The sequence below is a fragment of the Roseateles sp. DAIF2 genome (genome assembly GCF_015624425.1).
Taxonomy (GTDB): Bacteria; Pseudomonadota; Gammaproteobacteria; order Burkholderiales; family Burkholderiaceae_C; genus Kinneretia.
This window is the reverse complement of sequence record NZ_CP049919.1, coordinates 3,967,596-4,077,222: the sequence shown is the minus strand read 5'-3', so window position 1 is coordinate 4,077,222 and position 109,627 is coordinate 3,967,596. Positions and strand designations below refer to the sequence as shown.

The window sequence follows — 109,627 nt, the reverse complement described above, 5'->3', positions numbered from 1 at the left end:
CAGGCGCGCGGCAAGCTGCTGCTGCTGAACTTCTGGGCCAGCTGGTGCGAGCCCTGCCGCAGCGAGATGCCCTCGCTGGAGCTGCTGGCGCAGAAGTACGAGGCGCGCGGCCTGCAGGTGCTGGCGATCAACCACCGCGAGACCGACGCGGCGATCCGGCGCTTCATGCAGCAGATGCCGATCAGCCTGCCCATCCTGCGCGATGCCGACGGCGCCACGACGCGCGCCTTCGGCGTGCGCATCTTCCCGACCAGCGTGCTGATCGGCCGCGACGGCCGCGCCGCCTTTTCGGTGATCGGCGAGCTCGACTGGACCGGCCCGCAGGCCCGCCAGTGGATCGAGCCGCTGCTGGCCCCCTGAATCTTCCGAGGAGAACCCCATCATGACCCTGACCCGCCGCCAACTGATCCAAGGTTCCGCCGCCGCGGCCATCGCCGGCCTGCCGTCGCTGGGCCAGGCCCAGGGCGCCGCCGCGGCGGCGCGCCGCTTCGAGCCGCGGCCCGGCACCTGGCGCAGCTTCGAGCTGACGCTGGACGTGTCGGTCGCCGACCACCAGGGCACGACCAAGCTCTGGCTGCCGCTGCCCGATCTGGAAACCGGCTACCAGCGCAGCCTGGGCCACAGCTTCAGCGGCAATGCGAGCGTGATGCAGGTGGTGGCCGACGCGCCGCGCGGCGTGCGCATGCTCTACGCCGAGTTCCCCGAGAGCGTGAAGGCGCCGAGCCTGCAGCTGGTCAGCCGGCTGCAGACGCAGAGCCGCGCGGTCGACTGGAGCAGGAAGGCCGGCCGCGTCGGCGAGGACCCCGAGGTGCTGCGCGCCAACCTGGCACCGACCGAGCTGATCCCGACCGACGGCATCGTGCGCAAGACCGCGCTGGAGGCGACGCGTGGCGCCCGGACCGATCTTGAGAAGACCCGCGCGATCTACCGCTGGGTGGTGGCCAACGCGCACCGCGAGCCCAAGGTGCGCGGCTGTGGCACCGGCGATGTGCGCACGATGCTGGAGACCGGCAACCTGGGCGGCAAATGCGCGGACCTGAATGCGATCTTCGTCGGCCTGTGCCGCTCGGTGGGCGTGCCGGCGCGCGATGTCTACGGTCTGCGTCTGGTGCCCTCGGCCTTTGGCTACCGCGAGCTGGGCGCCAATCCGGCCGGGCTGAAGGGCGCGCAGCATTGCCGCGCCGAGGTCTTCCTGCAGGCCCATGGCTGGGTCGCGATGGACCCGGCCGATGTGCTGAAGGTGATGCGCCAGGAGACGCCGGAATGGATCAAGGACCCGGCGCATCCGCTGGTGGCGCCGGTCAACGAGGGCCTGTTCGGCGGCTGGGAGGGCAACTGGGTCGGCTACAACACCGCGCATGACCTGATGCTGCCCGGCAGCGCCGGCAAGGCCAGCCTGCCCTTCCTGATGTACCCGCAGGGCGAGAACCGCAGCGGCCGCTTCGACGAGCTGGCGCCGGACAGCTTCAAGTACAGCATCAGCGCGAAGGAAATCTGAGCGCACCGGGGCGACCATGATCGTCGGCACCGCCGGTCATATCGACCATGGCAAGACCACGCTGGTGCGGGTGCTGACCGGCGTCGACACCGACCGGCTGCCGGAGGAGAAGCAGCGCGGCATCAGCATCGAGCTGGGCTATGCCTTTCTTGATGCGCCGGATGGGCAGCGCATCGGCTTCATCGACGTGCCCGGCCATGAGCGCCTGGTGCACACGATGCTGGCCGGCGCCACCGGCATCGACTACGCGCTGCTGCTGGTGGCCGCCGATGACGGCGTGATGCCGCAGACGCGCGAGCATCTGGCGGTGCTGTCGCTGCTGGGGCTGATGCGCGGTGCGGTGCTGATCACCAAATGCGATCGCGTCGCCGATGCGGCCCGCCTGGCCGTGCTGCGGGCCGAGATTGCGGCCCTGCTGGACGGGACCTTCCTGGCCGCGGCGCCGCTGCTGGAGGTGAGCGCGCCGAGCGGGCAGGGCATGGCCGCGCTGCGCGAGCTGCTGCTGCGCGAGGCCTCGCAGGTGGTTCCGTCAGCGGCAGGGGAGGAGCGGGCCTTCCGCCTCGCGGTGGACCGGGCCTTCAGCCTGGACGGCGTCGGCACCGTCGCGACCGGCACCGTGCATGCCGGCGCGGTGGCGCTGGGCGCCGAGCTGGCGCTGGCGCCCGATGCATCCCGCGGCCGCCGCGCGCGGGTGCGCAGCCTGCATGCGCAGAACCGCGCGGTCCCGCGGGCGAGCGCCGGCCAGCGCTGCGCGCTGAACCTGGTCGGGCTGGCGCGCGACGAGATCGAGCGCGGCCAATGGCTGTGCGAACCCGCGGTGGCGCTGGCCACCGAGCGGCTGGATGCGCGCCTGACCCTCTGGCCCGGCGAGGCCAAGGCGCTGCGTTCCGGCACGCCGGTGTTCGTGCATCTGGGCGCGCGAGCGCAGCTCGGCGCGGTCGCGCTGCTGGACGTGGAGACCCTGGCGCCGGGCGGCGAGGCCCTCGTGCAGCTGCTGCTGCGCGAACCCATCGGCGCCTGGCGCGGCGACCGTGTGGTGCTGCGCGATGCGGCGGCCAGCCGCACCCTGGCCGGCGGCGTGGTGCTGGACCCGTTCGCGCCGGCGCGCTACCGCCGCACGCCGGAGCGCCTGGCCGAGCTGGTCGCGCTGCAGCGCGAGACATCGGCCGAGCGCCTGCAGGCCCTGCTGGCGGTGGCGCCGCTGGGGCTGGATCTGGCGCGCTTCGCGCGGGCCGAGGGGCTCGCGCAGCCACCTCAGCTGGAGGGAGCAGCGGCGCTGCAGGCGGCGGCCGGCGAGGCGCGCTGGGCCTTGGCCGAGCTGGCCGCGGCGGCGCTGGGCGAGCGGGCGCTGACCGCGCTGCGCGACTTCCATGCGCGCCAGCCCGACGAACTGGGGCCGGACGCGGCGCGTCTGCGCCGCCTGGCCGCGCCGCGCCTGCCGGAGCCGCTGTGGCTGGCCCTGCTGGCGCGCCTGCGCGAGCAGGGCGCGCTGGCGCAGCGCGGCGCCTTCGTGCACCTGCCAGAGCATGGCGTGCGCCTGTCGGCCGCCGAGCAGCGCATCGCGCAGAAGGTGGCGCCGCGCCTGGCCGAGGCCGGCTTCGAGGGGGCCTGGGCGCGCGACCTGGCACGCGACGCCGCCGAGCCCGAGCCGCTGATGCGCACGACCCTGGCCCGCCTGGCCCAGCAGGGCGAGGTGCATCAAGTGGTGAAAGACCTCTACTACGCGACCCAGCCGATGCGCACATTGGCAGGCATCGCGCGGCGCCTGGCGCGGGAGCAGGAGGGGCAGGTGCTGGCGGCGGCCTTTCGCGACGCGACCGGCCTGGGCCGCAAGCGCGCGATCCAGATCCTGGAGTATTTCGACCGCGTCGGCCTGCTGCGCCGCGTGGGCGATCTGCACAAGCTGCGCGCCGAGTCGACGCTGTTTGCCGACGAGGCGTCGGCATCATGAATGAACCCCAAGGGATTCATGGAGGGGAAACGACACCGGTGTGTCGGCCGGGCTTCAAACCCGGTGGGTGGCGCCATGCGTCGCCGGGTGGGTTCGACTCCCATTCCCCTCCGCCCCAGGCCTTGCCCTAAAGTCGCTTGATGAACGAAGCACAAGACCTGGCCCTGCGGGCCCTGCTGGGGCGCTATTCGGTGGGGCCCAAGCATCTGCTGGAGCCCGGGCCCAGCGAGGCCGAGCTGACCCTGATGGCGCAGGCCGCGCTGCGCGCGCCGGACCATGGCGAGCTGGTGCCCTGGCGCTTCAAGGTCGTGCGCGGCGCGGCGCGCCAGCGCATGGCCGAGCTGTTCGAGCGGGCGGCGCTGGCCGCGGGCAAGGACGAGGCGGGCGCCCGGCTCGATGCGGAGCGCGCGCTGGGGCCGCCGGTCACGGTGGCCATCGTCGCGCGCATCGACCTCGGCCATCCGCAGGTGCCGGCGCATGAGCAATGGGTGGCGCTGGGCGGCGCGCTGGCGCAGTTCATGAGCGCGGCCCATCTGCTGGGCTATGGCGGCAAGATGCTCAGCGGCGCCAAGGTGCGCAACCCGCAGATCGCCGAGGCCTTCTGCGCGCCGGGCGAGACCCTGGTCGGCTGGGTGGCGCTGGGCACGCCGGCCCGGCAGCCCGCCGGCCCCTCGCGCAAGCCCGGGCCGGAGCTGGCGCTGCAGCCCTGGGGTCAGGACTTGCCCGGCTGACACAGGCCGTCGTTCTGGTGGCCTGGATATAACGGAACTCGCACGGCGATTGCCTGGGTATGAGGTGTCGAATCGGTTTCAGTATGTACACTTGTATATAACGATTCCTGCCCACCGATCCTCAGCCTGGAGCGACTCCTCATGAGCCACAAGCCCCGCCCGATCCGCCTCGTCCTGGCCCTGTCGGGCCTGCTGCTGAGCGGGGGTGCGCTGGCGGCCGAGCTGACCGTCTCGGCCGCGGCCAGCCTGACCAATGCCTTCCGCGAGCTGGGGCCGCTGTACGAGGCGCAGCATCCCGGCAGCAAGCTGCAGTTCAACTTCGGCGCCTCGGGCGCGCTACTGCAGCAGATCGCCAAGGGCGCGCCGGCCGATGTGTTCGCCAGCGCCGACCAGGAGACCATGGACCAGGCGCAACAGCAGGGCCTGGTGAAGGCCGAGCAGCGCCGCAACTTCGTCTCCAACAGCCTGGTGGTGATCGTGCCGGGCGCGGCCAAGGCCACGCCCAAGGCGGTGGCCGAGCTGGCGCAGCCCGCCTATGGCCGCATCGCGATCGGCCTGCCGGCCAGCGTGCCGGTCGGGCGCTATACCAAGGCGGTGCTGGAGAAGGCCGGCCTGTGGGGTGCGGTCGAGCCCAAGATGATCGGCGCCAACAATGTGCGCCAGGCGCTGGACTATGTGGCGCGCGGCGAGGTCGATGCCGGCTTTGTCTACGGTACCGATGCGGCCCTGATGGCCGACAAGGTGAAGGTCGCGCTGACCGTGCCGACCGAGACGCCGGTGCTCTATCCGGTCGCGCCGGTGGCGGCCAGCGCCAACGCGGCCGAGGCGCAGAAGTTCGTCGCCTTCGTGCTGAGCCCGCAGGCCCAGGCCGTGCTGGCCAAGTACGGCTTCGGCAAGCCTTGATGACCCGACCATGAGCGAGGCCTGGATCCCGCTGCTGCTGACCCTGAAGGTGGCCGGTTGGGCCACCGCGCTGAACCTGGTGCTGGGCGTCGCCGTGGGCTTCGCGCTGGCGCGGCTGCGCTTCCCGGGGCGCGAGCTGCTGGACGCGCTGCTGACCCTGCCGATGGTGATGCCGCCGACCGTGCTGGGCTACTACCTGCTGGTGCTGATCGGCCGCAACGGCCCCATCGGCGCCTGGCTGCAGGCCGAGTTTGGTATCAATCTGATCTTCACCTGGCAGGGCGCGGTGATCGCGGCGACCATCGTCGCCTTTCCGCTGGTGTTCAAGTCGGCGCGCGCGGCCTTCGAGGCGGTCGATCCGCAGCTGGAGCAGGCGGCGCGGGTGCTGGGCCTGTCCGAGACCGCGCTGTTCTTCCGCGTCACCCTGCCGCTGGCCTGGCGCGGCATCCTGGCCGGTGTGCTGCTGGCCTTCGCGCGTGCCACCGGCGAGTTCGGCGCCACCCTGATGGTGGCGGGCAGCATCCCGGGCAAGACCCAGACCCTGTCGGTCGCGGTCTACGAGGCGGTGCAGGCCGGCCAGGACGGCATGGCCAGCTTCCTGGTGCTGGTGACCTCGATCACCTGCATCGTCGTGCTGCTGAGCGCGGGCCGCCTGGCCCCGGGCCGGGTCGCGGGGGCGCTGCGATGAGGGTCTGGGACGTCGATGTGCGTCGCGTCTTCGAGCATGCCGGTCGACGCTTCGAGCTGAGCTCGAGCTTCGCCAGCGATGCGCGCCGCCTGGTGCTGATCGGCCCCTCGGGCGCCGGCAAGAGCCAGACCCTGAAGATCATCGCCGGGCTGACCCGCGCCGATGCCGGCCATGTGAAGGTGCAGGGTCGGGTCTTGCTGGATCGCGGTGCCGGTGTCGAGGTGCCGGCGCGTGCGCGCGGGCTGGCCTATGTGTTCCAGGACTATGCGCTGTTCCCGCATCTGACGGTGCTGCAGAACATCGCCTTCGGCCTCAATCGGGAAGGTGTGCGCGGCTGGCGCAACCCGAGCCGCCGCACCGAGCATCCGGAGGTGGCGCGCTGGATCGAGGCCTTCGGCCTGCAGCCGCTGGCCCATCACTACCCGGAGCAGCTCTCCGGCGGCCAGCGTCAGCGCACCGCGCTGGCCCGCGCGCTGGTGGCACGGCCGCAGGCCCTGCTGCTGGACGAGCCCTTCGCCGCGCTGGACAGCGCGCTGCGCGCACGGCTGCGCGACGAGCTGGCCGATCTGCAGGCGCAGCTGCAGCTGCCGATGCTGCTGATCACCCATGACGAGGCCGACGCCGAGCGCCTGGCCGACCAGGTGCTGACGATGGAGGAGGGGCGCATCCTCGCGGCGGCACCGCCACCCTGTCTTCACGTATGCTCGGGCGCCCCGCAATCCCGAGACGACCATGGCGACGCGCGACCGATCCCGCAAGTCCTCGCCGACAGGCCATGAACTGGCGCTGCATGGCAGCCTGACCCTGAGCGCCGGCGGCATGCCGCTGGGTGGCGAGAACCGCATCGCGCTGCTGCGCGCGATCGGCGAGCAGGGCTCGATCACCCAGGCCGCCAAGGCGGTCGGGCTGAGCTACAAGGCGGCCTGGGACGCGGTGGACCAGATGAACAACCTGGCCGGCGCGCCGCTGGTGGAACGCAGCACCGGCGGCCGCGGCGGCGGCTCGACCCTGCTGACCGAGCGCGGCCGCCAACTGGTCGAGCGCTTCGCCCAGATCGAGGCGCTGCACCGGCGCTTCGTGCGCCAGCTGAGCGACGAGGGCGCCGATCTGTCGCGCGACTTCCAGCTGCTGAGGATGATCAATATGAAGACCAGCGCCCGCAACCAGTTCGTCGGCCAGGTCTGCGCCTACCAGGCCGGTGCGGTCAACGACGAGGTGAGCCTGAGCCTGCCGGGCGGCGCCCGCATCGTCGCGATCGTCACCCGCGAGAGCACCGAGCAGCTGGGCCTGAAGCTCGGCGCCGAGGCCTTCGCGCTGGTCAAGGCCAGCTCGGTGCTGATCGCGACCGGGCTCGATGAGACACCGGGCGTGCGGCTGTCGGCACGCAACCAGCTGCATGGCCAGGTGCTGGCGGTGACGCCGGGCGCGGTCAATGCCGAGGTGCTGCTGGACATCGGCGGCGGCCAGAGCCTGGCCGCCACCATCACCCAGGCCAGCCTGCAGGCCCTGGATCTGCGCCCCGGCCAGGCGGCGACGGCCCTGTTCAAGGCCTCCAGCGTGATTCTGGGGAGCCTGGTTTAGACGCAGTTCATGCGCGGGCCCGATAATGCCGGACTTTCCCGAACCGTTTGAACCACTAGAAGGCTGGACCCGATGTCCTCGATTCCGCTGCGTTACTGGGTGCTGATGATCTTCGTCGCGTCGGCGCTGTATGCCCATTTCCGCGGCAAGGTGCGCTTTCGCCTGGCGCGGGCGCTGACCGATTTCACCGTGCTGATCGCGCCGGTCAATGCGCTGATGTATCTGTTCTCGCGCGCGCCGGCCACGCCCTATCTGGACCCCCAGCAGTTCAAGGAGCTGGAGCTGCTGCAGCAGAACTGGCAGGTGATCCGCGAGGAGGCGCTCAAGCTCAATGACGAGGGCCAGATCAAGGCCGCGTCGACCTACAACGACATCGGCTTCAACTCCTTCTTCCGCACCGGCTGGAAGCGCTTCTACCTGAAGTGGTACGGCGAGGACCTGGCCTCGGCCAAGGCCCTGTGCCCGAAGACCGTCGAGCTGCTGCGCCAGATCCCGACGGTCAAGGCCGCGATGTTCGCCTCGCTGCCGCCGGGCAGCCGCCTGGTGCGGCATCGCGACCCCTATGCCGGCTCGGTGCGCTACCACCTGGGCCTGACCACGCCGAACTCGCCCGGCTGCTTCATTGAGGTGGACGGCCAGCGCTACCACTGGAAGGACGGCGAGGCGGTGATGTTCGACGAGACCTTCATCCACTACGCCGAGAACACGACCGAGCAGCAGCGCGTGATCCTGTTCTGCGACGTCGAGCGGCCGCTGTACTTCGCGCCGGTACGCTGGTTCAACCGCCTGTTCGCCCGCGTCGTGATGACGGCCTCGGCGACCCAGAACGTCGAGGGCGAGCCGGTCGGCGCGCTCAACAAGTTCTTCTTCTATGCCTACAAGGTGCGCCTGTGGGGCAAGGCCCTGAAGGCCAAGAGCCGGCCGACCTACTACATCGGCAAGTGGGCGATCATCGTGGGGCTGTTCTACTGGGTCTTCGTCAGCTGAAGCCTCAGCGCAGCCCCAGCGCCTCCTCCAGCTCGCGCGGCCCGTAGGGCAGGGGGCGCTGGGTCCAGCCCTCCACCAGGGCCAGCATGCGCGCGTTCAGCGGCGCCTGGCGGCCTTCGCGGCGGGCCAGGCGCACGACCTCGCCGCACAGCGCGTCGATCTCGGTCTTGCGGCCCAGGGCCAGGTCGTCGGCCATGCTGGAGCGGGCCTTGGCATCGATCTTCAGCATGCGCGCGGCCAGCAGCCTAAACAGCGGCGTCGGCAGGCGCAGCAGCGCGGCGAAGCGCTCGGGCGGCACCGGCGTGACCGGCGCCACCTCGATGCCGGCCTGGCGCAGCACCTCCAGCGCCTCGGTCTGCAGCGCGGCGAAGCAGCGCCGGTAGCCGCGCTCCAGCAGCTGGGCGCGCAGCGGCCGGCCGGACAGCGCATTGACCGGGTTGTTCAGGTTGATCAGCAGCTTGCCCCATTGGATCGCGCGCAGATCGGGCTTCAGCCGCAGGCTCAGGCCGAAGGCCGCGAAGGCCGGGCGCAGCGCCTCCAGCGCCGGGTCGGTCTCGGCGGCCAGGCCGCCGGCGGTGCCGCGGTGGTAATGGCCCGGCGCCAGCTCGGCCACATTGAAGGGCACCATGCCGGCGCGCCATTGCAGGCCCGGCGCGGCCTCGCGGGCGCGCTCGACATTGCCGACGCCGTTCTGCATCGACACCACCACGCTGCCGGCCGGCAGCGCCGCGGCCAGCTGCAGGGCCGCGCCGGCGGTGGCGCCGCTCTTCACGCACAGCAGGGTCAGCGCCGGCCTGAGCCCGGCGGGCGGCGCCTCGTGCAGCCGCAGGCGCGCGGGGGGCAGGTCTTGCCGGCGGCCCTCCAGGTCGCCGATCGTCAGGCCACGCTCGCGCAGCGCCTGCAGCACGCGCGCTCGCGCGACCAAATGCACCGGATGGCCGGCGGCGGCCAGCACGCCGCCGAGGAAGCAGCCGATCGAGCCGGCCCCCATCACCAGTATGGGCGCCGCTTTGTTGGGCGCGATGCCGTCGGCGCTCACGCGAGCGGATGGGCCAGGTCGCGCAGATGCGTCGGGCCGGCCTGGCGCTCGATCTCGGCCAGCATGCCGCGGCCCCAGCCCAGCGCAAACAGCGCCTCGCCGACCACGAACATCGGGCCGACCAGCAGGCCCACCAGATCGTCGACGAAGGCCGGCTTCTTGCCCTCGTAATAGTGGCCGACGAACTGGATGATCCAGCCGACGATGAAGGCGCCGATGCCCCAGGCTAGCCAGCTGCCGGTCGAGACCGCCGCGGCCGCGAAGGGCTCGGCCAGCGCCATCAGCAGCGCGTTGACCAGCGCGGTCGCCAGGCCCAGCACCAGGCTGCCGCGCGTCAGGTACCAGATGGTGGACAGGGCCCAGAGCAGCCAGGCGGCGTTCAGTGCATAGCCGCCCAGCTCGACCTGCGCGCGCGCCAGCAGGATGCCGATCGCGAACACGATCAGCGGAATGCCGACGAAATGGGTTGCGATATTGCGCCGGTCGCGGTGGTAGCGGGCGTACTGCACCATCAGGTCCAAGGCGGGACGGAAGGGACTGGCGGCCATGGGCGTCTCCTCGTTTTCGAATCGGCGGATGCTAGTTCAGCATCCCGGCGCGCGACTGTCAAAATGCCGACAAACTCCGCCGCGTGCAAGGCCATTGGGCCCCCCTATTTTCCCCATGTCCACCCCGCCCCTGAGTGCCGCCGATACCGCGCTGCTGCGCGCCCATCCCTGGTTCGCCGGCTGCGACCCGGCGCTGCAGGCCCTGCTGCTGGGGCGCGGCCGACGGGTCGCGCTGAGCCATGGCCAGATCCTGTTCGAGCGCGGTGGGCGGCCCGAGGGGCTGTGCTGCGTGCTGGAGGGCGCGCTGCGGGTCGGCGCGGCCCAGGCCGACGGCTCGGCCAGCCTCCTGGCCTGGCTGGAGCCGGGGCAATGGTTCGGCGAGATCTCGCTGCTGGACGGCCTGCCGCGCACCCATGACGCGGTGGCCGAGGGCGCGACCCAGGTCTGGCTGCTGCCGCATGCCGAGCTGCTGGCCTGGCTGGAGGCGCATCCGGCCTGCTGGCGCGACCTGGCCCGGCTGGCCAGCGCCAAGCTGCGCCTGGCCTTCGAGGTGCTGGAGGACATCGCCCGGCTGCCGCTGCAGCAGCGCCTGGCCAAGCGCCTGGCGCTGGTGGCCGAAGGCTATGGTCATGAGGCGGTGGCTCGCCGGCGCATCCGGCTGCCGCAGGAACAGCTGGCGCTGATGCTGGGCGTCAGCCGCCAGAGCGTCAGCAAGGCGCTGCAGGCCCTGGCCGGCCGCGGCCTGCTGGCCCTGCATTACGGCGAGATCGAGCTGCTGGATCCGGCCGCGCTGCGCGCCTTGGGGGAGGGTGCATGAGGCGCGCGGCCCTGCTGATGCTGGCCACCGCGTTGCTGACGGCCTGTGCGGCCACGCCGCCCCCGCCGGCGGCGCTGTCACAGGACTGGCCGCCCGCCTTTGCCCGCGCGCCGCTGGAGGCGGGCGGGCGCTTGTTCCGGCTCGATCCGGCGACCTCGGCCGTGCGCATCTATGTGTTTCGCGGCGGCCGCGCCGCGCGCCTGGGCCACAACCATCTGCTGTCGGCGCCGCGCTTCGAGGGCTGGCTGTGGTGGCCGGACGAGGACCTGGCGCGCTCGCGCGGCGAGCTGCGCCTGCGCTGGGACGAGCTGCTGCTGGACGATCCGGCGCAGCGCGCGGCCGCCGGCGGCGCCTTCGCCGCGCCGCTGACGCCGGAGGCGATCGCCGCGACCCGGGCCAATCTGCTCGGCCCGCAGGGCGTCGATGCGGCGCGTCGACCGGAGCTGCGCCTGCGCCTGCTCGAGCTGGTGGGCGAGCCGCCGCGGCTGGCGGCCCGCGTCGAGCTGGCGCTGGGCGAGCGGCGCCATGCGCTGGATGTGCCGCTGCGCCTGTCCGGCCCGCCGGAGCGCCCGCGCATCGCCGGCGCCTTCGTGCTGCGCCAGCGCGAGCTGGGCCTGACGCCCTTCACGGTGCTGGGCGGCCTGCTGGCGGTGCGCGACGAACTGGTGCTGGAGTTCGAGCTGCAGGCCGAACCGGCTCAGACCGCCAGCTGAGCCTCGGCCTGGCGGTAGGCCTCCCACAGCCGCTGCTCGAGCTCCGGCGAGGCCGGATGCAGCGGCGCGCGCAGCTCGTTGTGCAGGCCGTCCAGGCGCGCCAGCAGGGCCTTCACCGGCGCCGGGTTGGTCTCGGCAAAGCACAGGCCGATCAGCCGCGTCAGCACCAGCCAGAGCCGGCGAGCGGTCTCGGTGCGCTCCTCGGCCAGGGCCGCGACCAACTGCACGAAGGCCGGCGTTAGCAGATGGGCGCTGGCCGCGATCGCGCCGGCGCCGCCCAGGGCCAGGGTCGGGAAGATCGCATGGTCGTCGCCGGCCAGCACCGCCAGGCGGCCGTCGTTGATCAGGGTCTGGGTGGCCTGCAGCTGGCCGCCGCAGTCCTTCAGCGCCTGGATGCGCGGATGCTCGGCCAGCTGCAGCAGGGTCTGCAGCTCGATCTTGACGCCGGTGCGGCTGGGCACGTCGTAGAGCGCCAGCGGCGCCGGCGCCTGGTCGGCGATCTGCAGGAAGAAATTCAGCAGGCCCTGCTGCGAGGGGCGGATGTAGCTGGGCGGCGGCAGCAGGAAGGCATGCACCGGGAAGCGCTTGGCGAGCTCCTGCATGCGCGCCGCGACCGGCCCGGGCCGCGGGCCGGAGACGCCGACCATCACCGGCAGCGCGCCGGCGGCCGCGTAGACGGTGTCCAGCACCGCGTCCTGCTCCTGCGGCTCCAGCAGCGCGGCCTCGCCGGTGCTGCCGCAGGCGACAAAGCCGCGCACGCCGGCGCCGCGCAGGCGCGCGACCAGGCGCTGCAGCGCGCCATGGTCGACCGCCTCCTGCTTGTTGAAGGGCGTGACCAGCGGGATCCACAGGCCCTGGTAGGCCTCGTGATGCGGGGAGCGATGCTGGGATTGAGCGATAGCGGGCACGTCGGGTTCTCCGGGGTTGTCGACCTGGAAACCGTGGACGGGCGAGCGGGCAGCGAGGGAAAGGGAACGCGGGGGAGAGGGGGCTGCCGGCTCATCCGAGCACGGCAGCAGCGCCGGTCAGATGAGCGGCTGCTTTTTGGATTTTTTCAGCGACGAGGACGGATAGAAGTCGGCGCGGGGCATGGCGTCCAACTATAGCCGCGCTTCAGCGCCGCTGGCGCTTGTGCGCATACATGCCGAGGTCGCTGCGCAACAGCAGGGCGTCGAGGTCGTCGCCGTCCTGGGCCTGGGTCAGGCCCAGGCTGATGCTGACGCATAAGCCCGGCGCCAGCGTCTCCCAGGGGTGCAGGCGCACCGCGCGGCGCAGCCGCTCGACCACGCCCTCGGCCTGCACCGCATCGACGGCGCGGAAGGCCAGCACGAACTCGTCGCCACCCCAGCGCCCGGCGATGTCCTCGCTGCGCAGCAGCTGCTGGAACAGGCCGGCCAGGGTCTTCAGCACCTGGTCGCCGACCTGATGCGAATGGCGGTCGTTGACCGACTTGAACTGGTCGACATCGACCACCGCGACGAACAGCGGCTCGCGTGCCGGCTGCGCCAGCGCCTGGCCCAGGCGGCGCTCCAGGCCGCGACGGTTTGCCAGCGGCGCGGTCAGCGCGTCCTCCATCGACAGGCGCTGCAGCTGCTCGGTGCTGTGCTTGAGGCTGCGCACCTCCTGCTTGTGCTGGCGCAGCTCGAAGCGCAGCGCCGCGACATTGCGGCGGTGGTGCATGCTGACCTGGCGCAGCTGGTGCTCGCGCAGCTGCTGCTGGCGCAGGCAGTCCAGCGCCGCGTCGGCGCGGCCGTTCATCTCGTGCAGATCGGCCTGCAGCAGCAGCGCGACGCGCTGCAGCGGCTGGTGGTTGATCTCCAGGGTCAGCGCGGCCAGCTTGCGCGCGGCCAGCAGCGCCTCCTCCTGGCGGCCGCTGGCCAGCGCCAGCTCGGCGCGCAGCCAATGCGCCATCGCGGTCAGCATCGGCACCTGGGCATGGCGCTTGCAGACCTCCTGCAGCTCCTGCTCATGGCGGCGCGCCTGCTCCGGCTGGCCGGCCCAGGCCGCCGCCAGCGAGCGCAGCCAAGCGCCCAGGCCGCTGGCCATCAGCGGCGCCGGCTGGGCGCCGGCGGCCGGGCGCACCGCGGCATGGGCTTCCAGTGCGTCCAGCATGGTCTGCAGGCGGCGCGGCTGCGGCACCTGGCGCGCCATATGGCGCAGCGCAAACAGCTTGTAGGCCTCGTTGAGGCCGCGGTTGATCTGCGGATGCCAGAACAGGTCGGAGCGCGGCTCGCGCTTGGCCTGCTCGTAGGTCTGGGCCAGCACCGCGTCGGCGCCCTCATGGCTGCCGTTCCACAGCAGCGCGATGCCCAGGTAGTTACCGACCTTGATCTGCAGGGTGTCGTCGTTCGGGCAGGCGCGCGCCAGCTGGGTGGCCAGCATCGCGGTCTCGATCGCCTCCTCGCTGTGGCCCAGGGTGGCGGCGGCATAGGCCAAAAGGGCCAGGGCGCGCGCCTCGCTGGCCAGCGCCCCGCTATCGTGGGCGCGCTGGCTGGCCTGCATGAAGAGGTCGTAGGCGGGGCGGTAGCGCGCGGCGCTGAGATCCTTGCGGCCGCGCTCCAGCACCTGCTCGATGTCCTCGTCGCGCACCGCCGGCGGATCCGCGTCGGTCCGCTGCTGTTCTTGTTCGGCCGTCATTGTTCGTGGTCTCGTCCCTGCGCTGGCCTCAAAATGTAACAAGTCGCGGAAGGCGCGGACCCCGGGGCCGGCCCTGAGCCCGCGCCCCGGAATGCGGAAAACGCACGGATTCGGCGGCCGGCGAGGGGGACGTCGCCGGTGCCACAATGCCGCCATGTCCCGACCCGCCCGCGTCAGCATCCAGACCGAGGATTTCGACCTCGGCATCGAAACCGGGCGCCTGCGCGCCGCCGACGGCGGCATCGGCGCGGTGGTGGCCTTTGTCGGCACGGTGCGCGAGCACAGCGATGACCAGGCCCTGCGCATGATGGAACTGGAGCATTACCCCGGCATGACCGAGGCGGCGATCGAAGCGATGATCGACCAGGCTTTCGCCCGCTTCGACATCCGCGCCGCGCGGGTGATCCACCGGGTCGGGCCGCTGGAAGTGCGCGCGCAGATCGTGCTGGTGCTGGTGGCCAGCCGGCATCGCGGCCAGGCCTTCGAGGCCTGCGAATTCCTGATGGACTACCTGAAGACCCAGGCGCCGTTCTGGAAGAAGGAACATACCGAGGGCGGTGCCCATTGGGTCGACGCCCGCGAGGCCGACGATGCGGCGCTGGCGCGCTGGGGCATCGCCGCCGCGAATGCGGCCGTCGTGCCATGAGCGGCGCGCTGGCGGTGGCCCTGGGCGCGGCGCTGGGGGCGCTGGCGCGCTGGCGTGCCGGGGTCTGGCTGAATACCGGCTGGGGCGGCTTTCCGCTCGGCACCCTGCTGGTGAACCTGGTCGGCGGCCTCTTGATCGGCATGGCGCTGGAGTATTTCGGGCGCGCGCCCAACGAGTTGCTGAAGCTGCTGCTGGTGACCGGCTTCCTGGGCGGGCTGACCACCTTCTCGGCCTTCTCGGGCGAGTCGCTGTCCCTGCTGCAGCGCGGCGAGTTCGGCCTGGCGCTGGCGCACAGCGCGGCCCATGTGCTGGGCTCGCTGGCAGCGGCGGCCCTGGGGATGAAGCTGCTGCAGTTGATCTGGCTCAAAGCCTGAGCCACCGGCTCTTGAAATCGGGCCGCTGGGGCCCATTTGCTCGCCATCGGAGGTCTGATACCCATGCGAGTCGACAAGCTCACCACCCGCTTCCAGGAAGCCCTGGCCGAGGCGCAAAGCCTGGCGGTCACGCGCGACAACCCCTATATTGAACCAGCCCATCTGCTCTTTGCGATGCTGGCCCAGGCGGACGGGCCGCGCGCGCTGCTGGAGCGCGCCGGCGTCAAGATTCCGGCGCTGAAGACTGCGCTGGACACCATCGTCGCCGGCCTGCCGCAGGTGCAGGGCGAGGGCCAGCAGGTCCAGCCCAGCCGCGACCTGATCGGCCTGTTGCAGACGGCCGAGAAGGAGGCCGCCAAGCGTGGCGACCATTTCATCGCCAGCGAGATGTTCCTGCTGGCGCTGGCCGACGCGAAGAGCGACCTGGCCGGCGTGGCACGCGGCCATGGCCTGACTCGCAAAGCCCTGGAGGGCGCGGTGGAAGCCGTGCGCGGCGGCCAGAAGGTCGACAGCCAGGAGGCCGAGGGCCAGCGCGAGGCGCTGAAGAAGTACACGCTGGATCTGACCGAGCGCGCGCGTGCGGGCAAGCTGGATCCGGTGATCGGCCGCGACGACGAGATCCGCCGCGCGATCCAGGTGCTGCAGCGCCGCTCCAAGAACAACCCGGTGCTGATCGGCGAGCCGGGTGTCGGCAAGACCGCGATCGTCGAGGGCCTGGCGCAGCGCATCGTCAACGGCGAGGTGCCGGAGACCCTGAAGGACAAGCGCGTGCTGGTGCTGGACATGGCGGGCCTCTTGGCCGGCGCCAAGTTCCGCGGCGAGTTCGAGGAGCGGCTGAAGGCGGTGCTGAAGGAAGTGGCCGCGGACGAGGGCCGCATCATCCTCTTCATCGACGAGATCCACACCATGGTCGGCGCCGGCAAGGCCGAGGGCGCGATCGACGCCGGCAATATGCTCAAGCCCGCGCTGGCGCGCGGCGAGCTGCACTGCATCGGCGCAACCACCTTGGACGAGTACCGCAAGTATGTCGAGAAGGACGCCGCGCTGGAGCGCCGCTTCCAGAAGGTGCTGGTCGACGAGCCCACGGTCGAGGCCACGATCGCGATCCTGCGCGGCCTGCAGGAGAAGTACGAGGTGCACCATGGCGTCGAGATCACCGACCCGGCCATCGTCGCTGCGGCCGAGCTCTCGCACCGCTACATCACCGACCGCTTCCTGCCCGACAAGGCGATCGACCTGATCGACGAGGCCGCGGCCAAGATCAAGATCGAGCTCGATTCCAAGCCCGAGGTGATGGACCGGCTGGACCGCCGCATGATCCAGCTGAAGATCGAGCGCGAGGCGGTGCGCCGCGAGCAGGACGAGGGATCGCAAAAGCGCTTCACCCTGATCGAGGAAGAGCTGCTGAAGCTGCAGCGCGAGTACAACGACCTGGAAGAGATCTGGACCCATGAGAAGGCCCAGGCACAGGGCAGCGCCCATGTGAAGGAAGAGATCGATCGCATCCGCTTCCAGATCGAGGAGCTCAAGCGCAAGGGCGACTTCAACAAGGTCGCCGAGCTGCAGTACGGCAAGCTGCCGGAGCTGGAGAAGCGCCTGAAGGAGGCGCAGGACCACGAGGCGGGCAAGGCGGGCACCAAGGCTCAGCTGCTGCGCACCCTGGTCGGCGCGGAGGAAATCGCCGAGGTGGTCTCGCGCGCCACCGGTATTCCGGTCTCCAAACTGATGCAGGGCGAGCGCGACAAGCTCTTGCAGATGGAAGCCAAGCTGCACGAGCGCGTCGTGGGTCAGGACGAGGCGATCACCGCGGTGGCGGATGCGATCCGCCGCAGCCGTGCCGGCCTGTCGGACCCGAACCGGCCGCTCGGTTCCTTTCTGTTCCTCGGCCCGACCGGCGTCGGCAAGACCGAGCTGTGCAAGGCGCTGGCGGGCTTTCTTTTCGACAGCGAGGAGCAGATGGTGCGCATCGACATGAGCGAGTTCATGGAGAAGCACTCGGTCTCGCGCCTGATCGGCGCGCCGCCCGGCTATGTCGGCTATGACGAGGGCGGCTATCTGACCGAGGCGGTGCGGCGCAAGCCCTACAGCGTGCTGCTGCTGGACGAGGTCGAGAAGGCGCACCCGGACGTGTTCAATGTGCTGCTGCAAGTGCTGGACGACGGCCGCCTGACCGATGGCCAGGGCCGCACGGTGGACTTCAAGAACTGCGTGATCGTGATGACCTCGAACCTCGGTTCGCAGCACATCATGCAGCTCTCGGGCGAGTCCGACGAGATCATCCGCGAAGCGGTCTGGGGCGAGGTCAAGGCGCATTTCCGGCCCGAGTTCCTGAACCGCATCGACGAGACCGTGATCTTCCATGCGCTGGGCGCGGAGCACATCAAGTCGATCGCGAAGATCCAGCTGCGGCTGCTTGAGCAGCGCCTGGACAAGCTGGAGATGAAGCTCGACGTCAGCGACGAGGCGTTGGACGAACTGGCCAAGGTCGGCTTCGACCCGGTGTTCGGCGCGCGGCCGCTGAAGCGCGCGATCCAGCAGCGCCTCGAGAACCCGCTCTCGAAGCTGATCCTGCAGGGCCGCTTCGGGCCCAAGGACGTGATCCCGGTCAGCGTCGAGGGCGAGGCCTTCTCGTTCGGGCGGGTGGTGCATTGAGGTGGTCGCCCCGGCGCAATGCCGGGGCTACGCAGGGTTGCCCTGAGGGGTGGCAGGCCCTAAGCTCATCCGCAAGGAGGGCGATGCCGCCATGCCCGACCGCCGCCGCAGCCTCGCCGCCCTGATGGCGTTGATTGCCCCGCCGATCTACGCCCAGGCGGTGGTGATGCGGGCCTCGACCCTGCTGGAGCCCGACCCGGCCACCACGGTGGCGGAGCGGGTGATGCGCGAGGCCTACCGGCGCCTGGGGCTGGGCCTTGAGGTGCAGAGCCTGCCCGGCGAGCGCTCGCTGCTGAGCGCGAACACCGGCGAGAGCGATGCCGAGCTCTACCGCAGGGCCGGCATCGAGCGTGCCTATCCGAACCTGTTGATGGTGCCGGTAGCGCTGCAGACCTACGAGATCGTGGTATTCACCAAGTCGGTGCCGGCCTTCGCGGTGAGCGGCTGGGAGTCGCTGCGGCCCTACCGGCTGGGCTTCGTCAAGGGCATCAAGATCATCGAGGAGCACACCGTCGGCATGCGGGTCGAGACCGTCGCGACCATGCTGCAGGCCTTCACCAAGCTGGAGCTGGGGCGGACCGACCTGGTGCTGGCGAACCGGGTGTCGGGTCTGGCGACGGTCAATGCCCATCGCTTTGCGGGCGTCAGCGTGCTGACGCCACCGCTGGCCAGCTTTCCGGTGTTCCATTACCTGCATCGCCGGCACCGCGGCCTGCTGGCGCGGCTGACCGAGGTGCTGCGTGAGCTGGAGCGCGAGCGCTTCATCGCCTCAGTACAGGAAGAGGTCCTGGGGTCTTACTGAGGCCTTGGCAGGGATAGCGGCGCGTGCCTCCTAGAATCGCCGCTTGTTTCAACAGGATGACAAGCGCGCTCAGCTCGCGCTGCCCGCTCGATGACCGCCGCTGCCCCCGCGAATACCTCTCCCGTCGTGATCGTCGGCGCCGGCCTGGCCGGTCTGACCGTGGCCCTGCATCTGGCCGACCAGGTGCCGGTTGTCGTGCTGGCCAAGCGCGACCTGACCGAGGCGGCCACCGCCTGGGCGCAGGGCGGCATCGTCGGCGTGCTGGGCAGCGACGACAGCATCGACAGCCATGTGCGCGACACCCAGGATGCCGGCGCGGGCCTGGTCGACGAGGCGACGGCGCGCTTCATCGCCGAGCGCAGCGCGGCGGCGGTCGAGTGGCTGGTCGAGCAGGGCGTGCCCTTCACGCCGGATGACGATGGCCCGCTGGGCCTGCACCTGACCCGCGAGGGCGGCCATGCGGTGCGCCGCATCGCCCATGCGGCCGATGCCACCGGCAAGGCCATCCACGACCAGCTGCTGGCCGCGGCCAAAGCCCATCCGAACATCACGCTGCGCGAGCGCTGGATGGCGCTGGACCTGATCACCTCGCGCCATGTGCAGCGGGATGAGCCGCCGCGCTGCTACGGCATCTACGCGCTGGACATCGACGCGCAGCGGGTCGAGACCCTGGCGGCGCGCGCGGTCGTGATGGCCACCGGCGGCGCCGGCAAGGTCTACCGCTACACCACCAACCCCGACACCTCGACCGGCGACGGCATCGCGATGGCCTGGCGTGCCGGCTGCCGGGTCGCGAACATGGAGTTCATCCAGTTCCACCCGACCTGCCTGTATCACCCGCAGGAGCGCAGCTTCCTGATCACCGAGGCGCTGCGCGGCGAGGGGGGCCATCTGAAGCTGCCGGACGGAACGCGCTTCATGGCGGCGCACGATGAGCGCATGGAGCTGGCGCCGCGCGACATCGTCGCCCGCGCGATCGACTTCGAGATGAAGAAGCATGGCCTGGACCATGTGTGGCTGGACGCCACGCATCTGGGCGAGGCCTTCCTGAAGGAACATTTCCCGACCATCCACGCGCGCTGCCTGGGCCTGGGCATCGACATCGCGAAGCAGCCGATCCCCGTCGTGCCGGCGGTGCACTTCACCTGCGGCGGCGTCGTCACCGACCTGCTGGGGCGCGCCGACCTGCCGGGCCTGTATGCGGTGGGCGAAACCGGCTACACCGGCCTGCATGGCGCGAACCGGCTTGCCAGCAACTCGCTGCTGGAATGCGTGGTGCTGGGCCAGACCTGCGCCGACGACATCCTGGCCCAGCCGGTGCTGGCGCCGGCGCCGCTGCCGGCCTGGGACGAGAGCCAGGTCGAGGATGCCGACGAGCAGGTGGTGATCGCCCACAACTGGGACGAGCTGCGCCTCTTGATGTGGAACTATGTCGGCATCGTGCGCACCACCAAGCGGCTGGAGCGGGCGCTGCACCGCATCGACCTGCTGCGCGGCGAGATCGAGGACTACTACGCCAACTTCCGCGTCAACCGCGACCTGCTGGAGCTGCGCAACCTGGTCGACTGCGCCGAGCTGATCGTGCGCTCGGCGCTGCTGCGGCACGAGAGCCGCGGCCTGCATTTCAGCCGCGACTACCCGCGCACCCTGCCGGTCAGCTTCCCGACCGTGCTGATCAGCGAGCGCGGCGGTCGGCGCTGACGATCCCGAGCGCCGCGCCGCTCAGAGGCGCTGGCTCAGGGTCAGCTTGATGTTGCGACCCGGCGCGTAGACCGCCTCGGCCAGATAGGGCTGGACCGAGCGATTGAACAGGTTGTCGATGCTCAGGCTGAGCCGCGTGTCGGCCAGCTGGCCGCGGCCCTGCCACTGCGCGAACAGGCCGTGCAGGCCATAGCCCTTGGAGGCGGGCAGGGCGTAGGGCACGATCTCGTCGTCCGGCACCTTGCGCTGCGCGCCGACGAACTTGCCCTGCCAGCCGGCGGCCAGGCCCAGCGCCGGCCATTTGCCGCCGACCACCAGCACCAGTTTGGGTGCGGCGCTGTCGATCAGCGGCTGGTTGCGGCCCGCCCAGGGGTCGCGGATCGAGCCGCGATGCTCGCCCTGCATCCAGGCCAGCGAGCCGCTGGCGAACAGGCGGCGCGCCTCATACTGCGCCTCCAGCTCGATGCCCTCGCTGCGGTAGCCCGGCAGGTTGCGGTAGAAGGGCAGCTGCGCCGGGCGCGTCGTGCCCGGCTCGACCATCACGCCGAAGCGCTTGTGGATGTTGTCGTGCACCAGGTTGCGGAAGCCGGTCAGCGTGGCGGCCAGGCTGTCGCCGGCGGCGATCCAGTCGCGCTGCTCCCAGGTCAGGCCCGTGCGCAGCGCGGTGACGCGCTCCTTGAGCAGGCCGCGGCTGGTGGCCGGCGCGCTGGTGGCGGCGGACTGCACCTCGTAGACCTCGTCGATCACCGGCGCGCGCCAGCTGCGGCCGGCGTCGGCGAACAGCTGCAGCCGCGGGCCGACCCGCCAGGCCAGCGCCAGATGCTGCGACCAGCCATGGTGGAACACCGCGCGGTAGTCGTGGCCGGCCTTCGGGTCGTTGAAGCGCGGCGCGAGATTGGGCACGCCCTCGGTGCGCACATGGTCGTAGCGCAGGCCCGGCGTCAGGCTCAGGTCGCCCCAGCGGATCTCGTCCTCCAGCCAGGCGGAGACGCTGCGCTGCTCGCCCGAGGGCATGTAGTAGGGCTGCAGCCAGCCCTTGTTGTAGCTGGGGTCCTGCAGTCGGGTGTGCAGCAGCATCAGGGTGTCGCGCTCATGCTGCTGGGCCTGCAGGCCGGCGGCCAGCGTGTGGCGCCCGCCGCCCAGCGCGAAGCGCGCGGTGTTGCTCAGCTCGAACTGGCGGTCGCGGTAGCTGGCATGGCTCTGCTTGCCCAGGCTGGCGGCGAAGTCGCTGGTGATGCTGTCGGGCCGGCTGTCGTCCTGCCGGCTGCTGGACTGCGACAGCCGCAGTTGCAGGTCCAGCAGCGGCTGCGCGGCCGGCGCGTACTGCCACAGCAGCACCTGGGTGCGGTCCGCCTGCTCGCGCCACAGCACCTTGCGCAGCCAGGCCTCGCGCTCGCCGTAGCGGGCGATCTCGGCCGGGGTCGGCGCGGGCACCTCGTCGCGCTTGGCGGCAAAGGGCGACCATGCCTTGCTGCGCCCCTCCAGGTTGGACAGAGTCAGCCGGCTCTCGCCCAGCGGCAAGGTCAGCTTGAGGAGGGCCGAGCGGCTGTGGGTGGCGGAGAACTCGTACTCGCTGCCGTCGGCGCGACGCTGGTTGTCCGAATCGCGCGCGGTCAGCGCGGCGAGGAACTGCCAGGGCAGGGCGGAGCCGGCCTCGGCGCGCGCGAACACGCTGCCGGAGGCGATGCGCTGCCGGTCGTTGCCGGCCCAGCCGAGCTTGACCAGGCCGCCCAGGCGCTCGTCTGGGCGCAGCAGATCCTCGGCATCCTTGCTGTCGATGCGCACCGTGCCGCCGAAGCCGCCATTGCCGTAGCGCACCGAATGTGCGCCCTTGTCGACCGCGATGCGCTTGATCAGCTCCGGCTCGATGAAGATCGAGCCCTGGCGGTATTTCTCGAAGCCCTTGTTGGCGCCGTCCAGGGTCACGCGAACGTCCTCGACATCGCCGAAGCCCCAGATGTTCAGGCTCTGGCCGCCGGGGCGCCAGCTGCCGTTCAGGTCCACGCCGGGCAGGTTGTCCAGCAGCTGCTGCACGGTCAGCGCCTGCTGGCGCTCGATCTCGTCGGGGGTGATGCGGGTCTTGCCCGGGGCGATGCTGCGCAGGCCGTTGACCTGCACCCGCGGCAGCCGGGCGTCGACGGCCTCATCGGCAGCGCCGCCATCGACCGGCGCCGTCGCGAGGGCGGGGCTGCCGCACAGGGCGGCCAGCAGGGGGATGAGGGAAAAGGAAGAGGAGGTGCGGAGCAGGGAGAGGGAGACCACTGAAACTACTGCAGATGAGAATTATTATCATCTGAGTATAGCCTCCCGGGTCCATAGGCCCCGCTGCGCGGCCGCCGCGGGGGCGAATCGCGTCAGCGGCTGGCGCGCAGCTGCATGCGGGCCTGCACGAAGTTGAAGGCGTAGCTGACCGCCTCCTTGATCGCCGCGTCGATCTCCAGCCGCTCCGGCTCGGTCAGGTAGAAGGAGAAGTCCACCTCATGGCGGATGTAGCGCGGCGGCAGGCGGTTCAGCGCGACGCAGGCCACGTCGACCAGCAGGTCCGCGCTCTTGTTGAGCTCGGGGAAGCGCGGCGCATGCTCCACGACGGCGGCGAACACCTCGCGTTCGTGATGGTTGTACAGCGAAGTGAAGTCGGTCATAAGGCGGCCTCGGATGATGGTTGTCGCGCAACGATAGACGCTTTATAGCGCCCATGGCTGCGGAAAAACCAGCCCCGATTCGGGCTATTCGCGGGTGTTCGCGGGCCGCCGCCGTCCGGCGCGCGGCCCCGCTCAGGCCGCGCCGATGTTCGGTACGAAGCCCGGCAGCCGGCCGGCCTTCAGGGCCGCGGTGAAGTCCAGCATGCGGTCGATGCAGCCCAGGGCCTTGGCGCGGACGGGCTCGTCGACCGTGATCTCGCCACTGCCCCGCTCCAGGCAGTCGACGATGCCCTGCAGCCCGTTCATCGCCATCCAGGGGCAATGCGCGCAGCTCTTGCAGGTGGCGCTGTTGCCGGCGGTGGGCGCCTCGATCAGGGTCTTGCCCGGCGCCAGCTGGCGCATGCGATGCAGGATGCCGTTGTCGGTGGCGACGATGTATTCCTGCGCGCGGCCTTCCACCACCGCCTTGATCAGGGCCGAGGTCGAACCGACCACATGGGCCTTGTCGACCACGTTCTTGGGCGACTCGGGATGGACCAGGATCATCGCGTCCGGATGCTGCTCGCGCAGCAGGTCCAGTTCCAGGCCCTTGAACTCGTCGTGCACGATGCAGGCGCCGTTCCACATCAGCATGTCCGCACCGGTCTGCTCCTGGATGTAGCGGCCCAGATGCCGGTCCGGCGCCCACAGGATCTTCTCGCCCTGGGCTTTCAGGTGCGAGACGATCTCCAGCGCGCAGGAGCTGGTCACCATCCAGTCGGCGCGCGCCTTCACCGCGGCGCTGGTATTGGCGTAGACCACCACCTTGCGGTCCGGATGGGCGTCGCAGAAGGCCGCGAACTCCTCGGCCGGGCAGCCCAGGTCCAGCGAGCAGGTGGCGTCCAGATCCGGCATCAGCACGCGCTTCTCGGGGCTGAGGATCTTGGCGCTCTCGCCCATGAAGCGCACGCCGGCGACGACCAGGGTCTGGGCTTCATGGTCGCGGCCGAAGCGGGCCATCTCCAGCGAATCGGAGACGATGCCGCCGGTCTCCAGCGCCAGGTCCTGCAGATCTCCGTCCACGTAGTAATGCGCGACCAGCACCGCGTTGCGGGCCTTCAGCAGCGCCGCGGCGCGCGCCTTCAGGTCCACGCGCTGGCTGGGGTTCAAGGGGGCCGGCACCTTGGCCCAGGCATGGGCGGTGCAGCTGGCGCCCTCGGCGTCCTGGCGGATGTAGTCAAACAGCTGTGCTTCCATGCCGGGATTCTAGGTGGCCGGCGTCGCCCCGTCGGCCGCGGGGGATATGCCCTGGGCCCGCGCGCGCCGGGTCGATCCGGGCACTTGCTGAGCCGCCATCGCATCGGCTCTAATCGACCGGCATGCACTGTGCGGTAACAGGGCAGAGCGCCTGCCAGCCAGGGCGTGCATCGGTCGCGATCACTACTTCTTCTGAATCAGGGAGCTGTCATGAGAGACCTTTGCAGACTTTCCTCCGTATTCGTCGCCGCCTGCGTGGCGCTGGTGGTGCCGGGCACGGCCCAGGCCGACGAGGCGAAAGCCACCCCCGAGCAGGCGGTGGCGATGGTCAAGAAGACCGTGCAGGCGATCAAGTCGCAGGGCAAGGACCCGGTCTATGCGGAGATCACCGCCAAGTCGCCGCAGTACATCGACCGCGACCTGTACGTCGTGGTCTACGACCTCGAGGGCGTCGTCAAGGCGCATGGCGCCAACGATCGCATGGTGGGCAAGAACCTGATCGAGCTGAAGGACGTGGACGGCAAGCCCTTCGTCAAGGAGCGGGTTGACCTGGCCAAGAGCAAGGGAACCTTCTGGCAGGACTACAAGTTCACCAACCCGACCACCAAGAAGGTCGAGCCCAAGCGCATGTATTGCGAGCGGCTGAATGACACCGCCGTCTGCGGCGGTGTCTACAAGCCGGCTTAGCCCGCCCCCTGCTGCCCTGGGCAGCATGTCGGGTCGCTTGATCAGGGAGGTGAACAAGAATGAAGATCAAGACCAAGCTCATCCTTGCCCCGGCGCTGACCGTCGCCGCGATGTTCCTGGCCTCGCAGCTGGGCGCCTGGCAGCGCCAGCAGCAGGAGGTGCAGCAGGCGGCGCTGGTGGACAAGCAGATGGACCTGTTCAAGTCCCTCAGCGCCGCGCAGACCCGCATCGGCGTGATCCACGGGCGGGTGTTCAGGACGGTGGCGCTGACCAGCTCGCTGAACGACGCCGAGATCAAGAAGGAGCGCGCGGCCCTGTCCGAGCAGGTGGCGGCGGTGCGCCAGGTCTTGCGCGGTGCCGATCTGGCGGTCGGGCAGGACGAGCGCATCCGCCAGCTGATGAGCGAGACGGACGCGCTGCTGGGCCGCTATGTGAAGCAGTCGGACGAGGCGATCGACATGGCGGGCGTCGACCCCAATCTGGGCGTGGCGGCCCTGCAGGGCGCGGAGGCCAGCTTTGCCAAGCTGAGCGAGGCGGTGGCGGGCATCGTGCAGCGCATGGACGAGCAGGGCGACCTCGATCGCCAGGCGATGCTGGACCAGGGCCGGCGCGCCTTCTGGGGCCTGCTGCTGCTGGCCGCTGTGGTGGGGGTGGGCGCAGTGCTGTGCTCGATCTGGATGTTGCGCCGGATCCTGCGCGAGATCCGCGCCGTCGAGAGCCGCGCCGACGCGGTGGCCCAGGGCGACCTGCGGGCCTGGCCAGCCTGCGAGGATCGCGACGAGATGGGCGAGCTGCGCCGCCGCCTGGAGAGCATGGTGGCGCGGCTGGCGCAATCGATGGAGCGGGTGCGCAGCTCCTCCGATTCGATCCTGACCTCGGCCTCCGAGATTGCCGGCGGCACCCGCGACCTGAGCTCGCGCACCGAGCAGACCGCCGGGCATCTGCAGGCCAGCAGCTCCTCGATGGAGCAGCTGACGGCCCATGTGCGGCAGAGCGCCGACGCGGCCGCCGAGGCGACCCAGCTCGCCCGCTCGGCGGCCGATGTGGCGCAGCGCGGCGGCGACATGGTCAAGCGCGTGGTCGAGACCATGGGCGGCATCCGGGTGAGCTCGCACAAGATCGGCGACATCATCGGCATGATCGATGCGATCGCCTTCCAGACCAATCTGCTGGCGCTCAATGCAGCGGTCGAGGCGGCGCGTGCCGGCGAACAGGGCAAGGGCTTCGCCGTCGTCGCCGGCGAGGTGCGCGCGCTGGCGCAGCGCGCGGCCTCGGCGGCCAAGGAGATCGCGGCGCTGGTCAATGCCAGCGTGCAGACGGTGGAGTCCGGCGTGGCGCTGGTGCAGGACACCGGCCAGACCATGAACGAGCTGGTGCGCAGCGTGCAGTCGGTGACCGAGCAGATCGCCTCGATCAGCGCCGGCGCCGAGCAGCAGAGCAAGGGCATCGTCGACATCAACACCTCGGTGGCCCAGGTCGACCAGATGACGCAGCAGAACGCGGCCCTGGTCGAGCAGTCGACGGCGGTCACCGAGAGCCTGATCGCGCAGACCCAGGCGCTGAATGCGGTGGTGGGGGCGTTCCGGCTCGCGTCGACCTGAATCCCGGGCGACGGGGCGCCCTCAGGCCTCGGCGAAGAAGCGGCTCGGCGGCATGCCGACGGTGCGCGTCACCATCGCGCTGAAGGCGCTGGCGCTGGCATAGCCCAGCTCGGCGGCGATATGGCTCATCGGCTTCTGCTTGGCCGCCATCGACAGCGCATGGGCCAGCAGCACCTGGGTGCGCCATTGCGCATAGCCGGTGCCCAGCTGCTCGCGGAACAGGCGCGAGACCGTGCGTTCGCTGGCGCCGACCTCGGCGGCCCAGTCGGCCAACGCCTGGTGCCGCGCTGGCGCTGCGATCATCGCCTCGCACAAGCGCCGCAGCCTCTTGTCCTGCGGCAGCGCCACGCCCAGTCGCAGGCTGCGCGCGCGGCCCAGTTCGTCGACCACCAGATGGGTGATGCAGCGCTCGCGTTCGCGCTCGGCCGGGGTGGCGGGCGGGGCTTCCGGGTCGAGCGGCAGCTGCAACACCAGCTCGCGCAGCAGCGGCGAGACCTCCAGCACCCGGCTGTGCGACCAGGTCGCGTCGCCATCGGTCAGGCGGCTGTGCAGGTAGAGGGTGCGCAGATGGGCGCGCTCGATCGCCGAGACCGCATGCACGACGCGGCGCGGGATCCAGACCGCGCGCGAGGGCGGCACGATGTAGGTGTGCGCGCTGGTGCTGACCCGCACCGCGCCGCTGATCGAGAACACCAGCTGGCCCCATTCGTGATGGTGCGGCTGGATGTCCATCTGGTTCTCCATCAGCCGCGCCTTGCCGCGCAGGGGCCGCTCCGGCGTTGGCGCATAGCGGCGCGGGTCGGCGGGCGGCAGGCTGGTGCGATGCGGGCTGGCCGCGGCGGCAGCGGTTTTGCTCATTGGCGGAAATTCGATAGAGCTTGTCCATCTATCGTAACTCTGCCGGGGCGGGCCCGCCTACATTGGCCCCATGAATACAACGTCCTCACTCCCGCTCCCTAGCGAGCCGCGCGACCAGGCCCGGCGCGACTACGGCACGATCAGCCTGATCGGCCTGGCCCATGGCACCTCGCATTTCTTCCACATGTTGCTGGTGCCGCTGTTCCCGGCCTTCCGCCAGGAGTTCGGCTTCAGCTATTCGGAGCTGGGCCTGCTGGTCACGACCTTCTTCGTGATCTCCGGCGTCGGCCAGGCGCTGGCCGGCTTCCTGGTTGACCGCACCGGCGCGCGGCCGGTGCTGTTCGCGGCGCTGGCCAGCTTCGTGCTGGCCTCGATCGCGGCCGGCACCGCCACCGGCTTCAGCGGGCTGATGCTGGCCGCCGCGCTGGCCGGCCTGGGCAACGCACCCTTCCACCCGGTCGATTTCACGATCCTGAACAAGCGCGTCTCGCAGCCACGCCTGGGCCATGCCTTCTCGGTGCACGGCATCACCGGCAACCTCGGCTGGGCGCTGGCGCCGGTGTTCTCGATCGGCATTGCGCAGGCCACCGGCCATTGGCGCTATGCCTATCTGGGCACCGGCCTGGTGGCGCTGGCGGTGCTGCTGCTGCTGTTCTGGCAGCGCGAGGCGATCGACGACCGCCAGGGTTCCTGGGGCCATGCCAAGCCGGCGCCCGGCGCCAAGCAGGAGCACCCGATGGCCTTCCTGCGCCTGCCCTCGGTCTGGCTGTGCTTCAGCTTCTTCTTCTTCACCACCGCGGCCCTGAGCGCGATCCAGAGCTTCGCCAGCCCGGCCCTGGGCAAGATGTACGGCCTGCCGCTGTCGATCACCGCCTATGTCGTGACCGGCTACATGCTGTGCGGCGCGGCCGGCATGGTGCTGGGCGGCTTCCTGGTGGCCAAGGTCGAGCGTCTGGAGCGCACCATCGCCGCCGCGATGGCCGCCGCCGCCGTGCTGCTGTTGCTGACCGCCAGTGGCATCCTGCCGCCGCTGGTGGCCGCCGCCGCGACCGCGCTGGCCGGCTTCGGCACCGGCTTGGCCGGCCCCTCGCGCGACATGCTGATCAAGCGCGCCGCGCCTCCCGGCGCCACCGGCCGGGTCTACGGCACCGTCTACTCGGGCCTGGACGTCGGCTTCGCGCTGGCCGCCCCGATCTTCGGCGCGCTGCTGGACCGCGGCTATGCCTCCGGCGTTTTCGCCGGCTCGGCCCTGGCGCTGGGCTTGGGGATCGCTTCGGCGGGGTTGGTCGGTTTGCGTGTCGTCAATATGCGGCGCGCGGCGGCGGCCTGAGCTTGAGCCGCCGCATGCCTCGATCAGCGATGTACCTCACTGGTCCTGATGAGCATTGAACGGCTCCTGGCAACGGTCTTGCTCTGGGCTGCTGCCTGTGCTGGCGCGTCGGCGGCGGAGTACGGCATCCTCAAGATGGACGGGGAGGGCAAGGCCCTGCTGATCACGGCCAAGCGGCCAGATCCGAGTGCGACGCTGCTGGTTCAGTACCCGGATGCGGAGTCGCGTCCGGTCTGCTGCAAGCATTTGCGGGCCGCGGATCTGGTGCCGGTCGGCAAGGGCGAGGCCGTTGCGATCAACAAGCTTTCGGGCGTCGAGCCACTGCTGTACCGGGTGCCAGTCCCGCGCGAATGGACCGACATGCCCTTCATCGGCATCGCCGCATGGGGTCAACCGAGCCGGGTGCGCAATGGGCGAGACGGGCAACTGGAGGCGAGCGACCGTCATGGGGGCAAGAGCCGGGCGAGTTTGTGCACCAGCTCGGAGGGTGTCCATCTGCTGGAGCCGGCGTCCGGCCGGAAAAGGCAGAAAACCCATCTGTATCTCTGGCTGGGCTACGAGATCGAATCGCCGACCTGCAAGGCGGGGCAGGTCAAGTAGCGAAGCTTCCTCGCCAATCTTGCGGCAGCTCAAGATGCGCCCTGTGGTCTTCCCTGATCCCGCAGGTGCGATACCTTTTCGGGGCAGGTGAGCGCTACAGTCGGCGGGCATGAAGAGCAGCAGCCAACCCCGTGGATCCGATGCCCGGCTTGCCGGCCATGCCCTCGTCGAAGCCCTGATCGCCCAAGGCGTGACCGATGTCTTCGGCGTCCCCGGCGAGAGCTATCTCGCCGTGCTCGACGGCTTCCACGAGCATCGCGACCGGGGCATCCGCTTCATCGCCTGCCGCCAGGAGGGCGGGGCGGCCTTCATGGCCGAGGCGCAGGGCAAGCTGACCGGGCGGCCCGGCATCTGCTTCGTGACGCGCGGGCCGGGGGCGACCAATGCCAGCATCGGGCTGCACACGGCCTTCCAGGATTCGACGCCGATGATCCTCTTCATCGGCCAGGTGGCCAGCGACCAGCGCGACCGCGAAGCCTTCCAGGAACTGGACTATCGCCAGATGTTCGGCCCCGGCACCCTGGGCTTCGCCAAATGGGTCGGCGAGGTGCAGGACGCGGACCGCCTGCCCGAGTATGTCGCGCGCGCCTTCCATACCGCGCTGCAGGGCCGGCCCGGGCCGGTGGTGCTGGTGCTGCCGGAGGACATGCTGACCCGCGCGACCACGGCGCCGGTGCTGCCGCGTGCCGAGCCGGCGCTGGCCTGGCCCGCGCCGGCCGCGCTGGCCGCGCTGCGCGAACGCCTGCTGGCGGCGCGGCGCCCCTTCGTGATCGCCGGCGGCGGTGGCTGGACGCCAGAGGCCTGCGCCGCGCTGCAGCGCTTCGCCGAGAGCTGGCGCCTGCCGGTGGGCTGTGCCTTCCGCTTCCAGGACCTGTTCGACAACCGCCATGAGCTCTATGCCGGCGATGTCGGCATCGGCATCAATCCGAAGCTGGCCGCGCGCATCAAGGAGGCCGACCTGATCCTCGCGCTCGGGCCGCGCCTGGGTGAGATGACCACCGGCGGTTACACCCTGCTGCAGGCGCCGCGGCCCGCGCAGCAGCTGGTGCATATCCATGCGGGAGCGGAGGAGCTGGGGCGGGTCTATGCGGCCGATCTGCTGATCAACGCCAGCATGGCCTGCGCGGCCCCGGCGCTGGCCGGCCTTGCGCCGCCCGAGCGAGAGCCCGCCTGGGCCGACTGGACCCGTCAGGCCCAGGCCGACTACCAGGCCAACCACGAGGCCCCGCCGGTCGAGCCGCTGGACCTGGCCCGGGTGATCAAGACCCTGGACCGGCTGATGCCCGAGGACACGATCTACACCAACGGCGCCGGCAACTACAGCGGCTGGCTGCACCGCTATCACCGCTACCCGGCCCTGCACCAGGTCGGGCGCAACCAGTTGGCGCCGACCTCGGGCGCGATGGGCTATGGCGTGCCGGCGGCCGTGGCCGCTGCGCTGCTCGAACCGGGCCGCTGGGCGGTCAATATCGCCGGCGACGGCGACTTCCTGATGAGCGGCCAGGAGCTGGCCACCGCCACCGGCTACGGCGCAAGGAAGCTGATCTCGATCGTCGTCGACAACGGCACCTACGGCACGATCCGCATGCACCAGGAGCGCGAGTACCCGGGCCGGGTCTCGGGCAGCGATCTATTCAACCCCGACTTCGCGGCGCTGGCGCGGGCCTATGGCTGGCAGGCGCAGCGGGTCGACGCTACCGCGGGTTTCGAGCCGGCGCTGCGCGCCGCGCTGGCGGCCGACGGGCCGAGCCTGATCCATCTGAAGCTCGATGCCGATGTCTCGACCAGCCGGAGCACGCTGAGCGCGATCCGTGCGGCCGCCAGACAGCGTCTGGGACAATCCGCCGATGAGTAGTGCAAGCAACATCGACTTCGAACTGCGCGGCGAGTACATCGAGCTGGACAAGCTGCTGAAGGCCACCGGCCTGGCGGACAGCGGCGGCCAGGCGCGCATGATGATCACCGAGGGCCTGGTGCGCGTCGACGGCCGGCCCGAGAGCCGCAAGACCGCCAAGATCCGCGCCGGCCAGGTGGTGCAATGCCAGGACGTGAGGATCCGCGTCCTCCCCGACCCTCACCAGGATTGATATGGACCACCCCCTACCGGCTTCGCCGGCCCCCTCTAGGGGGCGCGCCCGCAGGCCCGGCAAAGCCGGAGCCTCGGACGCTGCTTGGCTCGGTTGGTTTCTTGCGTCGCGATAGCCGCTGAACGGCGCAGAGCACTGAGACGAAAGATCACGCCATCATGAAGTTCTCCACCTGCGATCTCTGCGACGAACACAAGGGCGACGACAGCGGGCAGGTCCGCGTGCTACCCGGCGGGCTGTACCGCCATTACGGCGGCCATCTCGATTTCGCCGGGCCGGTGGCGACCCTGCGCTGCCTGGAGGACAACTCGCTGCTGAAGAGCCTGGTCGAGACCGAGGCGGGGCAGGGCCGGGTGCTGGTGGTGGACGGCGGCGCCTCGATGAAGCGCGCGCTGCTGGGCGGCAATCTGGCCGCCGCCGCGGCGAAGAACGGCTGGGCCGGCCTGCTGATCCATGGCTGCGTGCGCGACCTGGCCGAGCTGCGCGAGGCCGAACTCGGCATCCTGGCGCTGGGCCATGTGCCGCTGCCGACCGAGCGGCGCGGCCAGGGCGTCGCCGGCATCGCGCTGCAGATCGGCGGCGGTGTCTGGGTGCGGCCGGGCGACTGGCTTTATGCCGACGAGGACGGCACCGTGATCGGCGGCGCGCCCCTGCACAAGCCGTGATGCGCACAGCGGATGCGCGCTTCGCGCAACTGGGTCCGAACGGATCATCCCGGCCCCAACGGACCATCCGCGCCCGGTAAAACTCGCTCCCTACAGTCCCGCGCAGTGTTGTTGCCACTGTGCCGGATTGTCGATGAGCGCTCCCGAAACCCCCGTACCCCCCGCCCCTTCTTCTTTCTCTTCCGTCCACCTCGGCGCGCCGCGCCGCCGTGACTTCCTCGGCGGCCTGGGCGGCGCGGCCGTGGCCGGCTCGGCCGGCCTGCTGGGCCTGCCGGCGCGCGCCGCCAGCTATGCCTTCGCCCATGGCGTGGCCAGCGGCGATCCGCTGGCCGACCGGCTGATCATCTGGACCCGCGTGACGGCCAGTGGCGACGCGAACCCGCGCGTATTCTGGGAGATCTCGACCGACCCCGGCTTCGCCCGTATCCTGCGCAGCGGTCTGGCGCCGACCAGCGCCGCGCGCGACTTCACGGTCAAGGTGGACGTCACCGGCCTGCAGCCCGGCACCCGCTACCACTACCGCTTCAGCTGTGGCGGTCAGCGCTCGGTGGTCGGCCGCGCGCGCACCCTGCCGGCGGGCGATGCCGCCGTCGAGCGGGTCCGGCTGGCGGTGTTCTCCTGCTCCAACTATCCGGCCGGCCTGTTCCATGCCTATGCCGAGGCCGCGCGCATGAGCGAGGAGCTCGATGCGGCCCTGCACCTGGGCGACTTCATCTACGAATACGACCGCAGCGGCTATGCCTCGGCCAATGCCGCGGCGCTGGGCCGCCAGGTGCTGCCGGACCGCGAATGCGTGAGCCTGGCCGACTACCGCCAGCGCTATGCCCAGTACCGCAGCGACCCGGACCTGCAGGTGCTGAGCGCGGCGCTGCCGCTGATCGCGGTCTGGGACGACCATGAGCTTGCCAACAATACCTATCTGGGCGGCGCGGCCAACCATACCGAGGGCAGCGAGGGCAGCTTCGCCGCACGCCAGAGCGCCGCGCTGAAGGCTTATCACGAATGGCTGCCGACGCGGCTGCCGGACCCCGCCGAGCCGGCGCGCATCTACCGCTCCTTCGACTGGGGCCGCCTGCTGTCGCTGCATATGCTGGAGACCCGGCTGCTGGCGCGCAGCAAGCAGCTGGCCCATACCAGCTACCTGACGCCCGAGGGCATCGACGGCGCGGCGCTGGACGCCGCGGTCAACGCGCCGGGTCGCCAGCTGCTGGGCCGCACGCAGATGGACTGGCTGAAGGGCCAGCTCACCGCCTCGCGCGCCACCTGGCAGGTGCTGGGCCAGCAGGTGCGCATGGCCGAGACGCGGCTGCCGGCCTCGATCGCGCTGGGCCAGATCTCCTTCAACGGCCATGGCGCGCTGCAGGCCCGCGCCGCGGCCGGCGCGCAGCTGAGCCGCTCGGAGCGCTACATCCTGGCCCAGCCCTGGGTGCCGGAGAACCTGGACGCCTGGGACGGCTATGGCGCGGAGCGCGCCGAGCTGCTGGCCGCCGCGCAGCAGCTGGGACGCAACCTCGTCTCGCTGGCCGGCGACACCCACAACGCCTGGGCCGACGAGCTGCTCGATGCGCAGGGCCGCCATGCCGGCGTCGAGTTCGCGACGCCGGGTGTCAGCTCGCCGGGTCTGGAGAGCTCGCGCCTGACCGACACGCCGGCGCAGATGGAGCAATGGTTCCTGGCCAACTGCCCGAACCTGCGCTACGCCGAGACCGCGCACCGCGGCTTCATGGTGCTGAGCGCGACGCCCGGCGCCTGCCGCGCCGACTGGCATTTCGTCGACAGCGTCGAGTCGCGCGACTACCGCCGCTGGCTGGGCGCCAGCCGGCAGGTGCTGCCGGGACAGCATCGCCTGCTGCCGGTCTGAATCCCATCCCCTCAGAGATAGAGAAAAGAGAGAGAGAACCTGATGAAGACCATCACTCACGCGCTGCTGGGCGCCGCGCTGCTCGCCGGCCTCGCCGCCACCGCACAGGCCGCCGTCGGCATCGAGCTGAAGCCGGATGCCTCCGGCCAGTTCAAGAGCTTCGAATACCTGCAGGACTTCAATAGCCTGTCCTCGGCCAACTCGACCTCCGCCAACCGCGCCTGGGCCAATGACAGCACCCTGGCCGGCTGGTCGCTGTTCAATGCGCAGAAGGCCGCGACGATCAGCTATTACCGTGCCAGCGCCGGCGGCGAGGCCGGCGGCTATTTCTACAGCTATGGCCACAACGGCGATGGCGACCGCGCGCTGGGCTCGGTGGGCTCGGGCGGCGCCTACTTCGGCAGCCCGGCCGAGAACGCGATCTCCGGCTATGTGGCGCTGGCGCTGCGCAACGACAGCGGCGTCGCGCTGAACGGCGTCAGCGTGATGTGGGAGGCCGAGCAATGGCGCGTCGGCGAGAAGAACGCCACCAGCGACACGCTGGACTTCCGCTTCGGCTTCGGCGAGACCTTCGCCGCGGTGCAGAACTGGCAGAACCCGGGCAGCGCCTTCAAGTTCAACTCGCAGCTGAAGAACAGCACGACCGGTGCGGGCCGCGCCAACGACGGCAATGCCGACGGCGTCGTGGCCCTGGGCGGCGACATCGCGCTGGACTGGCAGCCGGGCCAGACCCTGTGGCTGACCTGGGTCGACTACAACAGCGCCGGCTTCGACCATGGCCTGGCGATCGACAACGTGCTGGTGACCGGTGCGGTGAGCGCCGTGCCCGAGCCGGCCGGCTATGCGCTGCTGTCGCTCGGCCTGCTGGGCCTGCTGGCGCTGCAGCGCCGCCGCGGAGGGCGCGCATGAGGCGGGCCGGTTTGCTGCTGTCGAGCCTGCTGTTGGTCGTGACCGCCCGGGCCCAGGTGCCGGTGGCGCCGGATGCGCAGGGGCGCTTTCGCTACGAGCAGGGCTTCGACGCGCTGCCGGCCAGCGGCGCCAGCGCGCGCTGGGTCGACAACCAGACCCTGCCGGGCTGGTTCTTGTTCAACTTCGTCGAGCAGCCGCTGGTCACGCCGACCCTGCGCGTCGATGACGGCCGGCTGTCCAGCGGCAGCTTCTACAGCTACGGCCGCCCCGGCGAGCGCGACCGCGCGCTCGGCGCCCTGGGCTCCGGCGGCTTCTACTTCGGCACCCCGGTGGCGGGCGGCCAGGCCGGCTATATCGCACTGGCCCTGCGCCATGCCGGCAGCGCCGAGATCGCGCGCCTGAAGCTGGCCTTCCAGGGCCAGCAATGGCGCCAGGCGGCCAGCGACGATGTCAACACCCTGGTGTTCGAGTACGGCATCGGCGAGCGCATCGACCTGGTCGAGCGCTGGACGCGACCCGGCAGCGGCTTCGATTTCGACTCGCCCTCGCCGGAACTGGGTTCCGACACTGGCACCCCGCTGGACGGCCGCAGCCCCGCTGCCAGCCGCGAGCTCGGCGGCCCGCTCGCGACGCCGGGCTGGCAGCCCGGCCAGACCCTGTGGCTGCGCTGGGGCCAGCTGAACAACCATGGCTACGACCATGGCCTGGCGATCGACCGGGTGCGCGTCAGCGTGGGCGACTGAATCCGGGCCGGCCCGGCCGCCGGCGGCGCAGCGCCAGCAGGCCCAGGCCGGCGGCCATCAGCGCGTAGCCGGAGGGCTCGGGCACGCTGCTGACCAGGCCCGTGTAGCTCAGGCTCAGCGTGGGCCGGTAGAAGGCATGCTCGGTGGCGAGCTCATAGCTCAGCAGGCCGCTTGCGGACAGCGCGGCCAGGCTGCCGGCGTCCAGGCTCAGCGTGATGCGGGTGGGATCCGACTGGCCGACGAAGCTCATCGCGTGCTGGGTGTAGCGCTCGTAGCTGCGAAACTGCGTCTCCCACAGCTCGACGGGCGGGCCGTCGGGCGGGTACTCGTAGCCGAACACGGTGCGCGAGTAGGACTCCTCGGTGCCGTCGTAGGTCCGGCCCAGCTCGGCGCGGGAGAGTTCGCGCCGGTCGCCCAGGTTGTCGGCACTGGCGCTGACCATGCCGACGCGGGCGCTGATGCGCTGCCAGGCCTGGTTGAAGACATCGACGGCCTCGCGCTGCTGCGTCAGGCGCAGATCGCTGCAGATGAAGCCCGCCACGCCCTGACAGCGCGAGCCGAGCTGCACGTCGAGGGTCGCGTAGTCGCCGTAGAGCGGCGCGCCGGTGGACTCGAAGCCATCGTGCGCCGCGATGCTGAAGCTCAGGCTGACCGTGCTCAGCTGAAAGCCGGGCAGGCGCGGCAGGCTGGCACCGAGGTCGAGTGTCTGCTGCCCGGTCTGCACCGGGCCCAGGTTCAGCGTGCCTTGCAGGACCGGCCCCGTGGCCAGGGCCGGGGTGGCGCCGAGGAGCATGGCGCCGCTGCAGGCGAGGGCGCGGAAAAACGAGGTGCTGGTGAACATGGGCGAGGGCGATTCGTGATGACGGGGCGTGTCGAAGTCGCGCGAGTCTACGGCGCCGCCCCCCGGCGCGGCTACCTGCCTCCCCCGAGCTCGGGGGAGTCCGGCAGGCAAAACCTGACCCTCGTCAAACCCCTGTCAAACGGGCATGCGATCAGCGCAGCAGCGTCAGCAGCCGATCCAGACCGCCCTCGTTGATCGCGACCATCGCCTGCTCCCGCACCTTGGGCTTGGCGTGGTAGGCCACCGACAGCGCGGCGGCACCCATCATCAAGAGGTCGTTGGCGCCGTCGCCGACCGCGATCGCCTGGGTCTTCGCGTCCGCGCCGATCTCGGCGCAGCAGGCCAGCAGCATGCGGCGCTTCTCCTCGCCGTCGCAGATCTCGCCCCAGGGCTGCATCACCAGGCCGCCGGTCAGCGCGCCCTGCGCGTCGAACTCCAGCTCGTTGCTGCGCACGTAGTCCATGCCCAGCTCGGCCGCGACGAAGCGGGTGAAGAAGGTGAAGCCGCCCGAGACCAGCACCAGCTTGCATCCGGCGGCCTTCAGCGCGGCGCAGAGCTCGCGCGCACCGGGGTTGAACTGCAGCCTCGTCAACAGGACCTGCTCCAGCGCCGATTTCGGCACGCCCTTGAGCAGCGCCAGGCGGCGACGCAGGCTGTCCTTGAAGTCGGTGATCTCGCCGCGCATCGCCGCCTCGGTGATCGCGGCGACCTCGGTCTTGCGGCCCGCGGCGGCGGCGATCTCGTCGATGCATTCGATATTGATCAGGGTCGAGTCCATGTCGAAGGCCGCGATGCGGAAATCGGCCAGTCGCAGCGGGGGCGTGAAGCCCTGGATCACGAGGGTCGGGTCTTGCATGGCGTGTGTCTTCGTCAGTCCTGCTTGATCGGTTGGCCGAGGAGCCGCAGCACCTCGCGGATGGCTTGTGCGCGGTCCTTGGGGTCGGACAGCGCCTTGTCGATGCGCAGCTTGTCGTTGCCGACCAGCTTGATGTTGCGGTTCTTCTGCACCAGCTCGATCACGCGCATCGCGTCGATCGGCGGATTCGGGCGGAAGTTGATGTTCATCACGGTCGGCGCGGCGTCGATCTTCAAGACGCCATAGGGCTTGGCCAGCACGCGCAGGCGGTGCGTGTCGAACAGGGTCTGCCCCTGCGCCGGCAGCTTGCCGAAGCGGTCGGTGATCTCCTCCAGCATTGCGTCGATCTGCTCGCTCTTCTCGGCCGTGGCCAGGCGCTTGTAGAGCGACAGGCGCTGGTGCACATCGCCGCAATAGGCGTCGGGCAGCAGGGCCGGGGCATGCAGATTGATCTCGGTGGTGGCGGACAGGGGGCTGAGCAGGTCCGGCTCGCGGCCGGCCTTCAGGTCGCGCACGGCCTGCGACAGCATGTCGTTGTAGAGCTGGAAGCCCACCTCCATCATGTTGCCGCTCTGGTTCTCGCCCAGCACCTCGCCGGCGCCGCGGATCTCCAGGTCGTGCATGGCGAGGTAAAAGCCCGAGCCCAGCTCCTCCATGGCCTGGATCGCTTCCAGGCGCTGGGCGGCCTGCTTGGTCAGCCCCTCCACATCGGGCACCATCAGATAGGCATAAGCCTGATGGTGCGAACGGCCGACGCGGCCGCGCAGCTGGTGCAGCTGGGCCAGGCCGAACTTGTCGGCGCGGCTGATGATGATGGTGTTGGCGCTCGGCACGTCGATGCCGGTCTCGATGATGGTCGAGCACAGCAGGACGTTGTGCTTGCCGCCGACGAACTCGCGCATCACCCGCTCCAGCTCGCGCTCGGGCATCTGACCATGGGCGACGACGATGCGCGCCTCCGGCAGCAGCTCCTCGAGCTTTTGCTTGCGGTTCTCGATAGTCTCGACCTCGTTGTGCAGGAAGTAGACCTGGCCGCCGCGTTTCAACTCGCGCAGCACCGCCTCGCGGATCACGCCGCTCATTTCGGTGCGCACAAAGGTCTTGATCGCCAGGCGGCGCTGCGGCGCGGTGGCGATCACGCTGAGGTCGCGCAGGCCTTCCAGCGCCATGCCCAGGGTGCGCGGGATCGGCGTGGCGGTCAGGGTCAGCACGTCGACCTCGGCGCGCATCGCCTTCATCGCCTCCTTGTGGCGCACGCCGAAGCGGTGTTCCTCGTCGATGATCATCAGGCCCAGGCGCTTGAACCTGACGTCGCCCGAGATCAGCTTGTGGGTGCCGATCACGATGTCGATCGAGCCGTCGGCCAGGCCCTCCATCGCGACCTTGATCTCCTTGGCCGAGCGGAAGCGGCTCATCTCGGCCACCTTGACCGGCCATTTGCCGAAGCGGTCCGCGATGTTCTGGTAATGCTGCTCGGCCAGCAGGGTGGTCGGCGCCAGCAGGGCGACCTGCTTGCCGCCCATCACCGCGACAAAGGCGGCACGCAGCGCCACCTCGGTCTTGCCGAAGCCCACATCGCCGCAGACCAGGCGGTCCATCGGCTTCGGGCTGATCATGTCCTGGATCACCGCATGGATCGCGGCGCGCTGGTCGGGCGTCTCCTCGAAGCCGAAACTGGCGGCGAAGGCCTCGTAGTCGTGCGGCGAGTAGCGGAAGGCAAAGCCCTCGCGCGCGGCGCGGCGGGCGTAGAGGTTCAGCAACTCGGCCGCGGTGTCGCGCACCTGCTCGGCCGCCTTGCGCTTGGCCTTCTCCCACTGGCCGGAACCCAGCTTGTGCAGCGGCGCTTCCTCGGCGCTGACGCCGGTGTAGCGGCTGATCAGGTGCAGCTGGGCCACCGGCACATAGAGCGTGGCCTTGTCGGCATATTCCAGGTGGAGGAACTCCGAAGCACCGTCGCCCAGGTCGATATTGATCAGGCCCTGGTAGCGGCCGATGCCATGGTTGCTGTGCACCACCGGATCGCCGACCTTCAGCTCGGACAGGTCCTTGATCAGCGCATTGACGTCGCTGACCTGCTCCTGCTTGCGCCGCCGGCGCGTGGTCGGCGTGGTCGCAAAGAGTTCGGTCTCGGTGAACAGCTGGATAGCCCGGCCATCCTCCGGTTCATGCCAGAAGAAGCCGGCGGCAAGCGGCGCGGCGGTGATCGCGAATTTCTCGCTGGTGTCGGCCTCGAACTCGGCCAGGTCCTTGACCGAGGGCGGGTCGATCCTGTTGTCGCGCAGCAGCTCCAGCAGGCTCTCGCGCCGGCCCTCGCTCTCGGCCAGCAGCAGCACGCGGTGCGGGGTTGACTGCAGATGCGCGGCCAGGCGCGCCAGCGGTTCCTGCGCGCCGCGCTCGACCGAGACATCGGGCAACGGCCGCGCATAGTCCACCGGCTCGTTGCCGCGCAAGGCCAGGACCGGGTGCGGATGCGTCAGGCCGAAGAACTCCTCCACCTTCAGGAAGATCTCCTCGGGCGGCAGGATCGGCCGCTCAGGGTCATGCTGCAGGAAGCGATGGCGCTCGCGCGTATCGGTCCAGAAGCGGCTCAGCGCCTCATCCACCTCGCCATGCAGGGCCAGCGCGGCGTCAGCGCCGACGAAATCGAAGATCGACGCGGTCTGCTCGAAGAAGATCGGCAGATAGAACTCGATGCCCGCGGTCGCGATGCCCTGGGCCATGTCCTTGTAAATGCGCGATCTTGTCGGGTCGCCGTCCATCTTCTCGCGCCAGCGTGCGCGGAAGGCCTGGCGCGCCGCCTCGTCCATCGGGAACTCGCGGCCCGGCAGCAGCCGTACCTCGGGCACCGGGTAGAGGCTGCGCTGGCTGTCGGGGTCGAAGGTGCGGATCGAATCGACCTCGTCGCCGAACAGGTCCACGCGGTAGGGCACCGGCGAGCCCATCGGGAACAGGTCGATCAGGCCGCCGCGTACCGCGTATTCGCCGGGCGACACGACCTGGCTGACATGGGTGTAGCCGCCCAGGGTCAGCTGGCTCTTCAGCGAGGCCTCGTCCAGGCGCTGCTTCTGCTTGAAATTGAAGGTGGTGGCGGCCAGGAAGCTGGCGGGCGCCAGGCGCACCAGGGCGGTGCTGGCGGGCAGCAGCACCACGTCGACCTCGCGCTCGGCCACCGGCTTGCCCTGGCCCTGCAGCAGGCGCCACAGGGTGGCCAGGCGCTCGGAGATCAGGTCCTGGTGCGGGCTGAAGGTGTCGTAGGGCAGGGTCTCCCAATCGGGGAAGACGGCCACGCGCAGCTCCGGCGCGAAGAACTTCAGCTCGTCCTCCAGCCGCTGCGTGTCGGCCGGCTCGGCGGTGACGATGGCGGTCAGCCGGCCGGCGGCCAGCTGCTGGCGGCAATAGCGGGCCAGCAGCAGCGCATCGGCCGAGCCGGGCGGGCGCGGCTGATTGAATTTCTTTCCGGGGGCGATCAGGGGCAGCTGCATGGCTTCAGAAACGACAACAGCCCCAAGGCGGGGCTGTCGGCATTGTAGGCAAGCGCCGGCGGCGCGCCTGAAGTCAGGGCTGGATCTCGAACACCAGGATCTGGTTGCGATCGGTGGGCGAATCGGCGGTGGGGAAGTTGTCGTCGGCCACCACCACCAGCGAGCGCTTGCCGTTGGCCAGCTTCGGGCCGAAGCTCAGGCCTTCCAGATTCGCGATGCCGCCAAGCGTGGTCTTCAAGGTTTCGAAGTCCAGCACCAGGCGCTTGGTCACCGGCGTCGCGCCCGCCAGGTTGGCGGCGCTCAGCACATTGCTGGCCTTGGCGGTGTCGATTTCATAGAGCCGCACCTGGTTGCCGACCACGCCGACCGAGAAGCTGCGCTCCAGCACCAGGAAGCGCGTGGCGCTGAGCGCCAGGATCTCGGTGGCGCCGCTGACGCTGAAGTTGTTGGCCGGCACCGGCGTGGCCTGCACCTTCTCGACCGGGTAGGCGTACTGGGCCGTGGCCTGGCCGCTGGCGCGGTCGAACACGGTGATGCGCGACTGGGCGCCGGCCGTTAGGCTGGGCGCGGCGCCGTCCTGCAACAGCGGGCCCTCCATCAGCACCACCGCGCTGCGGCCGTCCGGCGTGAAGCTCAGGCCCTCGAACACCGCGTTGTGGCGCGGGCCGCTGTCGCCGGCGTTCATCTGGAACATCGCCGGCAGGGTGTATTCGCGCTGGTGCTGGCCCTGGGCGTTGACCTCGCGGATGAAGGGCTGGATCAGGCGGTTTGGCGTGCCCAGGGTGCGCTCGCCCTCGCTGACCCAGACATAGTTGCCGTTGACCGGGTCGATGCGCACGGCTTCGGGGTCCGCGACCTTGATGTCCGGCACCTTGGGATAGTCGCTGCCATCGGGCTGCTTGAGCTTGATGGTCGAGAGGAACTGCACGCCGCTGAACTGGTTGGCGTCGAAGCTCAGCTTGGCGGTGTACAGGCGCGGCGCGTTGGGCGAGTCGCCGGTGGTGCGGTCGTCGCTGATCAGCACATAGCTGTCGCTCTTGGCGTCGTAGTCGATGCCCGAAAGGCCGCCGACCACCGTGTCCTGAAAGACCAGGCGGCGCGGCAGCACCTGCTGGCCGATCAGGCGCAGGCTGGCGACGCTGATCTCCGGCTCGGCCGGCTTGTCGTCATCATCACCGCCGCCGCAGGCGCTCAGCAGCAGGCCGGAGGCGAGGAGGAGAAGGGCAAGGGCGGTGGCGCGCGGCTGGCGGGTGCGGATGGGGGATGAAACGGGCATGGCGGTGGATGACAGCAAGGAAAAGGGCGCATTGTTTTTGTCGCCGATGTCAGGGCCATGACGGAATCCGCGCGCGGTGCGGCTTGCGGCTATGCTGGCGCCAACAGTTCTGGGGCATGCCGATGGCGACGATCAAGGTCGGGATCTATCTGTTCGACGAGGTGGAGGTGCTGGATTTCGCCGGCCCCTTCGAGGTCTTCTCCACCGCCGCGCGGCTGGCGCTGCGCGACGGCGCGGCCGAGCCACCCTTCGAGGTGGCGACCCTGGGGCCGGACGTGACCCCGGTGCGGGCGCGCGGCGGTCTCTCGGTCACGCCGCAGCATGGCTTTCGCGCGGCCCCGCCGCTGGACCTGCTGATCGTGCCGGGCGGCGTGGTGACGGCCGAGCTGCAGCGCCCGGGCCTGGGCGACTGGCTGATCGCGCAGAGCCTGCAACTGAAGGTGCTGGCCTCGATCTGCACCGGCGCCTTCCTGCTGGAGCAGGCCGGGCTCCTGAACGAGCGCGAGGCCATCACCCATTGGGAAGACCTGGACGATCTGCGCAGCGCCTCGCTGGCCTCCGGCTCGCTGCTGAAGGTGCTGGCGAACCAGCGCTGGGTCGAGGCGCGGCCCTGGGTGCACCATGGCGGGCGCTGCCGCCTGTTCAGCTCGGCCGGCATCTCGGCCGGCATCGACCTGTCGCTGCACCTGGTCGCGGAGCTGGCCGGCGTCGAGCTGGCGCGCCGCACCGCGCGGCAGATGGACTACGACTGGCGCGCGGCCAACGGCGCGATCATCCATGCCGCGGGCGGCTGAGATGCTGCAGGCCGCTGCGGTCGTCTACGCCAAGGATCTGGCGCGCATGAGCCGCTTCTACGCGGAGGTGGTGGGTCTGCCCGTCGTCGAGCGGGACAGCGACTACACGGTGCTGCAATCCGGGGCCTTCCAGCTGGTGCTGGTGGAAATCCCGGCCGCGATCGCGGCGGGCATCGAGATCAGCGTGCCGCCCGAGCGGCGCGAGGAGACGCCGCTGAAGCTGTGCCTGCTGGTGCCGGACCTGGCGGCCGCGCGGGCGCAGGCCGCGGCGCTGGGCGGCGTGCTCGACCCGCCGGCGCATGAGTGGGTATTCCAGGGCCGGCGCGTCTGCGACGGCCATGATCCGGAGGGCAATGTGTTCCAGCTGCAGGTCGCGGCCGCGGCGGAGTAGATTCGGTGCGGCGCGTGCCGGTTTCTACGTCGATGGGGGCCTCAGCACGAGTTAATTGAGCCCCTCGAAGGGCAGCACCTCGACCCAGTCGCCGCGCGCCACCTCGCCGCGTTCATGGGCCAGCAGGATCAGGCCGTTGGCGCGGCTCATGCTGGACAGGATGCCCGAGCCCTGGCTGCCGGTGCTGCGCACCCACCAATCGCCGTCTTCGCCGCGCTCGACGATGCCGCGCTGGTACTCGGTGCGGCCCGCGCGCTTGCGCAGCGGCTCGGCGCTGCGGGCGCGCAGCGCCAAGGGCGGGGCGGGGTCGGTGCCGGCCAGGGCCAGCAGGGCCGGGCGCACGAAGGCGTAGAAGCCCACCATCACTGCCACCGGATTGCCCGGCAGGCCCAGCAGCAGGGCCCGACCTGCCGCTTCGCTGCCGATGCGTCCCACCGCCAGCGGCCGGCCCGGCCGCATCGCCAGCTGCCAGAACAGCACCTCGCCGAGCTCGGCCATCACGCGCTTGGTGTGGTCGGCCTCGCCGACGCCGACGCCACCGGTGCTGAGCACGACATCGGCGCGCGCCGCCGCCTCGGCAAAGGCGGCGCGCAGCGCGGCCGGATCGTCGCGCACCGGCCCCAGGTCCAGCACCTCGACCGGCAGGGCCTGCAGCAGGCTCCACAGGGTGTGGCGGTTGCTGTCGTAGACGCCGCCCGGCGGCAGCGGCCGGCCCGGCGGGCAGAGCTCGTCGCCGGTGGACAGCAGGGCCACGCGCGGGCGCCGGCGCACCGTCACCTCGGCCAGGCCCAGTGAGGCGAGCAGGCCGATCTCGGCCGCGCGCAGGCGCTGGCCGGCGCGTAGCGCGCCCTGGCCGCGCGCCAGGTCCTCGCCGGCGCGGCGCCGGTTCGCACCCGGGCGCAGCAGACCCGGCGGGATCAGGATGCTCGCCTCGTCCGGGCGCGTCACCAGCTCCTGCGGCACCACGGTGTCGGCGCCGGGCGGCATCGGCGCGCCGGTCATGATGCGCAGGCAATGGCCCGGCTGCAGCGCCGCGGCCGGGCCCTGGCCGGCGAGGCTGCGGCCGGCGATCGCGAGCCGGGTCGGCGTGCCCTCCGTCTGCAGCGAGGCGGCGGCCAGCGCATAGCCGTCCATCGCGGAGTTGTCGAAGGCCGGCACGTCCAGTGGCGAGACCAGCTCGGCCGCCAGGCAGCGGCCCAGGGCCTCGCGCAGCGGCAGGGTCTCGTTGCCGAGCCGCGCGGCCAGCGGCGCCAGCAGGCGCGCGATCGCGGCCTGGGCCAGCTCGACCCGCAGCGCCTGCGCGTCGTAGCCGGGCAGGGCGGCGGCGATCTGGTCGAGGCGGTGTTCTTCCTTCATCGGGCGGGGTGCTGCAGATCCAGGCACATCAGATCCTTGTCGAGCGTGCGGCCGTCGGCCAGCTTGAGCGCCCGCGGCAGGCAGCCGTAGCGGCGAAAACCCATCGATTCGTACAGCGCGACCGCGCCGCGGTTGCTGCTGGTGACGCTGAGCGTGACCAGCTCGATGCCATCCTCCTGCTCCAGCAGGCGCAGCGCCGCATGCAGCAGCGCGCGGCCGATGCCGCGACCCTGGACCGGGTCGTCCACCATCATGCCGATCAGATGGGCGGTGTGGCGCACCTTCTGGCGCGGCTCGCGCTCGCAGCTGACCGCGCCGATCAGCGTGCCGTCCAGCCAGGCGGTCAGGGTGAACAGGCAGGCGCCGCCCGGGCCCTGGCTGATGCGGCTGCGGTAGCTCTCGGCCGAGCGCGCCAGCTCGGTGGCGGCGTCGGAGGTGAAGGCCTCGTCATGGCCGGCCAGCATGCGGTCGCGCAGGGCCTTGTAGTCGGGCAGCTGCTCCTCGCGCAGCAGGCGCAGCTCGCAGCCAGGCAACAAGCGGGGTGGCAGGCGAGGCGGAAGATGCACGGGGGTTTCAGACATGGTGGTGAGTATGGGCTTCGAGCCGGGCGAGCTCGTCGGGGTCGTTGGCATTGGCGAAGGCGTGCGCATGCTGCGGGCGATCGAAGGGCACCAGGGCCGCGCCCTGGGCCTGCTGCCAGGCCATCACGCGACGGCCACCGCTGGCGAGGTAGTCGGCCAGCGCGGGAGCCAGCTCGCGGCGCAGCAGGCAGAAGGTGGGATGCGGCCGGCCCTCGGCGTCCAGCGCCACGGCCAGCGCCGCACCACCCAGGCCGGCGGCCAGGCGCTCGGCCAGATCGGCGGGCAGCAGCGGGCTGTCGCAGGGCACGCTGAGCAGCCAGTCGCTGCCGCAGGCGTGCAGGCCCGACAGCAGCCCGGCCAACGGGCCGGCGAAGCGCTCCGCGTCGGCATCCTCCAGCACCGGCGCGCCCAGGGCCTGGCCTAGGACTCGGTATTGCGCCAGGTTGCGGTTCGCGCTGATCAGCAGGGGCCCGACCTGGGGCGCCAGCCGCTCCAGCGCCCAGGCCGCCAGCGGCCGGCCGCGGTAGGGGACGAGGCCCTTGTCCCGCCCGCCCATGCGGCTGCCGCGGCCGCCGGCCAGCAAGAGGCCGGTGATCTGCGCGCGCGACGGGGGCATCTCAGCCACCGATGTAGTGCATCTCGACGCGGCGTTCGGTCGAGGCGGCGGCCGGGTCCTGCTGGCTGCTGCGCAGCTGCGAATAGCGGTCGCTGCGCCGGCCCCACAGGCCGCCGAGCGCGGCACCGATCTCCAGGTCGGTGCGGCCGCCGCGCAGCAGCGCGCGCAGGTCGTGGCCGCTGTGGGCGAACAGGCAGGTGTAGAGCTTGCCCTCGGTCGAGAGGCGGGCGCGGTTGCAGTCGCCGCAGAAGGCCTGGGTGACGCTGGAGATCAGGCCGATCTCGCCGCGCCCGTCGGCATAGGCCCAGCGCTCGGCGGTCTCGCCCGGCGCGCTGGCCGACAGCGGCTTCAGCTCGAACTCGCGGCCCAGCCGCGCCAGCAGCTCGCGCGAGGGCACGACCTCGTCCATGCGCCAGCCGTTGGTTGCGCCGACATCCATGTACTCGATGAAGCGCAGCACCACGCGGCCGCCGTACTGTGTGCGGAAATGGCGCGCCATCGGCAGGATCTGGTCCTCGTTGACGCCGCGCTTGACCACCATATTGACCTTGATCGGTCCCAGGCCGGCCTCCAGCGCCGCCTCGATGCCCTGCAGCACCTCGGCCACCGGGAAGCCGACATCGTTCATGCGCTGGAACACCGCGTCGTCCAGCCCATCCAGGCTGACGGTGACGCGCTGCAGGCCGGCGGCCTTCAGCGCGCGGGCCTTGCGGGCCAGCAGCGAGCCGTTGGTGGTCAGGGTCAGGTCCAGCGGCGTGCCGTCCGGGGTCCGGATCGCGGCCAGCATCTCGATCAGCCGCTCCAGATGGCGGCGCAGCAGCGGCTCGCCGCCGGTCAGGCGTAGCTTGCGCACGCCCAGGCTGACGAACAGGCGGGCCAGGCGGGTGATCTCCTCGAAGCTGAGCAGCTCCGCATGCGGCAGGAACTCGTGGTACTTGTCGAAGACTTCCTTGGGCATGCAGTAGCTGCAGCGGAAGTTGCAGCGGTCGGTGACCGAGATGCGCAGATCGTGCAGCGGCCGGCCCAGGGCGTCGGCCAGCAGGCCGGGCAGGGGCTGGGGATGGGCGGGCACCGCGGGCACGATGCTGCGCCAGTCCGTCAAGGGGATGGTCACGCGCTCGGTCATGAGCGCATTTTGCCCTCAACTGCGTGCCCCGGTGGCGCGCGGGGGCGGGCCGGGCTTGCGTCGGATCATCAATCGAACTTGACGGCGATGCCGGTGGTCAGGAGGGTGTCGGTTGGCTTGCGGCCCGGGCTGGGCTCGCTGTTGTGGGTGACGGCGACGCCGACCGTCAGGCTCAGGGTGCTGTTGATCGCGACCGCGATGTCGGCATCCCAGTTGGCGCGGTACTCGCCGCGGCTCTTCAGATTGGGCTGCAGCATCAGGCGCTGCTTGGCGCTGGTGCTCGGGCTGATCTGGTGGGTCGACTCCTGGCCCAGCATCACCGACGCATAGGCGAAGGCGTCGCGCACCTCGCCGTCGATCAGGGCCGGGTTCAGGTATTTGTCGCGCGTGTGGCTCAGGCCGCCGAACAGGTCGAAGCTGTGCGCCTCGTTGCGGATCAGGTGGTAGCCGAGGCCGCCGCCGAACTGGCGCCGATGGTCCAGATTGGCCAGCCGGTTGTGCTCCAGCTCGCCGCCGACATAGACGAATGTGCGCGGGCTCAGGTCATGGTCGTAGCGCAGGCCGGCGCGCAGCTGCTCGTCGGTGGTGGCGCGGTTCGCCTTGGCGCGCTGCACGCGGCCGTAGAGCGAGACCTTGTCGGTGTCGGTGGCGCGCACCAGGTCGGCATTCAGGTTCAGGTTGCTGGCGCTGCTGTTGCCGGAGGCCAGGCTGGCGGCCAGGCCGACGGTGGCGCGGATCGCGCCGTCGCGCGTCAGCTCGGCCGGCCGCGCCGGCGCGGGCACGCGGGCCGGCTCCATCGCGATTTGGGCGCTGGCGAGGCCGCTCAAAAGCAGCAGGGCGGGCAGGCAAAGGGCAGGGGTCGGGGAGGGGTGATGAGAGGTCATGCAAGAGGAGGCTCGATGTTCCGGGTCATGCTAGGTGCGCCAGCGGCCGTGGTCGCGTCAGACACCGTCCTACGCCGGCGTCGGAGTTCGCCGCGAGTTGGCCGCGCGGTGTTCCCGGGGCGCGAAGAGCGCGGGCGCTTCCCCTACATTGAATTCACAACACCGCCAACCACAGGGAGAACACCATGCCCTTGCAAGCCTTTGGCGCCTCGGCGCCGCTGAGTCTGGGTGTCGAACTGGAGCTGCAGCTGATCGACCGTCTCGACCGCGATCTGGAGCCCGCCGCGACGGAGCTGCTGGCGCGGCTGGAGAACGCCTCGCTGCCCGGCCAGGTCTCGCCCGAGATCACGCTCTCGATGATCGAGATCTGCACCAATGTCTGCGACGGCTATGGCGATGTGCTGGAGCAGCTGAGCTTCACGCGCGATGCGCTGCTGGCCGCCGCGGCGCCACTGAAGGTGGATATCTGCGGCGGCGGCACCCATCCCTTCCAGCAATGGACCCAGCGCCAGATCTACGACAAGCCGCGCTTCAAGCAAATCACCGGGCTGTACGGCTACCTGGCCAAGCAGTTCACCGTGTTCGGCCAGCATATCCACATCGGTTGCCCGGACGGCGACACCGCGCTGTGGCTGCTGCAGGCGATGAGCCGCTATGTGCCGCATTTCATCGCGCTGGCCGCGTCCTCGCCCTATGTGCAGGGCGAGGACACGGCTTTCCAGTCGGCGCGGCTGAACACGGTGTTCGCCTTCCCGCTGTCGGGCCAGGCGCCGTTCACCCTGAGCTGGGAGGAGTTCGGCCGCTACTTCGCGCGCATGGAGCGCACCGGCATCGTCGCCGGCATGAAGGACTTCTACTGGGACATCCGGCCCAAGCCCGAGTACGGCACGATCGAGATCCGCGTGCTGGACACGCCGCTGACGGTGCAGCGCGCCGCGGCGCTGGCCGGCTTCGCGCAATGCCTGGCGGCCTGGCTGCTGGAGGAGCGGCCGATCAAGCCGCATGCGGACGATCAGCTGGTCTACACCTACAACCGCTTCCAGGCCTGCCGCTTCGGGCTGGATGCGCAGCTGGTCGACCCGCAGAGCAACGAGGCCTATGTGCTGGGCGAACGCCTGCCGGCCCTGCTGGAGCTGCTGATGCCGCAGGCCGAGAGGCTGGGCGCCGTGCCGGCGCTGCAGGAGCTGCAGCAGCTGGTGGCGCGCCGCGAGGGCGATGCCGACTGGCTGCGCGGCCTGCTGGCCGGTGGTCGCAGCCTGCCCGGCGTGGTGGCCGCGGCCTGCGAACGCTGGGCCGCGGCGGACTGAGGTCGATCAGGCCAGGCGGAACTGGCTGACGGTGCCGGACAGCGCCACCGCCTGCTGGCTCAGCGACTGCGCTGCCGCGACGGCCTCCTCGACCAGGGCGGCGTTCTGCTGCGTGCCCTGGTCCATCTGCGCGACGGCCTGGTTCACCTGGGCGATGCCGTCGCCCTGTTCGCTGCTGGCGGTGCTGATTTCGCTGACCATCGTGCTGACCCGTTGCACGCTGGACACCACCTCGCGGATCGTGCTGCCGGCCTGCTCGACCAGCTGGGAGCCCTGGCCGACCTTGTCGACCGAGTCGTCGATCAGGCCCTTGATCTCCTTGGCGGCGGCGGCGCTGCGCTGGGCCAGGCTGCGCACCTCGGCCGCGACGACCGCGAAGCCGCGGCCCTGCTCACCAGCGCGCGCGGCTTCCACCGCGGCGTTCAGGGCCAGGATATTGGTCTGGAAGGCGATGCCGTCGATCACGCCGATGATGTCGACGATCTTGCGCGAGGACTGCTCGATCGAGCCCATCGTGCCGACCACCTGATGCACCACTTCGCCGCCGCGCACCGCCACCTCGGCGGCGCTGCGGGCCAGCTCGTTGGCGCGCCGCGCGTTGTCGGCGTTCTGCTGCACGGTGGCGGTCAGCTCCTCCATCGAGGAGGCGGTCTGCTGCAGCGCGCTGGCCTGCGACTCGGTGCGCATCGACAGGTCGCCGTTGCCGGCGGCGATCTGGGCCGAGGCGGTGGTGATCGAGTCGGTGCTCTCGCGCACCTGGTTGACCAGGCGGGCCAGGTTGTCGCGCATCGTGCGGATGGCCTGCAGCACGCTGGCTTCATCGCCGGCGCGGGTCGCGACCTCGACCGACAGATCGCCCTGGGCAATGCGGCGCACGACCTCGGCCGCGTACTGCGGCTCGCCGCCCAGCTGGCGCACCAGGCTGCGCAGCATGTCCCAGGCCAGCGCGGCGATCACCGCCATCAGCAGCCCGGCGATCGCCAGCAGGATCACGGTGCTGCGCCAGAAGCTCTGCTGGATGTCGTCGATGTAGTCGCCGAAGCCGATGATCCAGTCCCAGGGGGTGAACTTGACGATCGCGTACAGCTTCTCGACCTCGTCCTTCGTGCCCGGCCGCGTGCCGGGGGCGACGACGGTGCCGATGGTCTTGCCCTGCAGGGCCGCGCGGTAGCGCTCGCCGGCCTCGCGGCCGCCCTTGGCGTCGACGATGCCGATGCGCTTGGGATTCGGGTGCACCAGGTTCACATCGTCGCTGTAGCCGCGCACGAAGAAATACTGGTCCTTCTGATGGAAGGCGCCGATCACCTTCTTGGCCTCGGCCTGGGCCTCCTCGCGGCTCAGCTTGCCGCTGAGTTCCAGCGCATGCGCCTTCTCGGCCGCGGCATGGGCCAGCACCACTAGGGTGGACAGCTGGGCCGTGCGCTCCTTCATCATCGACTGGTACAGGGTGGACAGAGCCACGGTCGCCAGCACCGTCATGCCCAGCAGGGTGACGGCGCACAGCAGCAGGATGCGCGTGCGTAACTTCATGACTTCCTTCGGGATCGGCCCGGCAAAAACGGCAAACGCGCATGCTAGGGGCGGGCCGCGGCGCGGGCCGGCATGAAGCGGGCGCGACAGTGCGGAATTGCCGCATCCGCGCGCCGGCAGCGGATTCGGGTGGCGGATTCAGGCGCCGGGCTTGTGGCCGTAATCGTTGTCCGGCAGGCGCGCTCGGTCGGCCTCCTCGGCCGCCAGCGGCTGCACCTCGACCAGGCTGGCCTGGCAGCGGCGTGTCAGCGCCTGATAGGTCTCGGTGCCTTGCTTCTTCCAGCGCATCTCGTCGGCCGAGAGCTCGCGCATCACCTTGGCCGGCAGGCCGGCGATCAGCGATTTTTCCGGCAGCTTCTGGCCGGCGCGCACGAAGGCGCAGGCCGCGACGATGCTCCAGGCGCCGACCTCGGCCTCGTCCATCACCACCGCGTTCATGCCGACCAGCGCGTCGTGCCGCACCACGCAGCCATGCAGCACCGCGCCATGGCCGATATGGCCGTTGGCCTCCACGACGGTCTCGGACTTCGGGAAGCCGTGGATCACGCAGGTGTCCTGCACGTTCGAACCCTCCTTCAGCACGATGCGGCCGAAGTCGCCGCGCAGCGAGGCGTTGGGGCCGACATAGCAGCCGGGGCCGACCACCACATCGCCGATCAGCACCGCGGTGGGGTGCACATGGGCGCTGGGATGGACCACCGGCGTGACGCCATCGATCGCGTAGCAGGGCATGGACTCGTCTCCTGGTCGTTGACCTCGGGTAAATCCGAGGGTGTTCTGGGGTCTTGGGGCTTGCGCCAAATCAAGTGCGACCTTACGATCTACCGACCGGTCGGTCAAGAGTGTTTGATCTGCCTCAGAAATAACCAGATGGTGGAGAGAGACAAGCCATGACAGCCACTTCGGAAGCGCTGCTGATCACCAGCCAGGAGGGGGCGGTGCGCACCCTGACCCTGAACCGGCCGGCGGCGCTGAACGCCTTCACGACCGCCTTGCTGGTCCAGCTGCGCGAGGCCCTGGAGGCCGCGGCGCAGGACGCAGGCGTGCGCTGCGTCGTGATCACCGGCGCAGGCCGCGGCTTTTCGGCCGGCCAGGATCTGTCGGACGCGCTGATCAAGCCGCCGATGGAGCCGGGCGAGGTGCCCAAGGACATCGGCCATCTGCTGGACAACTACTACATCCCGCTGGCGCTGCGTCTGCGCTCCATGCCTGTTCCCGTGATCGCCGCGGTCAACGGCGTCGCGGCCGGCGCGGGCGCCAGCCTGGCGCTGGGCTGCGACCTGGTGCTGGCGGCCGAGGGCGCCAGCTTCATCCAGGCCTTCTCGAAGATCGGCCTGGTGCCGGACTGCGGTGGCACCTGGCTGCTGCCGCGCCTGGTCGGCCGCGCCAAGGCGCTGGAGCTGGCCCTCTTGGGCGACAAGCTGCCCGCCGCGGAGGCTGCACGCATCGGCCTGATCTACCGCGCGCTGCCGGACGCCGAACTGGCTGCCGAGGCCCAGGCGCTGGCGCAGAAGCTGGCCGCGATGCCGGTCAAGGCGATCGCCGCGACCCGCCAGGCGCTGGACGATGCGCTGCTGCTGGACTTCGAGAGCGCGTTGAAGAACGAGGCCCTGCTGCAGAGCCGGCTGGGCTTCGCCGTTGACTACCAGGAGGGCACCCGCGCCTTCCTGGAAAAGCGCAAGCCGAACTTCAGCGACCGCTGAGGACCGAGCGATGACACCCCAACAGATCGCGGAAGCCGTGCGCGACGGCATGCTGGCCAACGATCGGGCCACCCGCTCGCTCGGCATGGAGATCCTCGCCGTCGGCCCCGGCCGCGCCACCCTGGCGATGACGGTGCGCGAGGACATGCTCAACGGTTTCGACATCTGCCATGGCGGCCTGGTCACGACCCTGGCCGACTCGGCATTCGCCTTCGCCTGCAACTCGTACAACGAGGTGACCGTGGCGTCCGGCTTCAACGTGGACATCGTCGCGCCCAGCCGGGCCGGCGACCGGCTGACGGCCGAGGCGCGCGAGGTTTCGCTGGCCGGCCGCACCGGCGTCTACGACATCACCGTCAGGAACCAGCGCGACGAGCTGGTGGCCGTGTTCCGCGGCAAGTCCTACCGCATCAAGGGCAAGCCGGTGGTGCCAGCCATCGCCGGTCTTGCCGACTGAGGAGTCCATCCCCATGCCCGTGAAGACCCCCGCCCCCGGCGATCTGGAGCCGATCGAGAAGGCCAGCCGCGACGAGCTGCAGGCGCTCCAGTTGCAGCGCCTGAAGTGGACGCTCCAGCATGCCTACGAGAACGTGCCGCATTACAAGGCCGCGTTCGACGCGCAGGGCGTGCATCTCGACGACCTGAAGACCCTGGCCGATATCGCCAAGTTCCCCTTCACGACCAAGAAGGACCTGCGCGACAACTATCCCTTCGGCATGTTCGCGGTGCCGCGCCAGCAGGTCTCGCGCATCCATGCTTCCTCGGGCACGACCGGCAAGCCGACCGTGGTCGGCTACACCGCCAAGGACATCGACACCTGGGCCAATCTGGTGGCGCGCTCGATCCGCGCCTCCGGCGGCCGGCCCGGCGACATCATCCATGTGGCCTATGGCTACGGCCTGTTCACCGGCGGCCTGGGCGCGCATTACGGCGCCGAGCGTGCCGGCTGCACCGTGATCCCGATGTCCGGCGGCCAGACCGAGAAGCAGGTCCAGCTGATCCAGGACTTCCGGCCCGACATCATCATGGTCACGCCCAGCTATATGCAGGTGATCGTCGAGGAGTTCGCGCGCCAGGGGCTGGACGCGCGCGAGTCGTCCCTCAAGGTCGGCATCTTCGGCGCCGAGCCCTGGACCGAGGCGATGCGCCGCGAGATCGAGGCCAAGGCCGGCATCGACGCGGTGGACATCTACGGCCTGTCCGAGGTGATGGGCCCGGGCGTCGCCAACGAGTGCATCGAGTCCAAGGACGGCCCGGTGATCTGGGAGGACCATTTCTATCCCGAGATCATCAACCCCGAGACCGGTGAGCCGGTGGCCGACGGCGAGGAGGGCGAACTGGTCTTCACCTCGCTCTCCAAGGAAGCACTGCCCATCATCCGCTACCGCACCCGCGACCTGACGCGCCTGCTGCCACCCACCTCGCGCAGCATGCGCCGCATGGGCAAGATCGTCGGCCGCAGCGACGACATGCTGATCATCCGCGGCGTCAATCTGTTCCCGACCCAGATCGAGGAACTGGTGCTGCAGGAGCAGCAGCTCAGCGGCCAGTACCAGATCGTCGTCAGCCGCGACGGCCACCTGGACGAGGTGGCGGTGCACTGCGAGCTGCAGACCGCGGCGGTGGCCAGCGCCGACACCGGCGCGATCGCCAAGTCGTTGCAGCACCGCATCAAGACCCTGATCGGCGTGTCCACCAAGGTGCTCATCGGTCAGCCCGATTCGATCGAGCGCACCCTGGTCGGCAAGGCCCGGCGCGTCGTCGACAAGCGCCCCAAGTAAGCAAGGAGCAGCCAGCATGTACACCCAGGCAATGAGCGTCGGCCCGCAGGACGCGCCGAGCAAGAAGATCAAGAGCGCCGAGGAGGCCCAGGCCGAGGCCGCCTTCGAGGCGCGCATCGACGCCGGCGACTTCATCGAGGCCAAGGACTGGATGCCCGACCATTACCGCAAGACCCTGGTCCGGCAGATCAGCCAGCATGCGCATTCCGAGATCGTCGGCATGCTGCCCGAGGGCAACTGGATCACCCGTGCGCCCACCCTGAAGCGCAAGGCGATTCTGCTGGCCAAGGTGCAGGACGAGGCCGGCCATGGCCTGTACCTGTACTCGGCGGCCGAGACCCTGGGCACCAGCCGCGACCAGATGCTGGACGCGTTGCACTCGGGCAAGGCCAAGTACAGCTCGATCTTCAACTACCCGACCTTGACCTGGGCCGACATCGGCGTGATCGGCTGGCTGGTCGACGGCGCCGCGATCATGAACCAGGTGCCGCTGTGCCGCTGCTCCTATGCGCCCTATGCGCGCGCGATGATCCGCGTCTGCCGCGAGGAGAGCTTTCACCAGCGCCAGGGCTATGAGAGCCTCCTGGTGATGATGAAGCAGGGCACCGAGGAGCAGAAGGCGATGGTGCAGGATGCGGTGAACCGCTGGTGGTGGCCTTCCCTGATGATGTTCGGCCCGGCCGACAAGGATTCGCCGAATTCCGAGCAGTCGATCCGCTGGGGCATCAAGCGCATCACCAACGACCAGCTGCGCCAGAAGTTCGTCGACGCGACCGTGCCGCAGGCCGAGATCCTGGGCGTCACGCTGCCGGATGCGGACCTGAAGTGGAACGCCGCGCGCGGCGAGCATGACTTCGGCGCGATCGACTGGGCCGAGTTCTGGCGTGTCGTCGGCGGCGACGGCCCGATGAACCGCGAGCGCCTGGGCGCGCGCATCAAGGCCTGGGAAGACGGCGCCTGGGTGCGCGAGGCCGCGCTGGCCCACGCGCGCAAGCAAGCTACCAAGGAACAAGCAGCATGAGCACCACCACGACTCAAAACGAATGGCCGCTGTGGGAGGTCTTCGTCCGCAACAAGGCGGGCCTGGACCACAAGCATTGCGGCAGCCTGCATGCCGCCGACGCCAAGATGGCGATCCAGCTGGCGCGCGACGTCTACACCCGCCGCCAGGAAGGCACCAGCATCTGGGTGGTGCTGTCCAGCCAGATCGTCGCCAGCGACCCGGGCGAGAAGGGCATGTACTTCGACCCGATGGAAGACAAGGTGTACCGCCACCCGACCTTCTACGAACTGCCCGAGTCGCTGAACCACATGTGATGACCATGGCTGCTGCATCGATCAAGGTGGGCGCAAGCCCCGAAGTCCAGTACCTGCTGCGCCTGGGCGACAGCTGCCTGGTGCTGGCCCAGCGCATCTCCGAATGGTGCGGCCATGCGCCGATCCTGGAGGAGGACCTGGCGCTCTCGAACATGGCGCTGGACCTGCTGGGCCAGGCCCGCGCGCTGCTGACCCATGCCGCCAAGCTGGACGGCCAGGGCCATGACGAGGACCAACTGGCCTTTCTGCGCGACGAACGCCAGTACCTGAACCCGGTGCTGATGGAGCTGCCGCGCGGCGACTTCGCCTTCACCGTGCTGCGCAACTTCGCCGTGTCCAGCTGGCTGCTGCTGCTGTGGCGCCGCCTGGAGCAATCCAGCGACGCCGAGCTGGCCGCGATCGCCGGCAAGGCGATCAAGGAGGCTGCCTACCACCAGCAGCACTCGGCCGACTGGGTCGTGCGCCTGGGCGACGGGACCGAGGAGTCGGCCCAGCGCCTGGCCGCCGCGCTGAACACGCTGTGGCCCTATTTCAACGAGCTCTTCGACAGCGATGCCGTCGATGCCGCCGCCGCGGCGCAAGGCCTGGGCCCCGACTGGGCCACGCTGAAGGACGACTGGCGCGCCGCCTTTGCCGAGGTGCTGGGCGAGGCCGGCCTGGCTTGCCCCAAGGACAGCGCCTACCAGAGCCAGGGCCGCAAGGGCATCCACAGCGAGCACATGGGCCATATGCTGGCGACCCTGCAGCATCTGCAGCGCAGCTACCCCGGGGGCACGTGGTGATGAACACCACCGAGCGCGGCCCCGCCTGCGGACGGCTCGACGCCGCCTGGGAGGTGCTGCGCCAGATCCCCGACCCCGAGGTGCCGGTGATCACCCTGGACGAGCTGGGGATCGTGCGCGATCTGAAGGAAACGGCCGGCGGCCTGGAGGTGGTGCTGACGCCCACGTATTCGGGCTGCCCCGCGACCGAGCTGATCCAGGACGATGTGCGCGCCGCGCTGGCCGGCTTCGGCGAGATCCGCATCACGATGCAGCGCGCGCCCGCCTGGACCACCGATTGGATCAGCGACGAGGGCCGCCGCAAGCTGAAGGAATACGGCATCGCGCCGCCGGGGCCCGTGGCTTCTGGCGCCGCCCAGCCGATCCGTCTGGTGCACCGCGCCGCGCTGACGAAGCTGGCCTGCCCGCGCTGCGGCAGCGAGCACACCGAGAAGCTCTCGGCCTTCGGCTCCACCGCCTGCAAGGCCCTGTATCGCTGCCTGTCGTGCCGCGAACCTTTCGAACATTTCAAACCGATATGAAATACGTCTTGACCAAGAATGGGCGGGCCGAGCGCTGGGCCGCTCCCGAGCCGGCCCGCATCCCCTCGGGGGATCGGACGATGTACCCATCGGACGAGGGGCGCGTTGCATGAGCCTCCACTTCCACCCGCTGCGCGTGCGCGAGGTCCGGCCCGACACCGACGAGGCCGTGGTCGTCAGCTTCGAGGTGCCGGCCGAGCTGGCCGAGACCTTCCGCTTCACCCAGGGGCAATACCTGACCCTGCGAAGCGACATCGGCGGCCAGGACCTGCGCCGCTCCTACTCGATCTGCGCCGGCGTCGATGACGGCGAGCTGCGCGTCGGCGTGCGCAAGGTCGACGGCGGCCAGTTCTCCAGCTGGGTGCATGGCTCGCTGAAGGCCGGCGACGAGATCCAGGTCTTCCCGCCGCAGGGCCGCTTCGGCAACCTGCCGGAGGCCACGGCCGCGGGGCGCCGTCGTCACTATGTCGGCATCGCCGCCGGTTCGGGCATCACGCCGATCCTGTCGATCATGAAGACGGTGCTGGCGCGCGAGCCCGACAGCCGCTTCACCCTGATCTACGGCAACCGCCGCCAGGCCTCGACCATGTTCAAGGAAGAGATCGAGGACCTGAAGAACCAGTACCTGACCCGCCTGGCCCTGCACCATGTGTTCTCGCGCGAGGCGGTCGATTCGCCGCTGCTGGCCGGCCGGCTCGACCAGGCCAAGTTGACTGACTTCCTGAAGGTCCTGGTGCCGGCCGCCGGCATCGACCAGGTCTTCGTCTGCGGCCCCTTCGAGATGAACCAGCAGGCCGAGGCCGCGCTGCTGGCCGCGGGCGTACCCGAGGATCGCATCCATATCGAGCGCTTCGGCACCCCCGAGATGCAGACCGGCAAGCCGGCGCCGCACGAGGTGCGCGAGGGCGATGCCGACGCGGCCCAGGTGATCGTGATTCGCGACGGCATCAGCCGCGAGATCGAGTTCGCGAAGACCGATCCCAGCCTGCTCGACGCCGCCGCGCGCGCCGGCATGGACGTGCCGTTCTCGTGCAAGAGCGGCGTCTGCTCGACCTGCCGCTGCAAGCTGCTGGAGGGCGAGGTGCGCATGGACAAGAATTTCGCGCTGGACAAGGCGGAGCTCGCGGCAGGCTTTATCCTCAGCTGCCAGGCCCATGCGCTGACCCCGCGCGTGGTGATCTCCTTCGACGAGCGCTGAAACCCGGCCGCCGTCTTCGCAACGACAGCAAAAAGAAGAACAAGCCATGGCCAGAGGAAGAGCCCCCGGTTTCGAGTCCACCCGCGAGGAGATCCTCGCCGCCGCGGCGCGCCTGTTCGCGCGCCAGGGCTACCCCGGCACCTCGATGAACGAGGTGGCCGAAGCCTGCCAGGTCTCCAAGCCGACGCTCTACCACTATGTGCGCGACAAGCATGAGCTGTTGATGCAGATCTGCGAGGGCCATGTGCAGAGCCTGGCCGCGCTGGTGGAGGAGGTCAGGGCGCAAGACCTGGCTCCGGAGCCGCATCTGCGTGCGCTGATCGCGCGCTTCGTGCGCGAGTACGGCGAGGCGCAGAACCAGCACCGCGTGCTGACCGAGGACGTCAAGTTCCTCGATGCCGAGGACCGCGCCCGCCTGCTGGAGGTGGAGCGCCAGGTGGTTGCCGCCTTCGCCGACGCGGTGGCCGCGGTGCGCCCGGAGCTGGAGGTGAGCCGCCTGCACAAGCCGCTGACCATGCTGCTGTTTGGCATGATCAACTGGACCTTCACCTGGCTGCGCCCGGACGGCGAGCTGAGCTACGAATCGGTGGCTCCGATGGTGGCCGATCTGTTCTTTGGCGGCCTCGGGGCGGTGAAAACACCCGAACCGATGCCCGGATGAATCTTTAGAGTCGCGATAGGCAAAACCCACCCCTTAGGAGACAAGGACGACGATGATGAAGAACAAGACGATCATGAAGACCCTGCTGGCCGCGGCCGCGGCGAGCGTGGCCCTGGTGGCCCAGGCCGATATCAATGTCGGCGTGACGATCTCGGCCACCGGTCCGGCCGCCTCGCTGGGCATCCCCGAGAAGAACACCATCACCCTGCTGCCCACCACGATCGGTGGCCAGAAGGTCAACTACATCATCCTGGACGACGCCTCCGACACCACGGCCGCCGTCTCCAACACCCGCAAGCTGATCACCGAGCACAAGGTCGACGTGGTGGTCGGCTCCACCGTGACGCCCAACTCGCTGGCGATGATCGACGCGGTGGCCGAATCGAGCACGCCGATGATCTCGGTGGCCGCCTCGGCCCGCATCGTCGAGCCGGTCGACGCGAAGAAGAAGTGGGTGTTCAAGACCCCGCAGAACGACATCATGATGGCCCTGGCCATCGTGCAGCACATGGTCGACAACGGCATCAAGACCGCCGGCTACATCGGCTTCGCCGACGCCTATGGCGAGGGCTGGTACCAGGAGTTCGCCAAGATCGCCGGCATCAAGGGCCTGAAGATCGTCGCCAACGAGCGCTACAACCGCACCGACACCTCGGTCACCGGACAGGTGCTGAAGCTGATGGCGGCCAAGCCCGACGCGGTGCTGGTGGGCGGCTCGGGCACGCCGGCCGTGCTGCCGCAGAAGACGCTGAAGGAGCGCGGCTACGCCGGCAAGTACTACCAGACCCATGGCGTCGCGAACAACGACTTCCTGCGCGTCGGCGGCAAGGACGTGGAAGGCACCTTCCTGCCGGCCGGCCCGGTGTTGGTCGCGGCCCAGCTGCCGGCCAACCATCCGGTCAAGAAGAGCGCCAGCGACTATGTCGCCAAGTACGAGGCCGCCTTCGGCAAGGGCTCGGCCAGCACCTTCGGCGGCCATGCCTGGGACGTGGGCCTGCTGCTGCAGAGCGCCATCCCGGTCGCGCTGAAGGGCGGCGCCCAGCCCGGCACCCCGGCCTTCCGCGCCGCGCTGCGCGATGCGCTGGAGGGCGTCAAGGAGCTGGCCGGCGCCCATGGCGTGTTCAATATGTCGCCCACCGACCACCTGGGTCTGGACCAGCGCGCCCGCGTGATGGTCAAGATCGAGAACGGTACCTGGAAATTCGTTCAGTAAACCGCCAGGCCGCGGAGCCCGCCAGGGCGCGCGGCCGGCGCTAGCACCGCCAACCCGCCACCGCATCCACCACAGCTGCCGCGGCGGGTTTTTCTTTCTTTCATCCGTTTCTTTGCCGATACGTCGAGGTCTGCCGTGTCCACCGATACCCCCGTTCTCCAGAGCCTGATCGCCGACCGCTGGATCGGTCGCCAAGCCGCGCGTTCCCTGCACAGCGCCATCAACGGCCGCGTCATCGCCCAGACCCATGCCGAGGCGATCGACTTCGGCGAGAGCCTGGCCTTCGCGCGGGGTCAGGCCTTGCCGGCGCTGCTCAAGCTCAGCTTCCAGCAGCGCGCCGCGATCCTGAAGGCGCTGGCCGGCTATCTGCTGGAGCGCAAGGAGCAGCTCTACGCGATCTCGGCCCATACCGGCGGCACCCGCGCCGACAACTGGATCGATATCGAGGGCGGCACCGGCACCCTGTTCGCCTATGCCAGCACCGGCCGGCGCGAGCTGCCCTCCAGCAATGTGGTGCACGAGGGCCCGGCGGTGGCGCTGGGCCGCGAGGGCCAGTTCCTCGGCTCCCATGTGCTGGTGCCCAAGCGGGGCGTCGCGGTGCACATCAACGCCTTCAATTTCCCGATGTGGGGCATGCTGGAGAAGTTCGCGCCCAGCTTCCTGGCGGGCATGCCCTGCATCGTCAAGCCGGCCACCGCCACCAGCTATGTGGCCGAGGCCTGCGTGCGGCTGATGCATGAGTCGGGCCTGCTGCCCGCCGGCGCGCTGCAGCTGGTGGTGGGCAGCTCGGGCGACCTGCTGGACCGCCTGAGCGAGACCGATGTGGTGACCTTCACCGGCTCGGCCGACACCGCGGCGATGCTGAAGGTCAACAAGAACATCATCGCGCGCAGCATCCCCTTCAATGCCGAGGCCGATAGCCTGAACTGCGCGATCCTGGCGCCGGACGTCGAAGCGGGCGATCCCGAGTTCGAGCTCTTCGTCAAGGAAGTGGCGCGTGAGATGAGTGCCAAGGCCGGCCAGAAATGCACGGCCATCCGCCGTGCCATCGTGCCGGCGCGCCATATCGACGCGGTGGCGAGCATGCTGCGCGAACGCCTGGCGAAGATCAAGGTCGGCGATCCGGCGATCGAGGGCGTGCGCATGGGCGCGCTGGCCTCCAAGGAACAGCAGGCCGACGTGGCCGCGCGCCTGGCGGCCTTGAGCGCCGGCAACGAGACCGTGTTCGGCGCGCGCGACGGCTTCGCGCCGCTGGGCGAGGGCGTGGCCGAGGGCGCCTTCTTCGCGCCGACCCTGCTGCTGTGCCGCGACGCCTTCACGAACGAAGCGGTGCATGAGCTGGAGGCCTTCGGCCCGGTCTCGACCCTGATGCCCTACGAGGACTTCGACCAGGCGCTGGCGCTGGCCGCCAAGGGCCGCGGCAGCCTGGTCGGCTCGGTCGTCACCAAGACCCCGGCGCTCGCCGCCGAGGCGGTCTATCACGCGGCCGCCTTCCACGGCCGCCTGCTGGTGCTGGACCGCGACGCGGCCAAGGAAAGCACCGGCCATGGCTCGCCGATGCCCGCGCTCAAGCATGGCGGCCCGGGCCGCGCCGGCGGCGGCGAGGAACTGGGCGGCATCCGTGCGGTCAAGCATTACCTGCAGCGCTGCGCGGTGCAGGGCTCGCCGACGATGCTGACCGCGATCACCGGCGAATACCAGCGCGGTGGCAAGGTGCAGGAGGATGCAATCCATCCCTTCCGCAAGCATTTCGAGGAGATCCAGATCGGCGACTCGCTGCTGACGCATCGCCGCACCGTCAGCGAGGCCGACATCGTCAACTTCGGCGGCATCTCGGGCGATTTCTTCTACATGCATTTCGACGAGATCGCGGCCAAGGACACGCAGTTCGGCCAGCGCATCGCGCATGGCTACTTCGTGCTGAGCGCGGCGGCCGGCCTGTTCGTCTCGCCGGCGCCGGGGCCGGTGCTGGCCAACTATGGTCTGGATACGCTGCGCTTCGTCAATCCGGTGGCGATCGGCGACACCATCCAGGCGCGCCTGACCTGCAAACGCCGCATCGACCGCGGCAACCGCCCGGACCAGCCGCCGCAGGGCGTGGTGGCCTGGGATGTGCAGGTGATGAACCAGCGCGGCGAGCTGGTCGCCAGCTACGACATCCTGACCCTGGTCGCCAAGCTGCCGGCGCCCGCCGCGGCCTGAGATTGGTCTAGAAGAGGTCTGCGAACCACGCGGCTGCGGCTATGATGCCGCCCCACGATGGCGACAGACCGAATCCACAAGCGCCAGCAGCTCAAGCAGCAGCTGCTGGCCATGATCGAGGCCAATGGCGAGGGCGGACGCCTGCCGCCGGAACGCGAGCTCAGCGAGCGTTTCGAGGTGGCGCGCGAGACCCTGCGCCGCACCCTGCGCGAGCTGGAAGTAGAAGGCCTGCTGGAGCGCAAGCAGGGCGCCGGCACCTTCGTCTCCGGCCAGCCGGTGCTGAAGCAGCCGCAGCTGCTGTCCTTCTCCGAGGAGATGCAGGAGCGCGGCCTGACCCCGTCCAGCGAGCTGCTGTCCAGCCGCCGCATCGCGGCCGGCGCCAAGCTGGCCCAGCGCCTGAAGATCGTGCCCGGCTCGCCGGTGCTGGAGCTCAAGCGCCTGCGCATGGCCAATGGCGAGCCGATGGCGCTGGAGACCGTCTACCTGAGCCAGGCCCTGCTGCCGGGCCTGGAGCCGCAAGACCTGGCACGCGGCTCGCTGTACGAGCTGCTGGAGCGCCAGTTCGGCCTGCAGATCCGCTCGGCCAGCCAGCAGATCCAGGCCACCGTGCTGAGCGAGGAGGAGGCCCAGGCGCTGGACGTGCCGCCGTATTCGCCCTCGCTGCTGATCGAGCGCCTGTCGGTCAGCGCCAGCGGCGAGATCGTCGAGTACGCCAAGAGCCTGTATCGCGCCGACCGCTACCGCTTCGAGATCCAGGTCTTGCGCGCCAAGCCGGCGATGCCGCCGGCCGCGGCCTGAGCCTCAGGTCGGGAAGGTGCCCGGCAGCAGGATGCTGCGGTCGACATTGCGCAATTGCGTGTGGCCGCAGAAGGCCATTGTCAGGTCCAGTTCCTTGTGGATGATCTCCAGCGCCTTGGCCACGCCCTCGCGGCCCATGGCGCCCAGGCCGTACAGCATCGAGCGGCCGATATAGCAGCCCTTGGCGCCCAGGGCCCAGGCCTTCAGCACGTCCTGGCCGGAGCGCACGCCGCCGTCCATATGCACCTCGATCGCCGAGCCGACCGCCTCGACGATGCGCGGCAGCGCATGGATGCTGGACTCGGCGCCGTCGAGCTGGCGGCCGCCGTGGTTGCTGACGATCAGCGCATCGGCGCCGGAATCGGCCGCGAGCCGCGCATCCTCGACATCCTGGATGCCCTTCAGGATCAGCTTGCCGCCCCAGCGCTTCTTGATCCATTCCACATCGCCCCAGTTCAGCTGCGGGTCGAACTGCTTGGCGGTCCATTCGGACAGCGAGCCCATGTTCTCGACGCCCTTCACATGGCCGACGATATTGCCGAACTGGCGCCGCGAGGTGCCCAGCATGCCTAGGCACCAGCGCGGCTTGGTCGCCATATTGATCAGGTTCGGCAGGGTCAGCTTGGGCGGTGCGGAGAGGCCGTTCTTCAGGTCCTTGTGGCGCTGGCCGAGGATCTGCAGGTCCAGGGTCAGAACCAGGGCGCCGCAGTTGGCGGCCTTGGCGCGGTCGATCAGGCGCTCGATGAAATCCCGGTCACGCATCACATAGAGCTGGAACCAGAAGGGCCGGGTGGTGTGGGCCGCGACATCCTCGATCGAGCAGATGCTCATCGTCGACAGGGTGAAGGGGATGCCGAAGGCCTCGGCCGCCTGCGCCGCCAGGATCTCGCCGTCGGCATGCTGCATGCCGGTGAGCCCGGTCGGCGCGATCGCCACCGGCATCTTCACGTCGACGCCGACCATCGCCGCCGCGGTGCTGCGGTTCTCCATGTTCACCGCGACGCGCTGGCGCAGCTTGATGCGCTGGAAATCGCTCTCGTTGGCGCGGTAGGTGCTCTCGGTCCAACTGCCCGAATCGGCATAGTCGTAGAACATGCGCGGCACGCGCCGCTTGGCCAGCACGCGCAGGTCTTCGATATTGGTGATCACGGGCATGGACTCGGGCTCCTGAGGGTCGATGGCGGCCATGCTAGCGGCGGGGTCGCCGGGCGTGGCGGAAAGTTCTTCAGGCCAGGGCGGAAACTTCTTCCTCCAGCGCGCGGCAATGCGCGAACAGCCAGGCCGCGAAGGCCTCGGCCGGCGCGCCGTCGTCATGCTGCAGCAGGCCGTAGGGTTGGGCCGCCGGCACGCCCAGGCCGGGGAACAGCAGGCGCAGATCGCCGCGCCGCAGATAGGGCAGGGCCAGGCTGGGCCGCGCCAGCGCCACGCCCTGGCCGCAGGCCGCAGCCTCCAGGGTCAGGCCCAGGTCGACGAAGCGCGTGCCCCGGTCCGGCTCCGGCCAGTCCAGCCCGGCCTGGCGCAGCCAGGGCGCCCAGGGCTGCAGCGGCGTGCGCAGCAGCGGCGCGGCACGCAGCGCGGCCGGCCGGTCCAGCGGCGGCAGGCGCTGCAGCAGGGCGGGTGCGGCCATCGGCGTGACCCGGTCGTGCAGCAAGACCTGGCCCTCCTGCTCGAGCGCCTGGTTGCGGATCTCCAGCTCGGCCTCCGGCGCGCGCTCGTCCAGGAAGGGGATGCTCAGCACCAGTTCCAGTTCGATCTCCGGATGCCGGGCGCCGAAGTCCGGCAGGGCCGGCACCAGGATCTGGCGCGCGAAGGTCGGCGGGCAGCTGATGCGCAGCCGCGGCCGGGTCTGCGCGGCGCGGCGGTGCTGCGGCATCGCCGCCAGCGCGGCCAGCACGCCCCCGATCTGCTGCAGGTATTCCTTGCCGGCCGCGGTCAGCGCCAGCGGCTTGGCCGAGCGCGTCAGCAGCGGCGCGCCCAGCAGCTCCTCCAGCCCGGCGATGCGCTTGCCGACCGCGCTGGCGCTGATGTGCAGCTCCTCGGCCGCGCGCTCCAGGCTGGCCAGGCGCGCCGCGGCCTCGAAGGCCAGCAGCGCGTCGATCGAGGGCAGGCGCAGGCCGGGCGGCAGCAGGGGCGAGGGCGTCGAACCGTTCATGCCCGCACTGTATACACTGCCGACGATGGAAAAAGCAGCATGCCGCAGGACCCGCCGATGACCCAGTCGCTGCTGCGCCTGCTCTGGCTGCTGGCGGGGTTCGCGAGCCTGCTGCTGGGCGTGATCGGCATCTTCCTGCCGCTGCTGCCCACCACGCCCTTCGTGCTGCTGGCGGCCTTCTGCTTCTCCAAGGGCAGCGCGCGCTGCGAGGCCTGGCTGCTGAACCACCCGCGTCTGGGGCCGATGATCCGCGACTGGCGCGCCACCCGCGCGGTGCCGCTGCGCGCCAAGCAGATCGCCAGCGTGATGATGGCGGCCAGCTCACTGTGGGCCGGCTACAAGCTGCCGCTGGCCTGGTGCTGGCTGCCGGCGGCCTGCTGCGCCGGCGTGGCGGCCTGGCTGTGGAGCCTGCCGACGCGGCGCTGAGCGGCGTGCTCAGTTTGTCGGGATTCGGTGCTGCAGGGGCCGGCCCTGCTCGAAGGCCGTGAGGCTCTCGATCGTGGTGGCCATGATCTGGCCGATCGCCTCGACCGTGAAGAAGGCCTGGTGGCCGGTGAGGATCACGTTCGGGAAGGAGACCAGGCGCTGGATCACGTCGTCGGTGATGACGGTGGAGGACAGGTCCTGGAAGAACAGGCTGGCCTCCTGCTCGTAGACATCGATCGCCAGGCCGCCGAGCTGGCCGCTCTTCAGCGCCGCGGTGGCCGCCTCGGTGTCGACCAGGCCGCCGCGGCTGGTGTTGACCAGGATGGCGCCGCGCTTGATCCGGGCCAGCGAGTCGGCGTTGACGATATGGTGGGTCGCCGCGTTCAGCGGGCAGTGCAGCGAGACCACGTCGCAGTCGCCCATCAGCGCCGGCATGTCGTCGACATAGCGCCCGCCCAGCTGCTCGAAGGACGGGGCGCGCTGCGGGTCATGGCCCAGCAGCTCGCAGCCGAAGCCGCGCAGGATGCGGGCGAAGATCAGGCCGATCTTGCCGGTGCCGATCACGCCGACCGTCTTGCCATGCAGGTCGAAGCCCATCAGGCCCTCAAGCTCGAAGTTGCCCTCGCGGGTGCGCATGCTGGCGCGCGCGATCTTGCGGTTCACCGCCAGCAGCAGGCCCACCGCGAACTCGGCCACCGAATGCGGCGAGTAGTCGGTCACGCGCACCACCTCGATGCCCAGCTCGCGCGCCGCGGCCGCATCCACATGGTTGTAGCCGGTCGAGCGGGTCGCGACCAGGCGCGTGCCCTGGCGGGCCAGCAGTCGCAGCACCTCGGCATCGACCCGGTCGTTGACGAACACGCAGACGGCCGGGCAGCCATCGGCCAGGCGCGCGGTCTCCGCGCTCAGCCGGTCCTGGATGAACAGCAGCTCATGGCCGGCGGCCTGGTTGGCCCGGGCGAGCAAGGCCTGGTCGTATCGGCGGGCGCTGAAGATGGCGGTTTTCATGGGTGACCTTGAGGTGCTGACCGGCTGCTATCCTGCCACGATGACGACAACGACCCCGAACGACGACCAGGACCGCAGCCAGGAGGCCCCGATCCGCCAGGCCTCACGGCTCAGCACCGACACCCTGCATGCCGACCGCCGCGCCGGCGTCGAGCATGGCGGCATCCACAAGCCGATCCATACCTCGGTGCAATACGGCTTCGAGCGGGTCGAGGACCTGATCGGCGTGTTCCAGGGCAGCCTGAAGGGCGGCTTCAACTACGCGCGCCAGGGCACGCCGACCACCGCGGCGCTGGAGGCCAAGATCACCGCGCTGGAGCAGGGCCTGGGCACGATCAGCTTCGCCACCGGCATGGCCGCGATCACCGCCACCCTGCTGACCCTGCTGCGCGCCGGCGACCATATCGTCTCCAGCCGCTATGTGTTCGGCAATACCAACAGCCTGCTGGACAGCCTGGAGGGCCTGGGCATCGCGGTCAGCAAGGTCGACGCCGGCTCGGCCGCCGCGGTCGAAGCCGCGCTGCGGCCCGAGACGCGGCTGGTCTTCGTCGAGACCATCGCCAACCCCGGCACCCAGGTGCCGGACCTGGAGGCGATTGGCGCGCTGTGCCGCGCGCGCGGCATCGTCTATGTGGTCGACAACACCATCACCTCGCCGGCCCTGTTCCAGCCGCGCAGCGTCGGCGCCAGCCTGGTGATCAACTCGCTGACCAAGACCATCGCCGGCCATGGCGACGCGCTGGGCGGCGCGGTCACCGACACCGGCCTGTTCGACTGGTCGAGCTATCCGAACATCTTCCCGGCCTACCGCAAGGGCGATGCACGCCAATGGGGGCTGCAGCAGATCCGTAAGAAGGGCCTGCGCGACATGGGCGGCACCCTGGCCTCGGACGCCGCGCACCGCATCAGCGTCGGCGCCGAGACCCTGGCGCTGCGCGTGCAGCGCAGCAGCGCCACCGCGCTGACCCTGGCGCGCTGGCTGCAGGCGCACCCGAAGATCGGCGCGGTGTTCTACCCGGGCCTGAAGTCCCACCCGCAGCATGAACTGGCCGGCCGGCTGTTCAAGGCCTCGTCCTGGCTGCTGAGCTTCGAGCTGCGCGATCCCGCGAGCCTGGTCGCGGTGCTCGACCGCCTGCGCCTGCCGGTCAAGGCCACCGGCCTGGGCGACACTCGAAGCCTGATCATCCCGGTCGCGCCCACCATCTTCTGGGAAGCCGGCGCTGCGGTGCGCGCCGAGATGGGCATCGCCGACGGCATGATTCGGCTCTCGGTCGGGCTGGAGGAGGCGCAGGATCTGATCGGGGATTTCGAGCAGGCGTTGGCATGAGCGAGCAGGGTGTATCGGGACTGGTTGCGTTTCGCCGTTCTCGGCCAGTTGCGATAGTCACTCTTCGAGTTGGTGACGGCCTGTCACTTTGCCTGCCGTAGCGATGAATCTGTCGCTAGGACGTCGAACGAAAGCGAATCGTGACAGTTCAGGAGTTTCTCGACCAATTCGGTGCTTACTCGGAACGGCTTGCCAACGACCTGCAGAGGTTCGTGGATGCCTTGAAGCACAGGCAACGGAGCGACAAGGCCGTGCGCGAGGAGCATGTTCCTATCCGTGCTTACCTGCGTCGCAAAGCGGTTCCACTTGATGGCATCCTCAAGTTAGGAGGGGAAGCCCATGGCTTTGACGCGAAGGTCTCATACGAGGTTGAAGGACGGCGGGTTGAATGCACTCTTGAGGTCGTTCAGGCTCTTGCTGAAGACGCGCACAAGGTGCGGCATGCGATCGCAGATGGCCGAATGAATGCGGAGATGCGGCTGGAGGAGTGTCGGCAGATCGAGACATTTCCTCAGCCGATCATCGACGCGATAAGGACGAAGCACACCAAGTCGTATTCCGACGTTCGCATCCTCCTGGTAGCCGTAGCGGGCGAGGTGACGCTAGAGGACGACGCCATCATTGAACGCTGGCTCAGCGAAGTGAGGTCGAAGACTGTCTTGGGAAATTTCGCAGAGATTTATCTCGTGGAGACCGCCAGGTATCTGATCTTCAAGATCCACTAGAAGCCTGCAAGGGCTGAAACGCGACGCCCAGATTCTGGCAACCGGATTTGGTTGTGCTGTCGACAGCAGTGGTTGAACCCATCGCCCGGTGACTGTTCCAACCGAGGTCGTTGAGCCTATCGCTCTGGCCGATGCTTGAACCGAACAAGCTTTCTCTGGCAAATGCGGCCATGCAGTTGGAGTAAGCGCCCCCGCGCGCAGCCTCGATCCTTGTGGGGCCTCGCGTGACCTTCGGCCAATGCGCGTCCACCGTGGTCTGCTCAGAATGCCCGCTACCGGCCTGCGGTCGATAGCTTGAGTTCAACCCATGAGCACCGAACAGATCCTCGTCGATCCCGATCTGGAACAACTTGCCGCCATCTTCACAGCGGACGCGAAGAAGGATCCTGTCGGAGCGCTGCAACGATGGTCTGCGTCCCTCGCTCACCTGGCCGCGCCGATGACCGAGGCCGCGCATCGCCTCGCCGATGCCCGCTTGGATTGGTCCGGTCGTGCCGCGCTCAATGGCACGCTCGACGGCACGGCCTTGCTGCACCGCTGGGTCGCGGACCAGCACCGGCGGCCGTTGTTGCCCCGACTGCCATTCCTGTCGCAGCGCGCGGCCTACCAGTACTGCACGAGCCTGGTTCGGCAGCGTGGTTCCAGCGCGGCTTCCCGTGCCTTGCTCCAGGGGCGTCTGCTGGTGCTCGGTCTGCGTCATGACACGTCGACCTTGATCAACAAGGGACGTGGTGCTTATGACGACCACATCGTGGTGCTGAACGGTTGGCGCCGCCGCGGCAGCGTGTGCGTGTTTGCCGGCAATACGGAACCTTCGGCGCAATATGCACACCGTGCCCTGCTCAAGGCCGGCAAGCCATTGGACGAGCGCTACAAGGGCGTCGCCTTCCGCGGGGCAGACAACATTGCCGGCGTGGATGTCAATGCCGATGCCCTGCGCGATGCCGGGCGTTTGCGCGCCGGTACCTACTTCTTCAACGAAAAACCGTTGGGCTTTCTAGGGGCGCGGGCATTTCGCTCCACTGAGGATCAGACCGTCGAACGCGACACCAATGGCGACGGCCGTTTTCTGCTCGATGACCCTTCACGCATTGATGCAAAGGGCGTTGGCCGGACGATGTACATCCATTGGGGCGGAGCAGACAATGCGCCGGTCGTGAATACGTGGTCTGCCGGCTGCCAGACGATTCCGAAAAACCTCTACGGGAGTTTCCTTTCCGCGGTCGGCCACAACCCTTCCTTCTTCTACGTGTTGATCGATGGCCAATGAACGGAACTTCCTTGCCATGCGCGTTCTGTTAGCGCTGACATTCGCAGCCCTTGCTGGAGCGACCCAGGCGTCCGATGGCCGGCCTCCGGAGCCGTCGAGCTGTCAGTTCACCGCTTTCGTCGAGGAAACAGATCCCGCCGGACTCAATGTGCGTGCGGCGCCGTCGGCCTCTGCGAAGGTGCTAGGGACTCTGCCACCGGTTTGGTCGGATCGGTCGGGGCTGCGGGTTCGTGCCCGTGTCAGCGTTACTGCAAGTGCCAAGGGATGGTTCAAGATCCGCGATGCGGTCGACGACGACATGCTGACCGGTCAACCGCCGCGGCCCACCTATCAGGGTGAGGGCTGGGTCAGCGGTCGAAAGCTGGTCGTGAAGTCGCAGGCCAACATCGGCCGGACCGGCCCGGTAGCGAGCGCGCCCGAGGCCGTCCGGCTGAAGGATGATCTGCTTTTCGATGGTGACGCGGCCATAGCAGCTGGTCGGCTTGTCGACTGCCGGGGTGACTGGGCCCAGGTCGAATACGAGGAGGCCCGGTTTTCCGCCGGCCTTCGGTCGCTGCTGATCACGGCGCCCGCGGTGCGTGCCGATGTTCGAAAAGGCCGTTTCCGCGTCTGGCTTGACCGGATCTGCGGCATCCAGGAAACCTCTTGCGACGGTCCCTGAGCGCCCCTGCGTTTAATGCGCTGAGGCTTGCATGACCAGTGGTGCGACTGCCGCGCAGAAGATGGGGGATGCCTGGGCCGCCAAGGTGGCGGCGAACCGAAGTCGGATCCATGATGGCTGCCCGGCAGTTGCAACCCTGCAGGCCTCGCGCCTGCAGCCTTGGCATCGCGGGCGTCGGACCGTCCGAACCCGCGAAGCCGTCATTTCATGTCCAGGGAGGAACCTAGCATCATGTCTACCAGCCAAGCTATCCCGGAGGCCTACCGCGTCGCCACGCCCTACCTCATCGTCAGCGATGCGGCGCGTGCCATCGAGTTCTACCAGCGGGCGTTCGGTGCGACGGAGTTCGTGCGCCTGGCCGACCCGAGCGGGAAGGTCATGCATGCGGAACTGCGCATCGGTGCCTCGCCGGTGATGCTCGCGGATGAGTTTCCCGACATGGGCTATCGCAGCCCGCAGACCCTGGGCGGTTCGCCCGTTTCCCTGCTGCTCTATGTGGAGGATGTCGATGCGGTCTTTGCCCAGGCCGTCGCCGCCGGCGGCAAGGAAACCATGGCCGTGGCGGACCAGTTCGACGGTGATCGCCGCGGCACGCTGACCGATCCCTTCGGCCATGTCTGGCTGCTGGCCAGCAAGAAGGAAGACATCACGCCCGAGGAAATGCGCAGCCGCTTCGAGAAGATGATGCAGCAAGGCGGCGAGGGCTGATTCACTCGGCGGTCCCCGCGTCAGAACAAGTCCAGGCTTTCCATCTTCGGCTCGTCCTTCGCGCTGCTCGCCGCCTGGCCGGCGCCGACCCGGCGGGCCGGGCGTGCGTTCACGCGCTCGCCCGGATGGTTCAGGTTGCCGATCCGCACGCCCAGCAGCCGCAGCCGACGGCTCAGGTCCACCCGCTTCAGGCAGCTGCCCGCGGCGCGGCGGATCGCGGCGGCATCGGCGATCGGCAGGTCCAGCGTCAGGTCGCGGGTGACGGTGACGAAGCCCTCGAAGCGCAGCTTGATGCCGATGGTGCGGCCCTCGTAGCCCTTGCGCGCCAAGTCGCCGGCCAGCTGCTCGCACAGCCTCGTGAAGATCGCGCCGAGCTCGGCCTTGTCATGCACCGCATGCAGGTCGCGCTCGAAGGTGGTCTCGCGGCTGATCGACACCGGCTCGCTGTGGGTGACGACCGGGCGGTTGTCGCGGCCATGCGAGGCCTCATGCAGCCAGGCGCCGTAGCTCTTGCCGAAGTTCTCGATCAGCCACAGCGGTTCGGCCGCGGCGATCTGGCCGACGGTCTCGATGCCCAGCGCAATCAGCTTGGCGGCGGCCTTGGGGCCGATGCCGTTGATCTTGCGCACCGCCAGCGGCCAGATGCGGGTCGGGATGTCCTCGCGGGTCAGCAGGGTCAGGCCGTCGGGCTTGTCCAGCTCGGAGGCGATCTTGGACAGCAGCTTGTTGGGCGTGACGCCGATCGAGCAGCTCAGGCCGGTGGCGCGGGCCACCGAGTTCTTGATCTCGCGCGCCACCGCGCGCACGCCGCCCAGCGGGTCGTGGCCGACCGGCTCCCGCACGCCGGGCACCTCGCTGAGGTCGATGTAGATCTCGTCGATGCCGCGGTCCTCGATCACCGGCGCGATCTCGGCCACCGCGGCCTTGAACAGGCGCGAGTAATGGCGGTAGCGTTCGAAGTCGGTCGGCAGCAGGATCGCGTCCGGCGCGCGCAGCGCGGCCTTCATCAGGCCCATCGCCGAAAACACGCCGAGGTCGCGTGCCGCATAGGTGGAGGTGGTGGCGACGCCGCGGCCGGTGTAGTGGCGCAGCTTGGCGAACTCGCGCGTGCCGTCCTCGCGCAGGCGCGGCGCATGCTCGCGCCGGCCGCCGATCACGACCGGCAGGCCCTTCAGCTCCGGATAGCGCAGCAGCTCCACCGAGGCATAGAACGCGTCCATGTCCAGATGCGCGATCAGGCGCTCCGGGACGGCGGAGGAGGACGAGGAAGCTGACGAGGAAGGGGATGAGGCGGCGGCCATCGCGTCCGCATTGTCGCGCGATGCGCCGACACCGCTTGTCAGCAGCCCGCGGCGCGCTCGCGCCCCCTACGGATAGGGGTAGGGGGCCGGCGGGGCCAGACCTATAACCCTGGCTCGGCATCACCGGCCCAGGGTGCCGCGACGAGAGCGGAAAGCGCGATGGGCCAGCGCCGTCGCGGCCGATGCGTCCTGTTCCCGATTCCGGCGGGCAGCCCGATGGCATGTTGTTCATCACGGAATCGCCCAAGGAGGACCTATGGCCAGAAATCTTGGCTCATGGTGGATCAAGGACGGCATCGACGGCCGTCGCATCGAGGCGCAGGGTTTTGCGTCCACCCTCAACCCCCTGTCCGGCTTCAACTGGACCCAGGACCACGGCGACGCGGCGGTGCTGGAAAAGGACTTCGTCGAGACGGCGTCCTACACCGAGAAGATCGACCAGGTCGATGCGGTGATGATGTCCTCGCATGGCAACCCGAACGCCTTCTCGGTCTCGGACGGCTCGGTCTCGACCTCGGACACGGTGCGCTTCGGCAAGACCGATCTGGAGATCTTCGCCACCCATGCCTGCAAGCTGCTGGAGCACACGCCCAGCAATTCGGTGGGCCGCTGGAGCGGTGCCTTCGCGCGCCTGCACTATATGTTCGGCTTCCACAACAGCTCCTACAGCGGCGGCGGGCAGAATCCGCGCGGCCAGTACTTCGCGATGTACGCGGCCTATCTGCACGAGGTGCTGCCCTTCATGCCGCACTACACCCTGCGTGAGGCCTGGAAGCTGGCCAATGTGGCGGTCGAGGGCTCGAACGTGGAATGGGCCTATCTGCGCGCCACCGCGCCGGGTGCCGACACCTACAACGAGCGCCTGGGCAGCGACGAGCCGATCGATCCGGTCAGCAATCGCTCGTTCTGGACCGCCCATGGTTCTTGCTGAGCGGGGAAGGAGCACATCATGACAGTCAGACTGAATGCACTCGGCTTCAAGGCCAAGCTGCCCGAACTGCCCAAGACCCTGCCGGTGCATGCGCTGCAGGCGCCGGACCTGGGCGAGACCCGCCGCGCCGCGATCGGCCGGCTGGCCGAGCGCCTGAAGCTCGGCAGCCTGCGCGAGGTGGAGTTCGACCATGGCCTGGTGCTGGCCAGCGAGCGCGGCGACATCACCCATTTCCGCGCCAGCGGCGGCCTGTGGGCGCGCGATGCGACCGCCGGCCGCGGCGCCAAGGAGGAGCTGCGCCAATGGGACGGCCTGGTCAAGGGCAGCGACGAGCACCAGCGCCTGGCGCTGAGCCCCGAGGCCGGCCGCAAGCTGCTGGGCCGCACCCGCGAGCTGTTGGAGCCGCTGGGCCTGCTGGGCAAGGAGCTGGCCTCGGAATCGGTGCAGCTGGACCAGGTGGCCCAGCTCGACGCCAAGGGGCGCGAGATCGCCCATGGCGCGGGCCAGGCCTCGGTGCGCTTTCACTACGCGGTGGCGGGCCTGCCGGTGCGCGGCGCCGGCGCCAAGACCCTGGCCTTCGTCGAGCCGGAGGAGGGCGGGCGCTACGCCGGCATCTTCCACGCCTGGCGGCCGCTGGGGCGCGAGCAGAAGCTGCAGCTGCCCGGCACGGTGGAGGAGGCGCTGGGCGTGGGCCTGCTGACCGATCCGCAGCTGGAGAAGTACAGCGCCGCGGGCCACAAGATCCAGATCGACAAGCTGGAGCTGGTCTATCTGGCGCTGCCGGTGTTCACGCAGCAGACGCATCTGTTCCCGGCCTTCCAGATCGAGGGCCAGGTCAGCGAGGGCAAGCTGGGCATCGGCTTCTTCTTTGGCCGCTATCACCATGTGGCCTCGCCCAAGGCCTATGCGGCGGCCGATCTCTACGGCGCCTGCCTGAGCGCGAATCCGGACGGCATCGCGCCGCAGGACAAGAACCTGCAGGTCGGCTGATGCGCCGCTGAGGAGGAGGCGAGGCAGAAAGGACAAGGGCCGCTGCGGCGGCCCTTGCTGTTGGGTCTGGGCGGCGCCCGTCTCAGGCGGACGGGGCGGGCGTGCAGGACGCCGAGCCGCAGCCGCCGGCATGCTGGCCGCCGGCCGGTGCGCTGGCGCCGTCGCGGCATTGGCCGGAGGCGGGGTCGAAGCCGACCTGCTCCATGTGATATACCAGGGCCGCGTCCATCATCTCGGCATGGGCCGGGAACCATTGGCTGAGCTCGCCCAGCACGATGGACATCGGCTCGCGGTCGTTCAGCTCGGTGGCATGGCGCACCACCTCGCGCATCACGTTCAGCACCATCGCATGCTGGCTGCTGTGGCAGTTCACCGGGGCGAAGCCGGTGGCGGCCATCCAGGCCTCCTCCATCGCGAAATGGGCCTCGGTATGGGCCAGCAGCTCGCGGAAGGCCGGCAGCGCATCCGCCCCGCTCGCCAGCGCGGCGCCGTAGGCGTTCAGCAGCGCGACGAACTCCTCATGCGTGTGGTCCAGCTGCGGCTGCTTCAGGACGAGCTTGTCGCTCCAGGTCAGGGGGGTGGTGCTCATGAGGCGCGAGTCTGGCCGGTGCGCGCGGCACCGGTCTTGTGCTGGATCAAGATGCTCAAGATGAGAAGAGCCTTGGCATCGCGTGAGGCGGATTTCACCGCGCGGGTGCCGCCGATCCGGCTTGGCCGGTCGGCCGGCACCGCCCCCTTGAGGGGGCGCGCGCAGCGCGTAGGGGGTGGGTCATCCGCCCAGCCGGGCCTTGTGGCGCGCCACCTGCGCGCGCACCTGGGCCGGCGCGGTGCCGCCCAGGATGTTGCGGGCGTTCAGCGAGCCGCGCAGGCTCAGCAGCTCGAACACGTCGGCGTCGATGCGGGCGTCGAACTTCTGCAGTTCGGCCAGCGGCAGCTGCGACAGGTCCACGCCCTGCTGGATCGCGGTCTTGACCGCATGGGCCACGATCTCGTGCGCATCGCGGAAGGCCAGGCCCTTCTTGACCAGGTAGTCGGCCAGGTCGGTGGCGGTGGCATAGCCCTTCAGCGCGGCGCGCTCCATCGCCTCGGGCTTGACCGTCAGGCCGCCCATCATCTCGGCGAAGATGCGCAGGGTGTCCTTCAGGGTGTCGACCGTGTCGAACAGGGGCTCCTTGTCCTCCTGGTTGTCCTTGTTGTAGGCCAGGGGCTGGCCCTTCATCAGGGTGATCAGGCCCATCAGGTGGCCGACCACGCGGCCGGTCTTGCCGCGCGCCAGCTCGGGCACGTCGGGGTTCTTCTTCTGCGGCATGATCGAGGAGCCGGTGCAGAAGCGGTCCGCCAGGTCGATGAAGCCGAAGCTCTGGCTCATCCACAGGATCAGCTCCTCGCTCAGGCGCGAGATGTGCACCATCACCAGGGCCGCGGCGGCGCTGAACTCGATCGCGAAGTCGCGGTCCGAGACGGCGTCCAGGCTGTTCTGGCAGACGCCCTCCATGCCCAGGGTCTTGGCGACTCTTTCGCGGTCCAGCGGATAGCTGGTGCCGGCCAGCGCGGCCGCGCCCAGCGGCAGGCGGTTGACGCGGCGGCGCGCATCACCTAAGCGCTCGGCATCGCGCGCGAACATCTCAACATAGGCCAAGAGGTGATGGCCGAAGGCCACCGGCTGGGCCACCTGCAGGTGCGTGAAGCCGGGCAGGATCACCTCGGCGTTCTTCTCCGCCACCTCGACCAGGGCCAGCTGCAGCGCGGACAGCAGCTGGGTCAGCTCGTCGATCTCGTCGCGCAGCCACAGGCGCACATCGGTCGCGACCTGGTCGTTGCGGCTGCGGCCGGTGTGCAGTCGCTTGCCGGCGATGCCGACCAGCTCGGTCAGGCGCGCCTCGATGTTCAGGTGCACATCCTCCAGATCCAGCTTCCACTCGAAGCTGCCGGCCTCGATCTCGCCCTTGATCTGGGCCATGCCCCGTTGGATCGCGGCCAGGTCCTCGGCACCCAGGATGCCCTGGGCGTTCAGCATCTCGGCATGAGCCAGGCTGCCCTGGATGTCGGCCTTCCACAGGCGCTTGTCGAAGAACACGCTGGCGGTGTAGCGCTTGACCAGGTCGCTCATCGGCTCGGAGAACAGCGCGGACCAGGCTTGGGCTTTGTTGGCGAGTTGGTTGTCGGAGGCTGAGGACATGGGTGGGCAGGCAGGGCAGGCCCGCATGACGCGGCGGCTGCGGTGAAGCGACAATGGCGGAGCAAGGATTTTATCTGCCGACCGGGAACCATGGCGGGACGAGCCAGCAACAACAACTCGCAGACCAAGCGGCACGACTGGGCCGACAGCAGCAACCTCAGCGGCGTGCTGGGCCTGGCGCCGCTGCCGGCGCAGCCGGACCTGGCCGTGCCCGGGTCGCGGCTGTTCGATGCCGGGCGGGTGTTCGACGTCTGCCATGTCGGCCTGGTGCTGCGCGCGGTGCTGGGCGTGCAGCTGCTGCTGGGCCTGGGCCTGGCGCTGGCCGCGCCAGGCTTCACGCAATGGACGGCCTGGATGAGCAGCGGCACCGTGGTCACCCTGACCGGCGTGCTGCTGTGGCTCCTGCTGCTGTGCGGCCTGCGCCACCAGCTCGCGCGCTGGCGCGAGCCCTGGCAATGGGCGGCGGTGCTGAGCCTGGGGGCGCTGTGCGCCTCGCTGGGCTGGCAGCTGCTGACCCTGGCCAGCGAGGAGCCCAGCGGCGGCTTCCGGCTCGTCAGCGTCGCGCTGGCCGGCGGCGCCTGCGCCGCGATGCTGCTGTACTGGCTGAAGCTGCGCGAGCGAGCGCACCGGCCGGCCGACGCGCTGGCGCGGCTGGTTGAGCTGCAGTCGCGCATCCGGCCGCATTTCCTGTTCAACACCCTGAACACCGCGATGGCCCTGGTGCGCGTCGACCCGCTGCGCGCGGAAGGGGTGCTGGAGGACCTCAGCGAGCTGTTCCGCGGCGCGCTGGCGGATGCGGACACGGTGGTGAGCCTGGATGCGGAGGTCGAGCTGGCGCGCCGCTACCTGGGCATCGAGCAGATCCGCCATGGCGAGCGCCTGCGCGTGCGCTGGACCCTCGATCCGGCGGCGGCCGCGGCCCGGGTGCCGCCGCTGCTGCTGCAGCCGCTGGTGGAGAACGCGGTGCGCCACGGCGTCGAGCCCAACGAGACCGGCGGCGAGCTGGAGATCGCGACCCGCGCCCAGGGCGCCGAGGTAGAGATCCTGGTGCGCAACAGCGTCGGCGCGCCCTCGCAGCAGCGCGGCCATGGTCTGGCGCTGCGCAATGTGCGCCAGCGCCTGTCGCTGATGCATGATGTGGCCGCGCGTTTCGAGGTGACCACCGAGCCGCAGCAGTTCACGGTCCGCATCGTCCTGCCCCGCTGAGTTCATCCCTCTTGATTTGCGCCTATGCACACCACGCCCGCCCTGAAGGTCCTGCTGGTCGATGACGAGCCGCTGGCGCGGCTGCGCCTGCGCGGCCTGCTGGAGGCCTGCACCGAGCCGCGCGCCGAGGTGCTGGCCGAGGCCGGTTCGGCCTCGCAGGCGCAGGCCTGGCTGCGCGACCATGGCTGCGACCTGGTGCTGCTGGATGTGCAGATGCCCGGGCCCGACGGCCTGCAGCTGGCCGACGCGCTGCGCGAGAAGGCGGTCCGGCCGGCCGTGGTCTTCGTCACCGCCCATGCCGAGCATGCGCTGCGCGCCTTCGAGCTGGATGCGACCGACTACCTGACCAAGCCGGTGCGGCGCGAGCGCCTGCAGGCCGCGCTGGCCCGGGTGGCCGAGCGCCTGGCCGAGCGGGCCGCGGCCCAGGCCGGCCGCGCCGTCGCCGCGCCCGAGGCCGGCCCCGGCGGCGAGGTCATCACCATCAACGATCGCGGCCGGCTGCTGCGCATCCCGCTGGCCGAGGTGCTCTACATCAAGGCCGAACAGAAATACCTGACCCTGCGCACCGCCACCCATAGCCATGTGATGGACGGCAGCCTCGCGGAGCTAGAGCCGCGCCTGATGCCGCGTTTCCTGCGCGTGCATCGCAATGCCCTGGTGGCGCGCGATGCGGTGCGCGAGCTGGAGCGCCATGGCGAGGAGGACGAGGGCGAGGCCACCGGCTTCGGCAGCCTGGCGGAGCCCGGCTGGGCGGTGCGCATCGCCTTCGTCGACGAATGGCTGTCGGTCTCGCGCCGGCAGATCGCGGCGGTGCGCGAGGCGCTGGCGGCCGGCGGCCGGGGCTGATGACCGAGCGACGCCGCTGGGCCAGGATCGGCGCGGCGGCGCTGGCGGCCGCGGCCATGGTGGCCTGGTGGCTCCAAGGTCGGTCTCTCGAGCCGACCGACCGGAGGGCGCCGGCCGGCGCCATCACCCTGGGCAGCGCGGCGATGTCGCTGCCGGTGGGGGCGAGTGTGGGCGCCGCGGCCGCGGTGGCCCTTCCAGAGCCCGCCGCGGCGCCGGGCTTGTTGCCGGACGGGCGCATCGAGATCTGCGGCTTCGGCCGCGTGCTCGCGCCGGAGCTGCCGATCGGCGCCAGCCTGGAAGAGCTGGCGAACCGCAGCAAGGCGGCCTGGGAGCTGCAGCTGGAGCAGCAGGTGCAGGCGCTGCAGCGCCGCACCGGGCGCGAGCTGGCCGGCCGCGGCGACGAGTTCTCGCGCCTGCTGGGCCTGCTGCTGCAGGACGACCGCGCCGGCGCGGCCCAGCTGGCGCGCCGCAGCGAGGATCCGCGCGTCTACGCCCTGGCCTGGCGCCAATGCCAGCGCGGCGGCATGGCCGTGGCCGACGGGGCCTGCGCCCAGCTGAACCTGCGGCGCTGGGCCCAACTGGACCCGCGCAATGCCTCGCCCTGGCTGGAGCTGCTGATGGAGGCGCAGCGGCGCGGCGAGACCTCCGCCGCCGAGGAGGCGCTGTACCAGGCGGCGCGGGCCGCACGGGTGGACAGCGGCCTGGGCGACTATGTCGGCGGCGTGCAGGAGCGCCTGCCTGCGGATGCGGCGTCGGGCACGCGCGGCTTTTTGCTGATGCAGCTGTTCGGCGAGGAGGCTTCCGCGATGCATTTCGGCGCGGCCGGCGCGGCCGCGCGCGCCTGCGACAGCGCGGCCCTGCGCGATGCGAACCGGCGCCAGACCTGCGCGGCGCTGGCGCGGCTGCTGATGAGCGAGGGGCGGGACCTGATGGCGGTCAATGTCGGCGTCGTGATCGGCGAGCGCCTGCAGCTGCCGGCGCGCGAGATGCTGGTGACGCGCGCGCAGGTGCAGGCGGTGCAGCGCCGCGCGGTCGATGTGGCCGGGCCGCCGCAGGAACTGACCAGCTGCCGCGGGCTGCGGCGCCTGGACGACTGGGTGCGCCAGCAGGGGCGCGAGGGGGAATGGCGCGGGCTGATGGCGCGCATGCGCGAGGCGGAAGCCTCGGCGCCGCGCTGAACTGAACTCAGGCGTAGGTGTTCAGTTGCGTGCCCAGATGGCCGCTGGTGGCCAGCGCCGGCTGGGCGGGCACCGAGTTCAGCAGTTCCAGCGCGCCCTGGCCCTGCATGTCGATCGCCTTCTTCAGCACCATCAGCTGCGCGCTCGACTGCGCCGAGCCCGGCTGCGAGGCGTTCAGGTTGTTGATCAGGGCGAGATTGCTGCTGCTGCTGATTTCCATGGCCGGGTCTCCCTTGCTGCTAACGGTGGTATCGGCCGGCCGGGCCCGAACTTGAGCCGCTAAGCCACCTTGACGCCGAACACCTGGCGCAGATAGGCCAAAAAGGTCGCGTCGTCGCACATGGTCTTGCCCGGGCTGTCGGAGAGCTTGGCGACCGGCTGGCCGTTGGCATGGGTCAGCTTCATCACGATGTGCAGGGTGCGCAGGCCCATGTCGTTGGAGATATGGGTGCCGATGCCGAAGCCCAGCTGGGTGCGGTCGGCGAAATGGCGGTACAGCTCCAGCGCCTTGGGCACGGTCAGGCTGTCGGAGAACACCAGGCGTTTGGTGTGCGGGTCGATGCGCAGCTTGGCGTAATGCGCCAGCGCCTTCTCGCCCCACCAGACCGGATCGCCGGAGTCATGGCGCAGACCGTCGAACAGCTTGGCGAAATAGAGGTCGAAGTCAGCCAGGAAGGCGTCCATGCCGACCACATCGGTCAGCGCCACGCCCAGGTCGCCGCGGTATTCCTGCACCCAGCTCTCCAGTGCGGCCTTCTGGTGGTCGCGCAGGCGCACCGAGTCCAGCGCCTGGAAGGTCTGCAGGTACTCATGCGCCATTGTGCCGATCGGTACCAGGCCCAGGTCGCGCGCCAGCAGCACGTTGGAGGTGCCTTTGAAGAAGGGCTGGGCCTCGCGCGCCAGGCGTGCGATCACCTCGCGCTGCCAGGCGCCGCTGTAGCGCCGGCGCAGGCCGAAGTCGAAGAACTCGAAGGGATGGCGGCGCGGCGCGGCCTGGTCGGCGAACGCGTCGCGCAGCTGGCCCAGCTTCTCGTCCAGGCGGCGCCGGCCCTCGGCCAGCGCCGCATCGGCGCCCCCCAGGCGGCGGAAATAGAGCTCGTTGACGATGGCCAGCACGAAGATCTCGAAGCCCATCACATGGACCTGCGGGCCGCGCGCTATGATCTCCAGCTGGCCGTCCGGCAGCGAGCGGGCGCGGATGAAGTCGCGCTGGAACTGGAAGATGCGCAGGAAGTCGACGAAGTCGCTCTTGATGAAGCGCAGGGAGGCCAGGTAGTCCAGCTCGTCCTTGGCAAAGCGCAGCGAGCACAGATGGTCCAGCTCGCGCTCCAGCTCGGGCAGCAGCTCGGCCAGCGGGAAGGCCGGCTGGTTGCGGCACCAGAAGGCGTATTCGGCCTGGGTCTGCGGATGCCGGTGCAGCATCGCCTGCCACATCGTGAACTTGTAGAGGTCGGTCTCCAGCAGGCTGCCGATCACGGGCCGGCTCATGCGGACAGCTCCCGCGTGGTCGCGATACGCAGGCCTTGCGCGCGCATGCGGGCCAGGAAGTCCTCGGCCTGCGGCTCGAAGCCGGTCACCGGGCTCATGCCGTCGCGGATCAGCACCAGCTTGTCCAGGCGCCGGCTCGGCAGATGCTCGACCAGGTCCTCGACCGTGGCCTTGACGCAATGGCTGCTGGCCTGGCCGGCGATCCACAACTCGTCGCAGTCGTCCAGGCGCTGCAGCAGGGCATGGTTCAGCTGGGTGCCGGCATCGGCCGGGTCGGGCACCTCGGCCTGCAGCGCGCTGTAATGCTCGGTCCAGGGGTTCATGCCCTTCAGCACGAACTCGGCATGGCGCTGCCGCTCCAGCTGCCAGGCGACCGCCGCGGTCTGCAGCTCGCCATGCAGGTTGTGGCCCCAGCTGCCCAGCTCGCAATGCACCGGCCAGACCATCAGGGTGTAGCGCCCGCGCGCCTCCAGCGCCTCCAGATAGGCCTGGGTGCGGGGCAGGGCGGCGGCATCGCGCGGGCGGAATTCGCCGGCGCGCAGCTGGGCCGCGGTGATCGGGGTGAAGGGGGCGACCGTGCCGCCGTCCGTCTTCTGCCAGAAGCCCGGATGGGCGATGTCCAGGCGCCGGTGCGTGTCCAGCGTGATCGTCAGCGCGGCGATGTCGGCCGCCTCGTCGCGCAGCAGCGCGGCCAGGCGATGCAGGTCGGCACCCGCGCCGGCCACCGGCAGGCTGGCGCCATGGATGTCGCAGAAGTCGTTCTGCGGGTCGATCAGGAGGAGATGGCGGGTCGGCAAGTCGGGGCTCCAACGGGTGGAGCGAACACTATACGGCGCGGCGCCCGGTCAGCAGATAGGCGGCGAACAGCAACACCATCAGCGCATCGATCGCGATCGCGAGGCCCGCCTGATGGCCGAGGTAGCGGCCACCGAGGCCGAGCATCAGGGCGATGAAGACCAGCTTGCTGAGGCCGGCGACCACCAGCACCAGCCCGCGCACCTGGGGCCGGAACGCGCCGTAGACCAGCATCGCGCCGATCAGGGCGATCAGGGCGCCCCAGTTGCGCACCACGATCTCGGCCAGCGGCCCGGCCTCGATGGCCTCGCCGAACAGGGCCCGCAGGGCCGCAGCCGGCGCGATCGCGGCCTGCAGCATCGTCAGGGTCAGCAGACCCGATGCGAGCATGATCCATTTCATCCGGGCAACGAGCCAAGCCATGGTCGATCTCCTTTCGCGTCGTCGATTCGGCCGCGGGCGGCTTCCTGCTGGAAACCCCCTGTCGGCCCCCTTGCTGCTGGGGCAGGATTGAAGGCGAACCCGCCGCGTGCGTCAATCGCAAGCGAGGCACCCTCCCGTGTAACGGCAGTCCTACCGGATACCGGCTCCATGCGGCATCGCAATCCGCTCTGCTTCCTGCTCCTGGCCTGGGCCCTGCTGCTGGGGCCGATGCGGGTATCGGCCGCCCCCGAGCCGCCGACCATGACCGAGGCCCGCCGTGCGGTCTACGGCGGCGCGCTGTGGCGCGTCGGCGCGGAGCCGGCGCACCAGGCCTTCTTTCCGCGCGGCACCCAGCTGCATGTGCACGAGGTCTTCCGCGCCGCCTACCAGGAGAGCGGGCCGGACAAGCTGATGCTGGTCTACCAGCTGACGCCGGGGCCGCGCGAGCAGTACCGCTGCGACAGCTGCGCGCCGGCGCTCGGTGCCGCGGTGCTGGCGCGGGATCTGCCGCAGGGCCTGCATATCCTCGAGGGTAGTTGGCGTGTGCAGGCACGCGCGCCGCTGCTGATGTGGGGCGCGCCGGGCGCGGCGGCCGAGGATCTGCAGCTGATCGGCCTGGGCCTGGACCGCTGGGGCCTGCGCAGCCGCTATCGCGACCGGGTCCAGAACCTGGAGTCGCGGCGCGAGCGGCTGCTGCTCCAACAGGGCGAGCGCCTGCTGCTGGTGCTGGACGAGGGCTTCGCCGGCAAGCCCGCCGCCTGCGGCGCCGAAGGCACCGCGCCGCAGCACACGGCGTTGCTGCCGCTGGCGCCGCGCGCCGCGGACGCGCCGCGCCTGGAACTGGTGCTGCGCTACAACGAGGGCGCATGCCCCCGGCCGCAGGTTCGCGAGGAGCACCGCCGCTACGAGCTGCGCGACGGGCGCTTCCAGCCGGAGTGAGGCAGGCTCAACCGGTATTCCGCAAGCCGGCGGCGATGCCGTTGATCGACAGATGGATGCCGCGCTGCACCCGCTCGAGGCCCGGATCGCCGGCGCGCTTGTCGGCCGGCACCGCGCGGTAGCGCCGCATCAGCTCGACCTGCAGATGGTGCAGCGGGTCGATGTAGGGGAAGCGATGCTCGATCGAGCGGGCCAGCGCCGGGTTGGCGGCCAGGCGCTGCTTCTCGCCGGTGATCAGGGCCAGGGCCTCGCTGGTGCGCTCGAACTCGGCCTGGATCGCGGCGAAGATCTTCTTGCCCAGGCGCTTGTCCTCGACCAGCTCGACATAGCGCTGCGCGATCGACAGGTCGGTCTTGGCCAGCACCATGTCCAGGTTGGACAGCAGGGTCTGGAAGAAGGGCCATTGCTTCAGCATGCGGCGCAGCAGGGTCAGGTTTTGCGCGCGCTGCTCGCCCTTTCCGTCCGGTCCAGCGAGGAAGGCCAGCACGCCGGAGCCGAAACCGCACCAGCCCGGCAGGGTGACGCGGGCCTGGCCCCAGCTGAAGCCCCAGGGGATGGCGCGCAGGTCCTCGATCGCGCGGGTGGCCTTGCGCGAGGCGGGGCGCGAGCCGATGTTCAGCTCGGCGATTTCGCGGATCGGCGTCGCCGCGAAGAAATACTCGGCGAAACCCTTGCTGTCGTAGACCAGCTCGCGGTAGGCGCCGAAGCAGGCGTCGGACAGGGCCTGGGCCGCGTCCAGGAAGGCCGGCGGCGCGTTCTTGGTCGGGTGCAGCAGGGTGGCTTCCAGGGTGGCGGCGACCAGGGTCTCCAGGTTGCGCCGGCCGATCTCGGGGTTTGCGTACTTGGAGGCGATCACCTCGCCCTGCTCGGTCAGGCGGATCTGGCCGTTCACCGTGCCCGGGGGCTGGGCCAGGATGGCCTGGTAGCTGGGGCCGCCGCCGCGGCCGACCGTGCCGCCGCGGCCGTGGAACAGGCGCAGGGTGATCGCGCCGTTCTTCTTCTTGAGCTCGGCGAAGAGTTCCACCAGCGCGATCTCGGCGCGGTACAGCTCCCAGGAGCTGGTGAACACGCCGCCGTCCTTGTTGGAGTCGGAGTAGCCCAGCATGATGTCCTGCTCGCCGCCGCTGCGCTGCACCAGCGCATGGATGCCCGGCAGCGCGTAGAACTCGCGCATGATGGCCGGCGCCTCGCGCAGATCGCCGATGGTCTCGAACAGCGGCACGACGATCAAGTCGCTCGTGGCCAGGCCTTCGTCGAGGGTGCCGCGCACCAGGCCGACCTCCTTCAGCAGCAGCAGCACCTCCAAGAGGTCGCTGACGCTCTCGGTGTGCGAGATGATGTAGTGGCGCAGCGCCTCGCGGCCGAAGCGGGCCAGGGCCTCGCGCGCGGCCTCGAAGATGGCCAGTTCGCCCTCGGTCTGCTCGCTGTAGGCATGGCCCACGACGCGCAGCGGGCGCGCGTCGGACAGCAGGCGCTGCAGCAGCTCGCGGCGCCCTGTCTCATCCAGGGCCGCATAGTCGGGCGCGATGCGCGCGGTGGCCAGCAGCTCGGCGATCACCAGCTCATGCTGGTCCGAGCTCTGGCGCAGGTCCAGGGTGGCGAGGTGGAAGCCGAACACCTGGATCGCGCGCAGCAGCGGCGCCAGGCGCGGCGCGATCAGGGCCTCGGCATGGTGGCTCTTCAGCGAGGCCTCGATCACGCGCAGATCGGCCAGCAGCTCCTCCGGCGCGCGATAGGGATCCTGCGGCGCCACCGCATGGCGCAGCGCCTCGGTGCCGGTCAGCGCGGTCAGGGTGGCGGCCAGGCGCGCGTACATGCCGGTCAGCGCGCGGCGGTAGGGCTCGTCCAGGCGGTGTTCGTTGCGGTCCGGGCTGCGCTCGGCCAGTGCCTGCATCTCGGGCGTGACCTGGGCCAAGAGGGCCGAGATCGACAGCTCGGCGCCCAGCTCGTGCAGTTCGGTCAGGTAATGGCGTAGCGCCACCTCGCTCTGGCGCTTCAGCGCATGGCGCAGGGTGGTGGCGGTGACATTGGGGTTGCCGTCGCGGTCGCCGCCGATCCAGTGGCCCATGCGCAGGAAGCTGTTCATCTCATGGCCGGGCAGGGCCTGTTCCAGCTCGGTGTACAGGCGCGGGATCTGGCGCAGGAAGGTCGCGTGATAGTAGGAGAGGGCGTTCTCGATCTCGTCCGCCACGGTCAGCTTGGAGTAGCGCAGCATGCGCGTCTGCCACAGCTGGGTGACGCGGGCGCGGATCAGGGCCTCGTTGGCCTGCTTCTCGCGCTCGGTGTGCAGCGCGTCGCGCTGCTCGACCAGCTCGGCGATCGCGCGCTCGGCGTCCAGGATGCTCTTGCGCTGCACCTCGGTCGGGTGCGCGGTCAGCACCGGCGAGATGAAGCCATGCTGCAGGGTACGGGCGATCTCGGCCGGGCGCACGCCGGCCTCGTGCAGGCGCTCCAGCGCGAAGGCCAGCGAGCCGGGCTGCAGGCTGCCGCTGCGGTCGTGCACCTCGCGGCGGCGCACATGGTGGCGGTCCTCGGCGATATTGGCCAGGTGCGAGAAATAGCTGAAGGCGCGGATCACGCTGACCGTCTGGTCGCCCGAGAGGCTCTTCAGTAGCTTGTCGAAGGTCTTGCCGGCCTGCGTGTCGCGCTTCAGGCGGAAGGCCACCGAGAGCTTGCGGATGCGTTCGACCAGCTCATAGGCGTCGCAGCCCTCCTGCTCGCGGATCACCTCGCCCAGGATGCGGCCCAGCAGCCGGATGTCCTCGCGCAGCGGCAGGTTCTTGTCGTCCTGGGCGCGGGTCCGGGTGGTGGCGGTCGTCTTGCTCGTCTTGCTACTGCTCTTCGTCGTCTTGGGCTGGGTGGCGGCGGCGGGTCGTGCGGGCATGGCAGGCTCGTCAGGGCTGAGGGCGTGGTGGTCGATGTGAGGGGGCTTGGTGTAACGGAGTTACTGGAATCCGACTGTAGCAGTTTCTTGTGCAGTGCCGCACTGCGCTAGCATGCCGGCATGACGGAAACATTGAAGAGCACGCCGGTGGTGATCGCCACCCGCGAGAGCCGCCTGGCCCTGTGGCAGGCCGAACATGTGAAGGCCCTGCTGGAGGCGCGCGGCCTGACGGTGGAACTGCTGGGCATGACCACCCGCGGCGACCAGATCCTGGACCGCACCCTGTCCAAGGTGGGCGGCAAGGGCCTGTTCGTGAAGGAGCTGGAGACGGCACTGGAGGAGGGCCGCGCGCAGCTGGCCGTGCATTCGCTGAAGGATGTGCCGATGGAGCTGCCGGCCGGCTTCGCGCTGGCGGCGATCCTGGAGCGCGAGGATCCGCGCGACGCCTTCGTCTCCAACAAGTACGCGAACCTGGCCGAGCTGCCGCAGGGCGCGCTGGTCGGCACCTCCAGCCTGCGCCGCGTGGTGCAGCTGAAGGCGCTGCGCCCGGACCTGCGCATCGAGCCGGTGCGCGGCAATCTGGACACGCGGCTGCGCAAGCTCGACGAGGGTCAGTTCGACGCGATCGTGCTGGCCGCCGCCGGCCTGAAGCGCCTGGGCCTGGCCGAGCGCATCCGCGCCTGCTTCACGGTGGAGGAGATGATCCCCTGCGCCGGCCAGGGCGCGCTGGGCCTGGAGCTGCGCGAGGATGCGCTGGCACTGAAGGCGGCGCTGGCCGCGCTGGTCGATCTGCCGACCGCGCTGGCGACCGAGGCCGAGCGCGCGGTCTCGCGCTCGCTGGGCGGCAGCTGCAGCATGCCGCTGGCCGCCCATGGCCGCTGGCAGGGCGCTGAGCTGAGTCTGGATGTGGCCCTGGGCCATGCCGAGGAGCATGGCCGGCCGCTGCTGAAGGCGGCCTTGAGCGCAGCGGTGGCCGACGTGGCCGCGGCCCGCGCCCTGGGCGAACGCGCCGCGGCCCTGTTGCGCGAACGCGGCGCGCGGGACTACCTGCCGCCGGCCTGACGGTGAGCGCCGCGCGGACGCTGCTCGTCACCCGGCCGCAGGCCCAGGCGGTCGAATGGCTGCAGCGCCTGGCCCCGCTGGGTGTGACCGCCCGCGCCCTGCCGCTGATCGAGATCGCGCCGGCCGAGGACGGCGGCGCGGCCGCCGCCCAGGCCTGGGCCGAGCTGCCCCGGACGCGGCTGGCGATGTTCGTCAGCCCGAACGCGGTCGAGGCCTTCTTCGCCGCCCGGCCCGCCGGGCAGGCCTGGCCGGCGCAGACCCTGGCGGCCACCGTCGGCCCCGGCAGCGCGCGGGCGCTGGCCGCGGCGGGCGTGCCGCCGGCGCAGATCGTGCAGCCGCCGCCGGACGCCGCCAGCCTGGACTCCGAGCATCTGTGGCCGCTGCTGGCCGGCGAGGACTGGACGGGCCAACAGGCCCTGATCCTGCGCGGCGCCGGCGGGCGCGACTGGCTGGCCCAGCGCCTGGCCGAGCGCGGCGCTTTGGTGCGCCAGTTCGGCATCTACCAACGCCGCTGCCCGCACCTGGATGCGGCCGGGCAGGCCCTGCTGGCCGCGGCGCTGGCGCGGCCGGACGACCATGTCTGGCTGTTCAGCAGCGCCGAGGCGGTCGGCCATCTCGAGACCCTGGCCGGGCCGGGCGCCGACTGGTCGCGGGGCCGGGCGATCGCCACCCATGCCCGCATCGCCGCGCGCGCCGAGGCCCTGGGCCTGGCCCATGTGGTTTTGGCGCGACCCGCGCCCGATGCCGTCGCGGCGGCCTTCGGCGCCTTCTGAGCGACCCCTACAATCGTTTCGACCGTGAGCGACGACAACATCTCCCCCCCTGCTGCGCCCGAGACCTCGGCCGGCCCCAAAACGCCCCCCTGGCTGCCCGCCCTGGCCACCGGGCTGGCCGTGCTGTCGGTGGCCGCCCTCGGGCTGGCCTGGCAGGGCCAGACGCGGCTGAAGGAACTCGAACAGGAACTGGTGCGGCGCCAGGCCGGCAGCCAGAGCGAGGCCAGCGAGGCCCGCGCGCTGGCGCGCCAGGCGCAAGACCTGACCCGCGACACCGCGGCCAAGACCGCGCTGCTGGAGGCGCGCCTGGCCGAGGTCTCGCTGCAGCGCGGCCAGCTGGAGGAGCTGATCCAGTCGATGTCGCGCTCGCGTGACGAGAACGTGATCGGCGACATCGAGGCCTCGCTGCGCGTGGCCCTGCAGCAGAGCAGCATCACCGGCAGCGCCGAGCCGCTGGTGGCGGCGCTGCGCCAGGCCGACGAGCGCCTGCAGCGCTACAAGCAGCCGCGCCTGGAGGGCGTGCGCCGCGCGGTGGCGCGCGACCTGGACCGGGTCAAGGCGGTCAGCGTGGTCGATGTCTCGACCCTGGCGATCCGCCTGGACGAGGTGGTGCGCCTGCTCGACGAACTGCCGATGCTGGCCAGCGCGGACAAGGCCGGCGAGGCCCCGGCCGCACGCCCGGCGCGGCGCGAGCGCGCGGCCACGCCGGCCGGTGCGGCGGCCTCGGCGCCCGAGGGCATGATGAGCGAATGGCTGGGCCTGGCCCGCGAGCGCTGGCAGGACTGGAGCGGCCAGGTCTGGACCGAGGCCAAGTCGCTGCTGCGGGTGACGCGCATCGACCATCCGGAGGCGATGTTGCTGGCGCCGGAGCAAGCCTTCTTCCTGCGCGAGAACCTGAAGCTGCGCCTGCTGAACGCGCGGCTGGCCCTGCTGAGCCGCCAGTTCGACACCGCGCAGGCCGATCTGCGCGACACCCAGGCGGTGCTGGAGCGCTATTTCGACGGCCGCTCGCGCAAGGTGGTGGCGGCCAACGAGCTGCTGCGCCAGGTGCTGGGCCAGGCGCGCCTGGTCAGCGTACCGCGACCGGACGACACGCTGGCGGCCCTGTCCGCGGCCGGCGCTCGCTGAAGGGGCCGGCGCATGCGCACGATCATCTGGCTGGTGCTGCTGTTCGCGGCGGCCGTCGTCGCCGCCCTGACCCTGGGCAGCAATGACGGCCTGGCAAGTTTCTACTGGAAGGGCTGGCGGCTCGACGTCTCGCTGAACCTGTTCCTGCTGGTGCTGGTGGGCAGCTGCTTCGCGCTGGTCACCGTCATCCACACGCTCAACTCGCTGACCAGCCTGCCGCGCCGCGCGCGCGAATGGCGGCTGGCGCAGCGCGAGCGCACCGCCCAGCTGGCGCTGCGCGAGGCGCTGGCCGAGTTCTTCGGCGCCCGCTACGGCCGCGCGCAGAAGGCGGTGCAGCGCGCGCTGAACATCCAGGCGCAGACCGGCGAGCAGCCGGACGCGGCCTTCATGGCCCTGGGCCATCTGCTGGCCGCGCAGAGCGCGCACCGGCTGCAGGACAAGCGCCGCCGCGACGAGCAGCTGCGCCTGGCGCTGGAGCTGGCGAAGACCGAACCGCAGGCCAAGGCCTCGGAAGAGGGCGCGCGTCTGCTGGCGGCCGAATGGGCGCTGGACGACCGCGATGCGCAGCGTGCGCTGGAGTTGCTGGCCGAGCTGGGTCCCGGCGTCGCGCGCCGCACCCAGGCGCTGCGCCTGAAGCTGCAGGCCGCGCGCCTGGCCAAGCAGCCGCTGGAGGCGTTGCGCACCGCGCGCCTGCTGGCCAAGCACCAGGGCTTCTCCAAGGTCGCGGCCCAGGGCCTGCTGCGTTCGCTGGCCTTCGAGGCGCTGGAGGGCGCGCGCGATGTCGATCAGCTGCGCCAGGTCTGGCAGCAGCTCGACAGCGCCGACCGCCGCGATGTGTTCGTCGCCGCGCGTGCGGCCCAATGCGCGGCGGGCCTGGGCGCGCCGGAGGATGGTCGCGGCTGGCTGCGTCCGTTCTGGGAGCAGGTCGACGAGCTGGGCAACGACGAGCGCGCGGTGCTGGCCGAGGCCCTGGTGGTCGCGATGCCGGGCCTGGGCCCGGAATGGCTGCAGCGGCTCGAATCCGCGGTGCAGCGCTTCCCGCGCGACATGCACCTGGCCTATGCGCTGGGCCATGTGCTGGCCGAGCGCCAGCTGTGGGGCAAGGCGCGGCTGATGCTGGAGCAGGCGGCCGAGGATCGCGGCCTGCCGGTGGCCGCGCGCCGTCGCAGCTGGCTCAGCCTGGCCGAGCTGGCGAATCAGGACGGTGATCTGGATCGCCGTGGCCGCTGCTTCGAGGCCGCGGCCACGCTGCAGTGATGTGGATCATTGATGAAAATCTGCAGAATCTTGCGCCGGCGATAAAAACCGTGCTATAGTTCAAGGCTTCGGCGGCTGTAGCTCAGTTGGATAGAGTACTTGGCTACGAACCAAGGGGTCGTGGGTTCGAATCCTGCCAGCCGCACCAGAATATCGAGAGGGTCGAGAAGAAATTCAAGACGCTCTCGGGATTCAGAAAGTCAGGTCAATGCCTTACCACGACGAGGCGGTGACCGAAGTAGAAAGTGAAAGTTAAGTCGTGCGGCTGTAGCTCAGTTGGATAGAGTACTTGGCTACGAACCAAGGGGTCGTGGGTTCGAATCCTGCCAGCCGCACCAAATAACAAGAAACGGACAAGGGCCTGTGAGCGATCACAGGCCCTTCGTCTTTTCCGGCTTCGCTTTCTGTCAAGCCGTGCCGGCCAGGCGCTCGATCGCGCCGGCCTCCAGCCCCAGCTCGGCCAGCAGTTCGCGCGTGTGCGCACCGGCGGCCGGACCCACCTGCGGCGCGCGCGGCGGGGTGCGCGAGAAGCGCGGCGCGGCCGCCGGCTGCCATTGACCCGGCGCCACCTCGACGAAGTTGCCGCGGGCACGCTGATGCGGATGTGCCGCCGCCTCGGCCAGGCTCAGCACCGGCGCCGCGCAGGCGTCCGTGCCCTCCAGCAGCGCGGCCCATTCGTCGCGGTTCTTCTCGCGCAGCCGGGCGGCCACGCGCTCGCGCAGGCGTGGCCAGTCCTGCGCGCGGTACTGTCGGGCGGGATCCTCGTCCTCCAGCCCGAGTCGCTGCAGCAACTCGCGGTAGAAGGGCGGCTCGATCGCACCCAGGCTCAGATGGCCGCCGTCCGCGCATTCGAAACAATCGTAGAAGGGCGACTGGTGCAGGAAGAAGTTGCGCGCCGGATCGTCGCTCCACAACCCGCCGCCGCGCAGCGAATGGATCAGCGCCGTCAGGCAGGAGACGCCGTCCACCATCGCCGCGTCGACCACCTGGCCGCGGCCCGAGCGCCGCGCCTCCAGCAGCGCGCAGACCACGCCGAAGGCCAGGAACATCGCGCCGCCGGCTATGTCGCCCAGCAGGGTCGCCGGCAGGCTGGGCGGAGTGCCCGCGCGCGTCGCGATCGACAGCGCGCCGGTCAGCGCCACATAGTTGATGTCATGGCCGGCCGCCTGCGCCAGCGGGCCGGTCTGGCCCCAGCCGGTGACGCGGCCGTAGACCAGACGCGGATGCGCGGCCTCGAAGTCCGCCGGCCCCAGGCCCAGGCGCTCCATCACGCCGGGTCGGTAGCCTTCGATCAGCGCATCGGCGCCCAGCACCAGGGCGCGCACCGCGGCCAGCGCCTCGGGCTGCTTCAGGTCCAGGCAGATCGAGCGCTTGCCGCGGTTCATCGCCTCGCCGGCGCCCAGGGTGCGCAGCGCGGCGGGGCGCTCGATCACGACCACCTCGGCCCCCATGTCGGCCAGCAGCATGCCGGCGAAGGGCCCGGGCCCGATGCCGGCGAACTCGACCACGCGCAGTCCGCTCAGGGGGCCGGATGGCGCCATCATGCTTGTCTCCTCGGGGCTTTTTGATGGCGAGACAATACACGCCATGAGCAAGGCATTCACCAAGGAAAGCACGCAGGACGAGGACGACGAGGACATCGGCCTGCCGGCCCTGCCGCAGGGCACGCGCAACTACATGACGCCGCAGGGCTATGCGCGGCTGCGCGCCGAGTTCATGGAGCTGCTGGATGTGGAGCGGCCCAAGATCGTCGAAATCGTCTCCTGGGCCGCGAAGAACGGCGACCGCTCGGAGAACGGCGACTACCTCTACGGCAAGAAGCGCCTGCGCGAGATCGACCGCCGCCTGCGCTTCCTGACCAAGCGCCTGGACATCGCCGAGGTGGCCGACCCGAGCGCCCACCATGGCAGCGACCAGATCTTCTTCGGCGCCACCGTCACCTATGCCAACAGCCGTGGCGAGGAGCGCACGATCACGATCAAGGGTATCGACGAGAGTGACAGCCTGGCCGGCGAAGTGTCATGGATCTCGCCGATCGCGCGCGCGCTGCTGAAGGCGCGGGAGGGCGACGAGGTGCAGCTGATGACGCCGGGCGGCGTCGAGCGCTTGGAGGTGCTGGAGGTCAGCTACCCGGCACCCGGCCGGCCGGATTGAGTCGTTCGCCGGGCCGCCCCAAGAACGACTCCGGCCGACGGTTGTTGGGGCTGCCCCATGGCCGTCGGCATCCCCTCGGGGGATCGCCCGCGTACCCGCGGGCGAGGGGCCTCAGGTTCAGGCCTGGGGCTTGACGCGCCAGACGCGCAGCACGGAGGGGCTGCGCTTGAGGGTGCGCAGCACATCGGCCAGGTGCAGCCGGTCGCGCACCGACAGCAGCAGGCTCATCTCGGCCGTTTCGCGCTGCTGCGACTCGTCGCTCATCGAGATATGGGTGATGTCGGCCTCGGCGGCGCTGACGGCCTGCGCCACCTGCGCCAGCACGCCCTTGCCGTTGTTCAGCAGCACGGAGACGCCGGCCTCGAAGCTGCGGCTCAGCTCGTCGGCCCAGCTGACCGCGATCCAATGCTCGGCATCGCGCTGAAACAGGCGCCGGCCGACCGCGCATTCGGTGGTGTGCACCACCAGGCCCTCGCCGCGGCCCAGATAGCCCTTGATCTCGTCGCCGGGAATCGGGCGGCAGCAGGGGGCCAGGCGCACCGAGGCGCCCTCGCTGCCGTCCAGCATGACCTGACCCTGGGCCGGCGCATCGTCGTGGACGAAGCGGCCCATGCTGAGCATCACCGCGTCCGGCCGCTGGCCCTGCTCGGCCAGCATGCGGGCCAGTTTTTTTGCGACGATGGAGGCGATCTTGCGCCCCAGGCCCACCTCGACCAGCAGTTCGTCGACATGGCGGTTGCCGGCCCAGCGCGCCAGCTGCTGCCAGAGCTGGGCGGCGGCCTGCTCGTCGTCGTCCAGGCTGGGCAGGGCCAGGCCTTCCGCGCGCAGCGCCTGGGCCAGCATCTTCTCGCCCAGGTCGCGCGACTCTTCCTGCTCCAGGTTCTTCAGGAAATGGCGGATCTTGGAGCGGGCGCGGCCGGTGCGCACGAAGCTGAGCCAGGCCGGGTTCGGCCGCGCGCCGGCGGCGGTGACGATCTCGATCACGTCGCCGCTGCGCAGCTCGGTGCGCAGCGGCACCGGCTCGCCGTTGATCTGCGCGGCCACGCAATGGTCGCCGACGTCGGAGTGGATCGCGTAGGCGAAGTCCACCGGCGTCGCGCCCTTGGGCAGGGCCATGATCTTGGACTTGGGCGTGAAGACGTAGACCGCGTCGGGGAACAGGTCGATCTTGACGTGTTCGAGGAACTCGTTGGCGTCGCGCGTCTCGTCCTGGATGTCGATCAGCGACTGCAGCCAATGCGCGCCCAGCTGCTGGGTGGCCTGGCCGTTCGGATGCTGGGCGCTGCTCTTGTACATCCAATGCGCGGCCACGCCCTTTTCGGCCACCAGGTGCATGGTCTCGGTGCGCATCTGGAACTCCACCGGCGTGCCCAGCGGGCTGACCAGGGTGGTGTGCAGCGACTGGTAGCCGTTGGGCTTGGGGATCGCGATGTAGTCCTTGAAGCGGCCCGGCTGCGGCTTGTAGAGCTGGTGCAGCACGCCCAGCGAGAGATAGCAACTGGGCAGCTCGTCGACGATGATGCGGAATCCGAAGATGTCGCTCACCTGCGCGAAGCTCAGGTGTTTGTCCTTCATCTTCTTGTAGATCGAGAACAGGGTCTTCTCGCGGCCCTGGATCTCCACCTTGATGCCGGCCTCGGTGAAGGCCTTGACCACGTCGCGCTCGATGCGCGAGACCAGGTCGCGGCGGTTGCCGCGCGCCTTGCCGATCGCCTTGGACAGCGCGGCATGGCGCCAGGGGTTGATGAAGCTGAAGGAGAGCTCCTGCAGCTCGCGGTAGATCTGGTTCAGACCCAGGCGATGCGCGATCGGCGCATAGATGTCCAGGGTCTCGCGTGCGATGCGGCGCCGTTTGTCCGGCGCCATCGCGCCCATCGTGCGCATATTGTGCAGACGGTCGGCCAGCTTGATCAGGATCACGCGCACGTCGCGCGCCATCGCCAGCAGCATCTTGCGGAAGGACTCTGCCTGCGATTCCTCGCGGGTCGAGAACTGCAGCTTGTCCAGCTTGGTCAGGCCGTCGACCAGCTCGGCGGTCGGCGCCTCGAAGCGCTCGATCAGCTCGGCCTTGGTGACGCCGCAGTCCTCCATCGAGTCGTGCATCAGCGCCGCCATGATGGCCTGGGCGTCCAGGCGCCATTCGGCGCAGATGCCGGCCACCGCGATCGGATGGGTGATGTAGGGCTCGCCGCTGGCGCGCATCTGACCCAGATGGGCCTCGTCGGCGAACTTGTAGGCCTCGCGGATGCGCTTGATGTCGGCCTTGGGCAGATAGGCCAGGCGATGCACCAGCGCGTCGAACGAGGCCGCCTCGGCCGGGCTGGGCTCGGCGGCGGGCGGGGTGCGCAGGCTGGGCAGCCCCCCGGACAGGCCGGACAGGGCGGCGGGCAGGGAGGCGGCAAATGATCGGAGACCCATGCTTGGAATTTAACCGATCGCTGCCCCTGCGTCGGGCATGAGGCCAAGCCCGGCGTTCCCTAAAACGACAACGGGCGCCGAGGCCTTGCGGCCCGGGCGCCCGAGTGGGGGCGGGTGCGGCTTAGACCGGCACCTTGCGCAGCATCTCGACGCCGACTTCGCCGGCGGCGATCTCGCGCAGCGCGGTCACACCGGGCTTGTTCTTGCTTTCGATCTTGGGCGTGTGGCCCTGGCTCAGCATGCGGGCGCGGTAGGTGGCGGCCAGAACCAGCTGGAAGCGGTTGGGGATCTTGGTCAGGCAATCTTCGACGGTGATGCGGGCCATGGCGGTTTCCAGGTCTTGTGGTTCAGGGGAGATCGAGCGCGCGGAACACGGCGGAGCGGTTGCGGCGCTGGGCGGCGTATTTTAACCGCTGTGCGTGGACAATGGTTTTCAGGTCGAAAACCGCGGTGTCGAACACCGCGTTGACCACCACGAAATCGAAATGCTGGGCCTGCGCCACCTCAACGCGGGCATTGGCCATGCGCTGGGCGATCACCTCGGGTGCGGTGTCGCCACGGCGGTTCAGGCGCTGCATCAGTTCCTCCCAGCTGGGCGGCAGGATGAAGATCAGCACCGCGTGGGGGAACAGCTGCTTGATCTGCAGCGCGCCCTGGAAATCGATCTCCAGCACCACGTCCTCGCCATCGGCCAGGCGTTTCTCGATGCCGGCGCGCGAGGTGCCGTAGAGGTTGCCATGCACCTCGGCCCATTCGAAGAAGTCGCCATGCGCCACCTTGGCGCGGAACTCGTCGGGGCTGATGAACCAGTATTCGCGGCCATGCTGCTCCTGGCCGCGCGGCCCGCGGGAGGTGTGCGAGACCGAGACCGCCAGCTTGGCGTCCAGCTCCAGCAAAGCCTTGACCAGACTGGACTTGCCGGCGCCGCTGGGCGCGGCGACGACGAACAGATTGCCGGGATATTCCATGTGAGAAGAGCGCGCAAAGAGGGCTCGGGTGGATTCCTAAGCCCATGATTTGCAAGCAATTTTAACCCGAGCTCGGCCAAGCCTCCGGCGCCGGCAGGCGCGCGGCCAGGAAATCGACGAAGGCGCGGCGTTTTGGCGCGCGGTGGCGGTCCGGATGCCAGACGGCCCAGAGCTCGGCCGGCACCGGCGCTTCGGCCTCCCAGCCGGGCAGCAGTCGGCGCAGCCGCCCCTGGTCCAGGGCCGACTGCGCCAGGTGCCGCGGCAGCAGGACCGGGCCCAGCCCGTCCAGCGCCGCGGCGAGCAGCACCTCGCTGCTGTTGACCATCAGCCGGGTCCGCACCGGCAGCTCGATGCGCCGGCCGTCGGCCGGGTGCAAAAAGCGCCAGGGGCGCTCGCTGTCGCCATCGCCGTACTTGAGGCAGTCCAGGGTCAGCAGCGCCTGCGGGTCGTCCGGCGGCAGGCGCAGCGCGGGTGCCGCGCACAGCAGGTAGTCGATGCGGCCGAGCCGGCGCGCCACCAGGCCCTCGGGCAGCACGCGGGCCTGACGGATCGCCAGCTCGTAGCCCTCGTCGGTCAGCTCCACCGGCCGGTCGCTCAGGTGCAGACGCAGGCGCAGACCCGGGTGAGCGTCCAGGAAGGCCGGCAGCAGCGGTGCCAGCACCTGCTTGCCCCAGGCCACCGGGGCACTGATGCGCAGCAGCCCCTGCGGCCGCCGGGCCAGCTCGGCCACCGTGGCATGGGCCTCGCGGCATAGCGCCGTGGCGCCGGCGGCGCGCTCGAAGAAGGCCTGACCGGCATCGGTCAGACCCAGCCGGCGCGTCGTGCGCCGCAGCAGCTGCACGCCCAAGGCCTGTTCCAGCTGCGTCAGCTGCTTGCTAACGGCGGACTTGCTGAGCGCCAGCCGCTCGGCCGCCGCGGTCAGGCTGCCGGCCTCGACCACGCTGGCGAAAACGGCTAGCGCCGCCATGCGTTCATGCAGCGCCAGGGTCGGGTCCGATGCCATGAGTTTTGTTTCCTTGGGGAAACGATCAGTATCCGCCAGGCGGCTTGTGGACGCAGCGGGCGGGGTCAACACTGGCCGCTCGAGCGACAAGCAAGGAAGCGAATGACGACGACGACCATGACGACGATGAGAGCGCTGCAGCTGCAGCAGTTCGGCCCGGATGGCCTGCGCGAGGTCCGCCTGCCGATGCCGGAGCCCGGCCCGGGCGAGGTGCTGGTGCGGCTGCAGGCGGTGGCGCTGAACCACCGCGACCTGGAGATCGTGAACGGCCGCTATGCGATGCCGGTGAGCCTGCCGTTGATCCCGGTGTCGGACGCGGTGGGCGAGGTGGTGGCGCTGGGGCAGGGGGCCACGGCGTTCGCCGTTGGTGAGCGGGTATCGCCGCTGTTCTTTCCCGACTGGCAGGACGGCGCCTTTGAGCCGCGCTTCTTCGCCGGCCAACTGGGCGCCGGGCGCGACGGCATGTACCGGGAGTATGTGGCGCTGCCGGAGCGCGAGCTGGTGCGGGTGCCGCGCCATCTGGGTGCGGCCGCGGCCTGCCTGCCGATTGCCGCGCTGACGGCCTGGCGGGTGCTGGACGAGGCCGGGCTGCGACCCGGCCAGCGGGTGCTGGTCCAGGGGCTGGGCGGCGTGTCGCTGTTCGTGCTGCAGCTGGCGCCGCTGTTCGGCCTGCAGACCCTGGTGGTGGCCGCCGATGCCACGCGGGCGGCGCGCGCCGCGGCGCTGGGCGCCGATCTGTGCATCGACCGCGGCCGCCATTCCGACTGGGGCGAGCAGGCCCTGGTCCTGACCGGCGGGCGCGGCGCGGATCTGGTCGTCGAGGTCGGCGGGCGCGCCAGCTTCGCCCAGTCGGCCCGGGCGCTGGCGGTCAACGGCAGCATCGCGATGGTCGGCTACCTGGGCGGGGCGGAAATCGCGCTGGACATCAAGAGCCTGTTCATCGCCAAGCGCGCGCGGCTGCTGGGGCACACGGTCGGCTCGCGGCGCGATTTCGAGGCGCTGAACCGGGCGCTGGAGGCGCACCGCGTCGAGCCGGTCATCGCGCGCGAGTTCGGCTGGTCCGAGCATGGCGAGGCCTTCGCGCTGCTGGCCGAGGGGAAACTGGTGGGCAAGCTGCTGATCCACTTCTGAGCCGGGCGGCCGATGCGCTACGCTTGGCCTTCATCGTCGTCCGACCGGGAGCCCGCAGATGGAAGCCATGTTCCACCGTTTCTCCGAGCTGTTCGAGCAACTCGGCCTGCCGTCGAGCGAGGCTGAGATCCGGCAATTCATCCGCTCGCATGGACCCCTGCCGCCGGGCACGCCGGTGGCCGAGGCCAGCTTCTGGACGCCGGCGCAGGCGCAGCTGCTGCGCGATGAGCTGCGCCAGGATGCCGACTGGGCCGAGGTCGTCGACCAGCTGAACCTGGCCCTGCACTGAGGCCGCGGGCCGGTGCTCAGCCGGTGGGTGCGGCGTCGGCCACTTCCAGCAGCAGCCGGTCCAGTCCCTCCGCGGTGCCGCGGCGGCGCATCTCGAGATCCTCGTGGCCGTCCAGATAGGCCAGTTGCTCGGTCAGGCGCAACAGGGTGCCGGCTGGCGCGGCCTCCTCGAACTCGACCGTGACCAGCGAGGCCGACAGCGAGCGGCCGTCGGCCACCATCGTGTAGGCGAACAGGATGCGCGCCGCCGGCAGGATCTCCAGGAACACCTTCTCGATCTCCAGCAGCCGGCCGTCGGGCAGCCGGGCCCGGTAGGACTCGCGGCCGCCGACGCGGAAGTCCACGCGGTAGTCCAGGCTGCCGTTCCCGGCATGGCAGTCGGACCAGCGCCGCTTGGCCTCGGGGTCGGCCCAGGCGCGGAACACCCGCGCCGGCGTGGCCGGCAGCGGCCGCTCCAGCACGAAGCTGGTGTGCCGGGCGCTGCGTGGGGTCGGGTCGGTCAGCGTCGTCATTCCTGGTCTTCCTCCTGCGTGTCTCTCAGATAGGCCTCCAGCCGGTCGAACTGGCGCTGCCATTGCGTCTTGCGCTGCGCGACCCAGTCCTCCAGCGCGCCGAAGGCCTCGGGCGCGATGCGGTAGGTGCGCACCCGGCCGCTTTTCTCGGAGCAGACGATGCCGCCGGCCTCCAGCAGGGCCAGATGCTTCAGCGCCGAGGGCAGGGCGATGCCCAGCGGTTTGGCCAGCTCGGACACCGAGGCCGGCCCGGCGCTGAGCCGGTCGACCATGCCGCGCCGGTTGCCGTCGGCCAGCGCGACGAACAGGCGGTCCAGCCGGGCCTCAGGCGGGGCGATAGCGTGCGGGGAGGGCATGGCGCAACGGGTAGAGATGGAAATAGGGGCGGGCCTCGTCCAGCACGCGCTGCACCGAGGGCCGCGCCAGCAGGCGCTCCAGATAGGCCGCCAGCACGGGGGCATCGGCCGGCAGCGGCTCGACGATCACCGCGTAAAACAGGGCCGGGGCAGCGGCGCAGTCGGCCAGCGAGAAACGTTCGCCGGTGGCCCAGGCGCGGCCGGCCAGGCGCTGCTCCAGCATGCCGTAGGCCTGGCGCAGCTCGGCCCGGGTGGCCGCCAGGGTCAAGGCATCGCGCTCGGCCTCGGGCCGCAGCCATTGCGCGACATGGCGCTGCATCGGCTGCATCACATAGAGGTCGAACAGCCGGTCGCACAGGCGGATCTCCAGCCGCTGCTCGGCATCGCCGGCCAGCAGTGCCGGCGCCTCGGGATGCAACTGCTCCAGATACTCGATCTGGATCGTGGTCTCGGGAATGGTGCGCCCGCCGGCTTCCAGCAACGGGATCTTCAGCAGCGGCCAGCGGGCCGCCAGCTGCGCGCGCTCGTCGGCATCGCCCAGGTTCACCAGGCGCGGCTCGAAGGTCAGGCCCTTCTCATACAGCGCAATCAATGCCTTCCAGCAGAAGGAGGACAGCGGGTGGTAATGCAGCACCAGGCTCATGCGGTCTCCAATAGTTTCCTGATTGGCTAAGTTTAAGCATGAAAACCGGAGCAGGGGAAGTGCCGCCGCGGCCCATCGTGCGGGACCGTGGCCGGGCCCTTGTTTCTGTCGGTTCGTCAGCTGCCGCTCGCCGTCGGGCTCGTTCGGGGAACACAGTGGCGCGCCGATCCCAACGAGGAGAGTCCGATGAGCCTGACATCCTGGCGCCGCATCCTGCTCTGCGGCCTGATGAGTCTGATGGCGTTCGCGAGCCGGGCCGCGGACGGACGCGAGCGCCTGGTCGATGTGGCCTGGCTGCAGGCGCATCGCGAGCAGGTGCTGCTGCTGGACGCCTCGTCCACCAGCGCCCATCGCGCCGGCCATATCCCGGGCGCGGTCAGCGTGGACCTGTACAGCTATGGCGTGCGCGAGCCCTCGCGCGCCGAGATGGCGCAGCGCATCCGCTCCTGGGGCGTCGGCGCGGGGCGCCGCATCGTGATCTACGACCAGGGCGGCGACATGATGGCGCCGCGCCTGTTCTACGACCTCTACTACCACGGCATGCCGGCCGAGGCGCTGGCGATCCTGGACGGTGGTCTGCACCGCTGGCGCGCCGCCGGCGGCGCGGTCAGTACCGAGCCGACGCCGGCCCCGGCGCCCGGCGACTTCACGCCCAGCGCCACGCCGCGCGAGGAGCAGCGCAGCCGCCTGCCGGAGTTCCTGGCCGCCACCGGCGACCGCGGCCGCCAGGTGCTGGTCGAGGGGCTGGAGCCGGCCTATCACTATGGTGCGCAGCGCTTCTTCGACCGTCCCGGCCATGTGCCGCATGCGGTGCTGATGCCCGGCCGCGACTTCTTCAACGAGGACAAGACCTTCAAGTCCAGCGCCGAGATCCGGCGCATGGCGCGGCATCTGGGCGTGCGGCCCGAGCAGGTGGTGCACAGCCATTGCGGCGGCGGCGTCGCGGCCGCCGTGCCCTGGTTCGCGCTGCATGTGCTGGCCGGCTATCCGCAGGTCAAGCTGTACCTGGAGTCGCAGCATGAATGGCTGCGCGACGACCGCGGGCTGCCCTACTGGACCTATGGCGAGCCACAGCTGCGGCGCGAGGCCGGCTGGGTGAACGGCTGGAACGGCGCGATGCTGCGCGCCTTCGATGCGGCGCGGCTGAACATCGTCGATGTGCGCGAGCCCGGCGCCTATGCGCAGGGCCATCCGCCCTTCGCGCTGAACCTGCCGGCCGCGCGCCTGCGCGAGCTGCTGGGCCGGCCGGCCGAGCTGGCCGCGCTGCTGGGGCCCGCCGGCGTGCAGCCGGCCCATGAGGTGGTGCTGATGAGCGACAGCGGCGTGACGCCGGACGCGGCGCTGGCCTTCCTGGCCTTCGAGCAGCTGGGCCAGAAGGTCTCGCTGCTGACCGAGTCGGTGGACGACTGGGGCCTCAAGGGTTTCGAACTGACCAAGGAGCCGACCCGCGTCGGCGCGCGGCGCGGCCTGCGCGATATGGCGGTGCCGGCGGCCCGCTACGAGGCGGCGCCGCTGGCCGAGCGCTCGCGGCCCGATCCGCTGCTGGCCGATGCGCGCGCGGCGCGCGGTGAGTACCCGCCGGTCTTCGTCGCCTCCGGCCGGGCGCTGCCCGCGGCCGCGCCCGAAGGTCAGGTCTTGCATCTGCCCTATGCCGAGCTGCTGACCGCCGAGGGCCAGCCGAAGACCGCCGGCGAGCTGTGGCAGCGCATCGAGCGCGCCGGCGTGCCGCGCTATGCCCAGATCGTGTTCTATGCCGACGACCCGGCCGAGGCGGCGGTCAACTACTACCTGTTCCGGCTGATGGGCTGGCCCGACATCAGGGTCTGGCTACGCTGAGCCGGGCATCATCCCTCGTGGTGTCCCCGATTTGATGGACATTCGGCGCGAGCTGGGCGAGACTGGTCTGCATCAGGGAGAGCAGCATGCAGCAAGTCCGACGCTCCGACGTTCCGGCCCCTGCGCGGCCGGGCCATGGCCCCGATGAGACCTTGCCCGCCTACGGCATCATGGCGCGCAGCCAGCAGTTGCTGCGCAGCCTGGCCCAGGGGCGACAGCTCTCGCATTCCCTCGACGGCCTGGAGGTCCAGGATTCGACCTGGGACGACTACCTGGACTGCTGCAGCCGACAGAAGCCCTGAATGGCGGCCGGCCCGGCGCCGGCTTGACCAAATCATGCTTGAAAGTTATCATCTGGCATCACAAGACGATCAATAAGTTATTTGATCGCCCTGCGCTACTTGCGGACCACTCGCGTCCCATCGCGGCGCAGCGTCACCCGCCGGGCCCCGCCCGGCATCTCCGGCCGGACCTTTCCGGCCCCATTGCCACGCCAGGCTTCTCCGGGCGGCGCCCCTCGACCAGGCCCGCCGATCCGCGATGAAGCCGCCGCTGGGTACTGGTTTCGCCAGCTCGACGTCTTCGGTGCCCATCGGCAGCCCTTGAGGCCCGCCGGTGCCGCTGCCTGCCCGCAGTTCCCGCGCGCTCCCCGAGGGTCGGTGGCGTGGTCGCCGCCGTCTTGCCGGACGGCGCCCATTCATCGCTGCATGAAGGAAAGGAGCTGGGTTCATGGCCCAAGGAATACTCATCGACCATGTCTTCAAGGTCTTCGGCGACCGCCCGGAGCAGGCCCTGGCGCTGGTCCGGCAGGGGCTCACGAAGCAGGAGATCCTGGCGCGCACCGGCCAGTCGATCGGCGTGTTCGACGCCAGCTTCGAGATCCAGGCCGGCGAGATCTTCGTCATCATGGGCCTGTCGGGTTCGGGCAAGTCGACCCTGGTGCGGCTGCTGAACCGGCTGATCGAGCCCAGCGCCGGCCGCATCGTGATCGAGGGCGAGGACATCAACGGCCATTCGGATGCGAAGCTGCGCGCGCTGCGCCGCAAGGACATCAGCATGGTGTTCCAGTCCTTCGCGCTGATGCCGCACATGACGGTGCGCGACAACACCGCCTTCGGCCTGGAGCTGGCCGGCGTCGGCCGAGCGCAGCGCCTGCGGCAGGCCGACGAAGCCCTGGCCCAGGTGGGCCTGGCGGGCTGGGGCGACAAGTATCCCGACGAGCTTTCGGGCGGCATGCAGCAGCGCGTCGGCCTGGCGCGTGCGCTGGCCGCGGACCCGGCGATCCTGCTGATGGACGAGGCCTTCTCGGCGCTGGACCCGATCATCCGCACCGAGATGCAGTCCGAGTTGCTGCGCCTGCAGCAGGTGCGGCGCCGCACCATCGTCTTCATCTCGCATGACCTGGACGAGGCGATGCGCATCGGCGACCGCATCGCGATCATGAAGGATGGCCGCGTGGTCCAGGTCGGCACGCCCGACGAGATCCTGCGCCAGCCGGCCGACGACTTCGTGCGCAGCTTCGTGCGCGGCGTCGACGCCGCCGCGGTGTTCAAGGCAGCGGACATCGCGCGCCAGCCGCTGACCGTGGTCTCCGAGCACAGCGACCGCGGCGCGCGTGCCGCGCTGAAACTGCTGGAGGACCAGGACCGCGAGTTCGCCTATGTGGTCAGCCCGTCCAAGCGCTATCTGGGCACGGTGTCGGCCGATACCCTGCGCGCGGCGCTCGATGGCCATGTCGGCCCGCTGGGCCTGCAGCATGCCTTCCTGCCCGGCCTGCCGCTCCTGGCCGCGGACGCGCCGGTGGCCGGCCTGTTCGGCCAGGTGGCGCAGGCGCCCTGCGGCCTGCCGGTGCTGGCCGGCGACGGCCGCTTCTGCGGCGCGATCAGCAAGACCACGCTCCTGAAGTTCCTCGACCGCGACACGCCGCCGATCGAGGCTGCGGCCGCCCCTCATTGATGCGAAGGAATCGTCCCCGATGAACGACAACGCCACACCGGTCGACCTGGCGCCCGCGCTCGAGCTCGCGCCCCCCGCCGACCTCATACCCACCGAGCCGCCGCTCGATCCCTGGCAGGCGATGGCCGCCGTGCCCGACGATGCCGCCGCCCAGGCCTGGCTCGACCTGCCGGCCGCTGCCGGGCCCGATGCGAGCCTGCTGCAGCAGCTCCAGGACGGTTCCTTGCCGATCGAGGCCTGGATCAACCAGGGCCTGGCCTGGGCGGTCGAGCATGGCCGCCCGCTGTTCCAGGCGCTGCGGCTGCCGATCGACGGCACCCTGAACGGCGTGCAGGGCGCGCTGCTGGCGCTGCCCGCGCTGCCGATGATCGCGCTGATCGGCCTGCTCGCCTGGCAGTTCGCCGGGCGCAAGCTGGCGCTCGGCAGCGTGCTGTCGCTGCTGCTGGTGGCGGCGCTGGGCATCTGGCCCGAGGCCATGGTCACCTTGTCGCTGGTGCTGACCTCGCTGCTGTTCTGCCTGCTGGTGGGTCTGCCGCTGGGCGTGCTGCTGGCCAGCAGCGACCGGGCCGAGCGCCTGATGCGGCCGCTGCTCGACGCGATGCAGACCACGCCGGCCTTTGTCTACCTGGTGCCGGTGGTGATGCTGTTCGGCATCGGCAATGTGCCCGGCGTCATCGTGACCATCGTGTTCGCGCTGGCGCCGCTGGCGCGCCTGACCAATCTGGGCCTGCGCCAGGTGCGGCCGGACCTGATCGAGGCGGCCCGTGCCTACGGCGCCTCGCCCTGGCAGATGCTGTCCAAGGTGCGGCTGCCGCTGGCCATGCCCTCGATCATGGCGGGCATCAACCAGGCGCTGATGCTGTCGCTGTCGATGGTGGTGATCGCTTCGATGATCGCGGTCGGCGGGCTGGGGCAGATGGTGCTGCGCGGCATCGGCCGGCTCGACATGGGCCTGGCCACCGTCGGCGGCCTGGGCATCGTGCTGCTGGCCATCACCCTGGACCGCCTGACCCAGGCGCTGGGCCGGCCGCGCCGCGCCAGCGGGCGCCGCTGGTGGCAGACCGGCCCCAGCGGCCTGGCGCTGCGCGGGCTGCGGCGCCTGCTGGGCCCGGCGCCGCAAGCGGGCGCCGCGGCGCGGGAGGTGAGGGCATGAGGCGGCTTTGTCATTCCACGCGGCGCCTGTTCGCCGCCGGCCTGCTGCTGCTGGGACTGCTGACGCAGGCCCAGGCCCAGGCCCAGGCCCAGCTGCTGCCGGGGCAGGGCGTCACGGTGCAGCCCCTGAAGAGCTCGCTGGCCGAGGAGGCCTTCCAGACCCTGCTGGTGATGCGCGCGCTGGAGCGGCTCGGCTACACGGTGCTGCCGATGAAGGACCTGGAGCCCGCCACCGAGCATCTGGCCATCGCCAACGGCGACGCGACCTTCATGGCCAACCATTGGCAGCGCCTGCATGCCGACTTCTACAAGAACAGCGGCGGCGATGCCAAGCTGGTGCGCCGCGGCAGCTATGCGGACGGCGCGGTGCAGGGCTATCTGATCGACCGGCAGACGGCCGAGCGCTACGGCATCACCCATCTGGACCAGCTGCGGGATCCGGCGATCGCCCAGCTCTTCGATGCCGACGGCGACGGCCGGGCCGACCTGACCGGCTGCAATCCCGGCTGGGGCTGCGAGCTGGCGATCGAGCAGCACCTGAGCGAGCACCAGCTGCGCGAGCGCATCACGCATCGGCAGGGCAGCTATGCGGCGCTGATGGCCGACACCATCGCCCGCTTCAAACAGGGCCAGCCCATCCTCTACTACACCTGGACGCCCTACTGGGTCAGCGCGGTGCTGCGGCCGGGTCGCGACGTGGTCTGGCTGCAGCTGCCTTCCACGGCCGCGCCCGGCATCGCCGACACCCGGCTGGAGAACGGCCGCAACTACGGCTTCCTGGCGGACCGCGAGCAGATCGTCGCCAACAAGGACTTCGTCGCGAAGAACCCGGCCGCCGCCAAGCTGTTCGAGGTGATGAGCCTGCCGATCGCCGACATCAATGCGCAGAACCTGCGCATGAGCCAGGGCGCCAACTCACCGCAGGATGTGGAGCGCCATGCCGAGGGCTGGATCCGCGCGCACCAGGCGCTGTTCGAGGGCTGGATCGAGCAGGCCCTGCTCGCGGCCGAGCCAACTTTGGCACGGACTGCGCCGCAGACGCCCTGATTCGCGGGGCCCGCCGCGCACCTAGCTACGGGTTTTTGCTCATGGGAAGGCAGCAAGGGCTGCCGATGATCAAGGCAGGGAGTACAGATGGACGGCGATGCCGCCGCATTGAAAGACTCCTATGAATCGACTCAGCATCCGAGGACGGCTGATCCTGATGGTCGCCGTGCTGCTGACCCTGCTGGCGGCCAGCGCGGCGCTCGGCATCCACAACTCGCGACAGGCCAGCGCGACCCTGGGCGGCCTCTACAACGATCGGGTGCTGCCGCTGCAGCAGCTGAAGGCGGTGTCCGACGGCTATGCGGTCGGCATCGTCGATGCCGCGCACAAGACCCGCGACGGCGCCTTTTCCAGTGCGGAAGGCATCAAGGCCGTCACCGAGGCGCGCGCCGCGATCGACAAGGCCTGGCGCGCCTACACCGGCACGCAGCTGATCGAACAGGAGAAGGCCCTGATCGCCAAGGGCCAGGCCCTGTTCGGCCGCGCCGACGCGGCCACCGAGCGCCTGATGGCCCTGATGCGCGCCAATGATGTGGAGGGCCTACGTGCCTTTGCCGGCAAGGAGCTGTATCCGGCGATCGACCCGCTCGCCGATGTGGTCGGCGCGCTGATCCAGGTGCAGCTGGACGTGGCGGCGCAGGACTATCAGGCCAGCGTCAAGACCGCCGGCACGGTGCTGTGGTCCAGTCTGGCCGGCATCGCCGTCGCGCTGGGCCTGGGTCTGGTGATGGCCTGGACCATCATCCGCTCGATCATCACGCCGCTGAACACCGCGATCTCGCTGGCCCAGGCGGTCGCCGCCGGCGACCTGCGCACCCGCATCGACGTCGTGCAGACCGACGAGACCGGGCGGTTGCTGGGCGCGCTGAAGGCGATGAACGAGAACCTCTCCTCGATCGTCGGCCAGGTGCGCGCCAGCGCCGAATCGGTGGCGACCGGCTCCTCGCAGATCTCCAACGGCAATGCCGACCTGAGCCAGCGCACCGAGCAGCAGGCCGCGAACCTGGAGCAGACCGCGGCCTCGATGGAGCAGCTGACCGCGACGGTCAAGCAGAACGCCGAGACCGCCCGCGCCGCGACCCAGCTGGCCACGCTGGCCTCGCAGGCGGCGCTGGAGGGCGGCGGCGCGGTGCAGGAGGTGGTGCACACGATGGCCGAGATCAGCGTCGCGTCGCGCAAGATGTCGGACATCATCGGCGTCATCGACGGCATCGCCTTCCAGACCAATATCCTGGCGCTGAATGCAGCGGTGGAAGCGGCACGCGCCGGCGAGCAGGGGCGCGGCTTTGCGGTCGTGGCCGGCGAGGTGCGGACGCTGGCACAGCGCAGCGCCACCGCGGCCAAGGAGATCAAAACCCTGATCGGCGACAGCGTTTCGCGGGTCGAGACCGGCAGCAGCCTCGCCGGCACGGCCGGCCAGACCATGAGCGACATCGTCGAGCAGTTCCAGAAGGTCACCGCGCTGATCAAGGAGATCAGCGCGGCCAGCGTCGAGCAGAGCCAGGGCATCGACCAGGTGGGCGACGCGGTGCAGCAGCTGGACCAGGTCACGCAGCAGAACGCCGCCCTGGTCGAGGAATCGGCCGCCGCGGCCGAAAGCCTGAAGCATCAGGCCCAGCACATGATGGAGGTCGTCTCGACCTTCCGCCTGCCGGGCTAACGTCCCTCGGCGCTCCAGCGCCCGCCCAGGGTACGCAGCAGCGCGACCCGGTTCGCCTGCTCGGTCTGGCGCAGGTTCACCAGGCCCTGCTGGGCGGTGGCGAGCTGGCGCTGGGCGTCCAGCAGCTCCAGCTGGCTGCTGCCGCCCAGGCGGTAGCTGCTCTCGGCCAGGCGCAGGCTCTGCTCGGCCGCCTCGACCTGGGCCTGCTGGGCCTGCAGGCGCTCGGCCAGCCCATCGCGCAGCGCCAGCGCATCGGCCACCTCGCGGAAGGCCGATTGCAGCGCCGCCTCGTAGCCGGCCAGGGCCTGGCTGCGGCCGGCCTCGCTGACCTCGACCTGGGCGGCGCGGGCGCCACCGTCGAAGAGCGGCAGGTCCAGCTGCGGCAGCAGGCTCCAGAAGCCGCTGCCGCTCTTGAACAGGCCGTCCAGCTCGGGGCTGCGCGTGCCGGCGCTGGCCGTCAGGGTCAGGCGCGGAAAGCGCGCCGCGCGCGCCGCGCCGACATCGAAAGCCGCGGCCTGCAGCTGTTGCTCGGCGGCGCGCAGGTCCGGACGCTGCAGCAGCAGCTCGGCCGGCAGGCCCGGCGGAATCGCGGGCAGGGCGGTGACGGCCTGCTGCGCCTGCGCCGCGGGCAGCAGCGCATCCGGCAGCGGCTGGCCGGCCAGCAGCTCCAGCTGCAGGCGTGCCTGGGTCACCGCGCCCAGGCTGCGCGTGGCCTCGCCGCGCGCGGCCTCGTAGGCGGTGCGGGCGCGGGCCCGCTCCAGCCCGGAGGCGGCGCCCAGCTGGTGGCGCTGCTCGGTCAGGTTCAGGCTGCGCTGCTGGCTGTCGCGCAGCTGCTCGGCCAGCTGCAGGCGCTGCTGTTCGGCGGCCAGCGTGAGCCAGGCATTGGCCACCTCGGCGACCAGGGAGAGGCGCGCGCTGCGCTGCGTCTCCTGCTGGGCCAGGTAGCGCGCGAGGGCCGCGCCCTCCAGGCTGCCCAGGCGGTCGAACAGGTCGATCTCGTAGGCGGGCAGGCCCAGGCTGACGCTGTAGCTGCTGGCGGTGGCGCCGCCGGCCGCGCGCTGGCGGCCCGCCGCGGCGCTGGCATTCAGATCCGGGATGCGCTCGGCCTCGGCGATGCGGTACTGGGCCCGCACCCGCTCGACCGCGGCGGCGCTGGCGCGCAGGCTGCGGTTCTGCGCCAGCGCGATGCCCACCACCTGGCGCAGCCGCACATCGGCGAAGAAGCCGTCCCATTCATGGGCCAGATCGGCCGGCACCGCGGTGCCTGCCGTCGCGGCCGGGCGGAAGTCCTCGCGCAGCGGCGGCGTGCTGTGTTCGCGCGGCGGCACCAGGCTGCCGCAGCCGGCCAGCAGCAGGCTCGCGGCGAGCAGGGTCAGGTGTTGCTGTTTCTTCATCTGCTTCATGCCTGCACCTCCGTGGCCGCGTCCGCCGCCGGCTTGCGCCGGCTGAAGCGCTGCTTGACCCAGAGGTAGAACAGCGGCACGAAGAAGATGCCCAGCACCGTCGCGCTGGCCATGCCGCCCAGCACGCCGACGCCGATCGCGCGCTGCGAGCCGGAGCCGGCGCCGGTCGAATAGGCCAGCGGCAGCACGCCCATCATGAAGGCCAGCGAGGTCATCAGGATCGGCCGCAGGCGCTGCCGGCAGGCCTTCAGGGTGGCGTCCAGCAGGCTCATGCCCTGGGCCCGCAGGGTCTCGGCGAACTCGACGATCAGGATCGCGTTCTTCGCCGACAGGCCCACCGTGGTCAGCAGGCCGACCTGGAAGAACACATCGTTGTTCTGCCCGCCCAGATGGCTGGCCGCGAGCGCGCCGATGATGCCCAGCGGCACCACCAGCATCACGCTGAAGGGCACCGACCAGCTCTCGTACAGCGCGGCCAGGCACAGGAAGATGAACAGCACCGAGACCGCGTAGAGCATCGGCGCCTGGTCGCCCGAGAGGCGCTCCTGGTAGCTGCGGCCCGACCATTCGAAACCGACGCCGGGCGGCATCTCGCGCAGGATCTGCTCCATCGCCCGCATCGCCGCGCCCGAGCTGACACCCGGCGCCACGTCGGCCTGCACCTCGTAGGCGGCGCTGCCGTTGTAGCGCACCAGCTGGCGCGGGCCGTTCATCCAGCTGCTGCTGGCGAAGGCGCTGAA

The 109,627-nt window shown here is 70.2% G+C and carries 106 protein-coding genes and 3 tRNA genes (2 of these 109 only partly in view); 69 read left to right on the top strand and 40 right to left on the bottom strand.

The features are described 5' to 3' along the window. The 10 genes from G8A07_RS18920 to G8A07_RS18875 form a co-directional block, all read left to right on the top strand. Positions 1-360, top strand: partial view of a TlpA disulfide reductase family protein gene (locus tag G8A07_RS18920; RefSeq protein ID WP_195793546.1) — the 3' portion only. The gene continues 144 nt to the left of window position 1, outside the view; 360 of the gene's 504 nt are visible here — the last part of the coding sequence; the start codon falls outside the window, past its left edge; the stop codon is at positions 358-360. A gap of 22 nt (positions 361-382) precedes the next feature. Continuing rightward, positions 383-1,498, top strand: coding sequence for a transglutaminase family protein (locus tag G8A07_RS18915; protein ID WP_195793545.1), 1,116 nt, complete (start codon positions 383-385; stop codon positions 1,496-1,498). Positions 1,499-1,514: 16 nt separating this feature from the next. After that, positions 1,515-3,449 carry a selenocysteine-specific translation elongation factor gene (gene selB, locus G8A07_RS18910; RefSeq protein WP_195793544.1) on the top strand — a complete coding sequence of 645 codons (1,935 nt, stop codon included), beginning with the start codon at positions 1,515-1,517 and terminating at the stop codon, positions 3,447-3,449. Positions 3,450-3,469: 20 nt separating this feature from the next. Further along, positions 3,470-3,562, top strand: a tRNA-Sec gene (locus G8A07_RS18905). A gap of 27 nt (positions 3,563-3,589) precedes the next feature. After that, a complete protein-coding gene (locus tag G8A07_RS18900) occupies positions 3,590-4,180 on the top strand; it encodes a nitroreductase (protein ID WP_195793543.1) in 591 nt (196 codons plus the stop codon). Positions 4,181-4,321: 141 nt separating this feature from the next. Beyond that, on the top strand, positions 4,322-5,083 hold the full coding sequence (modA, locus tag G8A07_RS18895) for a molybdate ABC transporter substrate-binding protein (RefSeq protein WP_195793542.1): 762 nt from the start codon (positions 4,322-4,324) through the stop codon (positions 5,081-5,083). Positions 5,084-5,093: 10 nt separating this feature from the next. Beyond that, entirely contained in the window at positions 5,094-5,771 is a 678-nt protein-coding gene (gene modB, locus G8A07_RS18890) for a molybdate ABC transporter permease subunit (protein WP_195793541.1), read from the top strand. After that, on the top strand, positions 5,768-6,550 hold the full coding sequence (locus G8A07_RS18885; protein WP_195793540.1) for an ABC transporter ATP-binding protein: 783 nt from the start codon (positions 5,768-5,770) through the stop codon (positions 6,548-6,550). Before modB ends, G8A07_RS18885 begins: the two co-directional genes overlap by 4 nt. Continuing rightward, positions 6,504-7,352: a TOBE domain-containing protein gene (locus G8A07_RS18880; RefSeq protein WP_195793539.1), complete on the top strand. Its 849-nt coding sequence runs from the start codon at positions 6,504-6,506 to the stop codon at positions 7,350-7,352. The genes G8A07_RS18885 and G8A07_RS18880 overlap by 47 nt, the downstream gene beginning before the upstream one ends. A gap of 87 nt (positions 7,353-7,439) precedes the next feature. Next, complete coding sequence (locus tag G8A07_RS18875) at positions 7,440-8,339, top strand: aspartyl/asparaginyl beta-hydroxylase domain-containing protein (protein WP_213086312.1); 900 nt, start codon at positions 7,440-7,442, stop codon at positions 8,337-8,339. A 4-nt stretch (positions 8,340-8,343) separates the two neighbouring features. Here the strand turns inward: G8A07_RS18875 and G8A07_RS18870 are convergent, their stop codons facing one another. Together G8A07_RS18870 and G8A07_RS18865 are read right to left on the bottom strand one after the other, a co-directional pair. After that, positions 8,344-9,378, bottom strand: coding sequence for a 2-dehydropantoate 2-reductase (locus G8A07_RS18870; protein WP_256441051.1), 1,035 nt, complete (start codon positions 9,376-9,378; stop codon positions 8,344-8,346). Further along, the gene (locus tag G8A07_RS18865) at positions 9,375-9,926 is read right to left on the bottom strand and encodes a DUF962 domain-containing protein (protein ID WP_195793537.1); all 552 of its coding nucleotides are present in this window, start codon (positions 9,924-9,926) and stop codon (positions 9,375-9,377) included. The genes G8A07_RS18870 and G8A07_RS18865 overlap by 4 nt, the downstream gene beginning before the upstream one ends. A gap of 115 nt (positions 9,927-10,041) precedes the next feature. On the opposite strand from G8A07_RS18865, the gene G8A07_RS18860 reads away from it, so the two are divergent. Further along, positions 10,042-10,743 (top strand): Crp/Fnr family transcriptional regulator, encoded by a 702-nt coding sequence (locus G8A07_RS18860; RefSeq protein ID WP_195793536.1) that lies wholly within the window; start codon positions 10,042-10,044, stop codon positions 10,741-10,743. Beyond that, a complete protein-coding gene (locus G8A07_RS18855) occupies positions 10,740-11,456 on the top strand; it encodes a hypothetical protein (protein ID WP_195793535.1) in 717 nt (238 codons plus the stop codon). Before G8A07_RS18860 ends, G8A07_RS18855 begins: the two co-directional genes overlap by 4 nt. On the opposite strand, the gene dapA is transcribed toward G8A07_RS18855, so the two are convergent. Continuing rightward, positions 11,441-12,364, bottom strand: a complete 924-nt coding sequence (dapA, locus tag G8A07_RS18850) for a 4-hydroxy-tetrahydrodipicolinate synthase (protein ID WP_249937052.1) — start codon at positions 12,362-12,364, stop codon at positions 11,441-11,443. The two genes, G8A07_RS18855 and dapA, sit on opposite strands and share 16 nt — an antisense overlap. 205 nt (positions 12,365-12,569) lie before the next feature. Further along, a complete protein-coding gene (locus tag G8A07_RS18845; RefSeq protein WP_195793534.1) occupies positions 12,570-14,093 on the bottom strand; it encodes a GGDEF domain-containing protein in 1,524 nt (507 codons plus the stop codon). A gap of 154 nt (positions 14,094-14,247) precedes the next feature. Here G8A07_RS18845 and G8A07_RS18840 point away from each other — a divergent pair, with 154 nt between their 5' ends. The 5 genes from G8A07_RS18840 to nadB all read left to right on the top strand — a co-directional run bounded on the left by G8A07_RS18840 (position 14,248) and on the right by nadB (position 20,268). Further along, the gene (locus G8A07_RS18840; RefSeq protein WP_195793533.1) at positions 14,248-14,739 is read left to right on the top strand and encodes a molybdenum cofactor biosynthesis protein MoaE; all 492 of its coding nucleotides are present in this window, start codon (positions 14,248-14,250) and stop codon (positions 14,737-14,739) included. After that, positions 14,736-15,113, top strand: coding sequence for a fluoride efflux transporter CrcB (gene crcB / locus G8A07_RS18835; RefSeq protein ID WP_195793532.1), 378 nt, complete (start codon positions 14,736-14,738; stop codon positions 15,111-15,113). Before G8A07_RS18840 ends, crcB begins: the two co-directional genes overlap by 4 nt. Positions 15,114-15,176: 63 nt before the next feature. Next, positions 15,177-17,765, top strand: coding sequence for an ATP-dependent chaperone ClpB (gene clpB, locus G8A07_RS18830; protein ID WP_195793531.1), 2,589 nt, complete (start codon positions 15,177-15,179; stop codon positions 17,763-17,765). A 91-nt stretch (positions 17,766-17,856) separates the two neighbouring features. Continuing rightward, a complete protein-coding gene (locus tag G8A07_RS18825; protein WP_195793530.1) occupies positions 17,857-18,567 on the top strand; it encodes an ABC transporter substrate-binding protein in 711 nt (236 codons plus the stop codon). A 90-nt stretch (positions 18,568-18,657) separates the two neighbouring features. Next, a complete protein-coding gene (nadB, locus tag G8A07_RS18820) occupies positions 18,658-20,268 on the top strand; it encodes an L-aspartate oxidase (protein WP_195793529.1) in 1,611 nt (536 codons plus the stop codon). 21 nt (positions 20,269-20,289) lie between these two features. Here nadB and G8A07_RS18815 read toward each other — a convergent pair whose 3' ends face one another. From G8A07_RS18815 to nadA, 3 genes are all read right to left on the bottom strand, one after another. Then, entirely contained in the window at positions 20,290-22,530 is a 2,241-nt protein-coding gene (locus tag G8A07_RS18815) for a TonB-dependent receptor domain-containing protein (protein ID WP_195793528.1), read from the bottom strand. Between the two features lie 92 nt (positions 22,531-22,622). Then, on the bottom strand, positions 22,623-22,910 hold the full coding sequence (locus G8A07_RS18810; protein WP_195793527.1) for a late competence development ComFB family protein: 288 nt from the start codon (positions 22,908-22,910) through the stop codon (positions 22,623-22,625). A 132-nt stretch (positions 22,911-23,042) separates the two neighbouring features. Further along, the gene (gene nadA, locus G8A07_RS18805; protein WP_195793526.1) at positions 23,043-24,146 is read right to left on the bottom strand and encodes a quinolinate synthase NadA; all 1,104 of its coding nucleotides are present in this window, start codon (positions 24,144-24,146) and stop codon (positions 23,043-23,045) included. Between the two features lie 210 nt (positions 24,147-24,356). On the opposite strand from nadA, the gene G8A07_RS18800 reads away from it, so the two are divergent. Together G8A07_RS18800 and G8A07_RS18795 are read left to right on the top strand one after the other, a co-directional pair. Then, positions 24,357-24,833, top strand: coding sequence for a cache domain-containing protein (locus tag G8A07_RS18800; RefSeq protein ID WP_195793525.1), 477 nt, complete (start codon positions 24,357-24,359; stop codon positions 24,831-24,833). Between the two features lie 59 nt (positions 24,834-24,892). After that, positions 24,893-26,434, top strand: coding sequence for a methyl-accepting chemotaxis protein (locus tag G8A07_RS18795; RefSeq protein WP_195793524.1), 1,542 nt, complete (start codon positions 24,893-24,895; stop codon positions 26,432-26,434). 21 nt (positions 26,435-26,455) lie between these two features. On the opposite strand, the gene G8A07_RS18790 is transcribed toward G8A07_RS18795, so the two are convergent. Continuing rightward, the gene (locus tag G8A07_RS18790; protein WP_195793523.1) at positions 26,456-27,292 is read right to left on the bottom strand and encodes a helix-turn-helix domain-containing protein; all 837 of its coding nucleotides are present in this window, start codon (positions 27,290-27,292) and stop codon (positions 26,456-26,458) included. Positions 27,293-27,362: 70 nt separating this feature from the next. Here G8A07_RS18790 and G8A07_RS18785 point away from each other — a divergent pair, with 70 nt between their 5' ends. The 8 genes from G8A07_RS18785 (at position 27,363) to G8A07_RS18750 (ending at position 35,487) form a co-directional block, all read left to right on the top strand. Continuing rightward, positions 27,363-28,622 (top strand): MFS transporter, encoded by a 1,260-nt coding sequence (locus G8A07_RS18785; RefSeq protein WP_195793522.1) that lies wholly within the window; start codon positions 27,363-27,365, stop codon positions 28,620-28,622. 48 nt (positions 28,623-28,670) lie between these two features. Then, on the top strand, positions 28,671-29,222 hold the full coding sequence (locus G8A07_RS18780; RefSeq protein ID WP_195793521.1) for a hypothetical protein: 552 nt from the start codon (positions 28,671-28,673) through the stop codon (positions 29,220-29,222). Positions 29,223-29,331: 109 nt separating this feature from the next. Further along, positions 29,332-31,077, top strand: coding sequence for a thiamine pyrophosphate-binding protein (locus G8A07_RS18775; RefSeq protein ID WP_195793520.1), 1,746 nt, complete (start codon positions 29,332-29,334; stop codon positions 31,075-31,077). Next, the gene (locus G8A07_RS18770; RefSeq protein WP_195793519.1) at positions 31,070-31,309 is read left to right on the top strand and encodes an RNA-binding S4 domain-containing protein; all 240 of its coding nucleotides are present in this window, start codon (positions 31,070-31,072) and stop codon (positions 31,307-31,309) included. Before G8A07_RS18775 ends, G8A07_RS18770 begins: the two co-directional genes overlap by 8 nt. A gap of 158 nt (positions 31,310-31,467) precedes the next feature. After that, positions 31,468-31,974 carry a ribonuclease E activity regulator RraA gene (rraA, locus tag G8A07_RS18765; protein WP_195793518.1) on the top strand — a complete coding sequence of 169 codons (507 nt, stop codon included), beginning with the start codon at positions 31,468-31,470 and terminating at the stop codon, positions 31,972-31,974. A gap of 133 nt (positions 31,975-32,107) precedes the next feature. Continuing rightward, positions 32,108-33,835, top strand: coding sequence for an alkaline phosphatase (locus G8A07_RS18760; RefSeq protein ID WP_195793517.1), 1,728 nt, complete (start codon positions 32,108-32,110; stop codon positions 33,833-33,835). A 42-nt stretch (positions 33,836-33,877) separates the two neighbouring features. Then, positions 33,878-34,744 carry a PEP-CTERM sorting domain-containing protein gene (locus G8A07_RS18755; protein ID WP_195793516.1) on the top strand — a complete coding sequence of 289 codons (867 nt, stop codon included), beginning with the start codon at positions 33,878-33,880 and terminating at the stop codon, positions 34,742-34,744. After that, positions 34,741-35,487, top strand: a complete 747-nt coding sequence (locus tag G8A07_RS18750) for a hypothetical protein (protein WP_195793515.1) — start codon at positions 34,741-34,743, stop codon at positions 35,485-35,487. The genes G8A07_RS18755 and G8A07_RS18750 overlap by 4 nt, the downstream gene beginning before the upstream one ends. On the opposite strand, the gene G8A07_RS18745 is transcribed toward G8A07_RS18750, so the two are convergent. From G8A07_RS18745 to G8A07_RS18730, 4 genes are all read right to left on the bottom strand, one after another. Further along, entirely contained in the window at positions 35,471-36,328 is an 858-nt protein-coding gene (locus G8A07_RS18745; protein WP_195793514.1) for a PEP-CTERM sorting domain-containing protein, read from the bottom strand. The genes G8A07_RS18750 and G8A07_RS18745 overlap by 17 nt on opposite strands. Positions 36,329-36,479: 151 nt before the next feature. Next, positions 36,480-37,184 (bottom strand): phosphoserine phosphatase SerB, encoded by a 705-nt coding sequence (serB, locus tag G8A07_RS18740; protein WP_195793513.1) that lies wholly within the window; start codon positions 37,182-37,184, stop codon positions 36,480-36,482. Positions 37,185-37,198: 14 nt separating this feature from the next. Then, on the bottom strand, positions 37,199-40,666 hold the full coding sequence (mfd, locus tag G8A07_RS18735; RefSeq protein ID WP_195793512.1) for a transcription-repair coupling factor: 3,468 nt from the start codon (positions 40,664-40,666) through the stop codon (positions 37,199-37,201). 73 nt (positions 40,667-40,739) lie between these two features. Then, entirely contained in the window at positions 40,740-41,942 is a 1,203-nt protein-coding gene (locus G8A07_RS18730; RefSeq protein ID WP_195793511.1) for an esterase-like activity of phytase family protein, read from the bottom strand. A gap of 122 nt (positions 41,943-42,064) precedes the next feature. On the opposite strand from G8A07_RS18730, the gene G8A07_RS18725 reads away from it, so the two are divergent. Together G8A07_RS18725 and G8A07_RS18720 are read left to right on the top strand one after the other, a co-directional pair. After that, positions 42,065-42,736 (top strand): DJ-1/PfpI family protein, encoded by a 672-nt coding sequence (locus tag G8A07_RS18725; protein WP_371816381.1) that lies wholly within the window; start codon positions 42,065-42,067, stop codon positions 42,734-42,736. Between the two features lies 1 nt (position 42,737). Further along, entirely contained in the window at positions 42,738-43,127 is a 390-nt protein-coding gene (locus G8A07_RS18720) for a VOC family protein (RefSeq protein WP_195793509.1), read from the top strand. A gap of 51 nt (positions 43,128-43,178) precedes the next feature. Here G8A07_RS18720 and glp read toward each other — a convergent pair whose 3' ends face one another. The 5 genes from glp to G8A07_RS18695 form a co-directional block, all read right to left on the bottom strand. Beyond that, positions 43,179-44,483 carry a gephyrin-like molybdotransferase Glp gene (gene glp / locus G8A07_RS18715; protein ID WP_195793508.1) on the bottom strand — a complete coding sequence of 435 codons (1,305 nt, stop codon included), beginning with the start codon at positions 44,481-44,483 and terminating at the stop codon, positions 43,179-43,181. Next, the gene (locus tag G8A07_RS18710; RefSeq protein WP_249937051.1) at positions 44,480-45,019 is read right to left on the bottom strand and encodes a GNAT family N-acetyltransferase; all 540 of its coding nucleotides are present in this window, start codon (positions 45,017-45,019) and stop codon (positions 44,480-44,482) included. Before G8A07_RS18710 ends, glp begins: the two co-directional genes overlap by 4 nt. 37 nt (positions 45,020-45,056) lie before the next feature. Beyond that, on the bottom strand, positions 45,057-45,680 hold the full coding sequence (gene mobA, locus G8A07_RS18705; RefSeq protein WP_195793506.1) for a molybdenum cofactor guanylyltransferase MobA: 624 nt from the start codon (positions 45,678-45,680) through the stop codon (positions 45,057-45,059). Between the two features lies 1 nt (position 45,681). Continuing rightward, positions 45,682-46,806 carry a GTP 3',8-cyclase MoaA gene (moaA, locus tag G8A07_RS18700; RefSeq protein WP_195793505.1) on the bottom strand — a complete coding sequence of 375 codons (1,125 nt, stop codon included), beginning with the start codon at positions 46,804-46,806 and terminating at the stop codon, positions 45,682-45,684. A 68-nt stretch (positions 46,807-46,874) separates the two neighbouring features. Beyond that, positions 46,875-47,633, bottom strand: coding sequence for a YdiY family protein (locus G8A07_RS18695; RefSeq protein ID WP_195793504.1), 759 nt, complete (start codon positions 47,631-47,633; stop codon positions 46,875-46,877). A gap of 242 nt (positions 47,634-47,875) precedes the next feature. Here G8A07_RS18695 and G8A07_RS18690 point away from each other — a divergent pair, with 242 nt between their 5' ends. Next, on the top strand, positions 47,876-48,997 hold the full coding sequence (locus G8A07_RS18690) for a YbdK family carboxylate-amine ligase (RefSeq protein WP_195793503.1): 1,122 nt from the start codon (positions 47,876-47,878) through the stop codon (positions 48,995-48,997). Positions 48,998-49,003: 6 nt separating this feature from the next. Here the strand turns inward: G8A07_RS18690 and G8A07_RS18685 are convergent, their stop codons facing one another. Both G8A07_RS18685 and G8A07_RS18680 read right to left on the bottom strand, forming a co-directional pair. After that, positions 49,004-50,527 carry a methyl-accepting chemotaxis protein gene (locus G8A07_RS18685; RefSeq protein WP_195793502.1) on the bottom strand — a complete coding sequence of 508 codons (1,524 nt, stop codon included), beginning with the start codon at positions 50,525-50,527 and terminating at the stop codon, positions 49,004-49,006. A gap of 138 nt (positions 50,528-50,665) precedes the next feature. Beyond that, positions 50,666-51,259, bottom strand: a complete 594-nt coding sequence (locus G8A07_RS18680) for a phenylacetic acid degradation protein PaaY (protein WP_195793501.1) — start codon at positions 51,257-51,259, stop codon at positions 50,666-50,668. 158 nt (positions 51,260-51,417) lie between these two features. On the opposite strand from G8A07_RS18680, the gene G8A07_RS18675 reads away from it, so the two are divergent. The 12 genes from G8A07_RS18675 to G8A07_RS18620 all read left to right on the top strand — a co-directional run bounded on the left by G8A07_RS18675 (position 51,418) and on the right by G8A07_RS18620 (position 62,703). Beyond that, positions 51,418-52,230 (top strand): enoyl-CoA hydratase-related protein, encoded by an 813-nt coding sequence (locus G8A07_RS18675; protein WP_195793500.1) that lies wholly within the window; start codon positions 51,418-51,420, stop codon positions 52,228-52,230. A 10-nt stretch (positions 52,231-52,240) separates the two neighbouring features. Beyond that, positions 52,241-52,687 (top strand): hydroxyphenylacetyl-CoA thioesterase PaaI, encoded by a 447-nt coding sequence (gene paaI, locus G8A07_RS18670; RefSeq protein WP_195793499.1) that lies wholly within the window; start codon positions 52,241-52,243, stop codon positions 52,685-52,687. A 13-nt stretch (positions 52,688-52,700) separates the two neighbouring features. Further along, positions 52,701-54,011, top strand: a complete 1,311-nt coding sequence (gene paaK, locus G8A07_RS18665; protein WP_195793498.1) for a phenylacetate--CoA ligase PaaK — start codon at positions 52,701-52,703, stop codon at positions 54,009-54,011. Between the two features lie 16 nt (positions 54,012-54,027). Beyond that, on the top strand, positions 54,028-55,032 hold the full coding sequence (gene paaA, locus G8A07_RS18660) for a 1,2-phenylacetyl-CoA epoxidase subunit PaaA (RefSeq protein WP_195793497.1): 1,005 nt from the start codon (positions 54,028-54,030) through the stop codon (positions 55,030-55,032). Continuing rightward, positions 55,029-55,328: a 1,2-phenylacetyl-CoA epoxidase subunit PaaB gene (paaB, locus tag G8A07_RS18655; protein ID WP_195793496.1), complete on the top strand. Its 300-nt coding sequence runs from the start codon at positions 55,029-55,031 to the stop codon at positions 55,326-55,328. Before paaA ends, paaB begins: the two co-directional genes overlap by 4 nt. Continuing rightward, positions 55,328-56,110, top strand: coding sequence for a 1,2-phenylacetyl-CoA epoxidase subunit PaaC (paaC, locus tag G8A07_RS18650; protein WP_195793495.1), 783 nt, complete (start codon positions 55,328-55,330; stop codon positions 56,108-56,110). Before paaB ends, paaC begins: the two co-directional genes overlap by 1 nt. Beyond that, positions 56,110-56,631 carry a 1,2-phenylacetyl-CoA epoxidase subunit PaaD gene (gene paaD, locus G8A07_RS18645; protein ID WP_195797846.1) on the top strand — a complete coding sequence of 174 codons (522 nt, stop codon included), beginning with the start codon at positions 56,110-56,112 and terminating at the stop codon, positions 56,629-56,631. Before paaC ends, paaD begins: the two co-directional genes overlap by 1 nt. Positions 56,632-56,740: 109 nt before the next feature. After that, complete coding sequence (paaE, locus tag G8A07_RS18640; protein WP_195793494.1) at positions 56,741-57,829, top strand: 1,2-phenylacetyl-CoA epoxidase subunit PaaE; 1,089 nt, start codon at positions 56,741-56,743, stop codon at positions 57,827-57,829. 46 nt (positions 57,830-57,875) lie between these two features. Then, a complete protein-coding gene (locus G8A07_RS18635) occupies positions 57,876-58,490 on the top strand; it encodes a TetR/AcrR family transcriptional regulator (RefSeq protein WP_195793493.1) in 615 nt (204 codons plus the stop codon). 55 nt (positions 58,491-58,545) lie between these two features. Continuing rightward, entirely contained in the window at positions 58,546-59,703 is a 1,158-nt protein-coding gene (locus G8A07_RS18630; protein WP_195797845.1) for an ABC transporter substrate-binding protein, read from the top strand. A gap of 135 nt (positions 59,704-59,838) precedes the next feature. Beyond that, on the top strand, positions 59,839-61,905 hold the full coding sequence (gene paaZ / locus G8A07_RS18625; protein ID WP_195793492.1) for a phenylacetic acid degradation bifunctional protein PaaZ: 2,067 nt from the start codon (positions 59,839-59,841) through the stop codon (positions 61,903-61,905). A 57-nt stretch (positions 61,906-61,962) separates the two neighbouring features. Beyond that, on the top strand, positions 61,963-62,703 hold the full coding sequence (locus G8A07_RS18620; protein ID WP_195793491.1) for a GntR family transcriptional regulator: 741 nt from the start codon (positions 61,963-61,965) through the stop codon (positions 62,701-62,703). Positions 62,704-62,706: 3 nt separating this feature from the next. On the opposite strand, the gene G8A07_RS18615 is transcribed toward G8A07_RS18620, so the two are convergent. Further along, positions 62,707-63,858, bottom strand: coding sequence for an alpha-hydroxy acid oxidase (locus G8A07_RS18615; RefSeq protein WP_195793490.1), 1,152 nt, complete (start codon positions 63,856-63,858; stop codon positions 62,707-62,709). A gap of 70 nt (positions 63,859-63,928) precedes the next feature. Further along, the gene (locus G8A07_RS18610) at positions 63,929-64,855 is read right to left on the bottom strand and encodes a LysR substrate-binding domain-containing protein (protein ID WP_195793489.1); all 927 of its coding nucleotides are present in this window, start codon (positions 64,853-64,855) and stop codon (positions 63,929-63,931) included. A gap of 57 nt (positions 64,856-64,912) precedes the next feature. On the opposite strand from G8A07_RS18610, the gene G8A07_RS18605 reads away from it, so the two are divergent. Next, on the top strand, positions 64,913-65,281 hold the full coding sequence (locus G8A07_RS18605) for a YbaN family protein (protein ID WP_249937050.1): 369 nt from the start codon (positions 64,913-64,915) through the stop codon (positions 65,279-65,281). A 9-nt stretch (positions 65,282-65,290) separates the two neighbouring features. Here the strand turns inward: G8A07_RS18605 and G8A07_RS18600 are convergent, their stop codons facing one another. Next, positions 65,291-66,289 (bottom strand): 2-hydroxyacid dehydrogenase, encoded by a 999-nt coding sequence (locus G8A07_RS18600; protein ID WP_195793487.1) that lies wholly within the window; start codon positions 66,287-66,289, stop codon positions 65,291-65,293. Positions 66,290-66,329: 40 nt separating this feature from the next. Here G8A07_RS18600 and G8A07_RS18595 point away from each other — a divergent pair, with 40 nt between their 5' ends. The 5 genes from G8A07_RS18595 (at position 66,330) to G8A07_RS18575 (ending at position 70,980) form a co-directional block, all read left to right on the top strand. Then, positions 66,330-67,616 carry a cystathionine gamma-synthase family protein gene (locus tag G8A07_RS18595; protein ID WP_195793486.1) on the top strand — a complete coding sequence of 429 codons (1,287 nt, stop codon included), beginning with the start codon at positions 66,330-66,332 and terminating at the stop codon, positions 67,614-67,616. 140 nt (positions 67,617-67,756) lie between these two features. Continuing rightward, a complete protein-coding gene (locus tag G8A07_RS18590) occupies positions 67,757-68,341 on the top strand; it encodes a hypothetical protein (protein WP_195793485.1) in 585 nt (194 codons plus the stop codon). A gap of 307 nt (positions 68,342-68,648) precedes the next feature. Further along, on the top strand, positions 68,649-69,611 hold the full coding sequence (locus G8A07_RS18585) for a hypothetical protein (RefSeq protein ID WP_195793484.1): 963 nt from the start codon (positions 68,649-68,651) through the stop codon (positions 69,609-69,611). Continuing rightward, on the top strand, positions 69,601-70,272 hold the full coding sequence (locus tag G8A07_RS18580; protein ID WP_195793483.1) for an SH3 domain-containing protein: 672 nt from the start codon (positions 69,601-69,603) through the stop codon (positions 70,270-70,272). The genes G8A07_RS18585 and G8A07_RS18580 overlap by 11 nt, the downstream gene beginning before the upstream one ends. A gap of 231 nt (positions 70,273-70,503) precedes the next feature. After that, positions 70,504-70,980: a VOC family protein gene (locus tag G8A07_RS18575; protein ID WP_195793482.1), complete on the top strand. Its 477-nt coding sequence runs from the start codon at positions 70,504-70,506 to the stop codon at positions 70,978-70,980. Between the two features lie 20 nt (positions 70,981-71,000). On the opposite strand, the gene G8A07_RS18570 is transcribed toward G8A07_RS18575, so the two are convergent. Beyond that, a complete protein-coding gene (locus tag G8A07_RS18570; RefSeq protein ID WP_195793481.1) occupies positions 71,001-72,281 on the bottom strand; it encodes a DNA polymerase IV in 1,281 nt (426 codons plus the stop codon). A gap of 256 nt (positions 72,282-72,537) precedes the next feature. Between G8A07_RS18570 and G8A07_RS18565 the strand changes: the two genes are divergently transcribed. Next, positions 72,538-73,212: a DUF6345 domain-containing protein gene (locus G8A07_RS18565; RefSeq protein ID WP_195793480.1), complete on the top strand. Its 675-nt coding sequence runs from the start codon at positions 72,538-72,540 to the stop codon at positions 73,210-73,212. 18 nt (positions 73,213-73,230) lie between these two features. Beyond that, a complete protein-coding gene (locus G8A07_RS18560) occupies positions 73,231-74,202 on the top strand; it encodes a hypothetical protein (protein WP_195793479.1) in 972 nt (323 codons plus the stop codon). Between the two features lie 82 nt (positions 74,203-74,284). Here the strand turns inward: G8A07_RS18560 and G8A07_RS18555 are convergent, their stop codons facing one another. Then, positions 74,285-74,791, bottom strand: coding sequence for a hemerythrin domain-containing protein (locus tag G8A07_RS18555; protein ID WP_195793478.1), 507 nt, complete (start codon positions 74,789-74,791; stop codon positions 74,285-74,287). Positions 74,792-74,971: 180 nt separating this feature from the next. Then, positions 74,972-76,381: an argininosuccinate lyase gene (gene argH, locus G8A07_RS18550; protein ID WP_195793477.1), complete on the bottom strand. Its 1,410-nt coding sequence runs from the start codon at positions 76,379-76,381 to the stop codon at positions 74,972-74,974. 90 nt (positions 76,382-76,471) lie between these two features. Here argH and G8A07_RS18545 point away from each other — a divergent pair, with 90 nt between their 5' ends. The 3 genes from G8A07_RS18545 to G8A07_RS18535 are packed head-to-tail and all read left to right on the top strand — an operon-like array spanning position 76,472 to position 79,611. Beyond that, positions 76,472-77,587 (top strand): sensor histidine kinase, encoded by a 1,116-nt coding sequence (locus G8A07_RS18545; protein ID WP_195793476.1) that lies wholly within the window; start codon positions 76,472-76,474, stop codon positions 77,585-77,587. Positions 77,588-77,611: 24 nt separating this feature from the next. Next, positions 77,612-78,433 (top strand): LytTR family DNA-binding domain-containing protein, encoded by an 822-nt coding sequence (locus G8A07_RS18540; RefSeq protein ID WP_195793475.1) that lies wholly within the window; start codon positions 77,612-77,614, stop codon positions 78,431-78,433. Further along, positions 78,433-79,611, top strand: a complete 1,179-nt coding sequence (locus tag G8A07_RS18535) for a hypothetical protein (protein WP_195793474.1) — start codon at positions 78,433-78,435, stop codon at positions 79,609-79,611. The genes G8A07_RS18540 and G8A07_RS18535 overlap by 1 nt, the downstream gene beginning before the upstream one ends. 7 nt (positions 79,612-79,618) lie before the next feature. Here G8A07_RS18535 and G8A07_RS18530 read toward each other — a convergent pair whose 3' ends face one another. The 4 genes from G8A07_RS18530 to G8A07_RS18515 are packed head-to-tail and all read right to left on the bottom strand — an operon-like array spanning position 79,619 to position 82,317. Continuing rightward, the gene (locus tag G8A07_RS18530) at positions 79,619-79,831 is read right to left on the bottom strand and encodes a putative motility protein (protein WP_195793473.1); all 213 of its coding nucleotides are present in this window, start codon (positions 79,829-79,831) and stop codon (positions 79,619-79,621) included. A 59-nt stretch (positions 79,832-79,890) separates the two neighbouring features. After that, positions 79,891-81,099, bottom strand: coding sequence for a nicotinate phosphoribosyltransferase (gene pncB / locus G8A07_RS18525; RefSeq protein ID WP_195793472.1), 1,209 nt, complete (start codon positions 81,097-81,099; stop codon positions 79,891-79,893). After that, complete coding sequence (locus G8A07_RS18520) at positions 81,096-81,896, bottom strand: isochorismatase family protein (protein ID WP_195793471.1); 801 nt, start codon at positions 81,894-81,896, stop codon at positions 81,096-81,098. Before G8A07_RS18520 ends, pncB begins: the two co-directional genes overlap by 4 nt. 28 nt (positions 81,897-81,924) lie before the next feature. Further along, positions 81,925-82,317, bottom strand: coding sequence for a hypothetical protein (locus G8A07_RS18515; protein WP_195793470.1), 393 nt, complete (start codon positions 82,315-82,317; stop codon positions 81,925-81,927). Positions 82,318-82,485: 168 nt separating this feature from the next. On the opposite strand from G8A07_RS18515, the gene G8A07_RS18510 reads away from it, so the two are divergent. Beyond that, complete coding sequence (locus G8A07_RS18510) at positions 82,486-83,256, top strand: hypothetical protein (RefSeq protein WP_195793469.1); 771 nt, start codon at positions 82,486-82,488, stop codon at positions 83,254-83,256. Positions 83,257-83,263: 7 nt separating this feature from the next. On the opposite strand, the gene ppc is transcribed toward G8A07_RS18510, so the two are convergent. Next, on the bottom strand, positions 83,264-86,140 hold the full coding sequence (ppc, locus tag G8A07_RS18505; protein WP_195793468.1) for a phosphoenolpyruvate carboxylase: 2,877 nt from the start codon (positions 86,138-86,140) through the stop codon (positions 83,264-83,266). A gap of 120 nt (positions 86,141-86,260) precedes the next feature. Here ppc and hemC point away from each other — a divergent pair, with 120 nt between their 5' ends. The 6 genes from hemC to G8A07_RS18475 all read left to right on the top strand — a co-directional run bounded on the left by hemC (position 86,261) and on the right by G8A07_RS18475 (position 90,698). Then, complete coding sequence (gene hemC, locus G8A07_RS18500) at positions 86,261-87,202, top strand: hydroxymethylbilane synthase (protein WP_195793467.1); 942 nt, start codon at positions 86,261-86,263, stop codon at positions 87,200-87,202. 2 nt (positions 87,203-87,204) lie between these two features. Then, a complete protein-coding gene (locus G8A07_RS18495) occupies positions 87,205-87,975 on the top strand; it encodes a uroporphyrinogen-III synthase (RefSeq protein WP_249937049.1) in 771 nt (256 codons plus the stop codon). A 24-nt stretch (positions 87,976-87,999) separates the two neighbouring features. Beyond that, positions 88,000-89,103: a uroporphyrinogen-III C-methyltransferase gene (locus tag G8A07_RS18490; protein WP_249937048.1), complete on the top strand. Its 1,104-nt coding sequence runs from the start codon at positions 88,000-88,002 to the stop codon at positions 89,101-89,103. Positions 89,104-89,115: 12 nt separating this feature from the next. Then, entirely contained in the window at positions 89,116-90,360 is a 1,245-nt protein-coding gene (locus G8A07_RS18485; RefSeq protein ID WP_195793466.1) for a heme biosynthesis HemY N-terminal domain-containing protein, read from the top strand. Between the two features lie 71 nt (positions 90,361-90,431). Continuing rightward, positions 90,432-90,508 (top strand) — tRNA-Arg (locus G8A07_RS18480). 113 nt (positions 90,509-90,621) lie between these two features. Next, a tRNA-Arg gene (locus G8A07_RS18475) sits at positions 90,622-90,698 on the top strand. A 69-nt stretch (positions 90,699-90,767) separates the two neighbouring features. Here G8A07_RS18475 and G8A07_RS18470 read toward each other — a convergent pair. After that, the gene (locus G8A07_RS18470; RefSeq protein WP_249937047.1) at positions 90,768-91,904 is read right to left on the bottom strand and encodes a CaiB/BaiF CoA-transferase family protein; all 1,137 of its coding nucleotides are present in this window, start codon (positions 91,902-91,904) and stop codon (positions 90,768-90,770) included. 43 nt (positions 91,905-91,947) lie between these two features. Between G8A07_RS18470 and greB the strand changes: the two genes are divergently transcribed. Further along, the gene (greB, locus tag G8A07_RS18465; protein WP_195793465.1) at positions 91,948-92,514 is read left to right on the top strand and encodes a transcription elongation factor GreB; all 567 of its coding nucleotides are present in this window, start codon (positions 91,948-91,950) and stop codon (positions 92,512-92,514) included. Positions 92,515-92,631: 117 nt separating this feature from the next. Here the strand turns inward: greB and G8A07_RS18460 are convergent, their stop codons facing one another. The 4 genes from G8A07_RS18460 to G8A07_RS18445 all read right to left on the bottom strand — a co-directional run bounded on the left by G8A07_RS18460 (position 92,632) and on the right by G8A07_RS18445 (position 96,903). Then, on the bottom strand, positions 92,632-94,932 hold the full coding sequence (locus tag G8A07_RS18460; protein WP_195793464.1) for a bifunctional (p)ppGpp synthetase/guanosine-3',5'-bis(diphosphate) 3'-pyrophosphohydrolase: 2,301 nt from the start codon (positions 94,930-94,932) through the stop codon (positions 92,632-92,634). Between the two features lie 121 nt (positions 94,933-95,053). Next, positions 95,054-95,257: a DNA-directed RNA polymerase subunit omega gene (rpoZ, locus tag G8A07_RS18455; protein WP_077036989.1), complete on the bottom strand. Its 204-nt coding sequence runs from the start codon at positions 95,255-95,257 to the stop codon at positions 95,054-95,056. A 22-nt stretch (positions 95,258-95,279) separates the two neighbouring features. After that, positions 95,280-95,900, bottom strand: coding sequence for a guanylate kinase (gene gmk, locus G8A07_RS18450; protein WP_195793463.1), 621 nt, complete (start codon positions 95,898-95,900; stop codon positions 95,280-95,282). A gap of 61 nt (positions 95,901-95,961) precedes the next feature. Next, a complete protein-coding gene (locus G8A07_RS18445; protein ID WP_195793462.1) occupies positions 95,962-96,903 on the bottom strand; it encodes a LysR family transcriptional regulator in 942 nt (313 codons plus the stop codon). A 117-nt stretch (positions 96,904-97,020) separates the two neighbouring features. On the opposite strand from G8A07_RS18445, the gene G8A07_RS18440 reads away from it, so the two are divergent. Beyond that, positions 97,021-98,034, top strand: coding sequence for an NAD(P)-dependent alcohol dehydrogenase (locus tag G8A07_RS18440; RefSeq protein WP_195793461.1), 1,014 nt, complete (start codon positions 97,021-97,023; stop codon positions 98,032-98,034). Positions 98,035-98,092: 58 nt separating this feature from the next. Further along, positions 98,093-98,323, top strand: coding sequence for a DUF2789 domain-containing protein (locus tag G8A07_RS18435; protein ID WP_195793460.1), 231 nt, complete (start codon positions 98,093-98,095; stop codon positions 98,321-98,323). Between the two features lie 16 nt (positions 98,324-98,339). Here the strand turns inward: G8A07_RS18435 and G8A07_RS18430 are convergent, their stop codons facing one another. From G8A07_RS18430 to G8A07_RS18420, 3 genes are read right to left on the bottom strand one after another with little or no spacing between them, the layout of a single operon-like run. Further along, on the bottom strand, positions 98,340-98,834 hold the full coding sequence (locus tag G8A07_RS18430; RefSeq protein WP_195793459.1) for an SRPBCC family protein: 495 nt from the start codon (positions 98,832-98,834) through the stop codon (positions 98,340-98,342). Next, positions 98,831-99,190 (bottom strand): helix-turn-helix transcriptional regulator, encoded by a 360-nt coding sequence (locus G8A07_RS18425; protein ID WP_195793458.1) that lies wholly within the window; start codon positions 99,188-99,190, stop codon positions 98,831-98,833. Before G8A07_RS18425 ends, G8A07_RS18430 begins: the two co-directional genes overlap by 4 nt. Continuing rightward, positions 99,159-99,833, bottom strand: coding sequence for a glutathione S-transferase family protein (locus G8A07_RS18420; RefSeq protein WP_195793457.1), 675 nt, complete (start codon positions 99,831-99,833; stop codon positions 99,159-99,161). The genes G8A07_RS18425 and G8A07_RS18420 overlap by 32 nt, the downstream gene beginning before the upstream one ends. A gap of 186 nt (positions 99,834-100,019) precedes the next feature. On the opposite strand from G8A07_RS18420, the gene G8A07_RS18415 reads away from it, so the two are divergent. The 6 genes from G8A07_RS18415 (at position 100,020) to G8A07_RS28175 (ending at position 107,484) form a co-directional block, all read left to right on the top strand. Continuing rightward, positions 100,020-101,669 (top strand): rhodanese-like domain-containing protein, encoded by a 1,650-nt coding sequence (locus G8A07_RS18415; protein ID WP_195793456.1) that lies wholly within the window; start codon positions 100,020-100,022, stop codon positions 101,667-101,669. 86 nt (positions 101,670-101,755) lie between these two features. Further along, entirely contained in the window at positions 101,756-101,971 is a 216-nt protein-coding gene (locus tag G8A07_RS18410; RefSeq protein ID WP_195793455.1) for a hypothetical protein, read from the top strand. 427 nt (positions 101,972-102,398) lie between these two features. Beyond that, positions 102,399-103,625, top strand: coding sequence for a glycine betaine/L-proline ABC transporter ATP-binding protein ProV (proV, locus tag G8A07_RS18405; RefSeq protein WP_195793454.1), 1,227 nt, complete (start codon positions 102,399-102,401; stop codon positions 103,623-103,625). Positions 103,626-103,644: 19 nt separating this feature from the next. Next, positions 103,645-104,778, top strand: coding sequence for a glycine betaine/L-proline ABC transporter permease ProW (gene proW / locus G8A07_RS18400; RefSeq protein ID WP_195793453.1), 1,134 nt, complete (start codon positions 103,645-103,647; stop codon positions 104,776-104,778). Next, positions 104,775-105,824: a glycine betaine/L-proline ABC transporter substrate-binding protein ProX gene (gene proX / locus G8A07_RS18395; protein WP_195793452.1), complete on the top strand. Its 1,050-nt coding sequence runs from the start codon at positions 104,775-104,777 to the stop codon at positions 105,822-105,824. The genes proW and proX overlap by 4 nt, the downstream gene beginning before the upstream one ends. Positions 105,825-105,945: 121 nt before the next feature. Then, positions 105,946-107,484: a methyl-accepting chemotaxis protein gene (locus tag G8A07_RS28175; protein ID WP_195793451.1), complete on the top strand. Its 1,539-nt coding sequence runs from the start codon at positions 105,946-105,948 to the stop codon at positions 107,482-107,484. Here the strand turns inward: G8A07_RS28175 and G8A07_RS18385 are convergent. Both G8A07_RS18385 and G8A07_RS18380 read right to left on the bottom strand, forming a co-directional pair. Further along, entirely contained in the window at positions 107,481-108,887 is a 1,407-nt protein-coding gene (locus G8A07_RS18385) for an efflux transporter outer membrane subunit (RefSeq protein ID WP_195793450.1), read from the bottom strand. The genes G8A07_RS28175 and G8A07_RS18385 overlap by 4 nt on opposite strands. Then, a protein-coding gene (locus G8A07_RS18380) for an efflux RND transporter permease subunit (RefSeq protein ID WP_195793449.1) crosses the window boundary here: on the bottom strand, positions 108,884-109,627 show its 3' end. It continues 2,406 nt past the right edge of the window; the window shows 744 of its 3,150 coding nt (coding positions 2,407-3,150); its start codon lies off the right edge, out of view — the gene reads right to left on this strand; it ends in the stop codon at positions 108,884-108,886. The genes G8A07_RS18385 and G8A07_RS18380 overlap by 4 nt, the downstream gene beginning before the upstream one ends.

What these genes read in the sequence shown, in the direction of transcription:
- G8A07_RS18915 (WP_195793545.1), top strand. Translation starts at nt 383, where the DNA reads ATGACCCTGACCCGCCGCCAACTGATCCAAGGTTCCGCCGCCGCGGCC.
- selB (WP_195793544.1), top strand. Translation starts at nt 1,515, where the DNA reads ATGATCGTCGGCACCGCCGGTCATATCGACCATGGCAAGACCACGCTG.
- G8A07_RS18900 (WP_195793543.1), top strand. Translation starts at nt 3,590, where the DNA reads ATGAACGAAGCACAAGACCTGGCCCTGCGGGCCCTGCTGGGGCGCTAT.
- modA (WP_195793542.1), top strand. Translation starts at nt 4,322, where the DNA reads ATGAGCCACAAGCCCCGCCCGATCCGCCTCGTCCTGGCCCTGTCGGGC.
- modB (WP_195793541.1), top strand. Translation starts at nt 5,094, where the DNA reads ATGAGCGAGGCCTGGATCCCGCTGCTGCTGACCCTGAAGGTGGCCGGT.
- G8A07_RS18885 (WP_195793540.1), top strand. Translation starts at nt 5,768, where the DNA reads ATGAGGGTCTGGGACGTCGATGTGCGTCGCGTCTTCGAGCATGCCGGT.
- G8A07_RS18880 (WP_195793539.1), top strand. Translation starts at nt 6,504, where the DNA reads ATGGCGACGCGCGACCGATCCCGCAAGTCCTCGCCGACAGGCCATGAA.
- G8A07_RS18865 (WP_195793537.1), bottom strand. Translation starts at nt 9,926, where the DNA reads ATGGCCGCCAGTCCCTTCCGTCCCGCCTTGGACCTGATGGTGCAGTAC.
- G8A07_RS18860 (WP_195793536.1), top strand. Translation starts at nt 10,042, where the DNA reads ATGTCCACCCCGCCCCTGAGTGCCGCCGATACCGCGCTGCTGCGCGCC.
- G8A07_RS18855 (WP_195793535.1), top strand. Translation starts at nt 10,740, where the DNA reads ATGAGGCGCGCGGCCCTGCTGATGCTGGCCACCGCGTTGCTGACGGCC.
- G8A07_RS18845 (WP_195793534.1), bottom strand. Translation starts at nt 14,093, where the DNA reads ATGACGGCCGAACAAGAACAGCAGCGGACCGACGCGGATCCGCCGGCG.
- G8A07_RS18840 (WP_195793533.1), top strand. Translation starts at nt 14,248, where the DNA reads ATGTCCCGACCCGCCCGCGTCAGCATCCAGACCGAGGATTTCGACCTC.
- crcB (WP_195793532.1), top strand. Translation starts at nt 14,736, where the DNA reads ATGAGCGGCGCGCTGGCGGTGGCCCTGGGCGCGGCGCTGGGGGCGCTG.
- clpB (WP_195793531.1), top strand. Translation starts at nt 15,177, where the DNA reads ATGCGAGTCGACAAGCTCACCACCCGCTTCCAGGAAGCCCTGGCCGAG.
- G8A07_RS18825 (WP_195793530.1), top strand. Translation starts at nt 17,857, where the DNA reads ATGCCCGACCGCCGCCGCAGCCTCGCCGCCCTGATGGCGTTGATTGCC.
- nadB (WP_195793529.1), top strand. Translation starts at nt 18,658, where the DNA reads ATGACCGCCGCTGCCCCCGCGAATACCTCTCCCGTCGTGATCGTCGGC.
- G8A07_RS18810 (WP_195793527.1), bottom strand. Translation starts at nt 22,910, where the DNA reads ATGACCGACTTCACTTCGCTGTACAACCATCACGAACGCGAGGTGTTC.
- nadA (WP_195793526.1), bottom strand. Translation starts at nt 24,146, where the DNA reads ATGGAAGCACAGCTGTTTGACTACATCCGCCAGGACGCCGAGGGCGCC.
- G8A07_RS18800 (WP_195793525.1), top strand. Translation starts at nt 24,357, where the DNA reads ATGAGAGACCTTTGCAGACTTTCCTCCGTATTCGTCGCCGCCTGCGTG.
- G8A07_RS18795 (WP_195793524.1), top strand. Translation starts at nt 24,893, where the DNA reads ATGAAGATCAAGACCAAGCTCATCCTTGCCCCGGCGCTGACCGTCGCC.
- G8A07_RS18790 (WP_195793523.1), bottom strand. Translation starts at nt 27,292, where the DNA reads ATGAGCAAAACCGCTGCCGCCGCGGCCAGCCCGCATCGCACCAGCCTG.
- G8A07_RS18785 (WP_195793522.1), top strand. Translation starts at nt 27,363, where the DNA reads ATGAATACAACGTCCTCACTCCCGCTCCCTAGCGAGCCGCGCGACCAG.
- G8A07_RS18780 (WP_195793521.1), top strand. Translation starts at nt 28,671, where the DNA reads ATGAGCATTGAACGGCTCCTGGCAACGGTCTTGCTCTGGGCTGCTGCC.
- G8A07_RS18775 (WP_195793520.1), top strand. Translation starts at nt 29,332, where the DNA reads ATGAAGAGCAGCAGCCAACCCCGTGGATCCGATGCCCGGCTTGCCGGC.
- G8A07_RS18770 (WP_195793519.1), top strand. Translation starts at nt 31,070, where the DNA reads ATGAGTAGTGCAAGCAACATCGACTTCGAACTGCGCGGCGAGTACATC.
- rraA (WP_195793518.1), top strand. Translation starts at nt 31,468, where the DNA reads ATGAAGTTCTCCACCTGCGATCTCTGCGACGAACACAAGGGCGACGAC.
- G8A07_RS18760 (WP_195793517.1), top strand. Translation starts at nt 32,108, where the DNA reads ATGAGCGCTCCCGAAACCCCCGTACCCCCCGCCCCTTCTTCTTTCTCT.
- G8A07_RS18755 (WP_195793516.1), top strand. Translation starts at nt 33,878, where the DNA reads ATGAAGACCATCACTCACGCGCTGCTGGGCGCCGCGCTGCTCGCCGGC.
- G8A07_RS18750 (WP_195793515.1), top strand. Translation starts at nt 34,741, where the DNA reads ATGAGGCGGGCCGGTTTGCTGCTGTCGAGCCTGCTGTTGGTCGTGACC.
- G8A07_RS18745 (WP_195793514.1), bottom strand. Translation starts at nt 36,328, where the DNA reads ATGTTCACCAGCACCTCGTTTTTCCGCGCCCTCGCCTGCAGCGGCGCC.
- serB (WP_195793513.1), bottom strand. Translation starts at nt 37,184, where the DNA reads ATGCAAGACCCGACCCTCGTGATCCAGGGCTTCACGCCCCCGCTGCGA.
- mfd (WP_195793512.1), bottom strand. Translation starts at nt 40,666, where the DNA reads ATGCAGCTGCCCCTGATCGCCCCCGGAAAGAAATTCAATCAGCCGCGC.
- G8A07_RS18730 (WP_195793511.1), bottom strand. Translation starts at nt 41,942, where the DNA reads ATGCCCGTTTCATCCCCCATCCGCACCCGCCAGCCGCGCGCCACCGCC.
- G8A07_RS18725 (WP_371816381.1), top strand. Translation starts at nt 42,065, where the DNA reads ATGGCGACGATCAAGGTCGGGATCTATCTGTTCGACGAGGTGGAGGTG.
- G8A07_RS18720 (WP_195793509.1), top strand. Translation starts at nt 42,738, where the DNA reads ATGCTGCAGGCCGCTGCGGTCGTCTACGCCAAGGATCTGGCGCGCATG.
- glp (WP_195793508.1), bottom strand. Translation starts at nt 44,483, where the DNA reads ATGAAGGAAGAACACCGCCTCGACCAGATCGCCGCCGCCCTGCCCGGC.
- mobA (WP_195793506.1), bottom strand. Translation starts at nt 45,680, where the DNA reads ATGCCCCCGTCGCGCGCGCAGATCACCGGCCTCTTGCTGGCCGGCGGC.
- moaA (WP_195793505.1), bottom strand. Translation starts at nt 46,806, where the DNA reads ATGACCGAGCGCGTGACCATCCCCTTGACGGACTGGCGCAGCATCGTG.
- G8A07_RS18690 (WP_195793503.1), top strand. Translation starts at nt 47,876, where the DNA reads ATGCCCTTGCAAGCCTTTGGCGCCTCGGCGCCGCTGAGTCTGGGTGTC.
- G8A07_RS18685 (WP_195793502.1), bottom strand. Translation starts at nt 50,527, where the DNA reads ATGAAGTTACGCACGCGCATCCTGCTGCTGTGCGCCGTCACCCTGCTG.
- G8A07_RS18680 (WP_195793501.1), bottom strand. Translation starts at nt 51,259, where the DNA reads ATGCCCTGCTACGCGATCGATGGCGTCACGCCGGTGGTCCATCCCAGC.
- G8A07_RS18675 (WP_195793500.1), top strand. Translation starts at nt 51,418, where the DNA reads ATGACAGCCACTTCGGAAGCGCTGCTGATCACCAGCCAGGAGGGGGCG.
- paaI (WP_195793499.1), top strand. Translation starts at nt 52,241, where the DNA reads ATGACACCCCAACAGATCGCGGAAGCCGTGCGCGACGGCATGCTGGCC.
- paaK (WP_195793498.1), top strand. Translation starts at nt 52,701, where the DNA reads ATGCCCGTGAAGACCCCCGCCCCCGGCGATCTGGAGCCGATCGAGAAG.
- paaA (WP_195793497.1), top strand. Translation starts at nt 54,028, where the DNA reads ATGTACACCCAGGCAATGAGCGTCGGCCCGCAGGACGCGCCGAGCAAG.
- paaB (WP_195793496.1), top strand. Translation starts at nt 55,029, where the DNA reads ATGAGCACCACCACGACTCAAAACGAATGGCCGCTGTGGGAGGTCTTC.
- paaC (WP_195793495.1), top strand. Translation starts at nt 55,328, where the DNA reads ATGACCATGGCTGCTGCATCGATCAAGGTGGGCGCAAGCCCCGAAGTC.
- paaD (WP_195797846.1), top strand. Translation starts at nt 56,110, where the DNA reads ATGAACACCACCGAGCGCGGCCCCGCCTGCGGACGGCTCGACGCCGCC.
- paaE (WP_195793494.1), top strand. Translation starts at nt 56,741, where the DNA reads ATGAGCCTCCACTTCCACCCGCTGCGCGTGCGCGAGGTCCGGCCCGAC.
- G8A07_RS18635 (WP_195793493.1), top strand. Translation starts at nt 57,876, where the DNA reads ATGGCCAGAGGAAGAGCCCCCGGTTTCGAGTCCACCCGCGAGGAGATC.
- G8A07_RS18630 (WP_195797845.1), top strand. Translation starts at nt 58,546, where the DNA reads ATGAAGAACAAGACGATCATGAAGACCCTGCTGGCCGCGGCCGCGGCG.
- G8A07_RS18620 (WP_195793491.1), top strand. Translation starts at nt 61,963, where the DNA reads ATGGCGACAGACCGAATCCACAAGCGCCAGCAGCTCAAGCAGCAGCTG.
- G8A07_RS18615 (WP_195793490.1), bottom strand. Translation starts at nt 63,858, where the DNA reads ATGCCCGTGATCACCAATATCGAAGACCTGCGCGTGCTGGCCAAGCGG.
- G8A07_RS18610 (WP_195793489.1), bottom strand. Translation starts at nt 64,855, where the DNA reads ATGAACGGTTCGACGCCCTCGCCCCTGCTGCCGCCCGGCCTGCGCCTG.
- G8A07_RS18605 (WP_249937050.1), top strand. Translation starts at nt 64,913, where the DNA reads ATGACCCAGTCGCTGCTGCGCCTGCTCTGGCTGCTGGCGGGGTTCGCG.
- G8A07_RS18600 (WP_195793487.1), bottom strand. Translation starts at nt 66,289, where the DNA reads ATGAAAACCGCCATCTTCAGCGCCCGCCGATACGACCAGGCCTTGCTC.
- G8A07_RS18595 (WP_195793486.1), top strand. Translation starts at nt 66,330, where the DNA reads ATGACGACAACGACCCCGAACGACGACCAGGACCGCAGCCAGGAGGCC.
- G8A07_RS18585 (WP_195793484.1), top strand. Translation starts at nt 68,649, where the DNA reads ATGAGCACCGAACAGATCCTCGTCGATCCCGATCTGGAACAACTTGCC.
- G8A07_RS18580 (WP_195793483.1), top strand. Translation starts at nt 69,601, where the DNA reads ATGGCCAATGAACGGAACTTCCTTGCCATGCGCGTTCTGTTAGCGCTG.
- G8A07_RS18575 (WP_195793482.1), top strand. Translation starts at nt 70,504, where the DNA reads ATGTCTACCAGCCAAGCTATCCCGGAGGCCTACCGCGTCGCCACGCCC.
- G8A07_RS18570 (WP_195793481.1), bottom strand. Translation starts at nt 72,281, where the DNA reads ATGGCCGCCGCCTCATCCCCTTCCTCGTCAGCTTCCTCGTCCTCCTCC.
- G8A07_RS18565 (WP_195793480.1), top strand. Translation starts at nt 72,538, where the DNA reads ATGGCCAGAAATCTTGGCTCATGGTGGATCAAGGACGGCATCGACGGC.
- G8A07_RS18560 (WP_195793479.1), top strand. Translation starts at nt 73,231, where the DNA reads ATGACAGTCAGACTGAATGCACTCGGCTTCAAGGCCAAGCTGCCCGAA.
- G8A07_RS18555 (WP_195793478.1), bottom strand. Translation starts at nt 74,791, where the DNA reads ATGAGCACCACCCCCCTGACCTGGAGCGACAAGCTCGTCCTGAAGCAG.
- argH (WP_195793477.1), bottom strand. Translation starts at nt 76,381, where the DNA reads ATGTCCTCAGCCTCCGACAACCAACTCGCCAACAAAGCCCAAGCCTGG.
- G8A07_RS18545 (WP_195793476.1), top strand. Translation starts at nt 76,472, where the DNA reads ATGGCGGGACGAGCCAGCAACAACAACTCGCAGACCAAGCGGCACGAC.
- G8A07_RS18540 (WP_195793475.1), top strand. Translation starts at nt 77,612, where the DNA reads ATGCACACCACGCCCGCCCTGAAGGTCCTGCTGGTCGATGACGAGCCG.
- G8A07_RS18535 (WP_195793474.1), top strand. Translation starts at nt 78,433, where the DNA reads ATGACCGAGCGACGCCGCTGGGCCAGGATCGGCGCGGCGGCGCTGGCG.
- G8A07_RS18530 (WP_195793473.1), bottom strand. Translation starts at nt 79,831, where the DNA reads ATGGAAATCAGCAGCAGCAGCAATCTCGCCCTGATCAACAACCTGAAC.
- pncB (WP_195793472.1), bottom strand. Translation starts at nt 81,099, where the DNA reads ATGAGCCGGCCCGTGATCGGCAGCCTGCTGGAGACCGACCTCTACAAG.
- G8A07_RS18515 (WP_195793470.1), bottom strand. Translation starts at nt 82,317, where the DNA reads ATGGCTTGGCTCGTTGCCCGGATGAAATGGATCATGCTCGCATCGGGT.
- G8A07_RS18510 (WP_195793469.1), top strand. Translation starts at nt 82,486, where the DNA reads ATGCGGCATCGCAATCCGCTCTGCTTCCTGCTCCTGGCCTGGGCCCTG.
- ppc (WP_195793468.1), bottom strand. Translation starts at nt 86,140, where the DNA reads ATGCCCGCACGACCCGCCGCCGCCACCCAGCCCAAGACGACGAAGAGC.
- hemC (WP_195793467.1), top strand. Translation starts at nt 86,261, where the DNA reads ATGACGGAAACATTGAAGAGCACGCCGGTGGTGATCGCCACCCGCGAG.
- G8A07_RS18485 (WP_195793466.1), top strand. Translation starts at nt 89,116, where the DNA reads ATGCGCACGATCATCTGGCTGGTGCTGCTGTTCGCGGCGGCCGTCGTC.
- G8A07_RS18470 (WP_249937047.1), bottom strand. Translation starts at nt 91,904, where the DNA reads ATGATGGCGCCATCCGGCCCCCTGAGCGGACTGCGCGTGGTCGAGTTC.
- greB (WP_195793465.1), top strand. Translation starts at nt 91,948, where the DNA reads ATGAGCAAGGCATTCACCAAGGAAAGCACGCAGGACGAGGACGACGAG.
- G8A07_RS18460 (WP_195793464.1), bottom strand. Translation starts at nt 94,932, where the DNA reads ATGGGTCTCCGATCATTTGCCGCCTCCCTGCCCGCCGCCCTGTCCGGC.
- rpoZ (WP_077036989.1), bottom strand. Translation starts at nt 95,257, where the DNA reads ATGGCCCGCATCACCGTCGAAGATTGCCTGACCAAGATCCCCAACCGC.
- gmk (WP_195793463.1), bottom strand. Translation starts at nt 95,900, where the DNA reads ATGGAATATCCCGGCAATCTGTTCGTCGTCGCCGCGCCCAGCGGCGCC.
- G8A07_RS18445 (WP_195793462.1), bottom strand. Translation starts at nt 96,903, where the DNA reads ATGGCATCGGACCCGACCCTGGCGCTGCATGAACGCATGGCGGCGCTA.
- G8A07_RS18440 (WP_195793461.1), top strand. Translation starts at nt 97,021, where the DNA reads ATGACGACGATGAGAGCGCTGCAGCTGCAGCAGTTCGGCCCGGATGGC.
- G8A07_RS18435 (WP_195793460.1), top strand. Translation starts at nt 98,093, where the DNA reads ATGGAAGCCATGTTCCACCGTTTCTCCGAGCTGTTCGAGCAACTCGGC.
- G8A07_RS18430 (WP_195793459.1), bottom strand. Translation starts at nt 98,834, where the DNA reads ATGACGACGCTGACCGACCCGACCCCACGCAGCGCCCGGCACACCAGC.
- G8A07_RS18425 (WP_195793458.1), bottom strand. Translation starts at nt 99,190, where the DNA reads ATGCCCTCCCCGCACGCTATCGCCCCGCCTGAGGCCCGGCTGGACCGC.
- G8A07_RS18420 (WP_195793457.1), bottom strand. Translation starts at nt 99,833, where the DNA reads ATGAGCCTGGTGCTGCATTACCACCCGCTGTCCTCCTTCTGCTGGAAG.
- G8A07_RS18415 (WP_195793456.1), top strand. Translation starts at nt 100,020, where the DNA reads ATGAGCCTGACATCCTGGCGCCGCATCCTGCTCTGCGGCCTGATGAGT.
- G8A07_RS18410 (WP_195793455.1), top strand. Translation starts at nt 101,756, where the DNA reads ATGCAGCAAGTCCGACGCTCCGACGTTCCGGCCCCTGCGCGGCCGGGC.
- proV (WP_195793454.1), top strand. Translation starts at nt 102,399, where the DNA reads ATGGCCCAAGGAATACTCATCGACCATGTCTTCAAGGTCTTCGGCGAC.
- proW (WP_195793453.1), top strand. Translation starts at nt 103,645, where the DNA reads ATGAACGACAACGCCACACCGGTCGACCTGGCGCCCGCGCTCGAGCTC.
- proX (WP_195793452.1), top strand. Translation starts at nt 104,775, where the DNA reads ATGAGGCGGCTTTGTCATTCCACGCGGCGCCTGTTCGCCGCCGGCCTG.
- G8A07_RS28175 (WP_195793451.1), top strand. Translation starts at nt 105,946, where the DNA reads ATGAATCGACTCAGCATCCGAGGACGGCTGATCCTGATGGTCGCCGTG.
- G8A07_RS18385 (WP_195793450.1), bottom strand. Translation starts at nt 108,887, where the DNA reads ATGAAGCAGATGAAGAAACAGCAACACCTGACCCTGCTCGCCGCGAGC.